The organism is Allobosea sp. 05T439, from assembly GCF_056396005.1.
Window position 1 is genome coordinate 1 of record NZ_JBFTKP010000004.1, and the last position, 112,987, is coordinate 112,987.

110 protein-coding genes, 2 tRNA genes, 1 pseudogene and 1 riboswitch (1 of these 114 cut by a window edge) are annotated in these 112,987 nt (G+C 65.3%); of the genes and pseudogenes, 60 read left to right on the plus strand and 53 right to left on the minus strand.

Features of this window, described 5'->3' with window-relative positions; translation table 11 throughout:
* A pseudogene (locus tag AC1DIO_RS05560) lies at nt 1-222 on the minus strand (transporter substrate-binding domain-containing protein); the annotation flags it as partial.
* Between the two features lie 210 nt (nt 223-432).
* Here AC1DIO_RS05560 and AC1DIO_RS05565 point away from each other — a divergent pair.
* The 3 genes from AC1DIO_RS05565 (at nt 433) to AC1DIO_RS05575 (ending at nt 4,271) form a co-directional block, all read left to right on the plus strand.
* Nucleotides 433-1,125, plus strand: a complete 693-nt coding sequence (locus AC1DIO_RS05565; RefSeq protein WP_441489910.1) for a GntR family transcriptional regulator — start codon at nt 433-435, stop codon at nt 1,123-1,125.
* Between the two features lie 177 nt (nt 1,126-1,302).
* Nucleotides 1,303-2,679: a M20/M25/M40 family metallo-hydrolase gene (locus tag AC1DIO_RS05570; protein ID WP_476776340.1), complete on the plus strand. Its 1,377-nt coding sequence runs from the start codon at nt 1,303-1,305 to the stop codon at nt 2,677-2,679.
* A 176-nt stretch (nt 2,680-2,855) separates the two neighbouring features.
* The gene (locus AC1DIO_RS05575; protein WP_476853221.1) at nt 2,856-4,271 is read left to right on the plus strand and encodes an FAD-binding oxidoreductase; all 1,416 of its coding nucleotides are present in this window, start codon (nt 2,856-2,858) and stop codon (nt 4,269-4,271) included.
* Nucleotides 4,272-4,403: 132 nt separating this feature from the next.
* On the opposite strand, the gene ampC is transcribed toward AC1DIO_RS05575, so the two are convergent.
* Nucleotides 4,404-5,579, minus strand: a complete 1,176-nt coding sequence (ampC, locus tag AC1DIO_RS05580; RefSeq protein ID WP_476853222.1) for a class C beta-lactamase — start codon at nt 5,577-5,579, stop codon at nt 4,404-4,406.
* Nucleotides 5,580-5,675: 96 nt separating this feature from the next.
* On the opposite strand from ampC, the gene AC1DIO_RS05585 reads away from it, so the two are divergent.
* The 8 genes from AC1DIO_RS05585 to AC1DIO_RS05620 all read left to right on the plus strand — a co-directional run bounded on the left by AC1DIO_RS05585 (nt 5,676) and on the right by AC1DIO_RS05620 (nt 15,321).
* Complete coding sequence (locus tag AC1DIO_RS05585) at nt 5,676-6,563, plus strand: LysR family transcriptional regulator (RefSeq protein ID WP_476853223.1); 888 nt, start codon at nt 5,676-5,678, stop codon at nt 6,561-6,563.
* Between the two features lie 525 nt (nt 6,564-7,088).
* Nucleotides 7,089-9,932 carry an autotransporter domain-containing protein gene (locus tag AC1DIO_RS05590; protein WP_441505818.1) on the plus strand — a complete coding sequence of 948 codons (2,844 nt, stop codon included), beginning with the start codon at nt 7,089-7,091 and terminating at the stop codon, nt 9,930-9,932.
* An 89-nt stretch (nt 9,933-10,021) separates the two neighbouring features.
* Complete coding sequence (locus AC1DIO_RS05595; RefSeq protein WP_441505819.1) at nt 10,022-11,002, plus strand: Gfo/Idh/MocA family protein; 981 nt, start codon at nt 10,022-10,024, stop codon at nt 11,000-11,002.
* Between the two features lie 154 nt (nt 11,003-11,156).
* A complete protein-coding gene (locus tag AC1DIO_RS05600; protein WP_441505820.1) occupies nt 11,157-12,368 on the plus strand; it encodes a GGDEF domain-containing protein in 1,212 nt (403 codons plus the stop codon).
* An 83-nt stretch (nt 12,369-12,451) separates the two neighbouring features.
* Entirely contained in the window at nt 12,452-12,751 is a 300-nt protein-coding gene (locus AC1DIO_RS05605; protein WP_441489902.1) for a hypothetical protein, read from the plus strand.
* Nucleotides 12,752-12,831: 80 nt separating this feature from the next.
* On the plus strand, nt 12,832-13,347 hold the full coding sequence (locus AC1DIO_RS05610; protein ID WP_441489901.1) for an ImmA/IrrE family metallo-endopeptidase: 516 nt from the start codon (nt 12,832-12,834) through the stop codon (nt 13,345-13,347).
* Between the two features lie 68 nt (nt 13,348-13,415).
* The gene (locus tag AC1DIO_RS05615) at nt 13,416-13,691 is read left to right on the plus strand and encodes a YARHG domain-containing protein (protein ID WP_441489900.1); all 276 of its coding nucleotides are present in this window, start codon (nt 13,416-13,418) and stop codon (nt 13,689-13,691) included.
* A 115-nt stretch (nt 13,692-13,806) separates the two neighbouring features.
* Nucleotides 13,807-15,321 carry a helicase HerA domain-containing protein gene (locus tag AC1DIO_RS05620; protein WP_069880451.1) on the plus strand — a complete coding sequence of 505 codons (1,515 nt, stop codon included), beginning with the start codon at nt 13,807-13,809 and terminating at the stop codon, nt 15,319-15,321.
* Between the two features lie 8 nt (nt 15,322-15,329).
* On the opposite strand, the gene AC1DIO_RS05625 is transcribed toward AC1DIO_RS05620, so the two are convergent.
* Nucleotides 15,330-15,896: a TIGR00645 family protein gene (locus tag AC1DIO_RS05625; protein ID WP_441489899.1), complete on the minus strand. Its 567-nt coding sequence runs from the start codon at nt 15,894-15,896 to the stop codon at nt 15,330-15,332.
* Between the two features lie 272 nt (nt 15,897-16,168).
* Between AC1DIO_RS05625 and AC1DIO_RS05630 the strand changes: the two genes are divergently transcribed.
* Nucleotides 16,169-16,618, plus strand: a complete 450-nt coding sequence (locus AC1DIO_RS05630) for a BA14K family protein (protein WP_476853224.1) — start codon at nt 16,169-16,171, stop codon at nt 16,616-16,618.
* 188 nt (nt 16,619-16,806) lie between these two features.
* Nucleotides 16,807-17,592 (plus strand): exodeoxyribonuclease III, encoded by a 786-nt coding sequence (xth, locus tag AC1DIO_RS05635; protein ID WP_441505822.1) that lies wholly within the window; start codon nt 16,807-16,809, stop codon nt 17,590-17,592.
* A 64-nt stretch (nt 17,593-17,656) separates the two neighbouring features.
* Here the strand turns inward: xth and AC1DIO_RS05640 are convergent, their stop codons facing one another.
* The 7 genes from AC1DIO_RS05640 to dps all read right to left on the minus strand — a co-directional run bounded on the left by AC1DIO_RS05640 (nt 17,657) and on the right by dps (nt 27,277).
* A complete protein-coding gene (locus AC1DIO_RS05640) occupies nt 17,657-18,076 on the minus strand; it encodes a hypothetical protein (RefSeq protein WP_476853225.1) in 420 nt (139 codons plus the stop codon).
* A gap of 392 nt (nt 18,077-18,468) precedes the next feature.
* Complete coding sequence (locus AC1DIO_RS05645) at nt 18,469-19,422, minus strand: tetratricopeptide repeat protein (protein WP_441505824.1); 954 nt, start codon at nt 19,420-19,422, stop codon at nt 18,469-18,471.
* Nucleotides 19,409-21,139: a dihydroxy-acid dehydratase gene (ilvD, locus tag AC1DIO_RS05650; RefSeq protein WP_476853226.1), complete on the minus strand. Its 1,731-nt coding sequence runs from the start codon at nt 21,137-21,139 to the stop codon at nt 19,409-19,411. Before ilvD ends, AC1DIO_RS05645 begins: the two co-directional genes overlap by 14 nt.
* Before the next feature lie 278 nt (nt 21,140-21,417).
* Nucleotides 21,418-21,999 carry a YqaA family protein gene (locus tag AC1DIO_RS05655; protein WP_441505826.1) on the minus strand — a complete coding sequence of 194 codons (582 nt, stop codon included), beginning with the start codon at nt 21,997-21,999 and terminating at the stop codon, nt 21,418-21,420.
* Between the two features lie 160 nt (nt 22,000-22,159).
* Nucleotides 22,160-23,788, minus strand: a complete 1,629-nt coding sequence (locus AC1DIO_RS05660; protein ID WP_441505827.1) for an alkaline phosphatase D family protein — start codon at nt 23,786-23,788, stop codon at nt 22,160-22,162.
* 71 nt (nt 23,789-23,859) lie between these two features.
* Nucleotides 23,860-26,679: a valine--tRNA ligase gene (locus AC1DIO_RS05665; RefSeq protein WP_441505828.1), complete on the minus strand. Its 2,820-nt coding sequence runs from the start codon at nt 26,677-26,679 to the stop codon at nt 23,860-23,862.
* A 118-nt stretch (nt 26,680-26,797) separates the two neighbouring features.
* Nucleotides 26,798-27,277: a DNA starvation/stationary phase protection protein Dps gene (dps, locus tag AC1DIO_RS05670; RefSeq protein ID WP_441489891.1), complete on the minus strand. Its 480-nt coding sequence runs from the start codon at nt 27,275-27,277 to the stop codon at nt 26,798-26,800.
* A 211-nt stretch (nt 27,278-27,488) separates the two neighbouring features.
* Between dps and AC1DIO_RS05675 the strand changes: the two genes are divergently transcribed.
* A complete protein-coding gene (locus AC1DIO_RS05675) occupies nt 27,489-27,716 on the plus strand; it encodes a hypothetical protein (protein WP_441489890.1) in 228 nt (75 codons plus the stop codon).
* 125 nt (nt 27,717-27,841) lie between these two features.
* Here the strand turns inward: AC1DIO_RS05675 and AC1DIO_RS05680 are convergent, their stop codons facing one another.
* The 4 genes from AC1DIO_RS05680 to AC1DIO_RS05695 form a co-directional block, all read right to left on the minus strand.
* Nucleotides 27,842-28,444, minus strand: coding sequence for a PopZ family protein (locus AC1DIO_RS05680; RefSeq protein ID WP_476853227.1), 603 nt, complete (start codon nt 28,442-28,444; stop codon nt 27,842-27,844).
* A 236-nt stretch (nt 28,445-28,680) separates the two neighbouring features.
* Nucleotides 28,681-30,081, minus strand: a complete 1,401-nt coding sequence (locus tag AC1DIO_RS05685) for a TolC family outer membrane protein (protein WP_441489888.1) — start codon at nt 30,079-30,081, stop codon at nt 28,681-28,683.
* A gap of 160 nt (nt 30,082-30,241) precedes the next feature.
* Nucleotides 30,242-30,883 (minus strand): protein-L-isoaspartate O-methyltransferase family protein, encoded by a 642-nt coding sequence (locus AC1DIO_RS05690; protein WP_441505830.1) that lies wholly within the window; start codon nt 30,881-30,883, stop codon nt 30,242-30,244.
* Nucleotides 30,884-31,462: 579 nt separating this feature from the next.
* A tRNA-Asn gene (locus AC1DIO_RS05695) sits at nt 31,463-31,537 on the minus strand.
* A gap of 193 nt (nt 31,538-31,730) precedes the next feature.
* Here AC1DIO_RS05695 and AC1DIO_RS05700 point away from each other — a divergent pair.
* The 3 genes from AC1DIO_RS05700 (at nt 31,731) to AC1DIO_RS05710 (ending at nt 33,834) form a co-directional block, all read left to right on the plus strand.
* Nucleotides 31,731-31,804: transfer RNA gene (locus AC1DIO_RS05700), tRNA-Cys, on the plus strand.
* Nucleotides 31,805-31,958: 154 nt separating this feature from the next.
* Nucleotides 31,959-32,252: a hypothetical protein gene (locus tag AC1DIO_RS05705; RefSeq protein WP_441489886.1), complete on the plus strand. Its 294-nt coding sequence runs from the start codon at nt 31,959-31,961 to the stop codon at nt 32,250-32,252.
* Between the two features lie 127 nt (nt 32,253-32,379).
* Complete coding sequence (locus tag AC1DIO_RS05710) at nt 32,380-33,834, plus strand: cryptochrome/photolyase family protein (RefSeq protein ID WP_441505831.1); 1,455 nt, start codon at nt 32,380-32,382, stop codon at nt 33,832-33,834.
* A 23-nt stretch (nt 33,835-33,857) separates the two neighbouring features.
* On the opposite strand, the gene AC1DIO_RS05715 is transcribed toward AC1DIO_RS05710, so the two are convergent.
* Together AC1DIO_RS05715 and AC1DIO_RS05720 are read right to left on the minus strand one after the other, a co-directional pair.
* A complete protein-coding gene (locus AC1DIO_RS05715) occupies nt 33,858-34,865 on the minus strand; it encodes a DUF2891 domain-containing protein (RefSeq protein WP_441505832.1) in 1,008 nt (335 codons plus the stop codon).
* A complete protein-coding gene (locus tag AC1DIO_RS05720; RefSeq protein ID WP_441505833.1) occupies nt 34,852-35,829 on the minus strand; it encodes a hypothetical protein in 978 nt (325 codons plus the stop codon). The genes AC1DIO_RS05715 and AC1DIO_RS05720 overlap by 14 nt, the downstream gene beginning before the upstream one ends.
* Nucleotides 35,830-35,900: 71 nt before the next feature.
* On the opposite strand from AC1DIO_RS05720, the gene AC1DIO_RS05725 reads away from it, so the two are divergent.
* Nucleotides 35,901-36,833 carry a LysR family transcriptional regulator gene (locus AC1DIO_RS05725; RefSeq protein ID WP_441505834.1) on the plus strand — a complete coding sequence of 311 codons (933 nt, stop codon included), beginning with the start codon at nt 35,901-35,903 and terminating at the stop codon, nt 36,831-36,833.
* A gap of 59 nt (nt 36,834-36,892) precedes the next feature.
* A complete protein-coding gene (aac(3), locus tag AC1DIO_RS05730; RefSeq protein WP_476853228.1) occupies nt 36,893-37,741 on the plus strand; it encodes an aminoglycoside 3-N-acetyltransferase in 849 nt (282 codons plus the stop codon).
* On the opposite strand, the gene AC1DIO_RS05735 is transcribed toward aac(3), so the two are convergent.
* Nucleotides 37,710-38,507, minus strand: coding sequence for an SDR family NAD(P)-dependent oxidoreductase (locus tag AC1DIO_RS05735; protein WP_476853229.1), 798 nt, complete (start codon nt 38,505-38,507; stop codon nt 37,710-37,712). The genes aac(3) and AC1DIO_RS05735 overlap by 32 nt on opposite strands.
* 199 nt (nt 38,508-38,706) lie before the next feature.
* Between AC1DIO_RS05735 and AC1DIO_RS05740 the strand changes: the two genes are divergently transcribed.
* Entirely contained in the window at nt 38,707-39,423 is a 717-nt protein-coding gene (locus AC1DIO_RS05740; protein WP_476853230.1) for an alanyl-tRNA editing protein, read from the plus strand.
* 39 nt (nt 39,424-39,462) lie between these two features.
* The gene (gene sseA / locus AC1DIO_RS05745) at nt 39,463-40,320 is read left to right on the plus strand and encodes a 3-mercaptopyruvate sulfurtransferase (protein ID WP_441505838.1); all 858 of its coding nucleotides are present in this window, start codon (nt 39,463-39,465) and stop codon (nt 40,318-40,320) included.
* Between the two features lie 120 nt (nt 40,321-40,440).
* Here the strand turns inward: sseA and AC1DIO_RS05750 are convergent, their stop codons facing one another.
* Complete coding sequence (locus tag AC1DIO_RS05750) at nt 40,441-41,220, minus strand: SDR family NAD(P)-dependent oxidoreductase (RefSeq protein WP_441505839.1); 780 nt, start codon at nt 41,218-41,220, stop codon at nt 40,441-40,443.
* Complete coding sequence (locus tag AC1DIO_RS05755; RefSeq protein ID WP_441505840.1) at nt 41,220-41,918, minus strand: hypothetical protein; 699 nt, start codon at nt 41,916-41,918, stop codon at nt 41,220-41,222. The genes AC1DIO_RS05750 and AC1DIO_RS05755 overlap by 1 nt, the downstream gene beginning before the upstream one ends.
* 116 nt (nt 41,919-42,034) lie before the next feature.
* On the opposite strand from AC1DIO_RS05755, the gene AC1DIO_RS05760 reads away from it, so the two are divergent.
* The 5 genes from AC1DIO_RS05760 (at nt 42,035) to AC1DIO_RS05780 (ending at nt 46,139) form a co-directional block, all read left to right on the plus strand.
* Nucleotides 42,035-42,886 carry an IclR family transcriptional regulator gene (locus AC1DIO_RS05760; RefSeq protein WP_441505841.1) on the plus strand — a complete coding sequence of 284 codons (852 nt, stop codon included), beginning with the start codon at nt 42,035-42,037 and terminating at the stop codon, nt 42,884-42,886.
* Nucleotides 42,883-43,707: an ABC transporter permease gene (locus AC1DIO_RS05765; RefSeq protein ID WP_441505842.1), complete on the plus strand. Its 825-nt coding sequence runs from the start codon at nt 42,883-42,885 to the stop codon at nt 43,705-43,707. The genes AC1DIO_RS05760 and AC1DIO_RS05765 overlap by 4 nt, the downstream gene beginning before the upstream one ends.
* Before the next feature lie 68 nt (nt 43,708-43,775).
* Nucleotides 43,776-44,768, plus strand: a complete 993-nt coding sequence (locus tag AC1DIO_RS05770; RefSeq protein WP_476853231.1) for an ABC transporter substrate-binding protein — start codon at nt 43,776-43,778, stop codon at nt 44,766-44,768.
* 7 nt (nt 44,769-44,775) lie between these two features.
* Nucleotides 44,776-45,567 carry an ABC transporter ATP-binding protein gene (locus AC1DIO_RS05775; protein WP_441505844.1) on the plus strand — a complete coding sequence of 264 codons (792 nt, stop codon included), beginning with the start codon at nt 44,776-44,778 and terminating at the stop codon, nt 45,565-45,567.
* 53 nt (nt 45,568-45,620) lie between these two features.
* Nucleotides 45,621-46,139, plus strand: coding sequence for a cupin domain-containing protein (locus AC1DIO_RS05780; RefSeq protein ID WP_441489871.1), 519 nt, complete (start codon nt 45,621-45,623; stop codon nt 46,137-46,139).
* On the opposite strand, the gene tsaA is transcribed toward AC1DIO_RS05780, so the two are convergent.
* On the minus strand, nt 46,136-46,630 hold the full coding sequence (gene tsaA / locus AC1DIO_RS05785) for a tRNA (N6-threonylcarbamoyladenosine(37)-N6)-methyltransferase TrmO (RefSeq protein ID WP_441489870.1): 495 nt from the start codon (nt 46,628-46,630) through the stop codon (nt 46,136-46,138). The genes AC1DIO_RS05780 and tsaA overlap by 4 nt on opposite strands.
* Before the next feature lie 5 nt (nt 46,631-46,635).
* Nucleotides 46,636-46,842, minus strand: a complete 207-nt coding sequence (locus tag AC1DIO_RS05790) for a TOBE domain-containing protein (protein ID WP_441479394.1) — start codon at nt 46,840-46,842, stop codon at nt 46,636-46,638.
* A gap of 128 nt (nt 46,843-46,970) precedes the next feature.
* Between AC1DIO_RS05790 and modA the strand changes: the two genes are divergently transcribed.
* The 4 genes from modA (at nt 46,971) to AC1DIO_RS05810 (ending at nt 50,073) form a co-directional block, all read left to right on the plus strand.
* Nucleotides 46,971-47,774, plus strand: a complete 804-nt coding sequence (gene modA / locus AC1DIO_RS05795) for a molybdate ABC transporter substrate-binding protein (protein WP_441489869.1) — start codon at nt 46,971-46,973, stop codon at nt 47,772-47,774.
* A complete protein-coding gene (modB, locus tag AC1DIO_RS05800; protein ID WP_476853232.1) occupies nt 47,771-48,469 on the plus strand; it encodes a molybdate ABC transporter permease subunit in 699 nt (232 codons plus the stop codon). The genes modA and modB overlap by 4 nt, the downstream gene beginning before the upstream one ends.
* On the plus strand, nt 48,466-49,560 hold the full coding sequence (gene modC / locus AC1DIO_RS05805) for a molybdenum ABC transporter ATP-binding protein (RefSeq protein WP_441489867.1): 1,095 nt from the start codon (nt 48,466-48,468) through the stop codon (nt 49,558-49,560). The genes modB and modC overlap by 4 nt, the downstream gene beginning before the upstream one ends.
* A 135-nt stretch (nt 49,561-49,695) precedes the next feature.
* Nucleotides 49,696-50,073: a winged helix-turn-helix domain-containing protein gene (locus AC1DIO_RS05810; protein ID WP_441489866.1), complete on the plus strand. Its 378-nt coding sequence runs from the start codon at nt 49,696-49,698 to the stop codon at nt 50,071-50,073.
* A gap of 70 nt (nt 50,074-50,143) precedes the next feature.
* On the opposite strand, the gene AC1DIO_RS05815 is transcribed toward AC1DIO_RS05810, so the two are convergent.
* The 7 genes from AC1DIO_RS05815 to AC1DIO_RS05845 are packed head-to-tail and all read right to left on the minus strand — an operon-like array spanning nt 50,144 to nt 56,799.
* On the minus strand, nt 50,144-51,196 hold the full coding sequence (locus tag AC1DIO_RS05815; RefSeq protein ID WP_069880423.1) for a polyamine ABC transporter substrate-binding protein: 1,053 nt from the start codon (nt 51,194-51,196) through the stop codon (nt 50,144-50,146).
* Nucleotides 51,193-52,389 carry an NAD(P)/FAD-dependent oxidoreductase gene (locus tag AC1DIO_RS05820; RefSeq protein WP_476853233.1) on the minus strand — a complete coding sequence of 399 codons (1,197 nt, stop codon included), beginning with the start codon at nt 52,387-52,389 and terminating at the stop codon, nt 51,193-51,195. The genes AC1DIO_RS05815 and AC1DIO_RS05820 overlap by 4 nt, the downstream gene beginning before the upstream one ends.
* A complete protein-coding gene (locus AC1DIO_RS05825) occupies nt 52,386-53,774 on the minus strand; it encodes an FAD/NAD(P)-dependent oxidoreductase (RefSeq protein WP_441505846.1) in 1,389 nt (462 codons plus the stop codon). The genes AC1DIO_RS05820 and AC1DIO_RS05825 overlap by 4 nt, the downstream gene beginning before the upstream one ends.
* Nucleotides 53,771-54,061 (minus strand): (2Fe-2S)-binding protein, encoded by a 291-nt coding sequence (locus AC1DIO_RS05830; protein ID WP_441505847.1) that lies wholly within the window; start codon nt 54,059-54,061, stop codon nt 53,771-53,773. Before AC1DIO_RS05830 ends, AC1DIO_RS05825 begins: the two co-directional genes overlap by 4 nt.
* Nucleotides 54,062-54,071: 10 nt before the next feature.
* Nucleotides 54,072-54,866 carry an ABC transporter permease gene (locus AC1DIO_RS05835; protein ID WP_113519132.1) on the minus strand — a complete coding sequence of 265 codons (795 nt, stop codon included), beginning with the start codon at nt 54,864-54,866 and terminating at the stop codon, nt 54,072-54,074.
* A gap of 5 nt (nt 54,867-54,871) precedes the next feature.
* A complete protein-coding gene (locus tag AC1DIO_RS05840) occupies nt 54,872-55,729 on the minus strand; it encodes an ABC transporter permease (protein WP_069880418.1) in 858 nt (285 codons plus the stop codon).
* On the minus strand, nt 55,726-56,799 hold the full coding sequence (locus tag AC1DIO_RS05845) for an ABC transporter ATP-binding protein (RefSeq protein ID WP_441489862.1): 1,074 nt from the start codon (nt 56,797-56,799) through the stop codon (nt 55,726-55,728). Before AC1DIO_RS05845 ends, AC1DIO_RS05840 begins: the two co-directional genes overlap by 4 nt.
* Nucleotides 56,800-56,981: 182 nt before the next feature.
* Here AC1DIO_RS05845 and AC1DIO_RS05850 point away from each other — a divergent pair, with 182 nt between their 5' ends.
* Nucleotides 56,982-57,809: an IclR family transcriptional regulator gene (locus AC1DIO_RS05850; RefSeq protein WP_441489861.1), complete on the plus strand. Its 828-nt coding sequence runs from the start codon at nt 56,982-56,984 to the stop codon at nt 57,807-57,809.
* Between the two features lie 19 nt (nt 57,810-57,828).
* Here the strand turns inward: AC1DIO_RS05850 and AC1DIO_RS05855 are convergent, their stop codons facing one another.
* Genes AC1DIO_RS05855 through AC1DIO_RS05880 form a run of 6 tightly spaced genes read right to left on the minus strand, consistent with a single transcriptional unit; the run spans nt 57,829 to nt 63,667 of the window.
* Complete coding sequence (locus tag AC1DIO_RS05855) at nt 57,829-58,815, minus strand: TRAP transporter substrate-binding protein (RefSeq protein WP_441489860.1); 987 nt, start codon at nt 58,813-58,815, stop codon at nt 57,829-57,831.
* Nucleotides 58,815-60,683, minus strand: a complete 1,869-nt coding sequence (locus AC1DIO_RS05860; RefSeq protein WP_476853234.1) for a TRAP transporter large permease — start codon at nt 60,681-60,683, stop codon at nt 58,815-58,817. The genes AC1DIO_RS05855 and AC1DIO_RS05860 overlap by 1 nt, the downstream gene beginning before the upstream one ends.
* A gap of 18 nt (nt 60,684-60,701) precedes the next feature.
* Nucleotides 60,702-61,016: an NIPSNAP family protein gene (locus tag AC1DIO_RS05865; RefSeq protein WP_043235378.1), complete on the minus strand. Its 315-nt coding sequence runs from the start codon at nt 61,014-61,016 to the stop codon at nt 60,702-60,704.
* 3 nt (nt 61,017-61,019) lie between these two features.
* Complete coding sequence (locus AC1DIO_RS05870) at nt 61,020-62,150, minus strand: LLM class flavin-dependent oxidoreductase (RefSeq protein ID WP_441489858.1); 1,131 nt, start codon at nt 62,148-62,150, stop codon at nt 61,020-61,022.
* Nucleotides 62,151-62,179: 29 nt separating this feature from the next.
* Entirely contained in the window at nt 62,180-63,055 is an 876-nt protein-coding gene (locus AC1DIO_RS05875) for an ABC transporter substrate-binding protein (RefSeq protein WP_441489857.1), read from the minus strand.
* A gap of 9 nt (nt 63,056-63,064) precedes the next feature.
* On the minus strand, nt 63,065-63,667 hold the full coding sequence (locus tag AC1DIO_RS05880) for a nitroreductase family protein (protein WP_476853235.1): 603 nt from the start codon (nt 63,665-63,667) through the stop codon (nt 63,065-63,067).
* Between the two features lie 490 nt (nt 63,668-64,157).
* Between AC1DIO_RS05880 and AC1DIO_RS05885 the strand changes: the two genes are divergently transcribed.
* The 5 genes from AC1DIO_RS05885 (at nt 64,158) to AC1DIO_RS05905 (ending at nt 69,797) form a co-directional block, all read left to right on the plus strand.
* Nucleotides 64,158-64,319, plus strand: coding sequence for a hypothetical protein (locus AC1DIO_RS05885; protein WP_441479381.1), 162 nt, complete (start codon nt 64,158-64,160; stop codon nt 64,317-64,319).
* A 206-nt stretch (nt 64,320-64,525) separates the two neighbouring features.
* Nucleotides 64,526-64,846, plus strand: coding sequence for a hypothetical protein (locus tag AC1DIO_RS05890; protein WP_441505849.1), 321 nt, complete (start codon nt 64,526-64,528; stop codon nt 64,844-64,846).
* A 94-nt stretch (nt 64,847-64,940) separates the two neighbouring features.
* The gene (locus AC1DIO_RS05895) at nt 64,941-65,432 is read left to right on the plus strand and encodes a MarR family winged helix-turn-helix transcriptional regulator (RefSeq protein ID WP_441505850.1); all 492 of its coding nucleotides are present in this window, start codon (nt 64,941-64,943) and stop codon (nt 65,430-65,432) included.
* A 19-nt stretch (nt 65,433-65,451) separates the two neighbouring features.
* Nucleotides 65,452-66,660 (plus strand): efflux RND transporter periplasmic adaptor subunit, encoded by a 1,209-nt coding sequence (locus AC1DIO_RS05900; protein WP_441505851.1) that lies wholly within the window; start codon nt 65,452-65,454, stop codon nt 66,658-66,660.
* Nucleotides 66,657-69,797: an efflux RND transporter permease subunit gene (locus tag AC1DIO_RS05905; RefSeq protein WP_476853236.1), complete on the plus strand. Its 3,141-nt coding sequence runs from the start codon at nt 66,657-66,659 to the stop codon at nt 69,795-69,797. Before AC1DIO_RS05900 ends, AC1DIO_RS05905 begins: the two co-directional genes overlap by 4 nt.
* Here AC1DIO_RS05905 and AC1DIO_RS05910 read toward each other — a convergent pair.
* The 12 genes from AC1DIO_RS05910 to AC1DIO_RS05965 form a co-directional block, all read right to left on the minus strand.
* Complete coding sequence (locus AC1DIO_RS05910; RefSeq protein ID WP_441505853.1) at nt 69,760-70,158, minus strand: methylglyoxal synthase; 399 nt, start codon at nt 70,156-70,158, stop codon at nt 69,760-69,762. The two genes, AC1DIO_RS05905 and AC1DIO_RS05910, sit on opposite strands and share 38 nt — an antisense overlap.
* A 32-nt stretch (nt 70,159-70,190) precedes the next feature.
* Nucleotides 70,191-71,156, minus strand: a complete 966-nt coding sequence (locus AC1DIO_RS05915) for a 2-hydroxyacid dehydrogenase (protein WP_476853237.1) — start codon at nt 71,154-71,156, stop codon at nt 70,191-70,193.
* Nucleotides 71,157-71,184: 28 nt separating this feature from the next.
* A complete protein-coding gene (gene ggt / locus AC1DIO_RS05920; RefSeq protein WP_441505855.1) occupies nt 71,185-72,864 on the minus strand; it encodes a gamma-glutamyltransferase in 1,680 nt (559 codons plus the stop codon).
* 11 nt (nt 72,865-72,875) lie between these two features.
* The gene (locus AC1DIO_RS05925) at nt 72,876-73,553 is read right to left on the minus strand and encodes an RraA family protein (RefSeq protein WP_441505856.1); all 678 of its coding nucleotides are present in this window, start codon (nt 73,551-73,553) and stop codon (nt 72,876-72,878) included.
* 9 nt (nt 73,554-73,562) lie between these two features.
* The gene (locus AC1DIO_RS05930) at nt 73,563-74,351 is read right to left on the minus strand and encodes an ABC transporter permease (protein ID WP_441505857.1); all 789 of its coding nucleotides are present in this window, start codon (nt 74,349-74,351) and stop codon (nt 73,563-73,565) included.
* A complete protein-coding gene (locus AC1DIO_RS05935) occupies nt 74,348-75,190 on the minus strand; it encodes an ABC transporter permease (protein WP_441489847.1) in 843 nt (280 codons plus the stop codon). Before AC1DIO_RS05935 ends, AC1DIO_RS05930 begins: the two co-directional genes overlap by 4 nt.
* Entirely contained in the window at nt 75,187-76,242 is a 1,056-nt protein-coding gene (locus AC1DIO_RS05940; protein WP_441505858.1) for an ABC transporter ATP-binding protein, read from the minus strand. The genes AC1DIO_RS05935 and AC1DIO_RS05940 overlap by 4 nt, the downstream gene beginning before the upstream one ends.
* Before the next feature lie 19 nt (nt 76,243-76,261).
* The gene (locus tag AC1DIO_RS05945; protein ID WP_441505859.1) at nt 76,262-77,323 is read right to left on the minus strand and encodes an extracellular solute-binding protein; all 1,062 of its coding nucleotides are present in this window, start codon (nt 77,321-77,323) and stop codon (nt 76,262-76,264) included.
* A gap of 129 nt (nt 77,324-77,452) precedes the next feature.
* Nucleotides 77,453-78,277 carry a creatininase family protein gene (locus tag AC1DIO_RS05950; protein ID WP_476853238.1) on the minus strand — a complete coding sequence of 275 codons (825 nt, stop codon included), beginning with the start codon at nt 78,275-78,277 and terminating at the stop codon, nt 77,453-77,455.
* 63 nt (nt 78,278-78,340) lie between these two features.
* A complete protein-coding gene (locus AC1DIO_RS05955) occupies nt 78,341-79,144 on the minus strand; it encodes an ABC transporter permease (RefSeq protein ID WP_476853239.1) in 804 nt (267 codons plus the stop codon).
* Nucleotides 79,141-80,097 carry an ABC transporter permease gene (locus AC1DIO_RS05960; RefSeq protein WP_441489843.1) on the minus strand — a complete coding sequence of 319 codons (957 nt, stop codon included), beginning with the start codon at nt 80,095-80,097 and terminating at the stop codon, nt 79,141-79,143. The genes AC1DIO_RS05955 and AC1DIO_RS05960 overlap by 4 nt, the downstream gene beginning before the upstream one ends.
* Entirely contained in the window at nt 80,094-81,611 is a 1,518-nt protein-coding gene (locus tag AC1DIO_RS05965) for an ABC transporter substrate-binding protein (RefSeq protein WP_441505861.1), read from the minus strand. The genes AC1DIO_RS05960 and AC1DIO_RS05965 overlap by 4 nt, the downstream gene beginning before the upstream one ends.
* Before the next feature lie 230 nt (nt 81,612-81,841).
* Here AC1DIO_RS05965 and AC1DIO_RS05970 point away from each other — a divergent pair, with 230 nt between their 5' ends.
* The 11 genes from AC1DIO_RS05970 to AC1DIO_RS06020 all read left to right on the plus strand — a co-directional run bounded on the left by AC1DIO_RS05970 (nt 81,842) and on the right by AC1DIO_RS06020 (nt 92,031).
* Nucleotides 81,842-82,558 (plus strand): FadR/GntR family transcriptional regulator, encoded by a 717-nt coding sequence (locus AC1DIO_RS05970; RefSeq protein ID WP_441505862.1) that lies wholly within the window; start codon nt 81,842-81,844, stop codon nt 82,556-82,558.
* Nucleotides 82,559-82,677: 119 nt separating this feature from the next.
* Entirely contained in the window at nt 82,678-83,664 is a 987-nt protein-coding gene (locus AC1DIO_RS05975; RefSeq protein ID WP_476853240.1) for a LysR family transcriptional regulator, read from the plus strand.
* On the plus strand, nt 83,661-85,130 hold the full coding sequence (locus AC1DIO_RS05980) for an NAD(P)-binding domain-containing protein (protein WP_441505864.1): 1,470 nt from the start codon (nt 83,661-83,663) through the stop codon (nt 85,128-85,130). Before AC1DIO_RS05975 ends, AC1DIO_RS05980 begins: the two co-directional genes overlap by 4 nt.
* Complete coding sequence (locus AC1DIO_RS05985) at nt 85,117-85,749, plus strand: 2-hydroxychromene-2-carboxylate isomerase (RefSeq protein WP_441489838.1); 633 nt, start codon at nt 85,117-85,119, stop codon at nt 85,747-85,749. Before AC1DIO_RS05980 ends, AC1DIO_RS05985 begins: the two co-directional genes overlap by 14 nt.
* An 11-nt stretch (nt 85,750-85,760) precedes the next feature.
* Entirely contained in the window at nt 85,761-86,729 is a 969-nt protein-coding gene (locus AC1DIO_RS05990; protein ID WP_441489837.1) for a tripartite tricarboxylate transporter substrate binding protein, read from the plus strand.
* The gene (locus tag AC1DIO_RS05995) at nt 86,720-87,217 is read left to right on the plus strand and encodes a tripartite tricarboxylate transporter TctB family protein (RefSeq protein WP_441505865.1); all 498 of its coding nucleotides are present in this window, start codon (nt 86,720-86,722) and stop codon (nt 87,215-87,217) included. The genes AC1DIO_RS05990 and AC1DIO_RS05995 overlap by 10 nt, the downstream gene beginning before the upstream one ends.
* Nucleotides 87,214-88,791: a tripartite tricarboxylate transporter permease gene (locus AC1DIO_RS06000; RefSeq protein ID WP_476853241.1), complete on the plus strand. Its 1,578-nt coding sequence runs from the start codon at nt 87,214-87,216 to the stop codon at nt 88,789-88,791. The genes AC1DIO_RS05995 and AC1DIO_RS06000 overlap by 4 nt, the downstream gene beginning before the upstream one ends.
* 343 nt (nt 88,792-89,134) lie before the next feature.
* A complete protein-coding gene (locus tag AC1DIO_RS06005) occupies nt 89,135-89,395 on the plus strand; it encodes a signal peptidase II (RefSeq protein ID WP_441505867.1) in 261 nt (86 codons plus the stop codon).
* A gap of 100 nt (nt 89,396-89,495) precedes the next feature.
* Nucleotides 89,496-90,551 carry a L,D-transpeptidase family protein gene (locus AC1DIO_RS06010; protein WP_441505868.1) on the plus strand — a complete coding sequence of 352 codons (1,056 nt, stop codon included), beginning with the start codon at nt 89,496-89,498 and terminating at the stop codon, nt 90,549-90,551.
* A 32-nt stretch (nt 90,552-90,583) separates the two neighbouring features.
* Complete coding sequence (locus tag AC1DIO_RS06015) at nt 90,584-91,204, plus strand: SCO family protein (protein ID WP_441505869.1); 621 nt, start codon at nt 90,584-90,586, stop codon at nt 91,202-91,204.
* 104 nt (nt 91,205-91,308) lie between these two features.
* Nucleotides 91,309-92,031, plus strand: a complete 723-nt coding sequence (locus tag AC1DIO_RS06020) for a GntR family transcriptional regulator (protein ID WP_441505870.1) — start codon at nt 91,309-91,311, stop codon at nt 92,029-92,031.
* A 3-nt stretch (nt 92,032-92,034) separates the two neighbouring features.
* Here AC1DIO_RS06020 and AC1DIO_RS06025 read toward each other — a convergent pair whose 3' ends face one another.
* From AC1DIO_RS06025 to AC1DIO_RS06055, 7 genes are all read right to left on the minus strand, one after another.
* Nucleotides 92,035-93,549, minus strand: a complete 1,515-nt coding sequence (locus tag AC1DIO_RS06025; protein ID WP_441505871.1) for a tripartite tricarboxylate transporter permease — start codon at nt 93,547-93,549, stop codon at nt 92,035-92,037.
* Nucleotides 93,550-93,553: 4 nt separating this feature from the next.
* Complete coding sequence (locus AC1DIO_RS06030) at nt 93,554-94,048, minus strand: tripartite tricarboxylate transporter TctB family protein (RefSeq protein ID WP_441505872.1); 495 nt, start codon at nt 94,046-94,048, stop codon at nt 93,554-93,556.
* 72 nt (nt 94,049-94,120) lie between these two features.
* Entirely contained in the window at nt 94,121-95,071 is a 951-nt protein-coding gene (locus tag AC1DIO_RS06035; protein ID WP_476853242.1) for a Bug family tripartite tricarboxylate transporter substrate binding protein, read from the minus strand.
* A 106-nt stretch (nt 95,072-95,177) separates the two neighbouring features.
* Nucleotides 95,178-96,110: a methylisocitrate lyase gene (gene prpB, locus AC1DIO_RS06040; RefSeq protein WP_441505874.1), complete on the minus strand. Its 933-nt coding sequence runs from the start codon at nt 96,108-96,110 to the stop codon at nt 95,178-95,180.
* Nucleotides 96,111-96,116: 6 nt separating this feature from the next.
* Nucleotides 96,117-97,568 (minus strand): bifunctional 2-methylcitrate dehydratase/aconitate hydratase, encoded by a 1,452-nt coding sequence (locus AC1DIO_RS06045; protein WP_441505875.1) that lies wholly within the window; start codon nt 97,566-97,568, stop codon nt 96,117-96,119.
* 320 nt (nt 97,569-97,888) lie between these two features.
* Nucleotides 97,889-98,593, minus strand: coding sequence for a glutathione S-transferase N-terminal domain-containing protein (locus tag AC1DIO_RS06050; protein ID WP_441505876.1), 705 nt, complete (start codon nt 98,591-98,593; stop codon nt 97,889-97,891).
* A gap of 106 nt (nt 98,594-98,699) precedes the next feature.
* Nucleotides 98,700-99,221, minus strand: coding sequence for a hypothetical protein (locus AC1DIO_RS06055; RefSeq protein WP_441505877.1), 522 nt, complete (start codon nt 99,219-99,221; stop codon nt 98,700-98,702).
* A gap of 52 nt (nt 99,222-99,273) precedes the next feature.
* On the opposite strand from AC1DIO_RS06055, the gene AC1DIO_RS06060 reads away from it, so the two are divergent.
* The 13 genes from AC1DIO_RS06060 to AC1DIO_RS06120 form a co-directional block, all read left to right on the plus strand.
* Entirely contained in the window at nt 99,274-100,026 is a 753-nt protein-coding gene (locus AC1DIO_RS06060) for a helix-turn-helix domain-containing protein (RefSeq protein WP_441505878.1), read from the plus strand.
* A 174-nt stretch (nt 100,027-100,200) separates the two neighbouring features.
* Entirely contained in the window at nt 100,201-101,868 is a 1,668-nt protein-coding gene (ccoN, locus tag AC1DIO_RS06065) for a cytochrome-c oxidase, cbb3-type subunit I (protein ID WP_476853243.1), read from the plus strand.
* Between the two features lie 11 nt (nt 101,869-101,879).
* On the plus strand, nt 101,880-102,644 hold the full coding sequence (gene ccoO / locus AC1DIO_RS06070) for a cytochrome-c oxidase, cbb3-type subunit II (protein ID WP_441505880.1): 765 nt from the start codon (nt 101,880-101,882) through the stop codon (nt 102,642-102,644).
* Between the two features lie 11 nt (nt 102,645-102,655).
* The gene (locus AC1DIO_RS06075) at nt 102,656-102,811 is read left to right on the plus strand and encodes a cbb3-type cytochrome c oxidase subunit 3 (protein ID WP_043235436.1); all 156 of its coding nucleotides are present in this window, start codon (nt 102,656-102,658) and stop codon (nt 102,809-102,811) included.
* 3 nt (nt 102,812-102,814) lie between these two features.
* Nucleotides 102,815-103,702 (plus strand): cytochrome-c oxidase, cbb3-type subunit III, encoded by an 888-nt coding sequence (gene ccoP, locus AC1DIO_RS06080; protein ID WP_441505881.1) that lies wholly within the window; start codon nt 102,815-102,817, stop codon nt 103,700-103,702.
* A gap of 1 nt (nt 103,703) precedes the next feature.
* Nucleotides 103,704-105,140 carry a cytochrome c oxidase accessory protein CcoG gene (gene ccoG, locus AC1DIO_RS06085; protein WP_441505882.1) on the plus strand — a complete coding sequence of 479 codons (1,437 nt, stop codon included), beginning with the start codon at nt 103,704-103,706 and terminating at the stop codon, nt 105,138-105,140.
* Between the two features lie 34 nt (nt 105,141-105,174).
* Nucleotides 105,175-105,699 (plus strand): FixH family protein, encoded by a 525-nt coding sequence (locus tag AC1DIO_RS06090; RefSeq protein ID WP_441505883.1) that lies wholly within the window; start codon nt 105,175-105,177, stop codon nt 105,697-105,699.
* Between the two features lie 5 nt (nt 105,700-105,704).
* Nucleotides 105,705-107,912 carry a heavy metal translocating P-type ATPase gene (locus tag AC1DIO_RS06095; protein WP_476853244.1) on the plus strand — a complete coding sequence of 736 codons (2,208 nt, stop codon included), beginning with the start codon at nt 105,705-105,707 and terminating at the stop codon, nt 107,910-107,912.
* On the plus strand, nt 107,909-108,085 hold the full coding sequence (gene ccoS / locus AC1DIO_RS06100) for a cbb3-type cytochrome oxidase assembly protein CcoS (protein ID WP_113515886.1): 177 nt from the start codon (nt 107,909-107,911) through the stop codon (nt 108,083-108,085). Before AC1DIO_RS06095 ends, ccoS begins: the two co-directional genes overlap by 4 nt.
* A gap of 17 nt (nt 108,086-108,102) precedes the next feature.
* A riboswitch (cobalamin riboswitch) is annotated at nt 108,103-108,303 on the plus strand.
* A gap of 120 nt (nt 108,304-108,423) precedes the next feature.
* Nucleotides 108,424-110,367, plus strand: a complete 1,944-nt coding sequence (locus AC1DIO_RS06105; RefSeq protein WP_441505885.1) for a TonB-dependent receptor plug domain-containing protein — start codon at nt 108,424-108,426, stop codon at nt 110,365-110,367.
* 20 nt (nt 110,368-110,387) lie between these two features.
* Nucleotides 110,388-111,233, plus strand: a complete 846-nt coding sequence (locus AC1DIO_RS06110; RefSeq protein ID WP_441505886.1) for an ABC transporter substrate-binding protein — start codon at nt 110,388-110,390, stop codon at nt 111,231-111,233.
* Complete coding sequence (locus tag AC1DIO_RS06115; protein WP_476824684.1) at nt 111,230-112,255, plus strand: FecCD family ABC transporter permease; 1,026 nt, start codon at nt 111,230-111,232, stop codon at nt 112,253-112,255. Before AC1DIO_RS06110 ends, AC1DIO_RS06115 begins: the two co-directional genes overlap by 4 nt.
* Nucleotides 112,255-112,987, plus strand: the 5' portion of a protein-coding gene (locus AC1DIO_RS06120) for an ABC transporter ATP-binding protein (protein WP_441505888.1). The gene runs 53 nt beyond the window's last position; only the first 733 of its 786 coding nucleotides appear in the window; the start codon lies at nt 112,255-112,257; the stop codon falls past the right edge of the window. Before AC1DIO_RS06115 ends, AC1DIO_RS06120 begins: the two co-directional genes overlap by 1 nt.

Here is a 112,987-nt window from a genome sequence, read left to right on the forward strand (position 1 = left end):
GAAGAGCGCCGCGATATCGGCATCCAGCCCATCCTGCTTGCCGGCGCTGGTGACGAAGCCCCAGGGCGGATTGTCGCCCTGGATGCCCACGACCAGCTTGCCCTTCGCCTTGATCTCCGCCGGCGTCACCGCCAGCGCAGGCCGCAGCAACAGGCTCGGCGCCGCAAGCCCGACCGCGCCGGCCAACAGAGCCTGACGGCGGTTCAATTTCGACTTGATCATTCTCGTTCCTCCCCGGGATGGCCGTTACGGCTCTGCCGCCATTGGGCGCCTCTCGGGCGACCTTGCGAGCACATTACATCTAGCGAAGCCGTCATCAACCGATAATATCATAATCATCCGATGATATTGATTTCAGCCGTCACTCATTGGTTCTGGCGCGGAGGCTGCACGCGTCGTAGGACGGCCCTCTCGAAAAGGTGCGCGCAGGGCATGGCGGACATCGTGACGGATTTTGCAGGCGACGACATCGCGCCGATCTCGACCGGCGAACAAGCCTATGAGCGCATCCGCACGGACATCGTCTTCGGGCGTCTTCGCCCCGGCCAACGCCTGCCATTGGAAAAATTGCGGACAGCGTATGGCGTCGGGATCGGCACCCTGCGCGAAATCTTCAGCCGCCTCACTCCGGAAGGATTGATCACGGCAGAGGGACAGCGCGGTTTCCAGGTTGCGCCGTGCTCGGCCGAGGATCTGAAGGAGATCGCGGCGCTTCGGCTGCTCATCGAGAGGAGCGCCCTGGCGCAGTCATTCCAGTCCGGCGACATGGAATGGGAAGGCCGCGTCGTTGCCGCCCATCACAAGCTGGCGCGGATGGAAGCGAGCCTGCTCGCGGGCGACCGCACGCAAGCGGAGCAGTGGAAGCGCTACGACTGGGAATTTCACCAGGCCCTGGTCTCGGCCTGCGGCTCCAAGGCCCTGCTGAATGTCCATTCCGGCGTCTATGACCGTTACCTTCGGTACCAGATGGTCTTCGTGATCTTCCGCGGCGCGATTGCAGCCGAAGAGCACAAGGCGCTGCTCGGCTGTGCACTGAGGCGGGACGCTGTGGAGGCTCAGGCTATTCTGGAGCAGCACATCCAGGGCTGCCTCGACTTCGCCTTTCACAATCAACTGATCACCTGATCCAGCAGACGCCATCGGCCCGGCCGTCGCAAGGCCGTTGGCGACAGCAGCGACGGACCGGCATCCAGCGTCCGGAGATGGCGCGCATTCATGTCGCGCATGGACGGGTTTGCCGCGGCCATCGTAACCAGAACGGGTGCGACTTTGGCTCTCCTAATTCTGGCAGGTGCAAGACTTATGGCTTCCTCCGACACCTTGGCCGCGGTTTTCGATCATATCGAGGCGAACCGCGCCCCTTTCCTTGATCGTCTGATCGATTATCTGCGCCACCCGAGCATCAGTGCCGAGAATATCGGCATCGCTGAAGTCGGAGAACTGCTGGTCAAGATGCTGACCGATATCGGGCTCGAGACCGAACTGGTGCCCACCGAAGGGCACCCCATGGTCATCGGGCGTTGGGAAAAGGCGCCGGGCAAGCCCACAGTGCTGCTCTACGGCCACTATGACGTGCAGCCGCCCGATCCGCTCGACAAATGGCTCTCGCCGCCCTTCGAGCCGACGATCCGCGACGGCCGGCTCTATGCGCGCGGGGTCGGCGACAACAAGGGCCAGCATTTCGCACAGATGATGGCGATCGAATCGCATCTTAAGGTGCATGGCACGCTTCCCTGCAATGTCATCCTCCTGCTGGAAGGCGAGGAAGAGATCGGCAGCCCGCACATCGCCGACTTCGTGCGGGCCAACAAGGACAAGCTGAGGGCCGATCTCGCCGTCACGGCCGATGGTCCGCGCCATGCCAGCGGTGCGGCCGCGATCAAGTTCGGCTCACGCGGCGTGATCTCCTTCGATCTGCGCTGTCGTCACGCCAATCGGGACGTGCATTCCGGCAATTTCGGTGGCGTGGTGCCAAATCCGATCTGGACGCTCGTACACCTGCTCGGCACCATGAAGAATGCTGCGGGCGAGATCACCATCGCGGGCCTCCACGACGATATCGAGCCGCCGACACCAGAGGAACTCGCGGCTATCGAGCGCCTCCCCCGCGCCGCCGAGGCGGTGAAGCAGAGCCTGGGGCTTGATCGCCTGGACGCACCTGCCGACCGCCCCTTCTACGAGCGCCTCTGCTTTCGTCCGACACTGACCATCAACGGCTTCCACGGCGGCTATGGCGGGCCCGGCACCAAGACCGTGCTGCCGAACGAAGCTTTCGTGAAATGCGATATCCGCCTGGTCGAGGCGCAGGACCCGGAGGACATTCTGCGCAAGGTCGCGGACCATGTGGCCAAGCATGCCCCAGAGGTCGAGTTCATCGCTCAGGACAGGGGGATGCAGCCCTCGAAGACTCCCATCGCCTCGCCCTTTACGACGCCGTTGCGCCAGGCCTTTGTCAAGGCCCAGGGCGAAGAGCCACTGCTGATCCCCGCGGGGTTCGGCAGCCTGCCAGGCTATGTCTTCACCAAGATCCTCGGCATTCCCGCCTTCGTCACCCCTTACGCGAACCCCGACGAAGCGAACCATGCGCCAAATGAGAACCTGACTCTCGACTGCTTCTACAGCGGGCTTCGCACCGGCGCGGCGCTCCTGCACGAACTCGGTCAGTCGCCGGCACGCTGAACACCTGAGCCGGGCGAGCTGTAGCCCGCCCGGCCTTCACCGCAATCCACGATGACCACGGCTGGCCTCAGACGAAGATCGACTAGGCTCGGCGGACATGATTGAACCGCCGCCTGCTTCATGCGGGCTGCGGTTCAACCCTCACGTTCACGCTCGCGGCTTTCCAGGAGAACGCAATGTCCACGCCCCCCCTGAACGAGCTCGAGCAGATCGTTGGAGCCGACCATGTCCTGACCGACGCTGACGCCATCGCGCCGTTCTGCGAGGACTGGCGCGGCCGGCGACACGGACTTGCCCGCGCTGTGGTCCGGCCAGCCGACGTCCGGCAGGTCGCAGAGATCGCAGCTTGGAGCCAGCGCCACCGCGTTCCGCTGGTCCCGCAGGGCGGGAATACCGGCCTCGTCTTCGGGGGGATTCCCGATGACAGCGGCCAAGCGGTTGTCGTCCAGCTTGGCCGCATGAACCGCATCCGCGAGATCGACACCGTCAACGCCGTTGCCATCGTGGAGTCCGGCGTAGTTCTGCAGACTTTGCAGCAGCGCGCACGCGATGCCGGCCTGTTCTTTCCCGTCAGCCTCGCCGCCGAAGGCAGTTGCCAGATCGGTGGCACGATCGCCACCAATGCCGGCGGAACGGCGGTTTTGCGCTACGGCAACATGCGCGACCAGGTGCTCGGGCTGGAGGTCGTGCTGCCCGACGGCCGGGTGTGGAACGGCCTGCGCGCGTTGCGCAAGGACAACACCGGTTACGACCTGAAGCATCTCTTCATCGGTTCGGAAGGAACTCTCGGCATCGTCACCGCCGCCGTGCTGAAACTGCACGCTGCACCGCAGGCGCGCGCGACCGCCCTGGCCAGCGTCCGGGATTTCGCAGCGGCTTTGCGCCTGTTCCAGCTAGCCCGCTCGCGCGCTGCCGACGTCCTCTCTGGCTGCGAGTGCTTTACCGAGGACTGCCGCGCCCTGGTCGAAACCCATGCTCCGCATGTCACCMAACCGGCACTACGCGGCGGCGTCTATGTGCTGCTGCAACTCGATGCGGCGACGCCGGAAATTCCGCTCGAAGCGATCCTGGAGAGTGTTCTCTCCGAAGGCTTCGAGCAGGAGATCGTCGAAGACGCCGTCATCGCCCGTTCCCTGGCACAGGCCGAGCAGCTTTGGGCACTCCGCGAGAACATCACGGAAGCACAGAAGCGCGCAGGCCCCAGCTTCAGCCATGATGTCTCCACCCCGATCAGCGCCATCCCGGCTTTCGTCGATCGCTGCCTGACGGCGCTGAATGCGATCGACGCGCGCCTGCGCCCGATCGTTTTCGGCCATATCGGCGACGGCAATCTGCATTTCAATCTGTTGGCACCGGCCGGTGCCGACGCCACCGAGCGCCACGCACTGCATAAGCAGGTCGAGACGGCGCTCTATGATCTCGTCGAGGCTTTCGACGGCAGCATCAGCGCCGAGCACGGCCTGGGCGAGCTCAAGCGCGACCTCATCGAAATCTATAAGCCGCCATTCGACCTGGAGCTGATGCGAGGCGTCAAGCGCCAGTTCGACCCTGCGAACCTGATGAATCCGGGCAAGGCGGTGCGGCTGGTCTGACGCGGCCGCTCGATTTCGGGTCCGCGCGTCGCGGCATCACGGCACAATCGGAGCGGTAGCAGCAGGACGCGCGGCCCCTGCAAGGCAGCCTGCTCCGTTTGTCCTTCGTCAGGCGAATGCAACCAGCCAGACTTACTCGGCAAGCCGCGACAACACCTGATGCGCGGCCTTCACCCGCGCATCATTGGGGTAGTTCTTGTTCGCGAGCATGACGATCCCGATCTTCTTTGCCGGGACATAGGCGACGTAGCCGCCAAAGCCATTGGTCGACCCGGTCTTGTTGAGGATCACGTCGCTCCGCGGCGCCATCGGCGGCTMGATCGCAACCGCGGGGACGCCGTTCAGGATCATCTTGGCCGAGTTGCCGGCGACGAGTTTATCCAGCTCGACCGGATAGGGGTATTGCTCCCAGATCAGATCCTGGATGAGCTCGCTCGCGCGGAAATACCCGGTATGGGTCGCCCGCGCAGCGACGGCCGCCTTCCCCGGCACGGTGCCGATGCCCATGTTCACCTCCAGGAAGCGGATCATGTCGACGGCATTGGATTTGACCCCATAGGCTTCGGTCGCGAGGAGGCCCGGGGAGACCCGCATCGGCTTGTCCTCCCGGTTGTAGCCCCACGCGTAACTCTTCATTTCCGCCGCGGGGACGTTGATATAGGTCCGGCGCAGCCCGAGATCCGGGAACAATCGCCGCTCCATCAACGTCTCGAAGCTTGCTCCCATCGCCTTCGCGGTGACGACGCCGAGAAGACCAATGCTCGGGTTGGCGTAATTTCGGTATGTGCCGGGAGTGAAGCGCGGCTTCCAGGCGCGATAATAGGCCATGAGCTGCTTCTGATCCTTGACGTCGTCAGGGACCTGAAGCGGAAAGCCGCCAGCCGTATGCGTGCCGAGATCCAGCAATCGCACATCGTCCAGGGCACTGCCCTTCAACTCGGGCATGTGTTGGCTGACACTGTCGTTCAGCGACAACTTGCCCTCGATCTCGGCATAGGTCGCGAGCGTCGCCGTAAAGGTCTTGCTGATCGACCCCAGCTCGAAGAGCGTGTCCCGCGTAACAGGAACCCTGGGTTCCTTCGAGGCCAGGCCGTACTCGATGAAGTAGCGCTTTCCATCGATCGTCACGGCAACAGCCAGGCCGGGGATCCCGTGCTGCTCGATCACCGGCTTCACCGCTTCGTCGACGGCCTGGCGCACGCGGGCGTCCTGATCGGGGCCTGCGCCGTGGGCGCTGGACAGACTGCCCAGCGTGCCGGCGAGAACGCTGGCTGCCAGACCGGCGTAGAGTCGTTTGGACAAGGGCATCTCCTTCCAATTCGGAATGGGCGCCGTTTATKACCCCTTCGAACTCCCGGCAAACGATGATAAGTCGGATCAGCCATAAGTTAAATTTGGGCATCGATGGTTCGACCTTTTCTGCCACTCAACGCGTTGCGGGCGTTCGAAGCATCGGCCAGGCATCTCAGCTTCACGCGGGCCGGCATCGAACTCGCGGTGACGCAAGCCGCCGTGAGCCAGCAGGTTCGCTCTCTCGAGCAGAGATTGGGCGTTCAGTTGTTCCGCAGGCTCCCGCGCGGCCTCAGGATCACGGCAGAGGGCGAAGCCCTCCTTCCCGTCGTGAGCGATGCCTTCGATCGCCTGGCCACGACGCTCGACAGGGTTGGGTCGGGAAAKGTCCGCGAACTGCTCGTGGTCGGAGCGGTGGGCACCTTCGCGGTCGGCTGGCTGCTGCCCCGGCTCGAGGACTTCAGGCGCGCTCATCCGTTCGTCGAGCTGAGGCTCTCCACGAACAACAATCGGGTCGATCTGGCTGCCGAAGGATTGGACTTCTCCATTCGGTTCGGCAACGGCGCCTGGCACGGTCTCGATGCTACGGAGCTGTTCGAGGCGCCCCTGACGCCGCTCTGTACGCCCGAACTGGCCGCCGCCCTCCATGCGCCGCAGGATCTCGGCACGCTCACTCTGTTGCGCAGCTACCGCATGGACGAGTGGAGCCGCTGGTTTGCTGCCACTGGCGCGGACATGCCGCCCAACATTGCAGGCGCCATCGTCTTCGACTCGTCGCTCGCGATGATGGAGGCCGCCGAACAAGGGGTCGGAGTAGCCCTCGCCCCGGCTCTCATGTTCTCGCGCCAATTGCGCAACGGCTCGATCCGGCGACCGTTCCCGGCCTCGATCTCGCTTGGAAGCTATTGGCTGACCAAGCTCAAATCGCGGAAGCCGACGGCTGCCATGCTGGCCTTCGCCGACTGGATTGCGGCCCAGGAACCGGATTCTCGGAACGAGTAATTCGGCAATATGCGCCAGCAGCATTCGGCCGGCGGCCGAAGTGTCCAGGCGCCTGCATTGAAGTGCCGGCAGAGGTTCGGCGATCGCACATCGCTCTGGAACGCGATACGCGAATGGCGATCGGCCAGGCGAGCAGGACGGGCAGAGATGGCCAATTGCGGACCCCAGCCCCTGAGCTCACCGCAGGGCCTTCGTCCTTGGCTTCGAGGCCCAAAGCAATGCGAAAGGAGTGGAGCGCGAACCTGGCGCCCGCACTCAGTAGGGATGCCGGTCCTGCTTCTCATCCAGGCCTCATAGGCCTTGAGCCCGGTCTCGCGCTCGAAATTCTCGGTCACCGCGATGCAACGCGCAGACCAGGGTTTGGCAAAGTCCTCATACTGGAAGGCGTCGTCGAAGTGTCCGAACCAACTTGACCCCACCTTCACCATACGAAATCTGCCGTATTGACGGTGAGGAGATACGGCCGCAAAGCCTTGGACCGACGATCATCGACCGGACCACCCGATTCCTGCCTTTGAGGCCTGCGTGCCGTCCTTGCCTAAGAAAGCCGCCGCTGCCCTGTTGCTGACGACGGCGCTGGCGAGTGCTGCTTCAGCCCAGTCGGGCGGCCTCCTTACCGATCCCAGTATGTGGAGACCCCCCGAATACAAGGCTCAATGGGGACTCGATTATATCAATGCCGCAAACGCTTATGCGCGAGGCGTCGACGGCACGGGCATCCTGGTTGGCGTTGTGGACAGCGGAGTGTTCACCGGGCATTCCGAATTCGCAGGCCGCTTTGGGGGTGGCTACGACTATATCGCGAACACCGCTCTTGTGACCGACCCCGGAGGGCACGGCACGGGCGTCGCCTCAGTAATCGCTGCCAATCGCGACGGCATCGGCATGCATGGCGTGGCGCCAGGCGCTACGATCCTCAGCGCGCGCGTCTTTGATCAGGATGGAATTCCGGCGCCGTCTTCAGGCTTCGTTGCAGCCTACGATGGGCTCGTTGCCCGGGGGGTGCGCGTCATCAACAACAGCTGGGGCAGCTTCGATCCTGTCACGTCGGTGACGCAGAGCGAGCTTGCTCGATGGCAGGAGCTGCCGGCCTATCGTCGTGCAGTGGCATCTGGCGCCCTGTTGGTCTGGGGTACAGGGAATGACGAGCGGACCCAGCCGAGCATCGAAGCCGGCCTGCCCTATCATTTCCCGGAACTGGAGCGCGGCTGGCTGGCCGTGGTGGCCTACGGACCAGGCTACGAGCCGTTGTACACGAACCGCTGCGGCGTGGCCAAGAACTGGTGCCTGACGGCTCCCGGCGGCGGGGACTGGTGGGGCGAATTTCCAGACGATCCCATCGTCGTCGCCGACAAGAACGGCGGATACACCAAGGTCAACGGCACGTCGTTTGCAGCTCCCCATGTCTCAGGTGCAGCGGCCCTGGTCTGGCAGATGTTCCCGTTCTTCAGCGCCGATCAGGTGCGCCAGACCCTGCTCGGCACCGCCCGGGACATCGGCGCTCCCGGCGTCGACGACATATTCGGCTACGGCCTGCTCGATGTCGGCAAGGCAGTGCTCGGACCTGGCCGTTTCGATTGGGGCGATTTCGTCGTCGAGCAGCCCGGCGGCCTCGCCGTCTTCGGAAACGACATCGTCGGGACCGGCGGTCTCGTCAAACGCGGCGCGGGCGAACTCATGCTCACGGGCCACAGCTCCTATGCCGGTGCGACACGCGTCGACGGCGGCTTTCTCTCGATCATGGGCAGCATCGCCTCGCCGACCAGTATCGGTGCGGCCGGCACGCTCACTGGTTCCGGCCTGATCACGGGCTCAGTCACCAATGCCGGCACCCTCTGGGCCGGCGATAGCCGCGGCGCTGGCACGCTGACCATCAGCGGCAATTACGTGCAGCAGGCCGGTGGCATTCTGGTTCAGCAGGTCGGCCCAATCGGTGGGCGGAACCACCTTGCCGTCACCGGCACCGCCAGCCTTTCCGGCCTCGTCGCCATGGGAGGCCGGGCGCAACTCTTGCCGCGCTTCCAGACCATGCCGGTGCTCAGCGCCGGACAGGGCCTCATCGGCCGCTTCGACGGCATCGAGGGGCCGCCGGGCGATGGTTCGGCGCCCTTCATCCAGGCGAGCCTGCGTTACCAGCCGAACACGGCGCATCTCGATATCCGCACCTTGCCCTTCGATACGCCAGGCGTCTGCGCCTCGGCCAACCAATGCGCCGCCGGCGCCGCGCTCGAACGCGGCGTTGCCGGTGCGGATCAGGATCTACGCGACGTAGCGGGGTTGCTGCAGGCCGCCGGCACGCGGGATGGCGCGCGACAGGCCCTTGCCGGCCTCTCCGGCGAGGCGCATGCCAGCCTTGGTACTCTCGCCCTCGGCGGCTCTGCCCCCTTCAGTGCCATGATCTCGCAACGGCTCAGCGATCTGCGCTCCGGCCCGGCCGAACCCACCGCAACCGGCGCCGCAATGGCTTATGCATCGAGCGCCGCGGCGAGTCCCGCCGCAGCGCTGCTGAGGCGCCTGCCGTCCGGACCGGCAGCGGCCCAGAACAATGTCTGGGCGCGGGGTTATGGCATCATCGGGACGCTTGGTGGCAATGCCAATGCCGGCGGGGCCGAGTATCGCGGCGGCGGGATGATCGCCGGTTTTGACCGGCAGATCACTCCGGAAATTCTGGTCGGGCTCAGCGCTGGCTACTCCAGCACTGACGCCGAATTCCGCAACTTCTCCGGMAAGGGCGGCATCAAGGCCTATGAAGGCGCGCTCTATGGCGGCTACACACGCGGCCCGCTGCGCCTTGATGGTACCTTCGGTTATGCCCGCCTCGATTTCGAATCTGAGCGCAGCATCAGCTTCGGTGGGCTCTCTCGCCAGGCAAGGGCCGAATACGGTGGCGATCGCTTCACCGGCGCCCTCGAAGCCGGCTACGCCCTTGATCTCGGTTGGTCTAAGCTCGAGCCGCTGGCGGCACTGCGTTACAGCTATCTGCAGCAGGACGGATTCAGCGAGACCGGCGCTGGCAGCATTGGCCTGACGGCCGGCAAGCAATCCGCGGAAAGCCTCCTCGGCAGCCTGGGCCTGCGCCTGGCGAAGGAGTTCGATCTCGCCTCCAGCCGCGTCGCTGTCGAGCTTCGTGGCCGCTGGCAGCACGAGTTCCTCGACGATGCGATGGTGCTCGATACCGCCTTCATTGGGGCGCCTGCGGCCTCCTTCCCGGTCCAGGGCGCGAGAGTGGCGCGCGACAGCGCCATCCTCGGCCTGGGCCTGTCGGCACGCGCTGGCCGCTACGCCACACTGTTCGCCGACTATGATGTCCGGCTCAATGCCGACGCCACCACCCATGTATTCACCGCCGGGCTGCGCGCCACATGGTAGCGACGCGTGATTACGGCCGCTCGCGCGCTCGTGGCGCTGACGGAATCCTGCTATCGCGCTCCTCGGCTCAGAGCAGGGATTTTTAGGCGATGCAGAACGGCACTCTCTCGATCGGGATCATTGGCGCAGGCATCATGGGTGAGCGGCTGCTGCACGCCATTCTCGACCAGTCCCAGGAACTGGTGAAGGTCAGCGGCGTCTGGGATCCGGCGCCTTCGGCAATGGAGCGCATGGCCGCAACCTTCCCGCAGGTTCCGCGGCTGACTGACGCCGCAGCGGTCGTCGCCGCCAGCGACTGCGTCTATATTGCCTCGCCTCCAGCCTCCCACCTCACCCACGCGCGCGCCGCCATCAGCGCCGGCAAGAGTGTCTTTTGCGAGAAACCGCTGGCGGTCGATGTCGCCGATGCGCGCGCCTTTGTTGCGGAAGCCGGCGACAGAGGCGCGGTCAATTTCCCCTTCGCGTCCTCGCTCGCCGTAGCGACATTGATGGAGTGGATCGCACAGGGTGCGGTCGGCACTCTGTCCCGCGTCTCGATCGAAGTCGCCTTCGCGACCTGGCCGCGCCCCTGGCAGGCCGACGCCGCGGCCTGGCTGGACAGAACCCCGCAGGGCGGTTTCACCCGCGAGGTCGTGTCGCATTTCCTCTTCCTGAGCCGCAGGCTGGTTGGCCCCCTGCATGGGCTCACGGCGAGCGTGGCCTTCCCGGAGGCGGGCAAATCGGAGCGCCGGATTGAGGCCAGGTTGCTGGCCGGGGACATCCCCGTCGCGCTCAAGGGCAGTGTCGGGAGCACTGGGAAGGATGACCACAATATCTGGATGCTGGAAGGTGATAGGGGCGCGGTCCGGCTTTGCGACTGGTCGATCGCCGAACGCCGTCTGCCCGATGGCAGCTGGGAACGCGCTGCCGACGCATTGTCACAGGCGGATGCACGCCCCGTCGCACTCAGGCGCCAGCTCCAGGGTGTCATCCGCCTCACGCAGGGCGGGCCGCATCATCTCGCGACKCTGCCTGAGGCCCTGAACGTTCAGGAGATCGTCGAGGCCATCCTGGCCAGCGAGCATGGCTAGGAATGGCGTTAGGGCGCGGGCCGCGCGCCTTCCCTCGCATTCTCATCACCGGCGCAAGGCTTCCGAAACCGTCCCCGCGCACACCCGCAGCGATTGCGACGCAGTGCCCCTCTCCCCAACGGAGTGTTAGGCACTCCGCTCGCAGGCTTGTGCGGTGAGTGCTTTGGAACAGGTCATAGACGCCGCGGAAAACGCGCCCCCGGCGCCTGCGCGCGACAGTTCCTATGCAGGGCAGCGCGCGCGAGGCTTCAAGCGCCTGCGCTTCGTCTCGGGGCTGGAAGACGAATACCGCCGCTATATGCGCATCGAGCAGCGGATGAGCACGCTGGTCTGCGCGCTCACCGCGCTCGGAATCTGGCTCGTCTTCATCGCGCTCGACATCGCACGGATCGACCCGCTGACGGAATATCGGGCGCAGCGCTACGACGCCCTGGCCGCAGCCGCTCTGCGCTGGATCACGCTCGCCGTCCTGCTTTCCCTGATCTCGGTCCTCGTCGGCAAGCGTCTGCCCCGTGCCTATAACCGGCTGAGCTTCCTCGTTCTCGTGCTGATTGGAACGACGAGTGCAGTCAGCGCCAATGTCTTCAAGCTGCGCGGCCTCGCCCAGGCGGATCTGGCCGGCTTCGTCATCATCATGGCGGTGTTCCTGCCGGTCGGCCTGACCTTCCATCAAAGCGTCGCGGCAGCGATGCTGATCGCTGTCCTGAATGCTCTGCTCGGGTTCGTCATGCTCGATCCCGGCCATATCCATGAGCATATCCGGATCTCGATCCTGATGTTCTTTGCCGTCTTCGTCGGCGCGGTCGGCGCCTATCTGCGCGAATACACCCAGCGCGATCACTTCCTGCTGCGTCGGATGCTGCACAACCGCGCCATGTCCGACGCACTGACCGGTATCGGCAATCGGCGCTTCTTCGAGGAGCACGCCGCAACGGCCTTGCGCCAGGCCAGGCGCGAGCGCGCCGGTCTCGTCTTCGCCATTCTCGATGTCGATCACTTCAAGAAGTACAATGACCGCTACGGACACCAGGCCGGCGACCTGGCTCTGCGCAGCCTGGCCCGCGCGCTCGAAGCGAGATTGCGGCGGCCGATGGACATGGTTGGGCGCCTGGGAGGCGAGGAATTTGGCCTGATCCTCTATGGGGTCAGGCCTGATACGGCATGCGCCATGCTTGATAATCTCGTCCGCGCGGTCTCCTCGCTCGACATTCCCCATGACGCCTCGGACACTGCCCCTCACCTGACGGCCAGCGTCGGCGCGGCCCTCTTCGACGGCCTTGAAACACTGGAGCAAATCTACAGGCGGGCGGACGGTCTGCTTTACGTAAGCAAGGCGAAGGGCAGAGACCGGTTTACGCTTGGCTAGCGGCTGTGCAGGCGACGCGCTATGCTGGATCAGGCCCGGTTTGAACGCGTAGAACGCGCGGGCACTCCTGCGGAGGTTCCGCCATGATCAGCGCAGCCCTTCTCTCACTATCACTATCAACCGGTCTCTTCGTTCCCGTTTCCGATGGGCCGCCGCGCTTCGATGTCGTCAACACGTGCCGCGACGTCGGCCGTTCCAGCATGGGGGTCGGTCGTACCGCCCAGGCCTGCCAGGACGACGAGAACCAGGCGCGCGCGACGTTGGTACAACGCTGGTCGGCCTATCCAGCGCAGAGCCGCAACACCTGCGTCGAGAGCGCGCAACTCGGCGGCCCGCCCAGCTATGTCCAGGTCCTGACCTGCCTCGAGATGGCCCCGCGCTAGCTGCGCAAGCCTGATGATCCTGGATTGAGCATTGGCAAAGAGCGCGCTAGGCTGCTCCCGCTCCGTCACGGGAGGCTGTCATGAAGCCCGCATTCCTGACCGATGCCCAGATCGATGCCCGCGCCTTGAGCCATCGCCGCGAACTCGGCTTCCGCGACGAACAGGGCATTGATTTCATGATCCTGATGGCGCGGCTGAAGGCCCGCTACCCGAATTTTGCCTATGAACGTGTACCGGACGGCCAACTCGCCGACGCCGAGGCGCAATGGGATTCTGAGACCAAGCGCCTTCGGATCCCGGAACCCGTGTTTCTCGCGGCCCTGCGCGGCGAAAGCCGGGCGCTGATGACCATCGCCCATGAGGTCGGACATGCCCTGCTCGGCCATGAAGGCATCCTGCATCGCGCCCCTGCCGGCTCGCAGGCCGAGCGCCTMTCGGCCAAGGTCCGGGCGATGGAGTATCAGGCCCGGCGCTATGCCGCCGCCCTGCTGATCCCGAATATCGAAGCGATCCGCCATATGAGTGCGGGCGAAATGAGCGAACATTTCGGAGTCAGCATGAGCGCCGCCATGCTGCGCAAGAGCGAGTTGAAATAGCCCCGCTTGCCCGGGCTCGTCCGGCGGCCCAATCTTGCATCGAGCCGACTCGATTCAAGAAGTGAACCATGCCGCACAAGACATTGATGATCATGGCATTCCTGACTTTGACAGGAATGCCTGCGCCGGCTCTCGCGCAGCAAACCTGCGATGAGCTCTGGTATGCCCGCAACGAGATCTACAAGGCGCAGGGCTACTGCTTCCGCACCCAGCGCGGTATCGCGGCCTTTGGTAATGCCGGCTGCCAATACGACAATGCCGAGGAGCTGCCGCTGTCGAACACCCAGCGCCGCATGATCGCCGACATTCAGCGTGAAGAACGCGCGCGGCGCTGCCTGCGCTGATCTGCCGGGGCCGATAGTTGTGGAAGGCCGGCCGTATCCGGCCATCGGCCAGTTGCAGTGTGTTAGAAGCGCCGGTCCGGGAACAGGGCGGCAGACGGAGCAGCAAGACCAGAGCATGACGACGGGCATCGACATGGGCTTGACCCAGGGTGGACAACCCGCGCTGCTTGATCTCGCCGAATTGCTGGCGACGCGCCTGCTGGTCCAAGGCAATTCCGGCTCAGGAAAGTCGCATCTGCTGCGCCGGCTGCTGGAGCAAAGCGCACCGCTGGTCCAGCAAGCCGTGATTGATCCGGAGGGCGATTTCGTCTCGCTGGCCGGTCAGTTCGGCCATGTCGTGGTCGACGCCGCCTGCGGCGAGGCCGAATTGCAGCGTATCGCCATCCGCGTCCGCCAGCATCGTGTCTCGATCGTGCTCAACCTCGAGAATCTCGACGCCGACGAGCAGTTGCGCGCGACGGCCGCCTTTCTCGGCGGGCTGTTCGACGTCGATCGCAGCATGTGGTTCCCGATCCTGGTCGTCGTCGACGAGGCGCAGCTCTTCGCGCCCGTCATGGCCGGCGAAGCGTCGGACGAAGCGCGTCGCCTCTCCCTCGGCGCCATGACCAATCTGATGTGCCGCGGCCGCAAGCGCGGCCTCGCCGGGGTGATCGCGACTCAGCGTCTCGCCAAGCTTGCCAAGAACGTCGCGGCCGAGGCCTCGAACTTCCTGATGGGCCGCACCTTCCTCGATATCGACATGCAGCGCGCCTCCGACTTGCTCGGCATGGACCGGCGCCAGGCCGAGATGTTCCGCGACCTCGAGCGTGGCCAGTTCGTCGCATTGGGCCCGGCGCTGTCGAAACGCCCCTTGCCGCTCAGGATCGGCGCCGTGTCCTCGGTCGATCGCGGCAGTGCGCCCGGCCTGATGCCCCTGCCCGAACAGGCCCCGGAGGATGCGAGCAAGCTCATTTTCGAAGCGGGCGAGAACGAACCTCCCGTCACCTCCTGGGTCCCGCGTCCCACGCCGCGGCCGCGCCCGGCAGCCAATGAAGTGCTCCGCCAGATCGAGAGCTATCGCCCTGCCCCCGCCGTCGAGCCGGAGCCCGAGATTCCGATGGAACCGGAAGAGCGCGAGGCGATCATGACCGAGATCCTGCGCGATCTGATGGAGGACCCGGAAACGCGGAGCCGCCAGGTCGCCGTGGTCTATCAGGACTTTACGGTGCGCTGCCGCATGCGCCGCGTCGGTCAATCCTCGCTCAGCCTCGATGACTTCCGCCGGCGGCTTGCCGTAGCCCGCGCAGGCGCGAGTGAGGACATCACGGCGTCCCATGCCTGGCAGGTCTCGCTCGACGCCGCAGCCACCCTGCCGGACGACCTCCAGAGCCTGTTTCTCTACATTGCCCGCACCGCGATCGAGGGCGCTCCCGCCCCGACCGACGCCGAACTCGCCGAGGTCTATGGCAGCCATTCGCCGGGCCGCGCCCGCCGCGTTCTGGGTTATATCGAGGAGCGTGGGCTCCTCGTCTGCCATGTCGATTTTCGCGGCCAACGCACGCTGGCATTGCCGACGATCGGCGTCGAGACTGCGCCAGGCCAGGCGCAGCCGCGCAGCACCAAGGGGATGCCGCGCGGTCTCAGGGCCTGACCCGCGGCTCAGTGGCCCTTGCCGGCCGGCAGAGTGATCTTGTCGACCCAGGCGATCCCCATGGCCGAGAAGATGAAGACGACGTGGATCACCGTCTGCAGGATGACCCCGGTCTCGGTGTAATTCGTCACCCGCCCCGTATTGCCGATATTGCCGGCCTCGATGAAGGTCCTGAGCAGGTGGATAGACGAGATGCCGATGATCGCCATAGCGAGCTTGATCTTCAGGACGCTMGCATTGACATGGCTCAGCCATTCCGGCTGATCGGGGTGACCATGGAGCTTCAGGCGCGAAACGAATGTCTCGTAGCCGCCCACGATGACCATGATCAGCAGGTTGGAGATCATCACCACATCGATCAGCCCGAGGACGACCAGCATGATCTGCTGCTCGCCGAACTGCGTCGCATGTGTAACGAGGTGGACCAGTTCCTTCAGGAACAGGAAGACATAGACGCATTGCGCGACGATGAGGCCGAGATAGAGCGGCACCTGCAGCCAGCGCGAGCCGAAAATGATCATCGGCAACGGCTTCATCGCCTCGGCAGGGGGCAGCGTCGGGTTCTGGTGCAGCATAGAGTGGTTCCGGATGCGGGAAGGGATCGTGTTGCGAAGCAACATCATGCCGTCGCTAGATGGTGCGGAAGCGCCTGCGAKACAAGCGCCAATCCTGAGCCGAACTTTGCATCGAAATGCTGAAATGCGATGACGAAGCGCCGTAAGGATGAAATTTCACGGATCTTGACGGTCGGGGCTTTCACGCCGTCGCCTTGCACTATAAAACTGCCATGGATTGGAGGAACACTGGCGTTCCTCTCACGTTCGAGAGGAAAGGAGAAAGTTTCGTCATGATCAAGACCCTCGCCATCGCCACCGCGCTGCTAGGAGGCGTCGTTCTGACCGCCCCGGCGAGCGCCGCGCCGTTGAGCGCGACGACTGGCTCAGCAGCGGCTGTCGCCGAATCGGGCAAGGATCTGATTCAGAGCGTGCAGTACCGGAGATATTACGGCMCCGGCTACGGCTACCGCGGCGGCTATTATCGCGGCGGACGCGGTGCGGCCGTCGGTGCCGGCATTGCAGCGGGCGCCATCGGCGCACTGGCAGCTGGCGCATTGCTTGCGCCTGGTCCGGTCTACGCCGCTCCGGCCCCTGTCTACKGCGGCCCCGTCTATGGTGGCCCGGTTTATGCCTCCCCGGATGCCGATGCAGTCGCCTATTGCGCGCGCCGGTTCCGCAGCTACGACCCCGAGACCGGAACCTATATCGGCGCGGGCGGCGTGGTGCGCGCCTGTCCCTGAGCGCTGACGCGCATTCAGCGCCACGACATCGAGCCTCTCCATGGCGACATGGGGAGGTTTTTGATGGGGAGATGTGCTGTTTGGGCACGGATACTGACGCCATTTGGCATGACCGGCACCACTGCAGGGTTGTCAGCGGCCGATCTCTGACGCTTATTCAGCCCTCGACCTGACTCGGAGCCAGCCCGTTGCGCATTGCCACCTGGAACGTCAATTCGGTCCGCCAGCGGCTTGGCCATCTGCTCGATTTCCTCAGGGAATCCGAGCCCGACGCCCTATGCCTGCAGGAGCTGAAATGCGTCGACGGGGATTTCCCGCGGCGCGAAATCGAGGAGGCCGGCTGGCAGGTCGAGACCCATGGCCAGAAGACCTTCAACGGCGTCGCGATTCTCAGCCGCGCCAGGCTCGAGGATGTCCGCCGCGGCTTGCCGGGAGACGATGCCGACGAGCAGGCTCGCTATCTCGAGGGCGTGCTGGCCTATGCCGGTGGCGTAGTCCGTATCGCCTCGATCTACCTGCCGAACGGCAATCCGCCCAATACCGAGAAATATCCCTATAAGCTTGGCTGGATGCGCCGCCTGACCACCCATGCGCAAATGCTGCTTGCCCAGGAAGAGCCGCTGGTCCTGGCCGGCGATTACAACGTCATCCCCGAGCCACGCGATGCACGCGACCCCGCGGCCTGGGTCGATGACGCGCTGTTCCTCCCGCAGACCCGGGCCGCCTTCCGCGGGCTCGTTAATCTCGGTTTCACCGAAGCGCTGCGCTCGACCACGGATTCCGGCGGGCTTTACACCTTCTGGGATTATCAGGCTGGCGCCTGGCAGCGGAACAACGGCATCCGGATCGACCATCTGCTGCTTTCGCCGCACGCTGCAGACAGGCTTGCCGCTGTCTCGATCGCCAAACATGTCCGCGGCTGGGACAAGCCGTCGGATCATGTGCCGGTCATCGTGGAGTTGAAGGCAGCGTGATCAGCGCGTCCTTGCGCGGCTATTGCCCGGACCAAGCGTCGTCCGCGTCGCATGGAACGGCTTGTCAGTAGCAGACCAATACGCGGCGAGCGACGGCGTAACCCCACTGGTCGTAGTGCTGCTGCCACGCATAGTAGCAGCCGTCATTGTAATAGGTGTTGTAGTAATAGGGCGCCCCGACGCCGAATGCGAAGGCCGGGCCGACGAAGAACCGGTTATGGTTGAACCGCTGTTGGTGGAAGAAAACCGACCGACCGGCAAAGACTGGGCGGGCAAAACCGGGATGGGCGAAACCGCCCCCTCCGAAGCCAGCCATTCGGCCGCCGCCGCCGTGGAAGGCCATGTGGAAGCCTCCGCCACCCTGGAAGCCGCCGCCGCCGCCGAACCGCGCCTCGGCTGGCGCCGACCATGCGATGACACCGACTGCCATGACCGCGGCGAAAGCAGCGGCAGTCGTCTTGGTGATGCTGAGCATTGAGGTCATGACGAATCTCCCATCAAGTGAGCCTCGCCTTGCGGTGAATCTCCGCCTTACCGCATGAACATACGATGAACATTGATCCGTGTTCAGGCCTCGGACAAGCCGGCGCCATCACATCTCGGTGTGCGCCCGTTTCGCCCGGCGCGGCCCGCTTCCGGAATTGTGCGGCCGCCGAAGAGCAGACGGCGCGCGCCAGAAAACCGGCGCGGTTCGCGGCAGCTCCGACTGGCGACATCCGGAGCCGGGGCGCGAGCAACGGTTTTCCCACGCAACGACAAGGCGAGGATGTATGCAGGGCTGAAGGAGAGAGCGATGCGGTGGGCACGGCAGGGCGTACTTGCCCGCCATGCGTTACGCCGCCGCGTGGGGCGGCCAGAGACGTCGGTGTACGGCTTTCAGCGTTCGCTGGAGCGGCCTGCAACCTGCTGGCGCTCAACCAGCGATAGCGCCGCGTTGCGGTCACTCACGGAAGCCGCAGCGAAGGCCGCGTCATAGCGCTCGAAGATCCAGGCTTCACGCGCCGGATCGGCAGCATCGCGTGCCAGAGCCAGCCACATCAGCCCTTGTGAGACCTGACGCGGAACGCCATCGCTGCCACGAACCAGCATGTCGCCAAAAACGGCACGCGCCGGCACATGCCCCTTCTCGGCTGCAAGCTTCATCCAGCGCGCTGCCTGCCGCTGGTCGCGGCCGGTGCCCTGCCCGTTCATGTAGAGCCGGGCAAGATTGTACTGCCCGTCGGGATCGCCGAAATAGGATGCGGCATAGTGGAACATATCGAAGGCCCGGTCGATATTGGGCTTCACATAGGAGCCCTTGATGCCGTCCGTGAAATAGCTGCCGAGCGCTACGAAGGCGCTGCCAACGATACGCCCGTCGGCCGTGCCGGGAATCGCATCGGCATTCTCGTCCGCAATCTTCGAGAAGTACTCGAAGGCCTTCAGATCATTGCTGGGAACGCCTTCGCCACCGGCATACATCCGGCCGAGCTTGTACTGGGCAGTGAGGTGGCCGTGAGCCGCGGCATATTCGAGCGCGCGCACGGCGCCGGCCTGATCACCAGCCGTCGAATCGCGCATCCAGGCCTTCAGCGCATCGCGCGCGCTGGCGAAGGGCGCCAACGGCAGCGCGGCATGCGCGGCGGGAGCGTTCGGCGCAGGCGCCAGCACGCGGCCATTGGGGAGGGCCTGCAGGCCCGCGGGAGGCGGCCCCTCGGGCTCCGGCAGCGGAGCGCCCGGAATCGAGCGCGGCGGGATCGGTGCCCGGCCCATGACATCCTGCGACCAGGCTGCCGACTGGCAGCCCAGGATCAGGAATGTTCCAGCTATGATGGTCTCAGATATCCGCATAGCAATGGGTTTCTGCCGCCCCTCCTGGGTGGGTCACGGCCCCGCCCTTGGCGGAGCCGACCGTTTGCGCGTATTTCCACAGCGCGCCCGAATTGTAGTCGGTCCTGCGCGGTTTCCAGGCCTTACGACGCTCCTCAAGTTCGGCATCAGAAAGGCGGCACGCGAGCTTTCCTGTGATGGCATCGAGCTCGATAATGTCACCATCGCGGATGAGGCCGATCGGCCCGCCAACGGCGGCTTCGGGGCCGACATGGCCGACGCAGAAACCGCGGGTCGCGCCGGAGAATCGCCCGTCCGTGATCAGCGCGACCTTGTCGCCCATGCCCTGGCCGTAGAGGGCCGCGGTCGTCGACAGCATCTCGCGCATGCCGGGGCCGCCCTTGGGGCCCTCGTAGCGGATGACCAGCACGTCGCCGACCTTGTACTCGCGATTGGTGACGGCCCTGAAGGCGTCCTCCTCGCAGTCGAAGCAGCGGGCCGGCCCGGTGAAGACCAGGCTCTCGKCCGGCATGCCCGCGATCTTCACGATCGCGCCCTCAGGGGCGAGATTGCCCTGCAAACCGACGACACCGCCATTGTCGGACAACGGCTTGTTGGCGGGGCGGATTACGTCCTGCTCATCGTTCCACTTCACCGAAGCGAGGTTTTCGGCAATCGTGCGGCCGGTCACGGTCATGCAGTCGCCATGCAGGTAGCCATGGTCGAGCAGGGTCTTCATCAACAGCGGAATGCCGCCGACTTCGAACATGTCCTTGGCGACATATTTCCCACCTGGCTTCAGGTCGGCGATGTAGGGGGTCTTCTTGAAGATCTCGGCGACGGCGAAGAGATCGAAATCGATGCCGCATTCATGTGCGATCGCCGGCAGGTGCAGCGCACCATTGGTCGAGCCGCCCGAGGCCGCCACGACCATGGCCGCATTCTCCAACGCCTTGCGGGTGACGATGTCGCGCGGGCGGATGTTCCTGGCGATCAGCTCCATCACCATCTCGCCGGCGGTGTAGCAGAAGGTGTCGCGCACATCGTAGGGCGCAGGCGCGCCACAGGAATAGGGCAGCGCAAGGCCGATAGCMTCGGCAACCGTCGCCATGGTGTTGGCGGTGAACTGGGCGCCGCAGGAGCCCGAGGACGGGCAGGCTGCCTCCTCCAGTTCCTTCAGGTCCTCGTCCGACATGGCGCCGACGGAGTGTTTGCCGACGGCCTCGAACACGTCCTGGACGGTGACCGGCTTGCCCTTGAAGGTGCCCGGCAGGATCGAGCCGCCATAGATGAAGATCGACGGCACGTTGAGGCGAACCATCGCCATCATCATGCCCGGAAGCGACTTGTCGCAACCGGCAAGGCCGACCAGCGCGTCATAGCAATGGCCACGCATGGTGAGCTCGACCGAGTCGGCGATGCATTCGCGCGAGGCCAGCGACGACTTCATGCCCTGGTGGCCCATGGCGATGCCGTCGGTCACCGTGATGGTGCAGAACTCGCGCGGCGTGCCCGCGGCCGAAGCAACGCCCTTCTTGACGGCCTGGGCCTGGCGCATCAGCGAAATATTGCAGGGAGCCGCCTCGTTCCAGCAGGACGCAACGCCGACGAAGGGCTGCGCGATCTGCTTCGAGGTCATCCCCATCGCATAGTAGTAGGAACGATGCGGAGCGCGCGCCGGCCCGACGCTGACATGCCGGCTGGGTAGCTTCGACTTATCGAAAACGCGCGCGTCCATTCTACCTGTCCTCGCTCCACCCTGCGCTTGCAGTGCGCGGCAGATGTGCCACGCAGCCCGCGCCAGGCGCAACGTTCAGTCTCTTTGCAGGCTCGGGAAGGACATAATCTTCCAACCGGACAAACCCGACTTTAAATCATCTAAATCTCAGTGACTTAACGTCCCTCTTTGCTGGGGGCGCTTTGTGGCGGCATCGCGGCATCTGATCCAGCTCAGGACAGCGCGCATGCGATGCCTCAGCGGTGTTGCCACGATGTCACAATTTGAGGAACCGCAGCTCAGAGAACCATGGGCAGGACGAAGAACCCGCCAACGACCACCACGAGCAGAAGCGTCACGCTGAGCGGCAGGTGCCTCTCGATGAAGATGCGGATGTTGTCGCCGTAGAAGCGTAGCGCGAGCGCGATCATGGCGAAGAAGGTGACGCGTGAGATCACCATGCCGATGGTGAACTTCCAGATGTCGAAATGCAGGAAGCCCGACATGATCGTGACGATCTTGAACGGGATCGGCGTCAGCCCCTTGGTGACGAGCACCCAGAACCAGAAATCCTGCGAACTCGAGATCAGATGGGCGGCCTTGTCCTGAAGCCCGTAGATGCTGATCAGCCAGACGCCGACGGATTCATACAGGAAGGCGCCGATCGCATAGCCGAGATAGCCCCCCGTGACGGCGCCGAGCGAGCAGATCCCGGCGTAGAACCAGGCCCGGTCCGGCCGCGCGATGCACATCGGCAGCAGCAGCGGAATCGGAGGCAACGGGCTGACCGAGCTCTCGACAAAAGTCAGGGCGAAGAGCAGCCACGGCGCGGCGGGGTGGGATGCGTAGGAAACGCACCAATCATAAGCTCGCTTGAGCATGCGTCGGTTCAGTGTCTCGTGCAGTGGATCGAACGGCGCATGGCAGACTTGCACCCCGCGCGCATCTAATCGTGTCCCCGGGAATTTGCCAGAGGTCTCTTAGTTCAAGGTCAATTTGGCGACCGATTCATGTCCTGATACGGGCAGCGCAGACAGCGGTTCATTTCGGCGACATCCCCGGTTTTCCGGCCTCGACGACGAAGCTGGCACGGGTCGAGATCGCGGCTCCGGCAGTGGTAACCCGGTCCAGCACGCGGTAATCGGCCTGCCAGCCGCCTTGTGAAAGGGTATGGCGCATGTAGCCGCGCTGATTGTTGAAGAACCCGATATGCGGGTTCTTTTGCAGGGCGACCTGTCCCGCCTTTGTCGTGTCGGCTCCGTCGCCGCCCGAGGTGATCGAGGTGGCGACGAACTCGACGCCAAGCGTCCTGGACTTGGGATCGTCGAAATTGGCCTTGAGCTCGCCCGCCCAGTTCTGGTGGATGTCTCCGGTGAGCACGACTGCGTTGGCCGTGCCAGCGCTCTCCAGCGTGTCGAACAGACGCTGGCGTGCCGCCACTGCACCGTCCCATTTATCCATGCTGTAGCCGACCTTCCTGGGGTCGGGATCGCGGTCGTGGCGCATCACCATGACCTGCTGAGCCAGCACGTTCCATCGCGCTCTCGAACTGCGCAGGCCCTCGGCAAGCCAGGCCTCCTGCTTTTCGCCAAGCATCGTGTTTTCAGGCTTCAGCGCGTCAGCGCAGGCTGCGTGCGAGCCATCTCCGCAAGGCTGGTCCGAGCGGAACTGGCGGGTGTCGAGCACATCGATCTGGGCCAGATCGCCATAGAGGAAGCGCCGATAGGCCTGGATCGAAGGACCGCTCGGGATCGACGCCCGGCGCAACGGCATATGCTCATACCAGGCCTGGAATCCGGCAGCGCGGCGCAGCGCGAAGATCTCCGGGGGAACATTCTGCTCGGAGACCAGGCCTGCAAAATTGTTGTCGACCTCATGATCGTCGAACGAGACCAGCCACGATGTCGAGGCATGGGCCAGTTGCAGGTCGGGATCGGATTTGTAGATCGCATAACGATGCCGGTAGTCGGCGAGCGAATAGATCTCGTCGGGATCTCCGGGCATGACGCGCGCGACAGCCAAGGGCCGCTCGTTCGGCCGCACCATGCGGTACTCGTAGATGTAGTCGCCGTAATGGTAGATGAAATCGAAGTGCTCATCCGCAACATGGCGAAAGGCGGTGAAATGGCCGTCCTCGTAGCGCTGGCAGCCGAGCACACCGAAATGGACCCGCTCAACCGACACATTCGCCGACGGGAAGGTACGGGCACGGCCCGTGATGGTGCGCTCGCCGCCGCACGTGAAGCGGTAGAAATAGTCGCGGTTCGGTTCCAGCCCGGAGACCTCGACATGGACGGCGTGGCCGAGCTCGGGCCGGGCCAGGGCCGAGCCGCGTTGCACGATCTGGCGCATATTCGCCTCGGCACCGATCTCGTAGGTGACCTCGACAGCCTTCATGGGCATGCCGCCATTGCGCGCAAGCGGCAGGGGCGCGAGCTTGGTCCAGATCACGAAGCCATCGGCAGACGGATCGCCCGAGGCGATGCCGAGCCCGAAAGGATAGGCAGCGAAGACCGGATTGGCCCAGACCCGCTGGTCGAGCACAGCGCCGCCGGTGAGCAACAGGCCCGAGGCCGCAAGCCCCTGCAGAAAACGCCGGCGCGAGGGCGTACCCGCTTCCGTCAGGAAGTCATCGACAAGGAACCGATCGAAGGCATTGCGGCGAAACATGGCAGGGCTCCAGCAAGCGCGTTTGGAACCCTACCAGTCTTTGCATAACGCGGGAGTGACGCGCTACCGGGCTATTGCATCCGCACCAGCGCTTCGCCGATCTTGACCTTCCGTGCCTCGGCCTGCGCCTTGCGCTCGCGGTTTTCCTCGACGACCTCTTCCGGCGCACGAGCGACGAAATCCGGATTGCCGAGCTTGCGCTCCACCGCGAGAATGTCCTGGTCGAGCTTGGCGAGCTCCTTCGTCAGGCGCGCCCGCTCCGCGTCGAGGTCGATGATGCCGGCGAGCGGCAGAGCCGCGACTTCGCCACGCACGATGATCTGGGCGGATTGCGGCGGGGCGATCTCGGCGAAGCCGATCGCGGAGACGCGCGCCAGCCGTTCGATCATCGGAGCCCAGGCTTCGATCGTCGCCTTGGTCGCAGCACTCGCCTTGACCAGTACCAGAGGCGCTTGCGCGCCGGCCGGCACATTGGTCTCGGAGCGGACCGAGCGGATATCGGAGATCAGATCGACGACGAAGCCGATCTCAGCCTCGGCCGCCTCGTTCGTGAGGCCGGCAAGCTCGGGCCAGCGCGTCAGGCAGACCAGCGCGGCATCACCCTTGGCAAGCTTGCGCTGAGCCCCCTCTCCCGCCTTCACGGCCCAGAGCTCCTCGGTGAGGAACGGCATGAAGGGGTGGAGAAGCTGGCAGATCAGGTCGATGACATGGGCAACGGTCGCCTGTGTCTCAGCCCGCTCCGCTGCGGCTGCACCGTCGCCCTGCAGAACGGGCTTCGCCAGCTCGAGATACCAGTCGCAGAACTCGTTCCAGACGAAGCGATAGGCGGCGCCTGCCGCTTCGTTGAACTTGAAACTGGCAATGCCGGCCGCGATCTCGTCGGCGGCCCGGGCCGCCTCGCTGAGGATCCAGCGATTGAGTTGCTGCGTGACCAGAGCGGGATCAAAACCCTCGACGCGCTGGCAGCCATTCATCTCGGCGAAGCGCGAGGCGTTCCAGATCTTCGTTGCGAAGTTGCGATAACCCTCGACACGCGAGGTCGCGAGCTTGATGTCGCGCCCCTGCGCCGCCATGGCAGCGAGCGTGAAGCGCAGGGCGTCGGCACCATACTTGTCGACGAGCGTCAGCGGATCGATGACGTTGCCCTTCGACTTCGACATCTTCGCGCCCTTCTCGTCGCGAACGATGGCGTGGATATAGACGTCCTTGAATGGCACCTCGTCCATGAAGTTGAGGCCCATCATCATCATCCGGGCGACCCAGAAGAAGATGATGTCGAAGGCGGTGACGAGCGTCGCCGTTGGGTAATAGCGCTTGAGCTCCGGCGTATCCTCCGGCCAGCCCAGCGTCGAGAACGGCCAGAGCGCCGACGAGAACCAGGTGTCGAGCACGTCCTCGTCGCGCGTCAGCGCAACCGGGCCGCCGTAATGGCCGACCGCCAGAGCCTGTGCAGCGGTCTCGGATTCGGCGACGAAGCACTCGCCATCCGGTCCGTACCAGGCCGGAATCTGGTGCCCCCACCACAACTGACGCGAGACGCACCAGGGCTCGATGTTCTCGAGCCAGTCGTTATAGGTCTTGGTCCAGCTATCGGGCGTGATCTTGGTGCGCCCATCCTTCACGGCCTTGAGCGCGCGTTCCGCCAGCGGCTTGACGTCGACATACCACTGATCGGTCAGCCAGGGTTCGATCACGACATCGGAGCGATCGCCATGCGGCACGGTATGCGCATGCGGTTCGATCTTCACCAGCAAGCCGCGCTCTGCCATCAGTGCAACGACGAGACGGCGGGCAGCGAAGCGGTCGAGGCCGTGCAGAGCCTGCACCGCCTGCTCGGGCTTGGCGCCGGCCAGGAAGTCCTCGTTCGCTTCGAGAAGCATGCGCGCTTCGCCGTCGAGGATGTTGATGACCGCAAGCTTGTGGCGCTTGCCGACCTCGAAATCGTTGAAGTCATGCGCCGGCGTGATCTTGACCGCGCCTGTGCCCTTCTCCGGGTCGGCATAGTCGTCGCCAAAAATCGGGATGACGCGCGCAACCAGCGGCAGGATCGCGTTCCGGCCGATCAGGCCCTTCAGCCGCTCGTTCTCGGGGTGCACCGCGACGCCGGTATCGCCCAGCATCGTTTCCGGCCGGGTCGTCGCAACCGTGATGAAGGTCGAAGCGTCGTCGAGGTCGTAGACCACGCCTTCGAGGGGGTAGTTGAAATAATAGAGATGCCCGCTCGGATCGCGGTTCAGCGCCTTGTCGAGCTTGGCGGAGTCGAATTCCTCCTCGCCGCCGCGCTGCCATTTATACGAGCCGGTCTTCTCGACCTGCAGGACCTCAAGATCGGAAATGGCGGTCTGGAATTTCGGATCCCAGTTCACCAGCCGCTTGGCGCGGTAGATCAGCCCCTGCTTGTGCAGGGAGACGAAGACCTTGAGCACGGCCGCGCTCAGCCCCTCGTCCATGGTGAAGCGCTCGCGCGACCAGTCGCAGGAGGCGCCGAGCCGCTTCAGCTGGTTGACGATGGTGCCGCCGGACTCCGCCTTCCAGCGCCAGACCTCCTCGAGGAAGGCCTCGCGGCCCATGGTCCTGCGGTTGGTCTTGTTCTCGGCGGCAAGCTTGCGCTCGACCACCATCTGGGTCGCGATGCCGGCATGGTCGGTGCCCGGCTGCCAGAGCACGTCCTTGCCGCGCATGCGCTCGAAGCGGCAGAGCACATCCTGCAGCGTGTTGTTGAGCGCATGGCCCATATGCAGGGAGCCAGTCACGTTCGGCGGCGGAATGACGATGCAATAGGGCTCAGCGCCCGGCTCGGCGCCACGCCCTGCCCGGAAGGCCTCGGCCTCTTCCCAGGCCTTGCTGATGCGCGCCTCGACGGTGGCGGGCTCGAATGTCTTGTCCATCATTGCTTCGCTCGAACGCAAAATGGCCGGGGAAAGCCCCGGCCGAAGGTCAGGCCAAAAGGTCGTTGGTCTTAAGAGCCCATGCGTGGGCGTCCCGTCAACGCTTTCGACAATGCGGATGTCAGGCCGCGCTCGACTCCAGGAACCAGAGCGCCTTGTCGAGCGCCCGAGAATAGCCGGTCAGGATATCGGCCGTGTCCGCATCGCCAGCCTCAGCCGCGGTGTCGATCGCGGTGCGGACGGTCTTGGCGGTCTCGGCGTAGCGCTCGATCAGTTCGGCGAGGTGATCCTTCACCGCAACGATCTCTGTCGGATAGGGCTTCAGCGTCGTGCCCGACGCGACAGTCTGCGTTGTGCCCAGCGCAATCCCGCCAAGCTGTGCCACGCGCTCTGCGACTGTATCGACATGGGTATCGAGCTCGGCGCGGAAGCCATCGAGCATCTCGTGGATAGCGATGAAGCCCGGGCCCTTCAGATTCCAGTGGGCCTGCTTGGTGACAAGCGCAAGATCGATGCCGTCCGCCAGGCGGGCATTGAGCAGGCTGATCATTGAGGTTTTGGTGTTGGACTTCAGATCGATGCGTGACGTCGGCTTCTTCATGGTCAGTCCTCGCGTTGAGACTCGCTGAAGGTGGCGTCGGGCTCGCGAAACTGTCTGCCCCCGAGGACGGCTTCGCACTCCTTCGGATCCGAATCAGGCACGCCCCGGCGCAATCGTCAAACGACGGAGATACGGAACCACGACCTGTCTCAGCGGTTAGGCCTTCATCGATCAGATTGTCCCCGCCCCTCAAGCACAGCAGGATGACCGGATGAAGCTCCTCGTTCACAGTCTCGGAGCATGGCTCGCCGTCGAAGCGGCTTCGGGACGTTTTTCACGCCCTGTCGCGGTCGGCCTGGCGATGCTGGTCTCACGACTTGGCGGGCCAACCGCCGCGTTGACCCTCGCCGGGTTCGCCATCAAGCAGTTGCACGATGCCGGCGCCTTTGACGACATCAGAGTGCCACAACGGGTCCACGGACGGCTACGCGGGCGTTAGATCATCGGACTGGATTTCGTATCCGGGCGGATGAACCGACCTTCTGTGTTTGCATCGAGACTGCAATCCACCTTTCAGGCCGATACCTTAGCCGACCAATCTCGTCCTGGTGAGCGGGAAATGCCTCAGTGCCGGTTACCGCGGGCGACGCGTTCGATTTCGGCGCGCACCAGACGTTCCACCATGGTCGGCAGATTGTCGTCGAGCCAGGTCTTGAGCATCGGCTTCAGCATGTCCTTGACCAGATCCTCGAGCGTACGCGCGTTGTTGGTCAGGACTGTGTGGGCGAGCGCACCGAAGGCATTGTTCACGGCGGAGCCGGCCTGTTCCGAAATCAGAGCAGCCATATCGAGCGATGGCGGCGCGGACTGTGCCGGGACGAAGGCTGGCGGCACGAACATCTGCGCCGGCGGCTCCGGTTGCGGCTTGAACTCGGGCTCGGCCGCTTCGAGGAAATCGACATCCAGGCTGGGCTGAATGGCCACGGCCGGAGGCTCGGGCTCAGCCATCGCCGGTGATACGACCAGGCTCGCCTCGGCTCCGAGATCGAGCACGTCGTCATCGATCTCCTCGACGAGCTGCAACTGGGGCGCCGCGGGTGACGGCTCTGGCGTCGGCGCAGGTGCGCTAGCCTCGGCGGGCTTGACCTCGTCATCCGCGATGATCCGGCGGATGGAGGCGAGAATCTCCTCCATCGACKGTTCGTTGGGCTTGGGTTGCGCGCTCATGCTGGGTCCGACCACTCGACACCGGGCGCGCGGATCGAATCAAACGCAGCCCCAACATTGAGTATTCCACGCAAAGAGCGCCAAGCAAGGCAGGTTCCGGCCCACCCACAGGAGAAATCCGGTCTGTTGCCGGAATGTCTCCCATCGATCAGCGCGCAAGCCCGCTGCAAAACAGAGCGGGCGGACCACAACAGAAACGGGGGCTTCAGCCCCCGTCATTAACACTCAAGGCTGTCTCAGCGACCGTCAGGAACCTGGGTGCCCCAGAGCAGACCCTTGACCTGATCGTAATGCTTGCGGGAGTCGTAGACCGCGGTCTTGAGCTTCAGCGTCTCAGCCGAAAGCCGGCCAACGGCCGAGAGCACGGCATAGGATGCGACGACCCGATCTCGCTGCGCCGTCACCAGCGTCGACCGGGCAATCACCAGTTCCTGCTGCGCGTTGAGCACGTCGAGCGTGGTACGCTGACCGACCTTGGCCTCCTCGCGGACGCCTGCAAGCGCGGTCTCAGCCGCCTGAACCTGTGCCTGAGCCGCAATGATCTGCGCCTTGGCGGCATCAAGGGCGCCCCAGGCGGAGACGACCGCAGCACGCACGGTGTCGCGCGACGTGTCGACGTCGATCCGGCGCTGGCCGGCCGTCTCCTTGGCCTGCCGGGTCCGTGAGTAGACCTGGCCGCCCTCATAGATCGGGATTGTCAGCGTCGCCACAGCGCTCGCCGAGAAGCGATTGTCACCAAAAAGCTGGCTGTCATAGCGCTGCGCGACCAAGCCGCGCACACCCACGGTCGGATAGAGGTCCGCTTCCGTGACCTTCACCTGCAACTCCGCCGCATCGACGCCGTGCAGAGCCGCGATGACCGCAGGATGCCCGACCAACGCGATGTCAAGCGCGGCCGGCAGCGACTTCGGCAGCAGGTTCTCGATGGGACGTCCAGGCGCGAGCTGCTTTGGCTCGACACCGACATTCTGGCGGAAGCGCGCGATGCTGGTCTTGAGGTTCGATTCCGCCAGAATCTCCGCGGATTGCGCCTGCGACAGCCGGGCTTCTGCCTGCGCCACGTCGGTCCGGGTTACTTCACCGACTTGAAATCGGTCGCGCGTCTGGCGCAGCTGCTCCTCGAGAACCTCGACGTTGTTGCGGTTCAAACTGAGAATCGCCGTGTCGCGCAGCACGTTCATGTASGACGTGGCGGCATCGAGCAGCACGTTCTGCTCGGTATTGCGCAACGTCGCCCGCGCACCCAGCACCTGCGATTCCGCCTGGCTGACAGAGCTGCGGGTCTTGCCACCGTCGAAGATGTTCTGGTCGATCTGGACGCCTGCGCCACGCGGCGCCAGGCGGGACGTGCTGTTGCCCTGTCCGGGCTGATTGGCGTCAAGCAGGCTCGCGCCGATATCCGCCGAGGCGGTGATGCGCGGCCGGTAGCCGGACAGTGCCTGGGGCACGTTCTCGTTGGTGGCGCGCACCAAGGCGCGCTGCGAATTCAGCGTCGGGTTGCCATTATAGGCCCGCGCCAGCGATGCATCCATCGTCTGCGCAGAAGCCGTCGTGATCTGGCTGGCGGCCAAAACGGTGGCCAGAACCGCAGCGAGACCGTATCCGGCCGACTTCCGCCTAATTTCTTTTTCGTTCACGTGGACGCCTCTTGTGCGGACTCAAGTCTCGCCCAGGCATCGCCCCAGCCTCGGCATAGTTGTAGTGATTCATACCCGGAGCCGCGGCCCGCGCCAATCTCACCAAGGCGCGAACAATCGTTTCCATGGCGCAGTGCCGCATAAATGCGACACTGCCGAATCAAAATTCGAAACTCGGAACGCGGCGGAATTCTTCCAAAACAGGCGCGGCAGCATCGAAAACCGGCCTCGCCGACATGGTTTGGGCGCTCTTTTGATAAAGCTGCACCCGCGCGGCCCGCCCCTGCCCCTCGACCAGGATCAGCCGGCCGTTATCGCTGACGAGACCAAAAAGGCTCTCTGGAACGGTCTCGCAGGCGCCGCTGACGAGAATCGCGTCGAAATGAGATTCGGCAGGCCGTGTGGCGCTGAGCGTGACGCCAACAGCGCCAGCCAGCGCAAGCGCGCCACGAGCCTGATCCAGGGCAGCCGCATCAGGCTCCCAAAGCGTGGCGACCGCGCCCATATCCGACATCAATGCAGCGCCATATCCCGTGCCGCCGCCATATTCGAGCACGCGCTCGCCAGGCTGAATGCCGAGCATCTGGATCATCCGCACGATCACCATCGGCGTCATCAGCGCCCGGCTCGTACCCGGCAAGGCGACAGACTGATCGAGATAGGCAAGGTGGGAGAGTTCGGCGGGAAGAAATGCTTCGCGCGGAACGCGGTCGGCAGCCGTGAGAACCGCACGGTCCGTCACGTCATAGGTCCGCAACTGGCAATCGACCATCATCCGGCGCAGCTCGGTGAAGCTGTCCATATCCTCAATCTCCGTCTGCGCGGCGCGTGTTCGCCGTCCTCAGCTTTTGTTCGAGGCGGTCGCAAAAGGCAAGATGGCCGCGGCAGGACACCGGTTCGGCTGCAGCGAGTTCTCACAGCTGAGGAGCACATGCGCGCCGCATCCACAGACGACCTGACGGCGTCGTCGCGAGGCAATCCGGCCAAGATTCGACCGGCAGGATTCTGCCGGCGACATCTCGATTGATCTGCGATCGCGGCCTCTGAATCAGACCGGTTTGGATTCGGTCATTCTGCCCAATAGCGATCGCTCAGCGATCCCTCGATCCTGATCATGACATCGAGAGGGCTCGGCCCATCCTCTCCAGGCAGCTCCGCGCCCGCGCCGTCGATCGGCGCCTGGCGGCCACGCCCTGATCAACGAACCTCGGCGGATCGTGGTGAGGGGATCGCGCAAGGGCGGACGCGCATTACGCGCCGACATGCCGAGAGCTCGGATCAGCAAAAGCGCATAAGATTCTGAAATCGCGAGCCGACACGCTGCCGCCCCCTCGTAGAGGAGATGGCACACGGGCATCAATTTCATGAATGTAAGAAGTGTTGGCTCCCGGAGCAGGATTCGAACCTGCGACCAATCGATTAACAGTCGATTGCTCTACCGCTGAGCTATCCGGGACCGATGGCCGGGGTAATAGCGACGCCTTTGTCCGGGCGCAAGCCCTTTAAGACACTTCGATGGCAGGAATTCCGCTCATCCACAGGTGACCATAGGTCATCATGACGAATGCTGCTGTTCCCGGTTGCGGGCCGGCGCGCCATGTGGTTATAGGCGGCCCTAGGACATCACCGCAGCGTGACTGTCCCCGGATGGCCTCGTGGCGGAGTGGTTACGCAGAGGACTGCAAATCCTTGCACCCCGGTTCGATTCCGGGCGAGGCCTCCACCTCCTTAACATGATGCGCTGACTGCCCTGATCCTCGCGAAAGCGAGGCATCTGTGCCTTGCGCGAGATGAACKGTTCCGGACAATCCCGTTCATCACCGGTTCGAGCCCGATCGGCTTCCATGCTGTCGATCCGATTCACCTGGAGACGAATCATGCGAAACTTTTTCCTCGCCTCGGCCCTGATGCTGGGCCTGACGGCTGCCCTGCCCGCAGCCGCACTCGCAGCGCCACCGACCACGGCTGGCGACCTGCTGAGCGGGACGTCCGACATTCAGCAGGTTCAGTATCGCGACTGGCGCCATGGCCGGGGACACTATTCTCACGGTTATCGCTACGGTCCCCCACGCGGCTATTACGGCCGCCGCCATTACGGCCCGCCGCCCTATGGCTATGCACGCGGGCACTGGCGCCATCGCCAGTATTACGGCCGGCCCTATTACCGCTGATAGCGCCGCATACCGGCCCGGAGGTCGATTCTCCCGCCCGGAAGCAATGCCAGGATCGGCGCCTTGACGGCGCCGATTTCGCGTGAGCCGCTGGTGCAGGCTATCGGGAGGCAGGCTATCAGGAGGGATGAGCGCCTCCTCCCTGTTCTGGTTCCGCGACGATCTGCGTCTCGCCGACAATCCTGCCCTTTGCGCAGCTGCGGCCCATGGCCCCGTCCTTTGCCTCTACATCCTCGACGAATCACCGAAACGGCGCGTGCTGGGCGGCGCAGCGCGCTGGTGGTTGTCACGCTCTCTCGCCGCGCTCGCCGAAGAGCTGGGCGCGCGCGGCGGCAGGCTCGTCCTGATGCGGGGAGACCCTGCCAGGTTGATTCCCATGGTCGTGGCCGCAACAGGCGTCGACCTCGTCACCTGGAATCGTCGCTACGAGGCCGCCGCCATTGCGCTTGATTCTGAGGTGAAGCGCGAACTGACCCAGGCCGGCACGACCGTCGCGAGCTACAATGCCAGCCTGCTCAACGAACCCTGGCAGATCGCAACGGGCTCCGGCACGCCCTTCAAGGTCTTCACGCCCTATTGGCGCGCAGTCCGGGCGCGCGGCGAGCCGGCAGCTCCTGCCCCAGCCCCCACACAGCTGAGACCGCTGCCTCTCCCCGAATCGCTGAAACCGCTTGCCCTCGATCATGAGAGGCTGATGCTGGAACCGACCGCGCCCGATTGGGCTGGAGGCATGCGCGAGGCCTGGATTCCGGGCGAGGCTGGCGCGACGGGCGCCGTCTCCTCTTTCCTCGGCGAGGCGATCGCAGGCTACAGCGAGGGTCGCAATCGTCCCGACAAGGTCTCGACCTCGCGCCTCTCTCCGCATCTGCGCTTCGGTGAAATCGGGCCCCGCCAGCTCTGGCACGCCACGCTGGCAGCCCGGCATGCAGGAGAAATCCCGGGCAGCGCCGGCGATGCAGAGAAATTTCTCTCCGAAATCGGCTGGCGTGAATTCTCCTACCACCTGCTCTTCCATCACCCTGACCTGGCGACGCAGAACTTCAACGCGCGTTTCGACGCTTTTCCATGGCGACAGGACGATGCCGCGCTGCACGCCTGGCAACGCGGGCTGACAGGCTATCCGATCGTCGATGCCGGCATGCGCGAACTCTGGACGACCGGCTGGATGCATAATCGCGTGCGGATGATCGTCGCGTCCTTCCTGATCAAGCACCTGCTCATAGACTGGCGCGAAGGCGAGCGCTGGTTCTGGGACACTCTGGTTGACGCCGACCCCGCCAATAATCCCACGAGTTGGCAATGGGTTGCGGGATCGGGCGCCGATGCCGCTCCCTATTTCCGCATCTTCAACCCAGTGACGCAGGGCGAGAAATTCGACCCCGACGGCACCTATGTCCGACGCTGGATTCCGGAACTCGGTCAGCTTCCAGCCCCGGAGATCCACAGTCCCTGGACGCTTTCGCCTGGCAAGCTCGCGGCCGCTGGCGTCCGGCTCGGAGAAACCTATCCACGCCCGATCATCGATCTCGGTTTTGGCCGGCAGCGGGCGCTCGATGCCCTTGCGTCCCTGGGTCGCGCATAGCCTGCCTGCCGTGCTTCGTGCCCTCATCCTTCGAGCGCGAGCACGGCAAAGCTCGCGAGCCAGTGTTCGCCCATATAGTCGCCGGCGATATGGGGAAGCCCGGCCGCCAGGTGCCGTGCGGCAGCGTCCTCTGCCAGGGTTCGGCGCGGATCGCCCGGCGGCAGCGCCGCGGAGAGCGCGCGCCAGCACCACGCCCGGCTGAGATTCAGACCATCGAGATGGGCGATCTTGCCATCCGTGCGATCGCTGACAGTCGCCGGCCGGAACAGGGTTTCCGGTCCGCTGTCGGCAAGCCTGGGCAGGAAGACGTCGAACCAGGGCAGAAATTCCTCCCCTGGCAGGAGACGCCTCATGCATTCCGCCTCGATCAGCGCCGAGGACAGGAAGTCGTCGCCGCTCGGCTCGCCCCAGGCCGGGCAATCCGCATCCCCGCCGTACCAGCGCCTGCCGGTGTCTCGCAGCAGCGCCATGAAGGCGTCGTCCCGCGTCACCGCAGCATAGTCTGCCGCCATCCTGAGGCCGAAGGCCGTGTTGAAATGCGTGCCCACGCGGACCGGATAGGTCGCGAGCGGCAGAAAGTCGCGAAAGCGCTGAGCGAATGCGTCCGCCAGCGGCGCGAGCATCTGCGACCAGCGCTGGTCGTCATGCAGGTGCAGTTCCTCGGCCAGTTTCAAAAGCCAAGCCCAGCCATAGGGCCGCTTGAAGCCGCGCGCCGTCGGCGCCGCAAGATAGGCGCACTCGACGGCGACCTTGTCCGCGACGAACTGTTCGTCGAACAGGGCGCAGATATCTCCGGCATTCGGAAGGTCCGGAAAGCGGCGCAGCAGGCGCGCCAGCATCCAGTAGCTGTGAACGCAGGAATGCCAGTCATAGCTGCCATAGAAGACCGGATGGAGTTCACGCGGCGTTCGGGCGTCTTCGGGGCCGGCCAGGACATGATCAGGCTTGTTGGGGTATTCGCGCCGGACGTGCCCCAGCGCAATGGCGGCGAAGCGAGCCGCCAGTTCCGGCGTAAGATCAGATCGTGTCATCGGCATTCCCTTCGATTGACATGGCACGACCGGAGATTCCGGTGACCGGACAATCCTTGCGTGACCTTGCGAGCAGCGCCTCGAGCAGGCGCGGCATGATGTAGATCGGCAGCTGAGTCGCTGCGAAGTAAAGTGCCATCCGCGGGGTTGCAGCAGTACCAAGCGCCGACCAGACCAGACCGACATTGCGGTTCCCGAGAATCAGGCCGACCGCCAGGCGTTCGCGCAAGGAACCCGGCAGCACCAGGACCCCGCCAAGCTGCATGCCGAGATTGCAGGCGAAGGCAAGCGCCAGGCAGATGATGGCCGCCTGAGGATCATTCTCGATCTGGCTGCGCATGCCGGCCATGGTCGCCAGAGCGAAGACCAGCAATGCTGCGACAGTGATGCCATCGACCGCGGCGCCATGGGCAGCCAGCGCGGCTGCGGCGTGCCGCCTCAGGATGAGCGCGACGCCCTCAGCCCCTCCGATCAGCAGCGCAAGCCTCAGCGCGAGGTCAAGAGGCGCGACGGAGAGCCCGCCGGACCAGCTTGCCAGCAACGGTATGGTGAGGGGCGCCAGCGCCATGGACAGGAGCGTGACGACCAGCGGCACCGCACCATCCAGCCCCAGCATTCTTGCGACCGCCGCGGTGCCACTCGACGGTGGCACTGAGCTGGCCAGAACCAGCGCCAGTGCGAGCTCAGGGGCAAGGCCGATCAGATGCGCGGCGATGCCTGCGAGGATCGGACATGCGATCATCGCGACGCAGGGTAGGAAGACCGACAGCGAAGGACGCCGGATCACGGCGACCACCGCGATCATGTCGATCCGCAGCAGCGTCCCGAGCACGATCAGGAAGATCGCCGCCGGCATCAGCGGGCGCGCCAGCTCGGCCAGCGTGGGAAAAATCAGCCCGAGCATGACGCCGAGCGCCAGCAATGTCGGCCCGCGCGGGATCAGGCGCGGAAGATTGGATCGCATGAGACACGCCCGTTTGCCTGGGGCGCAGACGATAGGCAGGCATATCGCCATCTTGGAAATCGATTATCGGCATGACCATAATCGTCGCCATGAATTTGGCTGCGATCGATCTCAATCTCCTCGTCGCCTTCGAGGCCCTGATGGAGGAGCGCCATGTGACCCGCGCAGGGCAGCGCATCGGGTTGGCACAACCCTCGATGAGCAGCGCGCTGGCGCGCCTGCGAGCCCTGTTCGACGACGACCTGCTGGTCAGGACGGCCGAGGGCATGCAGCCGACCGCCAGGGCGCTTGCCCTGGCCCGACCGGTCAGCGAGGCGCTGGAACAGATTCGCAGAACGCTGGATTCCGGGCCGGGCTTCGATCCAGGCTCGGCACGGAGGCATTTCACCATCGCAGTGACGGATTACGGCGACCTCGTCATCGTGCCGGCCCTTGTCGAAGCGCTGCGGCGCGACGCGCCCGGGGTCGATCTCACCGTGCGTCCCATCACCGATGCGGTCGAGAGCCTGGCGCGGCTGGAACGCGGCGAGGTCGATGCCCTGATCGGCGGCCATCTGCCCGCCTCCTCCCGCACAACCCGGCAGTTCCTGCTGATGGAGCGCTTCACCTGCGTTCGCGATGCATCCCGCGCAGCTCCGGGCATCTCGCTCGACCGTGCTGATTTCGTGCGCCTCCCCCATGTCCTGTTCTCGTCGATGGGAGGCGATGGCTCACCGAGTGCCGTCGATGCCATTCTGTCGGAACACGGACACAAGCGCAGGGTCGCGGTCACGCTTCCGCATGTCGTGGCGGTGCCCTTTGTACTGGCAGGGACTGATCTCGTGGCGACCATGGCGGAGCGAATCGCCCTGCGCTTTGCCGACGTGGCAGGCGTGGCGATCCTTCCCCTACCCTACGAGGTTCCGGCTTTCGCGATCGACCTCGTGCATGGACTGCGCGCAACGTCGAACCCGGCGATGCAATGGTTCGTCGATCTCATCGTCAAAACCTGCCGGACAATCTGAAACGCGCCACAATCGTCCGTCACGGCCATGACGTTGAGTCAGCGCCGGATCAATTTCGCATGTCGGACACACTCCCCGCCTTCCTCACCCGCGCGGCCCTGCGTGCGGACCTCCAGCGCCTCGGCCTGCAGCCCGGCGACACCGTGATGGTCCATGCCGCGATGAGCCGCGTCGGACGCTTGCTGAACGGTCCCGATGCCTTGATCGGCGCCCTGCTCGACACAATCGGCGCTCAGGGAACGCTGCTGGCCTATACCGACTGGGACGGCGCCTATGACGACCTGCTCGACGATGAGGGCCGCGTTCCCGAAACCTGGCGCGCGCATCTCCCGCCCTTCGATCCGGCGTCGTCACGTGCCATTCGCGACAATGGCGTGCTGCCGGAATTCCTGCGCACCACCCCCGGCGCGAAACGCAGTGGCAATCCCGGCGCTTCGGTTGCAGCACTCGGTGCCAGGGCGGACTGGATCACGCAGGATCACCCGCTCGACTATGGCTATGGCGAAGGTTCTCCGCTGGCGAAGCTCGTCTCCATCGGCGGCAAGGTTCTCATGGTCGGCGCCCCCCGCGACACGCTGACCCTGCTGCATCACGCCGAACACCTCGCGCAGATCCCGGGCAAGCGCATCCTGCGCCGGGAAGTCCCGTTCGCGACMGCATCCGGCACGCTGTGGCGGATGATCGAGGAATTCGACACGGGCGATCCCATCGTCGCCGGGCTCGATGAGGATTACTTTGCCGAGATCGTCGGTGCATTCCTTGCCTCCGGACAGGGTCGGCAGGGACAGATCGGCGCCGCAGCAAGCATCCTCGTCGACGCTGCGGCGATCACCCATTTCGGCGTCGCTTGGCTGGAGAGCCGCTTCGGCGGGCAGCTTACGCCTGCTMTCGCTTCGCCCGGCCGGTAAACCACCCGATCGCCCGGAAATAGACCGGGTAGGGCAACAGGTTGATCAGCTTCACCGCCCATGACAGCCGGCGTGGAAAGCTGATCTCGAAGCCGCCGCGCGCGAAGCCGTCGACGATGCGTTTTGCTGCAACCGCCTCGGTCATCAGGAGCGGCATCGAGAAATCGTGCTGGCGCGTCAGGGGCGTATCGACGAAGCCCGGATTGACGACCTGAAGACGAATGCCGAGCCTGTCGCAGTCGAATTTCAGCGCCTCGCACATGTAGATCGTCGCCGCCTTGGAAGCGCCATAGGCGGCGGCTCTCGGCAGGCCGCCGAAACCGGCGATCGAGGCGTTGACCGCAATATGGCCACGGCCCCGCGGCTTCATCCGCTCCAGCACGGCGGCCAGCCCCTTGGCTGCTCCAAGGGTGTTGACCGCCAGAGCAGCCTCGAGAGCCGCGATGTCAAACACGCCGGGTCGGGTGACTGGCGCGACGCCGGCATTCAGGAAGGCCAGCGCGATCGGCCCATGCACGCTCTCGATGGCATCGACCACCACGCGCATGGCTGCGGCATCCGTCACGTCGCCGGCATGGGCAACGATACGACCGGGCAATCCGGTCGCGCGTCGTGCGAGTTCTTCGAGTTGTTCCAGCCGTCGCGCCGTGATCGCCACCGTCCACCCGCGAGCGGCCAGTTCGAGTGCGACGGCCTCGCCGATGCCGGAACTCGCGCCGGTGACCCAGGCGACGCCGTCCTGCGGCTGCATGCGCGGCAATGACATGGTTTCTCCGGACGAGAGGCCTCCCGGACATACAGCCCCACAAGTGATCGGCGCAACCTTGCCGCCCTGCCCGTCCCGCTTCTGCAGCGCCTCGATCGCCGCAATCCCCACACGGCGTCATGGCATGTGGCGCACGCCACGCAATCGGTGCAGTCTGCCGGCCGCAGCGCCAGCCGCAGATGAATCAGGACCACGACCGATGCCGACAGAATTGCTCTTCCGCCAGGACTCCTACCTCGCCGAGACCCCGGCCAAGGTAGAGGCGCTGAACGAGCGCGGCGGCATCGTTCTCGATCGCACGGTGTTTTACGCCACCGGCGGCGGCCAGCCGGGCGATGCCGGGCGGATCCGCCTCGCCGACGGCAGCGAKATCGCCATCGGCACCACGATATACGACCCCGAGGACAAGAGCCGCGTCATCCATGTGCCGCTCGAGGGCCAGGCCGCACCTCAGCCCGGCGACACTGTCACCCTGTTGCTCGACTGGGAGCGCCGCCTGAAGCGCATGCGAATCCACACGGCCCTGCACCTGCTCAGCGTCGTGCTGCCCTTCCCCGTCACCGGCGGCTCGATCGGCGATGGCGACGGCCGTCTCGATTTCGACATTCCGGAAGGCGGGCTCGACAAGGCGGAGATCGGCGAGAAGCTGAACGCGCTGATCGCCCGCAATGCCGCCGTCAGCGAGCGCTGGATTACCGACGAGGAGCTCGACGCCAATCCCGGCCTGGTCAAGACCATGTCGGTGAAGCCACCGCGCGGGTCCGGTCGCGTCCGGCTGGTTTCGATCGAAGGCATCGATCTCCAGCCCTGCGGCGGAACCCATGTCCGCAACACCTCCGAGATCGGTGTTGTTGCGATCACCGATATCGAGAAGAAGGGCAAGCAGAACAGGCGCGTGCGCATCGCGCTTGCCTGAGCCCGCCAGACTTCGCCTCATCAGCAGGAAACGCCGACCATGGCCAGCAACGATGTTTTCGTCTCCACCGAATGGCTCGCCGAGCGCCTGAACGCGCCCGATATCGTGGTGGTCGACGGCTCCTGGTATCTCCCCGTGCATGCCCGCGATCCCGCCGCCGAATACGCGGCACGGCGCATTCCTGGTGCGGTGCGCTTCGACATCGATACGGTGAAGGACGCCAAGTCCGATCTGCCGCACATGCTGCCGCGGCCGGATGCCTTCGCGGCCGCTGTCGGCGCCATGGGAATCGGCGACGGCATGCGCATTGTGGTCTATGACGGGCTCGGCCTGTTCTCGGCCGCGCGCGTCCGCTGGACCTTCAAGACCTTCGGGGCGAAGGACGTCGTCATCCTCGAAGGCGGCTTCCCGAAATGGCAGGCCGAAGGTCGCCCGATCGAGGAAGGCCCGCCCCGTACCCGCGCCGCCCGCACCTTCACCGCCCGTCTCGACCACTCCGCCGTGGCCGATGCCGGCGATGTCGAGCGTGCGCTGAATGGCGCTGCGATCCAGGTCGTCGACGCCCGTCCGGCCGACCGCTTCCGCGGCGAGGCGCCGGAGCCGCGCGCCGGCGTGCGCTCGGGCCATATGCCGGGTTCGCTCAACCTGCCCTTCCCGGCAATCATCGCCGATGGCAGGCTCCGTTCGCCGGAGGCGATCGCTGCCGCCTTCACCGAGGCTGGCGTCGATCTGGACAAGCCGATGATCACCAGTTGCGGCTCGGGCGTCTCGGCCGCGATCCTCTCGACCGCGCTCGAGACCATCGGCAAACCGGCGCGCGCCATCTATGACGGCTCCTGGGCCGAATGGGGCGCGAGCGACCGGGCGATCGCAACGGGGCCGGCCAGGAAGAGCTAAAGCACCGGCTCGAAAACTGGATTGCGGCTTTCGGGAAAGCCGATCCAAACGCAGAAGGCTGGGTCGTCGGACCGGACACCAGATCCGATCCGACGATCTAAGAAAGCGCTGGAGTTTGACTCAGTAAGTCGCTCTGCCGCCTGACAGATCGAAAATGCCCCCGGTCGAGAAGGAGCACTCGTCGGAGGAGAGCCAGAGCACCATTCTGGCCACCTCCTCGATCTCGACGAAGCGGCCCATCGGGATACGGCCAAGGATGTCTGCGCGGCGCTCGGCCGAGATTTCCTTGGCCATCGCGGTTTCGGCAGCGGCCGGCGTGATCGCCGTCACGATAATGCCGTCGCGTGCGGTTTCCTTGGCGACGCTCTTAGTCAGCGCGATCAATCCTGCCTTGGAGGCGCTGTAGGCAGCCGCCATCGCCATGCCTTCCTTGCCCTGGATCGAAGCAATGTTGACGACATGGCCGCGCAACGGGTGCGGGTTCTGTGCGGTGTGGCGCGCTGCTTGTGCCCGCATGCGCCCGACGACCGCACGCGTCACGAGATAGGCTCCGAACAGGTTCACCTGCAGCACGCGCTGAAAATTCTCCGGCGAGGTTTCCCAGACCGGTTTGACCTCGCCGAGCACACCGGCATTGTTGACGAGGATATCGACCCGGCCACCGGTAAAGACGGTATCGGCGGCATGTTCGACCGCCGCCACATTCGTGATGTCGACCTCCCGGACGCTGATGGCCGGGCCGAGTTCCGACCGCGCCTGCGCCAGCGCCGACGCGCTCATGTCCCAGAGCTCGACTTCGGCGCCGGCATCCATCAGCGCCTTGGCCATGCCACGCCCGAGCCCGCCAGCCCCACCGGTGATGATCGCGCGGCGCCCGCCGAATTCGTAGGTCGCAGTCATTAGCCCGCACTCCAGGCAGTCTTGGTTCGGGTGATCTGGTGACGATAGAGCCCTAGATCGAATGGCCCCTCGCCGCCAAGCGCCGTGAGTTTCTCAGCCGCGAGCTCCACCTTGGCCAAGCTCACGAATTCCGCCTCGTCTCCCCAGCCTTCGAGCAGCAACACCCAGCGTGGGACGGCATTGGCGACGCCACGCGCCTTCTGCTCGGCCGTGGCGACGCCGCTCGCCTCGGCATCGGCGGTGAGCACATGCACGCCGGCGACGCCCGGTCGCCCCAGCAGATCGGGAACCAGCTGCCGAAGCAAGGCAGCCTTGTGTTCCGCCGCCTGCACGTCCGGCACATCATAGCGCAGCGTCGCGATCAGCCCACCCTGCGCCGGCCCGGCGCTATGCGCCACCCGGCAGATCGAGCGGGCGACCGAGCGGAAATGCTTGACCGCGGCAAGGGTCCAGGGTGTCGGCGCGTTCACGCGTGCCGTGTAATCCTGTCCCTTCAGAACCTCGACGCTCAGCGCCTCGTAGAGATTGAAGAATTCGAGATCGGCCTCAATGGCGACATAGCGCCGGCCGCGCAGGAATCCAGGAATGCCGACCCGTTCCGGCATGTGCTCCTGACCATGCCAGGCATAGAAGACCTCGCGTCCTTCCGGCGCGATGTCGTGCCAGATTGCGACCGCCCCCTCGCCTGCCAAACTCATGGTCGCTCCCCTCTCCAGCCATCGCAGGGCCGTTGACTCAGCCTGTCCTCGCTCATATACGAAATCAAATTCCGAAATGGAATGCTATTCCAAAAAGAAGATATGAGGGTGGAACGGTGACGATCGCAGCGGTGGACCGCGCGCTGAAGATGCTGGAAATGCTGTCGGGCGAACCCGCCGGCATCGATCTCGGCGCCCTCGCCGAGCGGCTCGACCTGCCTGCCAGTGCGACCCACCGCCTGCTGACCACCTTCGCCGAGCGCGGCTTTGTCGCGCAGGATCCCGCTAGCGGCGCCTATGCGCTGACCCTGAAGCTCTCGCTCCTCGCCTTCCGCAATCTCGACCTGCGTCATCTGCCCGATGCCGGTCAGATCGTGCTCGACCGGCTCGCCCAGGCGACGGGCGAATATTGTCGCCTGGCCGTGGTCGAGGGGGAGAATCTGGTCTGGATCGCGCGGTCGCAGGGCGCGACCGCCGGCCTGCGCTACGAGCCGCCAATGGGCTCGGAAATCGTCCTGCATGCCACGGCGACCGGCAAGGCCTGGCTCGCCTCCCTGCCCGAAGACCAGGCGCTTCGCATCGTTTGCGCGCGCGGCTTTCAGGCGGAGGGGCGCACGGGTCCCAATGCCGTCACCGGCGTCGAGGCCTTGCGCAGCCATCTCGCCGAGACGCGGCAGCGCGGCTTTGCACTCGCCGTGGAGGAAGGCGAGATCGGCACTGTGGCGATGGCGACGACCTTTCGCTCCGCGCCTGGAGCCGAGGCGCCGATCGCCGGCACATTGAGCGTCGCCGGCCCTGCGGCCCGGATGCAGGTCGCGCGCCATGGCTCGATTGCCGACGCTCTGCACAGGGCCGCAGTCGAGATGGCCGAGATCTGGCCGTTGCGCCGTCGCCAGAGTTCATCGCTGCAGAGCCCTTCGCTGAATGGCCGGCCGAGCCCTCTCCTCCAGACAGGAATCCAGGCATGAGCAACGATGGTGCCATCGCGCCTGCCGCGGCATCCTCCGCGACACCTGTTCCGGCCACCGGCCCTGCCCACGCCTGGGTCTCCGCGATTGCCTGGCCTCTTGCCAGCTTTGCCGTGCTGCTGCTCGCCTGGCAGTGGTTCGTGCCGATGGCCGGCATCCCGGAATACATCCTGCCCGTGCCGAGCGCCTTCTTCGAGCGGCTCTGGATCGACCGGGCCCTGATCGCCCAGCACACGCTGGTGACCGCCAATGAGATCGTGCTCGGCTTCCTGATGGCGGCGGTGATCTCGATCCCGCTCGGCTACATCATCGTCTCCGTGAAGATCCTGGAGAAGGCGATCTACCCGGTCATCGTCTTCTTCCAGCTTGTGCCCAAGATCGCGATCGCCCCGCTCTTCGTGGTCTGGTTCGGCTTCGGCTTGTTCCCGAAGGTGCTGCTGACCTTCCTGCTCTGCTTCTTCCCAACACTGGTCGCCAGCATGACCGGCTTCAGGGCGCTGGACGAGCGGGTGCTCTACCTGACGCGCTCGATGGGCGCCTCAGCCTGGCAGACCTTCCGCTATGTCCGGGTGCCGGCAGCGCTGACCTATATCTTCTCCGGCCTGAAGGTCTCCGCCGTCTTCGCTGCCACCGGCGCCATCGTCGGCGAGTTCGTCGGCGCCAATGCCGGCCTCGGGTATCTGCTGCTGCGCGGCACCAGCTTCCTCGACATGCCGCTGATCTTCGCCTGCCTCGTTGCGCTCAGCCTCGTCGGCATCGTCTTCAGCTATCTCGTCGACGGGCTCGAAGTGCTGCTGATGCCCTGGCAGCGAAAGGGCTGACCTATCCAAGACCAAGAAATACCCGGCTCGAACCGGGGCACCGGACAATGATCATGGGAGGAACCAACATGAACCGCCGCAGTCTCATCGCCGCAGCAACACTGATCGCGCTCAGCGCCACGACCGCCTTCGCTCAGGGCGCCGGCAAGCCGATGAAGATCACGCTGAACTTCCTCGCCGCAGCGCCCAATGCCGGCTTCATGATGGCCAAGCAACTCGGTCTCTACGAGAAGGCCGGCATCAACCTGACCATCGAGGAAGGCAAAGGCTCAGGCACCACTGCGCAGATGGTCGCGACCGGCCAGACCGATATCGGCTTCGCCGACGCGCCTGCCGCGATGCAGCTGCGCACTAAGGGCGCGCCGGTGAAGATCATCGCCCCGGTTCTGCAGACCAACGGCTTTGCCATAATCTCGCTCGAAGAGAGCCACATCGCCTCCCCCAAGGACCTGATCGGCAAGAAGGTCGCGGTCCAGCCCGGCACGGCCCAGACGACGCTGCTCGATGCGATCCTGGCCAGCAACCAGATCGACAAGACCAAGCTCGACATCATCAATATCGATCCCGGCGCCTTTGTCGGCGCGCTGCTGGAAAAGAAGGTCGACGCCATCCTCGGCGGTGCCGATTTCCATTCGATCCAGATTCGCGAGCGCGGCTTCAAGGTGCGCKACATCTTCTATCGCGATGTCGGCGTGCCGACCGTCGGCCTCTCGATGATCGCCCGCGACGACCGGATCAAGGCCGATGCCGATCTGTTCAAGAAATTCGTCGAGGCGAGCCTCCAGGGCTGGGACGCCGCCCGCAAGAACCCCGACGCTGCGGCCGATGCAGTGGTGGCGCAATTTCCTTCGGTGAAGAAGGCCCAGGTGCTGGCGCAGTTCGACGTCGTCAACAAGCTGCTCTGCGCACCGGGCGCGACGTCACTCGGCAAGGTTCCGGAAAAGAACTGGACCGTCAGCTTCGACCTGCTGACGCAATATCTCGGTCTGCCCAAGGACAAGCCGATCACAGACTATTACTCGACCGAGCTGCTGCCCGCCTCGGCACCAGCCTGTTCCTGAGGATTCCATGAGCCTCGCGACTCAAGCCCCGAGCTCCGGCGCCGCCTCCATCCAGGGACGCGGCGTCATCAAGACCTTCGGCAGCTTCACCGCCGTCGACGGTCTCACCCTCGATATCCGGAGCGGCGAATTCGTCAGCCTGATCGGCCCTTCCGGCTGTGGCAAGAGCACCTTCATGCTCATGGCGGCCGGGCTGATGCCGGTCAGCGCCGGCGAATTGCTGGTCGACGGCCGGACACTGACCGAACCGCTCACCGATATCGGCATCGTCTTCCAGGACCATCTGCTGCTGGAGTTCCGGACCGCTCTGGAGAACGTCATGCTCCAGGCCGAGATCCGTGGCCTGCCCTTGGCGCCGGCACGCGCCCGTGCGCTCGATCTCTTCGCCAAGCTCGGCATCTCGCATGCGGTCGATCGCTATCCGAAGCAGCTCTCGGGCGGCATGCGCCAGCGCGTCTCGCTCGCCCGGGCCCTGATCCACAATCCGTCGGTGCTGATGATGGACGAGCCCTTCGGCGCCCTCGACGCCATCACCCGCACGCAGATCCGGCACGATCTCGAAATGCTCTGGCTGGAGACCGGCAAGACGGTCGTGTTCATCACCCACAGCATCGACGAGGCGATCGGCCTTTCCGACCGCGTGCTGGTGATGTCGCCGACACCCGGGCGCATCGTCGACGAAATCGCGATCGAGCTGCCGCGGCTACGCCCCGCCCATCTCGGCGACTACCCGAGCTTCAACGCCTATGCCGACCGCATCCACGACGCCTTCAGGCGTTTTGGCGTGATCCGGTATTGAGGCTTGCCAGCAGCGCCCATCGGACTAGCCTTCCCGGATGGAAGGAGCCTGCGATGGCCGAGCACGATCACCCGCATTCGCACGACCATGACGAGCCACGCTGGAAACATGACGGCGTGCGCGTCATCACCGGCGACAAGCTCGATCCCAACACCGCCCAGACGCCTGGCATGTTCCGGCAGGCTGCGATCAACCACGCCCGGGTCGGTGCGCAAAAGATCTGGGCCGGCACGGTCTCGATCCAGCCCAATGCCAAGACCGGTGTGCATCATCATGGCGAGCTGGAAAGCGTGATCTATGTCGTGCGCGGCAAGGCCCGCATGCGTTGGGGGGAGAGGCTCGAATTCGTCGCGGAGGCCGGGCCGGGCGACTTCATCTACGTGCCGCCCTTCGTGCCGCACCAGGAGATCAACGCCAATCCGGACGAGCCTCTCGAATGCGTGCTGGTGCGTTCCGACAACGAGGCCGTAGTGGTCAACATCACCGATGTCGACCCGGTCGAGGCGCCTGAAGAGGTCTATTGGATCGACCCGATCCACAAGCACCCACCGGGCGGCGGCTCCCGAGACTAACCGCCGACCTCGAAATCGCCCGGCTGAGCGGGCGCGATCGCCGTGAACAGCGTGCGGTCGGGCTTGAGGTCGAGCAGCGGCGTCCCGTCGAGACAATCGAGCCCACGGACCAGCAGCACCGGCCCCTCCCGGGCGGCCAGCGTGACGATCGAGGTGCCGATCGGATTGGGCCTGACGGGGGAGCGAAGCGCGAAAGTGCCGTGGGTCTGCCCGTCACTTGCAGGACTCTGAAGCACGAGGTCGCGTCGGGACCGGTGCAGCCAGTACAGCACCTCCAGGCGCTCGAAGCGCTCGATCCCGGCAAGCGCCGCATCCCAGGGCTCGAACAGCTCGATCCGACAGAGCGGCCCATCGATCCGCCCCTGGCGCGGGCAGGTCAACCGAGAACTCCACGGCGTCCGGATTCTGCCAATGAAGACCAGTCCGGCATCGCTCGCCACGGGCGGCGCGACCGCAACCTCGTGGTCGCGGATCTCGTTCTCGCGCACCATCGCCGTCAGTCGATCGCGACCATCACGTCGGAGGCCTTCACCACGGCGTAGGCCTGCTGCCCGACCGTGAGCTTGAGCTCGTCGACCGCTGCGTTGGTGATGGCCGAGGTCACGATCGCTCCGCCGATGTCGATGCGGACATGGGCGGTCGTCGCGCCCTTCGTGATCTCGACGATCTTTCCCTTGAGCTGATTGCGGGCGCTGATCTTCACGAGCTTTCTCCTCAGCATGTCCGGAGGGCCATCCCCTCACTCATGGTGATTGACACGGCTCTCGACGCCACGCAACGATCGCTATATTCCACGATGCACAGCGATTGCGATTTCGAGGGAACGCGACCATGACAACCCGCCGCCACGTACTCGGCCTTGCCGCAGCCTTCCTTTTCGGAATGGCCACTGTCTCTGGCAAGGCCCAGGCACAGAGCAAGGAGCTCGTCATTTTCGCGGCTGCGAGCCTCAAGAATGCGCTCGACGAGGCCGCGGCCAGCTGGGTCAAGGAAAGCGGCAAGCCGGCGCCAAAGATCTCCTACGCGGCGAGCAACGCGCTGGCCAAGCAGATCGAACAGGGCGCACCAGCCGATATCTTCATGTCGGCGGATCTCGACTGGATGGATTACGCGGCCTCGAAGAACCTGATCAAGTCTGACACCCGCGTCAGTCTGCTGGCCAACCGGATCGCGCTCATCGCCGCCAAGGATTCGGCTGCCAAGGTCGAACTGAAGCCAGGCGTCGATCTGGCCACCGTGCTCGGCTCCGGCCGGCTCGCCATGGGCAATGTCGATTCCGTGCCCGCCGGCAAATACGGCAAGGCTGCGCTCGAGAAGCTCGGCGGCTGGGACAAGATCAAGGACAAGGTGGCACAGGCCGACAACGTTCGTGCCGCCCTGCTGCTGGTCTCGCGCGGCGAGGCGCCGCTCGGCATCGTCTACACCACCGATGCCGCCGCGGACCCGCAGGTCAAGGTTGTCGCCACTTTCCCCGAGGACTCGCACCCGCCGATCATCTATCCGGTCGCGGTGACCAAGGACTCGGCCAATGCTGACGCCCAGGCCTTCCTGACCTATCTGCGCGGTCCCGCGGCAAAGGGCGCCTTCGAGAAGCAGGGCTTCACGGTGCTGAACAAGGCTGCCAGCTCTTCGTGAGCGACTGGCTGTCCCCTGAGGAGTGGACGGCGGTCAGGCTCAGCCTGCTTGTCGCAACGACGGCCACGATCGCGAGCCTGCCGATCGGCATCGCGATCGCGTTCCTGCTGGCGCGAGGCCGTTTCTGGGGCAAGTCGCTCCTGGACGCCCTCGTGCATCTGCCGCTGATCATGCCGCCTGTCGTGACCGGCTACCTGCTGCTGATCGGCTTCGGACGGCGCGGCCCGATCGGGCAGTTCCTCTATGACTGGTTCGGCATCGTCCTGTCCTTCCGCTGGACCGGTGCCGCGCTTGCCGCCGGGGTGATGGGCTTTCCGCTTATGGTGCGGGCGATCCGGCTCTCGATCGAGGCCGTCGATCGCAAGTTGGAGGATGCCGCCGGCACCCTTGGCGCCAGTCCGCTCTGGGTCTTCCTGGCCGTGACCCTGCCGCTGTGCCTGCCCGGCATCGTCGTTGGCATGATCCTGAGCTTCGCCAAGGCGATGGGCGAGTTCGGCGCAACCATCACCTTCGTCTCGAACATCCCCGGCGAGACCCAGACTCTGCCCTCGGCGATCTACACCTTCACCCAGGTGCCGGGAGGCGAGGCCGGAGCCATGCGGCTGACGCTGATCTCGATTGCCATATCCGTCATCGCACTGTTTGTCTCCGAGGCGATGGCGCGGTTTGTCGGGCGCCGGATCGCGATCGAATGACACCGGCTCTCGATGTCGCGGTTGAGCATCGGCTCGGGAACTTCCTGCTCGACGCCCGCTTCACTGCGGATGGCGGTCTGACGGCTCTCTTCGGGCGCTCCGGCTCGGGCAAGACCTCGCTGGTCAATGTCATCGGCGGCCTGATCCGCCCGACACGTGGCCGGATCGTCGTCGCCGGCGAAACCCTGGTCGATACCGACCGCGGCATCTTCGTCCCCAAACATCGCCGCCGGATCGGCTATGTCTTCCAGGAAGCGCGGCTGTTCCCGCATCTCACCGTCCGCCAGAACCTGCTCTTCGGACGCTGGTTCGCCCGGCACCACGGCCATGACGGCACCGAGATTGCAAGCGTACTCGAACTGCTCGGCATCGGCCATTTGCTGGAGCGCCGCCCCGCGGGGCTCTCCGGCGGCGAGAAGCAGCGCGTGGCGATCGGCCGAGCCCTGCTGGCAAGGCCGCGCCTGCTCTTGATGGACGAGCCGCTCGCTTCGCTTGACGAAGCACGCAAGGCCGAGATTCTGCCCTATATCGAGCGATTGCGCGACGAGATGGGCCTGCCGATCGTCTATGTCTCGCATTCGGCGGCCGAGGTCGCACGCCTTGCGACGAATCTGGTCATCGTCGACCAGGGCGCGGTCAAGGCGTCGGGCCCGACGGCCGAGGTGATGTCGCGGCTCGATGTCGCGATGCTGCCCGGGGCGCCGGAAGCGAGCGCCGTCCTCGACGCCGAAGTCACGGGTCTTGACCCTGTCCATCACCTGGCGACGCTGTCGACCCAGGCAGGCCGGCTCTTTGTCGCGCGTCCCGGTCTGCGCGCGGGAGCGCGGCTGCGCGTCCGCATCCTCGCCAGCGACGTTCTCCTCAGCCTCAACCCGCTGGAAGGCATCAGTGCACTCAATGTGCTGCCGGGTACCATTGCCGAGGTCGGCATGGGGCGCGGAACGGAGGGAGCCGCCGTCGACCTGCGCATCGATTGCAATGGCGCCATGCTCGTTGCCCGGCTGACCACGAAATCGGTGTCTCAGCTTGGGCTGAAACCGGGCAGCCCGATCTATGCGGTCATCAAAAGCGTCTCGGTCGATGCGCCCTGACGATGTCCTGCCGCATGCAATGGAGACTGGCGGTGCCATTGCGCTGTAGTTCGGCATATATGGCTATGCGGCGGGAAACGACGATGCGGGCCTGACCGAAGCCGGCTAGACTGGTTGCGCAACAAGGACGCCTGAATGCCCGAAACGCCGCCGCCCCCCGCCGTCGAACTCAGCCTCAGGCTCGACTTCTCGCCCGGCGGCCGACTCGGCCCGGGCAAGGTCGAGTTGCTCGAAGCTGTCGAGCAGACGGGCTCGATTTCTGCAGCGGGACGGGCGATGACCATGTCCTACAGGCGAGCCTGGCTATTGGTCGACGAACTCAACAGGATGTTCCGGCAACCGCTTGTGGAAGCCCAGCCCGGCGGCAGCAAGGGCGGTGGAGCGCATCTGACGCCGCTCGGACGCGAGGTCGTGGCGCATTACCGCGCTGTCGAGAGCAAGGCACTGAAGGCGGGCAATCTTCATATCGAAGCCCTGCGCGGGCTCGTCGACGAGCGGGGCGGCAAGTCCTGATCGGCAAGTCCTGAAACGAGAACGGCGCACGGTCGAACCGACCGCGCGCCGTGGAAGCCGGGCCTCAGGCTCAGCGTTCGATCATCTTGTTCCAGCGGCTGTTCCATTCCGGGCGCTTGGCGTTGATCGCATCCCAGTCCAGCGTCACTGCGGTCTTCATGTTGGCGTGGAAGGCCTTGAGCTTCTCCTCGGCCTCCGGCGTCGTGGCCTTTGCCTTGGTGTTGGAAGGCACGACATTGCCGGCAGCCAGCGCCTTGCTCTGCGCATCGGCCGAAAGCAGATAGGCCGCCAGCTTCTGTGCCAGCTCCGGCTCCGAGTTATTGGCGATGACGCATTGCGCCACCATCAGCACGACGGACCCTTCCTTCGGCTGGGCATATTCCGCCGCAATGCCCTTTTCCTTCAAGGTCGCGACCGCCGTCGGCGTCAGCGGGAAGATCGCTGCTTCGCCGGTCTGGACCATTTCCGAGATCTTGGCCGAGCTCGGGATGAACTCGAGCACGTTCTTGCCGATCAGGTCGCGGAACTTGCTGAAGCCCGGCTCGACATTGGTCTCGTTGCCGCCCTGGATACGGTTGAACATCAGGAAGGCGTGCAGACCGAAGGACGACGCCGAGGCCGACTGGAACACGACCTTGCCCTTGAACTTCGGGTCGGCGAGATCCATCCACGAAGTCGGCGCAGCCCAGCCCTTCTCGTCGAACATCTTCTTGTTATAGGCGAGCCCGGTCATGCCGAGGTCGATACCGACTGCCATGTCGTCCTTCATCCGGGTGCCCTGAGCAAGCTCGGCCAGCTCCGGACCGGGCTTCAGCTTTTCGCAGAGGCCGGCGCCGATCGCGCGCACCATGACGCCGTCATCGAGGAACATCACATGCATCTGCGGCTTGTCCTTGGCCGCAGTCGCCTTGGCCAGGATGTCCGAGGAAGTGCCCGGCACGACGACGATCTTGACGTCATTGGCCTTCTCGAACTCGGGGAAGACAGCCTGCGTGAAGGTGCGCTCGAAATTGCCGCCATTCATGCCGACATAGAGCGTCTTGGACTGCGCCATGGCGGCGCCGGAGGCGACGACGGCAAATGCGGCGACAGTGCTCGCCAGAGCGGTACGGCGGTTGATCATGAACGTGTCTCCCTTGTGTGTGGTGGCTCTGATGCTTCTCCCGCACCCGAGCCTCGGTCTGTGCGGGTCGAAATCGGAACGGGCGCGAAGCGTCCGATCGTGAACGCGTCGATGGGCGTCGTGCTGCGCCCGTCGCGGACAAGTTCGGCGAGGACCTCGCCGACGCCGGGAGCGATCTGAAAGCCGGCCCCGGTGAAGCCGAAGGCGTGGATCAGGCCGGGTGTCGTCAGGCTCGGCCCGATCACCGGGTTGCGATCGGGTATCGCTCCCTCGGTGCCGCTCCAGAAGCGGATGGCATGGGCGTGGCGCAGGCCCGGGAAGAGTTCGGCCGCGCGGTTCATGATGGCAAGCGCGCCCTCGCCGCGTGGGCGCGAGAAATCGGGATCGTCCAGGGGCAAGGCGCGTTCGCCGCCGACGACGCAATTGCCGCGCTCGACCTGCCKGGCATAGATGCCGCCGCCCTCCATGCCGATATTGGCGGTCATGATCGCCTCGAGCGGCTCGGTCACCACCATCGAGGGATAGATGCGCGCAAGCGGCACAGGCTCGCCAAATGCCGCAGCGAAGCTGTCAGCCCAGGCGCCCGCGCTGTTGATGACGAAACGCGCGCTCAGCGAGAGATCATCGCCCGCTTCCAGCGCGAAGCCCGCACCGTTGCGCGTTACGCCCTTCACCGGCGTGTTCTCCAGCACATGGACACCGACACGGCGCGCTGCGCTGGCAAAGCCGGTCGAGACCAGTCGCGGATTGGCATGGCCGTCGCCGGCGCAGAAGGAGGCGCCGAACACGTCGCCGCCGACCCAGCCGAAGCGCTCGCGCAGGCCGTTATGGCCAATCAGCTCGAGGCCGAGCCCCTGTCCGGCAACTGTCTCGGCATAGGCTTCAAGTGCAGCCATGTCGGCCTCGTCGCGCGCGAGCTTGAGGTGGCCGGAGCGCAGGAACTCGCCATCGATGCCGATCAACGCCTGCAGCCGCGGCCAGATGGCATGCGCGCGCTGAGACAGCGGCAACTGCTCGAGCGGCCGTCCCTGGCGACGCACACCGCCATAGTTTACGCCGCTCGCMTGCGCGCCACAAAAGCCCTTGTCGAGCAGCGCCACCGACATGCCCATGCCGCGCAGCGCAAGAGCCGCCGAACTGCCGACCAGGCCGCCGCCAATGATGGCGACATCGACATCAAGACGCCGGCTCATTCCGCGGCCTCCGCACCGGTCTCGGCCATCGTCAACGCGAGGGGGATCGGCTTGACCGGCGCCTGGCTCCGCAGCCGGCCGACAGCGTCGATTCCCCGGCCCGTCTCTCCGGCGAGAAGCTCGGCCGCCACGCTGCCGCAGATCCGCCCCTGGCAACGGCCCATGCCGATCCGGCTGACGGCCTTCAGCCGATTGAGCTCGCTGATCTCGAAATGACCGACCGCGCGGCGAACCTCGCCAGCGCTGATCTCTTCGCAGCGGCAGACGGGGGTCTCGTCGGCAATGTCCTTCGCCCAATGCGCCGGGAACGGGAACGCGGCTTCGAGGACATTGCGGAAGCGGCCGATGCGGGAAAGCGCGCGCCCAATGGCCTCGGCGCGCTCCGGGTCATGCGGCAAGCCGCGATCCTCGAGCAGGGCTAGCCCGGCGCGCTCGCCCGCGAGTTCCGCCGCATCGGCACCCGCAATGGCAGCCCCGTCACCCGCGAGATAGACGCCTGGCACGCTGCCACGACCGGCCGCATCGCGTTCAGGGAGCCAGGCACGGTCACGCTCGTCGAACCCGAAGCGGCAACCGGCGAGATCGGCGAGCTGGGTTTCCGAGCGCAGCGCCAGGCCGTAGCCGATGCCATCGCAGGAGAGCCTCCGCGAGCGCGTGCCCTGGCGCCACAGGATCGCCTCGACGCGCCTGTCCCCTTCGACGCGGACATCCTCCACGCCATAATGCAGCGCGACGCCGCGCAGCCTGAGTTCGGCCGTCATCCGCATGCCGCGCAAGATGACCGCAGGTTCGAGCGCAAGGCCGCGCAGCAGGTTGAGCTTCGCGTTGAAGGGAGCGGTATCCAGCACCGCGGCGACGTCGACGCCAGCCTTCAGATACTGCCAGGCGACGAGATAGAGCAGCGGCCCGGAKCCGAGGAAGACGACGCGCGAGCCAATGGCGCAGCCTTGCGCCTTCAGTGCGATCTGGGCACCACCGAGGGTGAAGACGCCCGGCAGGGTCCAGCCCGGAATCGGCAGGATGCGATCGGTCGCCCCGGTTGCCAGGATCAACCCATCATAGGCGATCTGCCGGTTGGTTCCTGCCACTGCGATATCGGCCTGGCCGTCCCGCAGGTTCCAGAGCAGCGCCTGCGGCCAGTAGTCGAGCCGTCCGGCAAGGGCGGCGAAATCGCTGTGCAGCCGCTCGGCCTTCGACGCTTCGGAGCCATAGAGCGCCGCGCTGCTGCGTTCGTCGGCAACCAGCCTCTGGCGATAGATCTGACCGCCGCAGGCGGGCGCCTCGTCGACGACGAGCGGTCGCAGGCCAGCCTTGACCAGTGCCTCGGCGGCCCGGACGCCGGCGGGCCCGGCGCCAACGATCAGCGGTTGCGCACGCGCCGTCACGCCACCCTCCCCTTGGCTGTCACGATCCGCATGCCGGCGGCGAGCGCCGTGGTGCAGGCGCGCAGGCGTGCCCCGCCTTCGAGACGGACCCAGCAATCCTGGCAGGCGCCCATCTGGCAGAAGCCGGCGCGCGGCGAAGCCGAGAACTCGCTCACCCGCAGCACCTCGCTGCGATTGAGGATGGCGGTCAGCACGGTGTCTCCGGCCCGCCCCTCGCAAGGCTCGCCGTCGAGAATGAAGGCGATGACCGGGTGGCTTTTGCGTGCGATGCGGTGAAGCAATGGCATCGGTCCGCGCTCACTTCTGTCCGACGAGGATCTTGTCGAGCCCGAACGCGCGGTCGAGCACCAGCATCGCGCCGGCCGTCAGCGCGATCATCAGCGCCGAGACCGCCGCCATCATCGGGTCGATGGATTCGGTCGCGTACATGTACATACGGACCGGCAAGGTCACGGTCGCCGGCGAGGTGACGAAGATCGACATCGTCAGCTCGTCGAAGCTGTTGATGAAGGCGAGCAGCCAGCCGCCGGTGATGCCCGGCAGGATCATCGGCGCGGTGACGCGGCGGAATACCGTCCAGTGCGAGGCGCCGAGCGTCATCGCCGCCTGCTCGGCACTGCGATCCATGCCCGAGAGCGCCGCAAGGACCAGCCGCAGCACATAGGGCGTGACGATGATGACATGGCTGACCACCAGCCAGGTGAAGCTTCCGGTCGCGCCGATCAGGGCGAAGAGCCGCAGGAAGGCCACGCCCAGGACGAGATGCGGGATGATCAGCGGCGACAGGAAGAGCGCGTTCAGCCCATCACGGCCGGGAAAGTCGTAGCGGTCGATGGCGAGCCCGGCCGGCACGGCGAGTGCGATCGCGATCGTTGCCGACAGTGTCGCGAGCCACAGGCTGTTGACGAAGGAGGCGACGAAATCCGGGTGCACGAAGATCTCGCGGAACCAGCGCAGCGAGAAGCTGGTGGTCGGGATCGAGAGCGTGTTCTCGGGCGTGAAAGCGACGAGGCAGATGACCAGCAGCGGCGCCAGCACGAAGGCGACGACGAGCGTGTGGAAGGCGAGCGCGATCGGACCATTTTTCTGCATGGCGCTTATCCCAGGGTCCGGCGGGCGCGGGCTTCGACCATGCGGTTATAGGCCAGCATGATGATGAGGTTCGCGACGAGCACGATGATCGCGATCGTGGCGCCGAGCGGCCAGTTCAGCTCATGCATGAACTCGTCATAGACGAGCGTCGCCGCCATCTTGAGCCGGCGGCCACCAAGCAGGCCGGGGATCGCGAAGGCGCTGGCCGAGAGCCCGAAGACGATCAGGCTGCCAGATAGCATGCCCATGCTGACCTGCGGCATCACCACCCGGCGCAGCGCGGTGAAACGCGAGGCGCCAAGCGTCCAGGCGGCAGCCTCGACGGAAGGATCGAGCTTCTGCAGCGAAGTCCAGACCGGGATGACCATGAAGGGCAGCATGACGTGGACAAGCGCGATCACGATCGCCGTCTCGGTGTAGAGCAGCTTCACGGTGCCAAGCCCAAGCGCCTGGAGTGCCTGGTTCACCAGTCCGGTCGAGCCAAGCAGCATGCTCCAGCCAAAGGCACGCACCACCACCGAGACGAGCAGCGGCCCGATGATCACCAGCAGGAAGACGGAGCGCCAGGGATCGCGCATCCGCGCCAGGATATAGGCCTCGGGCACACCGATCAGCGCGCAGAGCAGTGTCGTCAGAGCAGCCACGCGCAGCGTCCGCAAGAAGATACCGAGATAATAATCGTCCGTGACCACCGCGAGGTAGTGGGCGAACGTGAATTCGTTCTTGATGCCCGTGCCGTGGTCATAGACGTGGAATGACAAAATCACCGTCAGCACCAGCGGGACGATGACCAGAGCCAGGAACAGCAGGGCGCCGGGCGAGACCAGCAGCCAGGGCGTCAGCGCCGAGCGGGCCCGACTCATGCCGCGGCTCCGGTCGTAGCGGTAACGGCCTCGACCCGCAGGCTCGCAGGCGTCCAGTCCAGTGCAACGGCATCGCCCTCGCCTGCCGGCTCTTCGCCATGGTTGGGAACCGAGACAGAGAGCGCTCCAACCGGCGTCTCGACGGTGAAGAGCCAGTAGCTACCGAGGAAGAAGCGATTGACGATGGTACCGTCGAGCCGGCCCTGGCCCTGCGACCGCAGCAGGATCTTTTCAGGACGCAGCGAGAGCGCGACCGTCTGGCCGTCCGGGAAGCTCGCCTGCTCGCAAGGCAGGGACACGCCGTTGATCTGCGGTGTTCCGGCGGGGCCGTGCCCTCGCCAGATGCCGTCCAGCCGGTTCATCTTGCCGACGAAGGAGGAGATGAAAGCCGTAGCCGGGCGCTCATAGAGCCGGTAGGGCGCATCGATCTGGGTCATGCGACCCTGCTCCATCACGACCACCCGATCGCTGATCGACAAGGCTTCCGCCTGGTCATGCGTGACCATGATCGTCGTCGTGCCGACGCTCTGCTGGATCCGGCGCAGTTCGAACTGCATTTCCTCGCGCAGCTTGGCGTCGAGATTGGAAAGCGGCTCGTCGAGCAGCAGCACCGGGGGCACGATCACCAGTGCACGCGCGATCGCGACGCGCTGGCGCTGGCCGCCCGAAAGCTGGCGCGGATATCGGTCGGCAAGCTGGGCCAGATGCACCAGCCCGAGCATCGTCTTGACGCGCTCGTCGCGCTCGGCGCGGGCGACCTTGCGCATCTCCAGGCCGAAGGCGACGTTCTGCGCCACGGTCATGTGCGGAAACAGTGCATAGCTCTGGAAGACGATGCCGAGACCGCGCGTGTTCGGCTTCTCACGGGTGATGTCGCGCCCGTCGAGAGCGATCTTTCCGCCTGTCGGTTCGACGAGGCCGGCGATCATCTGAAGCGTCGTGGTCTTGCCGCAGCCGGACGGACCGAGCAGCGAAACGAACTCGCCCTTGGCGACGCTGAGGTCGACATCGCGCACCGCGGCGTGATCGCCATAGACCTTGCTCAGCGACGCCAGCGTCAGGAAGCCCATCTCCACCTCGCCTGGTAGACACCCCGGGAGCATCGAACGGGGCGCCGATCTGCAACGGCGCAAGGAGGCGGCAGGGGCACGAATTCGTCAATTTATAATTTCATAGAAGAGAATTTCATTTGAGTTAATTTCGACATATGGAATTTTCTAAAGGACATCGAAATGCAAATTCGGACAACCGAATGAACGATTCAGCCGAAGCGACATCGAGCCTGCGTCGCGCGCTCGGTCTCCTGCGCATCCTCGCGGCAGCGGATCCGGCCGGTATACGCCTGAAGGACCTCTCCGAGGCGGCAGGCTGCAGCCAGCCGACGGCGCATCGCGCCTTGCAGGACCTGATCGCGGAAGGTTTCGCCGAGCAGGTCACCGGTGGGAAGCGTTACCGGCTGGCCCTGGACTTCTTCGTGCTGGCGGCCCGCGCCGGCCAGGCCAGCGGATTGCGCGATCTTGCACGGCCGGTACTGCTGCGCCTCTCGGCGACGCTGCACGACACCATCTTCCTGCTGGTCCGCAACGGCTACGATGCTGTCTGCCTCGATCGGGTCGAAGGCCCCTTCCCGATCCGGTCCTTCACGGGCGATATCGGCGGCAAGGTGCCGCTCGGCATTGGACAGGGCAGCCTCGCCATTCTCGCGCATCTTCCCGAGGACGAACGCGAGGCCGTGATCCGCTTCAATATCCCGCGTCTGCTCGATCGCGGCTTTCTGGACGAGGCCGGCCTGCGCATCGCGCTGGCCGAGGCACGCGAGCTGGGCTGGGTCAGCCTCAATACCGGGCTGATCCCGGGCATGGCCGGCCTCGGCGTGCCGGTCTTCGATGCAGAAGGCCGCGCCGTCGCGGCGCTCAGCATCGGCACTCTGGCGGAGCGCCTCAGCGACGAGCGGGGCCCGAATGTCGCGCGGATTCTCCAGCGGGAGGCCGCGACGCTCGGCGCGAGCCTCAATCCGTTCGATGTTTCGCTGCGCTATCCCTCACGCAGCCTCAGCAGCACGGCCCGCCAGTATCCCTGAGAAAGCGAGGCGGGCGCGATCACTCCACCTTGGCGATCGCTTCGATCTTCTCGATGCCGCCGAGCTTCGGGGCGAATGAGATCCAGACCTTGCGGGCACCGGCCTCCCAGCCTGGACGATCCTCCGGTTGGACGAGCTTGCCCCCCTCGGATTGCGCCTTGGCCATCGATGCCTCCTCGTCGGCAAGGATGAGGTCATCGAAATAGGACGTGCCTTCGGCTGCCGCCTCGGACAGCGCCTTGCGATCCTCCGCCGTAAGCCCCTTCCAGAAGGACGCCGAGACATAGACGACGCCGCTCGCCCAGATATGCCCGGTCTCGATCAGATAGGGCACGACCTCGTGCAGCTTGAAGCCGACATAGGCCGATTTGGTGAGGTCCATGGCATCGACGACGCCGGTTTTCAGCGCGTTATAGGTTTCGGGGATCGGAATCGGCGTCGGATAGGCGCCGAGTCCCGACCAGAGCTCGGTATGAAGCGGGCTCTGGATTACGCGGATGCGCTTGCCCTTGACCGATTCAGGCGTCGTCAACGGCTCCTTCGCCAACAGGTGGCGCGCGCCGTAATTGATGAAGCCGAGCACGACAAAACCCTGCGCCTCGTATTTCGCCTTGAGTTCGGCGCCAAGCGCACCATCAAGCACGCGCTTGAGATGGCCACGATCGCGGAACAGGAAGGGCAGATCGAGGATCTGGCCGTCCGGCACCCAGGAGGAGAGCGCCGAGATCGTCGAAAGCGAGGCCTGGACCGAACCGAGCCTGATCCCTTCCGCGACCTCCTTCTCGCCGCCGAGTGCCGCGTTGCCGACGATGCGCAGATCGAAGCGGCCGGGCGCGGTCCTGTTCAGCGTCTCCGCGATCCTGCGCCAGATCTTCGTCTCTGGCTTGTCCTCGCCGAAGAGCGAGGCGACGGTCACCGGCCGGCCAGCGGCATGGACCGCACGAGCCGAGAGGAGCGCGGGCGCGGCAAGCAGGCCTGCGGCGACTTGGCGGCGGGTCAACGACATCAGAAGAACTCCTTGATGGAAAGCGGGAGCGACGGCCAGACGGCTGCACCGAGCGAGAGAACGGCGAGCGCCACCAGCAGCGAGCCGAGCAAGGGCAGCACAGCGCGGAAGACCGAGCCCGCGGGAATGCGCAAGATGCCGCTGACGACATAGACGAGGATGCCGAGCGGCKGCGTCAGCCCGTGGATCATCAGGTTGACGACGAGGATGACGCCGAACTGGATCGGGTCCAGTCCGGCCGCGACGGCGACCGGCAACAGCAGCGGACCGAGCAGCAGGATCGCAGCGCCGATATCGAGGAAGAGCCCCGCCGCCAGCAGCACGAGATTGGCGAGCAGGATCACCGCATAGGGACCGGCGCCGAGAGCGGTCACCAGGGCTGCCATCTGGTCCGAGACCCGGTCGACCGCGAGCATGAAGGCAAACGGCGCGGAGGCTCCGATGAGCAGGCCGACGGCCGCTGCCTCCGTCGCCGATTTCCGCAAGGCGGCGAAGACGGTGCGACCATTCAAGCTCCGTAGCGCGAGGCAGGTCACCAACGAATAGGCCACCGCGAGCGCAGACGCTTCCGTCACGGTCACCACGCCGAAGCGGATGCCGACCACCACGACGATCCCGAGTCCGATCGCGGGCAGCGCCCCGACAAAGCTTCGCACGCGCTCGACACCGGTCGCCTTCGGCGCAGCGTCGACGACATTGCGCACGCTGAGATGAATGCCGATGGCGAGAGCCAGCGCCAACACCCCACCAGCGATAAAACCGCCAACCAGAAGCGAGCCGACCGAAAGGTTTGTCGCAGTCGCCAGCAGCAGGAACGCGATCGAGGGCGGGATGATATTGTCCAGCATCGAGACGCCGGCGACGATCGCGCCAGCCTGCGCCGGCGGATAACCACGGGCGATCAGCGTCGGCGCCATCACCTTGGCCCCGAAGGCGGCATTCGCCACCGAAGAACCCGACGCCCCTGAGAACAGGACGCTCGCGACGAGCGCCGTCTGGGCGAGGCCCGCCCGCAGGTGCCCGACGAGCGCGCCGGCAAAGCGCACGAGCCGTTCCGCAAGGCCGCCTTCGGTCAGCAACTCGCCCGCTAACAGGAAAAAGGGCACCGCGAGCAGCAGGAACTTGCTGATCCCGGAGACCGTGTTCTGCACGATCGCTGGCTCGGGAAGCAGCCCGCCAAAGGCCCCTGTCAGCGAGACGCCGGCCAGCAGCGCGAATGGCAGAGGCGCGCCCAGGATCAGGCCAAGCCCGGCAAATCCGGCGGCGATGAGGCTCGGTGGCTCGACGAAGAGCCCGGTGACCTGCTGCGCCAGCAGGTAGGAGCCGGTCCCGACCGCAAGCGAAAGCGCTGCCGAGAGCCAGGAGCGGTCCAAAGCAGCGCGAGCCAGAACGACCAGCAGCGTCAGTCCGCCCCCGATCGCGAAGACGCCGAAGCGCAGCGACTCCGGCAAGCCCAGCACGGTCGAGACGCCGCCGACCTGCGCCGCGACCCCGGCGCCGCCAAGCGCGAGCACGAGTGAGCCATGCACGGCAAAACCATCGGCCAGGATCGCCGCCCCTCGCTGTCCCGAGGCCGGCAACAGCCTGACGATGACATCGAGCCGCATGGCAAGCGCGCTGGTCGCGGCAAGCGGCGCTCCGATGGCGATCAGCGCGGCATGAAGCCAGATCGCCAACTCGTCCGACCAGACGAAGCCGCCGCCGAAGACATACCGACGAATGACAGCCGCAATGACCACGCTGAACAGGATCGCGAGCAACGCCGCGCCCGCAATCTCGAGGACCGAGACGAGGCGCGACAGCGCGCGCGCGGCAGGGCGACGCAAAAGCCCGGGCGTTTCCGCCCTCACATCAGCCAAGGTTGTCATCACGCGTTCGCCAGGAGCTTAGCGCAGGGGCGAAAAGGCGGTCGGCCGCAGGATACGGCTTCGCATCTCGAGAACATAGGGCGCAGCCTTGGCGCGAAAGGCCTGCCAGGCAGGGTCGGCTTCCATTGCGGCACGCCGACGTTCGCGGTCGCCGGCATCCTCGAAGCGCCACATATGCACGACCTCGTTGACCACGCCGGTATCGGTGGTGAACCAGCCGATCAGATGGCCGAGATGCGAGACCTGCAGTTCCATGCCTTCGCGGACATAGAGGTCGAGATAATCGCGCACATGGGCGGGCTTGATGGCATAGGTGCGTTCGTCGAGGATCATGACTTAGCCTGCGGCTTTCGCTGAGAGGTCGCGGTCGAACAGGTTGGACCAGGTGAAGGCCGAGCCCGCCCGGGGAGTTCTTGCCACGTCGAGATGCGGCAAGACCAGTTCGGCGAAGCGGTAGGCTTCCTCGAGCAGCGGCATGCCGGACAGAATGAAGGTCTCGATGCCCGCCGCCTGATAGGCGCGCAACGTCCGGATCACGGTCTCGGGCGAGCCGACGATTGCAGTGCCGGGCCCGGGACGCACGAGCCCCAACCCAGCCCAAAGTCCTGGCGCAATCTCGAGGTCACGCGCGAATTTGGGCTTCAACCCGCCATGCAGTGCCGTCATCTTCTGTTGCCCGACTGAATCCGTGCCGGCCACGAAACGGGCATTGGCCGCGATGGCGGCGTCGTCCATCTGATCATGGAGATCCTGAGCCGCCGCCCAGGCCTCCTCGTCGGTCTCGCGGACGACCACATAGAGCCGGATGCCATAGTTCAACTCGCGGCCATGGGCCGCGGCGCGCGCCCGCACATGCCCGACCTTTGCAGCCATCTCGTCCGGGGTTTCGCCCCAGGACAGATAGGTATCGACATGCTTGGCAGCGACCTCGATCGCAGCCTCGGAAGAGCCCCCGAACCAGAGATCGGGCTGCACGATCGGATCAGCACCCGAGAGAGCGAGCTTGGCCTCGATCGTCTCGACATGGCGTCCCTTGAAGGTCACCGTTTCGCCGGCGAGGATGCGCCGGAACACAGTGAGATATTCGTCGGCCATCACGTAGCGCTCGTCATGGGGCAGCAGCATGCCATAGGCGCCGAGCATCTTGGCGTCGCCCGAGACGATGTTGAGCAGCAACCGCCCCTTGGAGAATTCCTGGAAGGTCGCGGCCATCTTGGCCAGCAGCACCGGCGGGATCAGCCCGGGGTGGATCGCCGTCAGGAAGCGCATTCGCTCGGTGAAGGGCAGCAGCGATGCGCCGAGAACCCAGACGTCATGCGCACCGGTCGCCAGCAGCGCGCCAGTGAAGCCGAGATGATCATAGGCCCGCGCCAATTGCTGCAGATAGGCATGATCCATCTTGCGGGCGCCGTCCTTCTTCCAGGGATAGCGGCCGTCAGGGGCGGTCAGATACCAGAGCACATTCATAGGCTTTGTCTCATGATTTGCAGTGATGCTTAAGCCGAAGCGGCGGCGTCTTCGAACCGGGAGAGGCCGAGCGCTCGCCGAAGAATGCCATGGCGGACGAGGCAGGCGGCCTCCTGCTCCTGTTCGGCCAGAACGGCGGCGTCGATCGCAGAGATGCGCCAATCGCGCGAGCGCAGAACGGCGAGCCATTGCGCTTCATCGACATCCCCCGATGCCGAGAGCTGGCGAGCAGCCGCTTCTGCATGGTCCTCAACGAAGCTCGCGATGCGCGCGATGTGCTTGTGGAAGGCGGCGATCTGGTTCGGCCGCCGATCGAGGACCGGACGATGCGTCCAGAACAGAGAGCGATTTGGGATGACGCCTCGCGTATCCGCCATGGCGACAAGCCCGCCTCGATCCAGCTCCACAGGCAGGTGAGGATCCATCGCGATCCAGGCCGCGACCTCGCCCTGCCGCAGAGCCCTTGCCGAAGCCACTGGCGAAAGATCGATGCGGTTGAAATCCGCAAGGCCCAGGCCAGCCCGTTCGGCGAGATGCGCCAGCAGATAGGTATGGAACGAGCCCTCGACGAGGGCGATCCGGCAGCCTTTGAGGCCTGCCAATGCGACCTCAGCCTCGTCCTTCCGCCTCAGGATGGCACCATTGGCCGGGCGCGGTTGAGAGGCCGCGAGATAGACCACCTCGAGCCCCAGATCCTGCGCGGTCAGCGGGGGCGTCGAGCCGGTGCCGCCGAGTTCGATCTCGCCGCCGGCGAGCAGTTCTCCGGTCGCGCGGCCATCGGCATAGTCGACGAACGCCCAGCGCTGATCGCCCTCCCTCTCCGCGAGCAGCCGCGCAAGGCGCAGATGCAGGTTGTTGGCATGGACCCCGACGCGAAGGCGGCCAGGCGAATGAAGACCGCTCATCTCGTCCCCTCAGCCAGCCGGGAAGGCGCCTTCGAAGACACTGGCCGAAAGCGGATTGCGCTGGCTCGGAACCTCGCGGGCCTGCAGTGCCTCGGGCAATTGCGCCTTGTCGCCCACCTTGCCGATGGCGACGGCCGCCTCGACCCGATAGCCGCCGGGAACATTCAACTCCACCGCAGCCCGCTCAAGATCGAGCCCCGCCATGCCATGCGCCTGCCAACCCGAGCGGGTCGCCTGCAATGCGAGATGGGCCCAGGCCGCACCGGCATCGAAGGAATGAGTGTGGGAGGCGATTTCCTCGACCTTGCCCGGAACGGCAAGCGTCGACTTCGAGACGATCACGACGAGTGCCGCCGAGTCCTTGGCCCATGACGCATTGAACGCATTCAGCAGGCCTAGCAGCCGATGCCAATGGGCGGAGGCACGCCGGGCATAGATKAAACGCCAGGGCTGGGAATTGTACGAGGATGGCGCCCAGCGCGCGGCTTCGAACAGAGAGAGCAACTCGGCTTCGCTGATCTCATCGTCACTGAATGCACGAGGCGACCAGCGTTCGAGAAAGAGTGGATCGATCGCATGGTCAGCGGCGCGGTCATTGGCAGTCGTCGGCATGATCCGGATGTCCGTGAGGCAGTATTGAGAAGTATGACACCAAAGCACTGAGGCAGGTTCGCCGCAGAATTGCGAACGTTCGGGCAGGGAACRTCCGCGATAACGCTCTCACGACTGGCCGAGCGAGCCTTCGCCGCTTACGAAGACCGCCTGATATCGTGCAGAAAGCATCGAGCTTGGACCGGCCCCGGTCAATAGAATTGTCTGTTTAAACGAACGATCGATTTGGAAGATTCTTTACGAACAGCCTCTAGATACGAGCAACCAATTCTCCATTGCCGTTTGCCGTTGGGGAATGCAGCCCAAAAACCCAAATCTGCCGCACGATCACCGCACAAGAATCCGTCATGCCGAACGAACGTGAACTTGCCCTTCCTTCCTCTGACGCTCCGCCCGGGTTCTTCTCCGGCCGCCGCGAGAAAAATTCCGACAGCAGGCGGAACCTTTGCGTCGCTGCGGCGTTTGCGGCGAAATGCGGGAGGTTGCGGTCATGAATGGCGTGGTGTTCGCCTCGGCAGTCGTCCTTTGCGGAGGCATCGTTTCGGTCCTCACCGGGAGTATTCCCACCCACGGATTTTTCGCTGAGTTTGTCTGGTCAGGGCTAGCCTTGGCTGGGCTGATCACCATCGCAGGCATCGAAGCCTCGAGCTGAATTCTTGTCTGCTCTTTGGTGTGAAAGGCGCCCTTCGTTACGAAGGCTCGCGCTGCATCCTGCTTGCTGCTTCGCCCCGGCCAGAGTTGAGCGTAGGATCGTCTGCGCTGTCCGAGCCTTGCCACCAGGCATAGGCGGGTTTTGACCAGACTTGAGGTGGCGGCCGCCGCCGGCCTCGCAGCCCACGGTCCAGATGGGAGTTCGCGATGAATACAGCCAACCTGCAGCTAGAAGGCCTGCTTGTCGCCGTAGCCGAACTCACGCGCCTGCTGGTTCGCAAGGGACTTGTCGAGGAAGCCGAGGTCGAGTGGGCGCTGGACCGTGCGGAAACGAGCCTCCGCTCCGACCACAGACGCATGGGCCAACTCCGKGAGAGCAATGCCGACGCCGTCACATTCCCCGTGCGCTTTCTGAGCGCCGCCTTGAGGAATACCGGGGACTCCCCGCTCTCCTTCTCGGAACTGGCGTGTCATGTCGGGCAGTCGAAGCCGGCCCGGGTGCCGCAGCCTCCTCACCCTGCATCCTGACATCGGCTTCGACTTCAAATCTCCACCACCGCAACGCCGAAATGCCGCAATCGCCTCCATACCATGAGCTAGCTTATGATATGGAGGCCTGAGCATGCGGCGCCCACTCAAGCGCGAACTCGTTTTCCAGCTTCTCGAGACCTCCCGACAACTGCGCAGCTATGTCGACCAGCGCGCACGGGAAAATGGCACGACCCGCGCGCAATGGAGCGTGCTGGCTCGTCTGCGCCGCGCGGAAGGTCTCAATCAGGCCACGCTCGCCGAGATGCTCGAGCTGCAACCGATCTCGTTGACGCGCCTGCTTGACCGGCTGGAAGGCCAGGAACTCGTCGAGCGCCGCCTTGATCCCCAGGACCGACGCGCACGGCTCCTGCACCTGACCTCTGCGGGTCGAAAGCTCGTTGACGATCTCGATGCGCTGCGCGCAGAGATCGCCGGCGAGGTACTCGACAGTATCGACGAACCTTCTCTCTCGACGACCCTCGCGACACTCGCATCTGTCCGGGACAGGCTGAGGCACGGAGCCCCGGAGCGCGCCGAGACGAAGCCAGCCGCGCGTCGCGTGCCTGCTGGCAGCGCCCTTTGAGTTGCGCGGAGTAGGCTCGATGAAAGGCTCAAAATCACTCTGGGTGATCGCCATTCTCGCCGTGGGCGCCGTCGGCGCCGGCCTGTGGCTGAAGCTCCCAAGCGCAAACCAGGGCAAGGACGGCGGCTCCCGCGCCACCACGACGCGCAGCGAAGCACCCGTTTCGGTCGTGACCGCCAAGGCGACAACGGACGACGTCCCCGTACATAAGCGGGCTATCGGCTTCGTCGAATCCCCTGCGATCGTCACCGTCAAATCGCGGCTCGACAGCCAGATCATGGAGCAGCACGTCAAGGACGGGCAATTCGTTAGGGCCGGCGACCTGCTCTTCACACTCGACGACCGCGATCTGCGCACTCAGATTGCCAGGGATCAGGCTGCTCTCGCCCGCGACCAGGCGACCCATGACCGTGCCCAGGCCGACCTTGCCCGCTTCCAGCAATTGCTGGCGAAGAACGCCGGCACGCAGCAATCCGTGGACCAGGGTATTGCCGATGAGAAGACGGCAGCCGCGACGATCCTGGCGGACAAGGCAGCGCTTGAGTCAGACATGCTCAAGCTGAGCTATAGCAAGATCACCTCACCGATCGATGGACGAGCGGGCGCCGTGCTGGTCACGCCGGGCAATCTCGTCAGCGCCAACAGCGCGGGCCCGGGCCTCGTCACGATCACGCAGGTCAAGCCGATCCGCGTCGCCTTCACCTTGCCCGAACGCGAGGTACCCATGCTGCAAGCGGCGCTCACGGCCGGCAAGGTTCTCAAGGTCACCGCGAAACCCGCCGACTCGCCGCGCCCGCCGGCAGAAGGAACCCTCACCTTCGTCGATTCCAGTGTGGACATCGCTTCCGGCACCATCGCGGCCAAGGCTGCTTTCGCCAATGCCGACCTCTCGCTCTGGCCAGGCCAGTATGTCGATGTCGCAGTCGAGGCCGACAGGCTCGACAATGCCACGATCATTCCGACGGTCGCCGTGCAGGTGGGGCAGAAGGGCTCCTATGTCTATGTCATCAAGCCGGACGACACGACCGAGCTGAGGCAGGTCAGCATCGCCCTCGTCGATGGCGACAGGACGGTGATCACGGACGGTGTTGCGGCAGGCGAGCGCGTGGTCGTCGACGGCCAGATGCGGCTCAAGCCCGGAACCCGCGTCCGCGAGCGCGCTCCCCCCGGAGCGGATACCAAGCCCGCGGCAGGCAAGGAGACCATCGCCGACGGAGGTCGGTCATGAGCATCTCTGGCTTCTGCATCCGCCACCCCGTGGCGACCATCCTGATGTCGGTCTCGCTGGTCCTCGCAGGGCTCTTCGCCTATCGCTTCCTGCCGGTCGCGGCCCTGCCCCGCGCCGAATTCCCGGTGGTGAACGTCTCGGCGCAACTGCCCGGCGCCTCTCCCGACACCATGGCGACCTCGGTCGCGACGCCCTTGATCAAACAGTTCGCCACGATCGCCGGCATCGACAGCATTGCGACGACAAATTCCCAGGGCGCAACCTCGATTGCCATCCAGTTCGTACTCAATCGCAACATCGATGCCGCCGCCGCCGATGTGCAGGCCGCGATTGCGCGCGCCCAGAAGCAGCTGCCGATCGAGATGACCGCGCCGCCGAGCTATCGCAAGGTGAACCCGKCCGACGCGCCGATCATCCTGCTCGCGCTGAAGAGCGATATCATCCCGCTCTCGCAACTCGATGCTTTCGCACAGCAGGTGATCTCGCCTGCCCTGTCGACTGTCGACGGCGTTGCGCAGGTCCTGATCTTCGGCAGCCAGAAATATGCGGTGCGCATCCGCATCGACCCGACCGCGCTGGCGGCTCGCGGCATCGGCGTCGACACCTTGCAGAATGCGATCACCTCCGCCAACGACAATTCTCCGGTCGGCACGGTGCAGAACGACCGGCAGCAGCTGACGATCCAGGCCAGCACACAGCTCGCAAATGCAGCCCAGTTCGCCGATGTCATCATCGCCACGCGCAACGGCAAGCCCGTGCGCCTCGGCGATGTCGCGAAGGTGATCGACTCGGTCGAGAATACGCAGACAGCCAGCACCTATGACGGCATGCCGGCCGTCGTGCTCGCAGTGCAGCGCCAGCCCGATGCCAACACCGTCGACGTCGTCGACAGGGTCAAGGCCATGCTGCCGGCGTTCCGCGAGCAGTTGCCGGCGGCAGCGCAACTGGCGCAGCTCAATGACCGCTCGACCTCGATCCGCGCCGCGGTCGAGGATGTTCAGTTCACGCTGGGGCTGACCATCGTTCTGGTCATCATGGTGATCTTCGTCTTCCTGAGAAGGCTCACCGCGACCCTGATCCCGGCAGTTGCCGTGCCGATCTCGATCATATCAACGCTCGCGGCGATGTATGTGCTCGGCTTCTCCATCGACAACATCTCGCTGCTTGGCCTGACGCTCTCGGTCGGCCTCGTCGTCGACGACGCCATCGTCATGCTCGAGAACATCGTGCGGCACATGGAAGAGGATGGGCTCTCAGCCTTTGACGCAGCTCTCAAGGGCTCGCGCGAAATCGGCTTCACCATCATCTCGATCTCGCTCTCGCTTGTCGCGGTCTTCATCCCCGTGCTGTTGATGGGTGGTGTCATTGGCCGGATCTTCAACGAGTTCGCGGTGGTCGTCACCGTCGCGATCCTCGCCTCGGCCTTCGTGTCCCTGACACTGACGCCGATGCTCTGCTCGCGGCTGTTGACCAACGCCGACCAGCACGCTCCCGAGCACGGCCTTGGCCATGTGCTCGAACGCGGCTTTGAGAGCGTGCTCCGCGGCTATGACCGCGCGCTGACTCTCTGTCTGCGTGTGCAGCCGCTGATGCTTGCTGCCTTCTTCGCAACAGTGATCGGCACGGTCTGGCTCTTCCAGACCGCGCCCAAAGGTTTCTTCCCGCAAGAGGATATAGGTCAGCTCCAGGTCGCGACGGAAGCGAGGCAGGATATCTCATTCCCCGCGATGCAAAGGCTGCAGAAGGAGGTTGCCGACGTCTTCCGCAACTCGCCCTATGTCAGCCATGTCGCGTCCTCAGTCGGAGGCGGAGGCGGCGGTGGCGGCAGCGGCGCGCTCAATGCCGGGCGCCTCTTCGTCGAGTTGAAGCCGAGAACCGAACGTCCTGCGCTGCAGACCGTGCTCTCCGACCTGCGCAGGCAGCTCGCACAGGTCGCCGGCATCAACGCCTTCATGACACCGGTTCAGAACCTCAATATCGGCGCGCGCGCCTCCAAGAGCCAATATCAGCTCGTGGTGCAAGGCCTCGACCAGACGCAGATGAACGATTGGGCGCTGAAGCTCGCCGATGCGATGAGCCAGGATCGCGCGACCTTCACCGACGTCACCACCGATCTCCAGAACAACGCCCTGCAAGCGACCCTGGTCATCGACCGCGACAAGGCAAACTCACTGCAGATCGGCGCCGACACCCTGCGCTCGACGCTGTATTCCGGCTTTGGCGTTCGTCAGGTCTCGACCATCTTCACCACCGGAGACAGCTATGAGGTGGTTGTCGAGTTCGACCCCGCTCTTGGCTGGACGGCCGACAAGCTCGACGCGATCCGCGTGCGCGCCAGCAATGGCCTGCTTGTCCCGCTCGGCTCCTTCACCCGCGTCGAGCGCACGGCGGGGCAGCTGACGGTGAACCAGCTCGGCCAGCTTCCGGCGGTGACCATTTCCTACAACCTCCCTGCGGGCGTCGCGCTCGGCGACAGCGTGACCAGGATCAACACCATCAAGACGGAGCTTGGGTTACCGACGACGCTCTCGACGACGCTTGCCGGCACCGCCAAGACCTTCCAGGATTCGCTCGCCAACCAGGGCCTGCTGATCGCCGGCGCGATCCTGACGATCTATATCGTGCTCGGCATCCTCTATGAGAGCTTCATCCATCCGCTGACGATCCTGACCGGCCTGCCATCGGCGGCCATCGGCGCCCTGGCCGCGCTGCGTCTCTTCGGCCTCGACCTGTCGGTGATCGCKATCATCGGCATGCTGATGCTGATCGGCATCGTCAAGAAGAACGCGATCATGATGATCGATGTCGCGCTCGTGCTGCAACGCGAGGGCGTGCCCTCTCAGGATGCGATCCACCGCGCCTGTCTGATGCGCTTCCGCCCGATCCTGATGACGACGCTGGCGGCGCTGATGGGCACCTTGCCGATCGCACTCGGCGCCGGCGCCAGCGCCGAGCTGCGTCAACCTCTCGGCATCGCGGTGGTCGGCGGACTGCTGATCTCGCAGGTGCTGACGCTCTTCATCACGCCGGTGCTGTTTCTCTACATGGAGCGCGTGTCGAAGGCGCTGACCATCGCGAGATGGGCGAACCCGAAGCCGACTACCGCCGCCGTGCGGGAGAGAACACGTCCGACATGATCAATGCGTCGGCCGTGCTTGGGCTGAACGCGGCCGGGATATCGTAGACCAGAACGAGGCGAAGCAGCGCCTTGACGTCCACGTCATGGGGCATGGCGGCAAGCGGATCGGGGAAGAAGATCAGCACGTCGATCTTCCCCTCGGCGATCATCGCTCCGATCTGCTGATCGCCGCCGAGCGGGCCACTCTTCACTGTCTCGACACTGACATCGGGGTGGCTCTGCTTCAGCACAGAACCCGTCGTCGCCGTGGCCACAAGCCGATGCGCGCTCAGAACCTGGATGTTTCGCGTCACCCAGGCCGCAAGATCGGGCTTCTTGCGGTCATGGGCGATCAAGCCGATGCCGAGGCGTTTCGTCATGTCCGCCTTCCCTGTTCCAGCCCCGCGCGGGCTCAGACGACGCTGTCGCGCTCGGGCACGGGCTCGCCGCGCGAGACACGGGCGATGTTGTCGAACATCCGCTTCACCGTCGGGGCGAAATTGTCGGATGCGATCGCCGCCAGATGCGGCGTCACCACCAGATTGTCGAGCCCGAGCAGGGGGCTGTCAGCCGGCAGCGGCTCGATCTCGAAGACGTCCATCGCGGCGCCGGCAATCTCCTTCGCGCGCAAGGCCTCGATCAGGTCGTTCTCGGCGACGACGCCGCCGCGCGCCACGTTGATAAGCACCGCCGTCTTCTTCATCGCAGCGAAGGCAGACTTGTCGATCATGTTCGCCGTCTCCGGCGTCAGGGGGCAATGCAGCGAGACGACGTCGGACTTCGCCAGCAGTTCTGCCAGCGAAGCGTGCTTCGCGCCAAGCTCGACTTCCTCTGCGGCGGAGAGCGGCTGGCGCTTCGAATACAGGATCGTACAGCCAAAGCCCTTCAGCAGCTTCGCGACATTCTGGCCGATGGCGCCAAAGCCGACGATGCCAACCGTCTTGCCGGACAGGGTGAAGGTGTCGCCCGGCAAGCGCCCGCCACGCCAGTCCCCCTTCTTCAACTCGGCATGGCCGAAGGAAATATGACGCAGGGCCGAAAGCATCAGCCCGAGCGTGAACTCGGCGACCGGCACGGCATTGCTGCCCGTGGTGCGGGMAACCTTGATGCCAAGCTGCTTGGCGGTCTGGGTGTCGAGATTATCGACCCCGACGCCCCATTTGTGGAGCAGCTTGAGCTTCTTCGCCGCCTTCAGCACCTCGGCATTGACGCCGACCTGTCCCGCGATCGCGTATTCGGCCTCCGCGATGATTTCCTTCATGTGGTCGTCGCCGCGCGCCGTGCCATGCGTGAGGACGAAACCCGGCGGCAGGAGCGCCCTGAGCTTGTCGGCGCGTTCAGGCGCCATGGGATCGAGGACGACGATGGTTTCTGACATGATGATGGTCCGATTGGCTTGAACGAAATCAGGCAATGGTGAAGCGGACGCCGGCGCGCGCCAGCCCGCCGGAGATCGCGACGGGCGTGCCATCGGCGCGCCAGCAGGCGGCGCCGGTGAGCGTTCCGTCGGAATTGAAGCCGATGGCATTCATGCCGCCGGCGACACGCTGCACGCGTGCGATCTGATGGCCGCGCGCAGTCAGTTCGCTGGCGACCGAATCCGGGATCGCGCTCTCGAGTTCGAGGGCTCCACCCTCCGTCCAGACACGCGGCGCCTCGACGGCCTCCTGCAGGCTCATGCCGTGGTCGATCAGGTTGACGATCGCCTGCAGTGCCGAGGGGAAGATGCGCAGGCCGCCGGGCAGGCCGAGCGCGAAGGCAAGCTTGCCATCGCGCAGGACCATCATCGGCGCCATCGAAGTGAAGACCCGCTTGCCTGGCGCGATCGAGAGCGCGCGGCCGGGATGTGGATCGAAATTATACATATAGTTGTTGGTCAGCATCCCGGTGCCGGGGATCTGGGTGCAGGCGCCGAACAGGCCGTTGATCGTCTGGGTGGTCGCAACCACATTGCCAGCCGCATCCGCTACGGTGACATGAGTGGTGTTCGCGGATTCCCCGGCGCTGAGACCGGCCGCCCAGGCCTTGGTATGGGCCATGTCGATATCGGCGCGGCGCTCATCGGCGTAGGACTTGGCCGTCAGACGCTCGATCGGCACCTTGACGAAGGCCGGGTCCGCAGTCGCCACCGCCCGGTCGGCGAAGGCGATCTTCAGGGCCTCGGCAACGAGATGCACGGCATCGCTCGAGCCGAAGCCGAGCGCACCGATATCGTAGCCCTCGAGGATGTTCAGCATCTGCACGATATGGACGCCGGACGAGGATGGCGGCGGCGGACCGAGGATCTCGAAGCCGCGATAGCGACCCCGAACCGGCTCGCGCTCGATTACCTTGAAGGCGGCGAGGTCGGCCTGGTCGATCAGCCCGCCATTGGCCGCCATGAAGGAGGTTAGCGCCGCGCCGAGCGGGCCATCATAGAGCGCCGAGGGGCCGGTTTCGGCGATCAGCCGCAGGCTCGCGGCATAATCGCCCTGAACCAGCCGCTCCCCCGCCGGCAGCGCCTTTCCGCCGGGCAGGAACAGTTTTGCAAGGCCCGGATCGCGTGCGAGATCCGGCGCGCAATCCGCGATGCAATCGGAGAGATAGGGGCTGACCACGAACCCGCGTTCGGCCAGCCGGATCGCAGGTTGGAGCACATCGGCGAGCGGCAGCGTGCCGAAGCGCGCCAATGCCTCGCACCAGCCGACGAGCGCACCGGGAACCGCGACGGCCTTGGGGCCGACGAGGTTCTCGCGGTCACGCGTATCTCGCGCCTTGCCGACCTCGTGCGACAGCGCCTCATACATGTCGGCACTGGCCTTGCCCGGCGCGGTCGACAAACCGTCAAGCACGAGATGACGACCGTCAGCCAGCCGGATATGGGCAACGCCGCCGCCGAGCACGCCGACCATCATCGGTTCGACGACGGTGAGCGCGAACAGCGAGGCGATGGCCGCATCGATGGCATTGCCGCCCGCGAGCAGCATGTGCGATCCCGCGGCCGAGGCGAGCGGATGATTGGTGACGACCATGCCGCGCGAGCCGGTGGCCGACAGCTTCTCGCAGGTGAAATTGGCGACGCGCGGGCCGCGCAGCTGGGCGTTCATCGTGTCTGTCCTCAGCCGTTCTGCTTCAGCGCCTCGAGCACCATCTTGGTGGCGCCGGAGATGTCGCCAAGCTTCTCGCCGGCCTTGACGCGCGCCTGAGTGCGCTCGCCACGCTCCTGCCGGGCCAGCGCCGCGTCGGCAATCGCCTCGGCCTCTCCTGCCGGCAGCACCAGCACGCCGGACTCGTCCGCGAGGATGATGTCCCCGGCCCTTACCGCGACATTGCCGCAGGAGATCGGCAGGTTCAGCGTGCCGCCGAGATTGTAGAGCCGGGTCGTGATCGGCGACATGCCGCGGCACCACATCGGGAAATCGCTGTCTTCGATCTCGGTCAGATCCGTGCAGGGGCCATCGACGATGCCGCCCATCGCGCCGGCCGCCTTGGCCGCCACGGTGACGCCGCCGCCCCAGCAGGCATGCTTGTCATCGCCGAGTCGATCGACCACGAGGATGTCGCCGGGGCGCAGAAGCCCGAGCGCGTGGTGCAGCAGCGTCGAATCCTGCCCGGGAATGGCAAGCGTCACGGCTGCGCCGGCGATACGCTTGTTGCGCAGCAAGGGCTGGATGCCGCGGTCCATGAATCCCCAGTGCTGGGAATGGCCGATGGTGGCGGTTTCGACGCGGCTGAGCTTCTCGGCAAGGGCCGGCGAGATCTGCTGCGGCATGGGTTCGATGCGGTAGTCGGGCATGGTTCTCTCCTATTGGCCGACGGCGCGCGCGACGCCGACGAGACGTTCGACCAGAACGACGATGATGAGGGTCGCGACGATCAGGATCACCGACAGGGCCGCGACGAGCGGATCGGTGCGTCCTTCGACATAGCGCACCATCTCGACCGGCAGCGTCGAAGCGCGCGGACCGGAGAGGAAGAGCGAGATCACGGTCTCGTCGAAGGACAGCAGGAAGGACAGGGCACCGCAGGCAATCAGGCCGGGCGTGGCAAGCGGCAGCGTCACGCGCCAGATCACCCGCCAGGGCTTCGCGCCCAGCGTCGCGGCAGCCGCTTCGATATCATCCGGCAGCGTCGAGAACGCCGTCGTCATCATCCGGATCACGAAAGGCAGGGTCACGGTCATGTGGCCGAGCACAAGCCCGGGCAAGGTCGCAGTCAGCCTGAGCGGGGTGAAGAACAGCAGAAGCGCGAGGCCGACAATCAAGGTGGGCAGCAGCAACGGTGCGAGAAAGAAGTTCTTCAGCGCCTCCTGGCCGCGAAACCGCCCCTTGTCGAGCGCCAGCGCCGCCGGCACGCCAAGCAGCAGCGACAGCGCCGTGACCACGCAGGCGATCTGAGCGCTGAGGACGACGGCATTCAGCAGCGGTGTGTTGCCGGCGAGTTGCTGGAACCAGCGCAGCGAATAGCCGGACGGAGGGAACAGGATGAAATTGTCCGCCGAGAAGGCGAGTGCCACGACGACAACGATGGGCGCCAGGATCAGGGCGTAGACGATACCTGCGAGCGTCGAGAGGACGGGTCCGGCGCCATTCATCGTTGCAGCCTCCGCGCCGCGACATTGGAGAGCACCAGCAGCGCCAGCAGCAGCACGAGCGTATAGATCGCCAGTACGGCGGCGACCGGCCAATTGGTGTTCGTCGTCGCTTGCTCGAAGATCTCCGTCGCCAGCACGAAGACCCGACCGCCGCCGAGCAGTTTTGGCGTGATATAGGCCGACATCGAGAGCACGAAGCCCAGGCCCGCCGCGAGCGCGAGCGCCGGCAGGCTCAGCGGCAAGGTCACCCGCAGGAACGTGCGCAGCGGCGTGCAGCCCAGGCTGCGCGCCGCCTCCTCCAGCGTGCGGTCAAGCCGGCCGAAACCGGCGAGCAGCGCGAGGATCATGTAGGGCATGATGCTCTCGGCGAGGCCGATGGTGACGCCCGTCCAGTTGAAGACGAGGCGCATCGGCGTCGAGATCAGCCCAAGCCACTGAGCAAGGGAATTGACGAGCCCACGATCGCCCAGGATGGCGAGCCAGCCGAAAACACGCACCACGCCGGAGACCAGCATCGGCATGATCGCGATCACGGCCAGCAGGCCACGAAAGCGCGACTGCGTCCGGAACAGGAACAGCGAGACCGGATAGGCCATGCACAGCGCGATCAGTGTCGCGCTCAGAGAGAGCCAGAGCGAGTTGAGCGTCAGCTCGATCGTGAAGGAATCAGCGAGGACTTCGCTGGTCGTCTTGAGCGACCAGGCCTCGATCATCGCCCCCGTCGGCCCGACCTCGTTGAAGGCGGTGCGAAACAGGCCAAGGGTCGGCCAGACATAGACGGCGAGAAGAAGGAGCGCCGCCGGGACGACCAGCCAAGGCAGGCGCGAGCCGGCGGTCATGTTGCCTCGCGCGGGAAGAGCAGCGTGTCTCCGGCCTGCCAGAGCACGGCGACCTCGGTCCCGGCCGCTGGCGGCTTCGTGCCGGATTGCATCTCGACGCTGAGCTGCCCCCCTGCCCCCTCGACGATGACCTCGACATGATCTCCGACGAAGACGCTGCGCAGAACCCGGCCGGTCAGCCGAACCATGCCCTCGCCGGACGGTTCACCGGTTGAGGCGAGCCGGATGCGCTGCGGCCGCACGAAGACGTCGATCTCGCCGCCGGCCGGAGCGGTGGCCGGCAAGGTCACTCCCCAGACGCTGATGGCGCCCGCCTCATTTCGCAAGGCCGGCAGCACATTGGCGCGCCCGACGAAGTCGGCGACGAAGCGGGTCGCGGGCCGCTCGTAGATATCCTCCGGCGTGCCGATCTGTTCGATCCGCCCGCGCTTCATCACCGCGATCCGATCGCACATCGTCAGCGCCTCGACCTGATCGTGCGTGACGAAGAGCGTGGTGATGCCGAGCGAACGCTGGATGTCGCGAATCTCGTGGCGCATCGCGTCACGCAGCTTGGCGTCGAGATTGGACAGGGATTCGTCGAGCAGCAGCACGGACGGGCGAATGACGAGCGCCCGCGCCAGCGCCACGCGCTGCTGTTGACCGCCTGACAATTCGCGGGGGCGCCTGCCCTCGAGGCCGGCAAGGCGCACCATGCCGAGCGCCTCTTCGACGCGCCGCGACGTCTCAGGGCGCGGCACGCGCCTTTCCTCGAGACCGAAGCCCACATTGCGGGCAACGCTCAGATGCGGAAACAGCGCATAGGACTGGAAGACATAGCCCATGTTGCGCTTATGAGCCGGCTGGCGCGTGATCTCGGCACCGTCGAGGCGGATCGAGCCCGCGTCGGGATCGATCAGGCCGGCAAGCATGCGCAGCGTCGTGGTTTTGCCGCAGCCGGAGGGGCCGAGGAGAGCGACGGCCTCGCCCTTCTCGACCGAAAGCGCGACGTCATCGACGGCGACGGAATCGCGGTAGCGCTTCTGCAGGCCGGCGAGTTCGAGATAGCTCATGGCAGGCTGCGATCCCGGCTCAGCGACCTGCCGCAGCGATGACTTCGCGCCGCCAGCGATTGTTCCACTGGTCGCGCATCTTCAGAACCTCGTTCCAGTCGACGCCGATCATCCGGCCCCGGCTTTCCGGGGCGGCAGCGGTGCGCGCCAGCGCCTTGGCGTCGATCGCTGCCTTGGCGTTTGTCGGCGCATAGAACATCCGCTCGGTGAAAGCCTTCTGCGCAGCTTGCGCCAGCGCAAAATTGACGAAGGCAACCGCGGCGGCCCTGTTCTTCGAGCCGGCAGTGAGGTTGATGGTGTTGATCTGGAAGACCGATCCTTCAGGCGGCAGCAACGCGGCGATCTTGCCGCCGGTCTGGTCGCCATAGAGCTGCGCACGGGCGTTCCAGCCGGTCGCGACTTTCACCACTCCGTTCAGGATCAGCGAATAGCCATCGGGATTGGGCTCGAACGTATTCACCGAAGGGGCGAGAGCGCGCAGCTTCTTGATCGCCGCATCGATCGACTTGCGGTAGTCGCCGCCCTCCATCTTCTCGACCATTGCGGTGAGCGCGAGCCCCTGGATGTTCGGCGGCGCCGCAAGCGCGACCTGCCCCTTGAGGTCCGGCCGCCAGAGATCGGCGAGCTTCTCGATCGGCGGCTTCAGATTCTGCGTGTCATAGACGAGCACGAGATGGTCGAAGGTCACGGCCGGGCCGTAATCGCCTCCGGCCGCGCGGGCCTCCGGATGGAGTTCGTTCAGCGACGGAACTTCGGAGGGCGTCAGCTTCTCGAACAGTCCCTCGATATTGCCGATGCTGGAGGTGGTGACATCCATGATTGCCACATCGACCTGCGGATCAGCCTTCTGGGCTCGGACGCTGCCGACCATCTGGGCCGAGGTGCCGCCCGGCACATAGTTCACCTTCACGCCGGGAAAGGCCTGCTGGAACGGCTCGACCACCGCCTTCACGTAGTTGTCCTGGAAGATCCCGGAATAGGACATCAGCGTGATCGAGCCGCTGAGCCCCTGGGCCCTGACGAGAGCCGGAGCGGCGATGGTCGCAAGCCCGGTCTGAAGAACAAGACGACGTGTCGGCATGGAAGCTTCCCCTCTTGTCATGGCCGCATGCGAGGCAGCCGCAATGTCGTAGCCAGCGCCCACCGGCTTGTCATGGCGCGGCGGCGCTGGAGACCCATGCGCCGCCGTAGGGATATCAGCGGGGCAGGCTCAGCCGTCGACCTTGCTGGCGAAATGGGCCACGAAACGGGCGCAGATCTCGGTGAGCTTCTCGGAGAGCGCAGCCCCCGTTTCAGCCGAGCACAGCTTCGGATCCCCCTTGGCGACGCCAAGATTGTAGACCTCGTCATACTCATTGGGCATCGCCACCTCGGCGCCCTCGAAGCTCGCCGTGCCAAGCCCGGTGAACTGCAGGTCGAGCACGGGATCGCGCTTCAGCGGCTGGCCAGCCGGGATCAGGTCCTTGCGCATCAGCTCCGGGAACAGGTGCAGCCCGAGGCTGGTCAGCGGATCGGCACCATGTCCAGCGACCGCAGCCGCCTTCTCCGCGCCGAGAATGCCCGGCAGCAGCCCGTAGGCGATGCGCCAGAGATAAAGGCTCGGCAGGACGATCTGCTCGCGCTGGTAAAGCTCGCGCGCCACGTCGGAGATCGGGCCGACATTGCCGCCATGGCCGTTGATCACGATGATGCGCGTCAGGCCATTGCGATGCAGTGAATCCACCATCTCGGCGATCACCGCCGTCAAGGTCGATTGCGAAATGGCAATGCCACCGACCATCGGACCGAACCAGTCGGCGCCGCCGAAGGGCAGGACGGGAGCAACCAGCGTGMGCACGCCGCGCTCCGAGGCGCGGATGGCCGCGAGCTCGGCGATCTTCTCGGCGAGAAGATAGTCGCCCATCGGTGCGTGCGGGCCCTGATCCTCATGGCTGCCCATCGGCAGCAGGATGACGGGGTTCTCTTCGAGGATCTCCCGTGCCTCTCCGCCGGTGATCGTGCCCATGTGAACGAGGGGAGTAGTCTTGGTGGCCATTGGCTTCATCCTGGATATGCGAGGGAGTTCGCGGTGAGGATCGTCATGGGAAGGCTCTGCCTCTCAGCGGTCGGCGGTTCGGGGATCGACCGCGTCGCGCAGGGCATCGCAGAGCAGGTTGATGGCGAGGATGGTCAGCGTCAGCGCCGCGCAGGGCCAGAGCAGCAGCAGCGGCGCCTGCTCCATCGTAGCGCGCGCGCCCCTGATCATCAGTCCCCAGGAGGGCGCCGGCGGAACGACGCCAAGTCCGAGAAACGACAGGCCGCTTTCGATGACGACAGCGGCCGCCACTGTCAGGGACAGCTGCACCAGGAGCGGGCCGGCAATATTGGGAAGCACGGTGCGGAGCAGGATACGTCGGGGCGTGGCGCCGAACGCCCGCGCCGCCTCGACATATTCGCGCGACCGCACCGCGAGCACTTCGGCATAGGCCACGCGTGCGAAGCCCGGCAGATAGAGAACCGACAGGACCAGGACCAGCGTCGCCGCGCCCGGCCCGAGCAAGGTGACGACCAGCAGGGCGAGCAGCACCGGCGGAAAGCACATGATGATCTCGACGCTGCGCACCGTCAGGAACGCGCCAAGCCCCTTGCCCCAGCCCCCGATCAGGCCGATCGMGGTGCCGACTGTTCCCGCAACCAAGGCAGCGACGAAGGCGACGCCCAGACTTGTGCGCGCGCCCCAGATTAAGCGCGACAGCACATCGCGGCCGAATTCGTCACGGCCGAGCCAGGAGCCTGCGCTCGGCGCAGCGAGCCGCCGGGCAATGTCCTGCCTGACCGGATCCGGCAGGCCGAGAAACGGAGCGGCGAGAGCGATGAAGATAATCAGCGCGACAAAGGCGCCGGGAAGCCAGAGCCGTTTCATCCCGCCTGCACCCTCGGATCAACGATCGCGTGAAGAATCTCGACCACAAGGTTGATCAACAGGAACAGAACCGAGATGGTAAGAATGATACCGACCACCATCGGATAGTCGCGCGCCTCGACGGCCCGCAGCAGCGGCGTCGACAGGCCCGGCCAGTTGAAGACGTATTCGACGAGCACGGTGCCGCCCAGCAGGGTTCCCATTTGCAGGCCGAGTACGGTCAGCACCGGGTTGAGCGCATTGCGCAGCACATGGACGACCAGGATGCGCGCCTGCGAGAGGCCCTTTGCGCGAGCGGTGCGGACATAGTCATTGGCGAGTGCATCCAGCATCGAGGCGCGCGTCATCCGGAACAGGATGGCGGCCAGCCCCTTGCCGACTGCGATGGCCGGAAGCGTAAGCAGTTTGAGATGCTGGACCGGGTCCTGTGTGAAGGGCACGAACCCGCCGGCCGGCATCAGCCGCAGGGTCTGCGCCATCAGCAGCACGAGCAATGTGCCCACCACGAAAACCGGCACGGCCAGCAGGAGCGCTGTGACGCCAGAAGCGATGCGATCGAAGCGCCCGCCCCGATGAAGGGCCGCATAGACGCCGGAGGGCACGCCGACCGCGATACCGATCAAGGTGCCGGCAAGAATGAGCTCCAGCGTGCGCGGCAGGCGCAGCGCGATCTCGCTCAGCACCGGATAATCATCGACCAGGGAATGCCCGAGATTGCCTTGCATGAGGCCGGCGAGGAACGCGCCATACTGCGCAAGCAGCGGCCGCTCGAGCCCAAGCTTTTCACGCAACTCCGCGACAGCCGCTGGATCGGGTGAGATCCCTCCCGTCGAAAGCAGCAATTCGGCGGGGTCGCCCGGCACCATGTGCAGGGCGAGAAAGACGATCGTTGCAACGACCCAGGCGAGGCCGAGCGAAACCGCAAGGCGGCGCGCGAACCAGGTCACGCTCATCCGAAATAGGTCTCTTCGAGCGTCGCGCCCGATGAGGTGGTGAGCGCGCCGGGCAGGTTGGTGAAGCCCATCACGCTCTTGTCCATGCCATAGCCTTGCGAGCGCCAGGCGAGGCCGACCAGGGGTACCTCCTCGAGCGCCGCGCGCTGCATCTCCTTGTAGATCTCGACCCGCTTGGCCTGATCGAACTCGGAACGCCCCTTGGCGAGTGCCGCAATCGTGCGCGGAGCATCGACCTTGAAAGAGCGGCCATGGGTCGGCGACAACGAAGTGTCGAGGACCACGGTAAGGCCATCAGGGTCGTTGTTGTCCGACGAGACGCCGTGGATCGCCATGTCGTACTGGCCGCGCGTGCCGCGGCTCACCCGGGTCGACCAATCCGGCAGCTGCAGCTCGCACTGGATGCCGACGGCGGCCAGATGCTGCTGCACCACCTCGGCCGTATCCTTGTGCATGCCGAACTGCGAGGTGGCGAGCAGCGTCGACTGGAAGCCGTTGGCGAACCCGGCCTCGGCGAGCAGCGCCTTTGCCCGGGCCGGATCATAATTCCAGCCATGCGCCAGTTCCTTGTCATACCAGGGCGTGCCTTCGACGATCGGCAGGCCCTCGAGCGGCTTGCCGCGCCCGAAGAAGGCGGCCTTGACGATATCGTCGCGCTTCACGGCATGGGCGATGGCCCGGCGCACGCGGGGATCGTTGAAGGGCGGCTTGGTGCCGTTGAAGAGGATGTCCATGAACGGCCCCTCGACCGAATCGAGCTTCAGCCTGGAGTCGGCCTCGACCGCGGACATCGACTGCCACGGCACATACTCGATCATGTCGACATCGCCGGACTGCAGCGCGGCGAAGCGCAGGTTCTCGTCGGCATAGACGACGAACTTGATGCCCTTCACCTTCGGAAAACCCGGCTTGTAGAACTTGTCGAAGGCGACGAGATCGAGCGAGGTCCCGCGCTCCTGTCCGGCCAGTTTGAAGGGGCCTGCTCCGACCGGCTCGTTCGGCGCCGATTTCCGCCAGATCACGAAAGTGTTGTAGTTGCCGAACCAGCTCGGCAACGTCGCCTGCGGCAGCGTGGTGACAAGCCGGATGGTCTTCGGGTCGGGAATCTCGATGCGCTCGATCCCCTGAAACTGGGTGCGCATATAGGCGGTCGACTTCTCGCCGGCGATCTGCTCGATCGACCACTTCACGTCCTCGGCCGTGACCGGTTCGCCATTATGAAAGACGCAGCCCTGCCGCAGCTTGAAGACCCAGGCGCCATCGCTGTCGCGCGACCAGGACTCGGCCAACTCGCCTCGCAACTCGCCCTTGCTGTCATAGGACACGAGGCTGCGATGCGTGAGCATCTTCACCGTGCCGGCCGACGCCCCGGTGCTGACCCAGGGCTGAAGATTGGGCGGAAAGGCGGAAAGCCCGTAGCGCAGGATACCGCTCGCACGCTGCGCGCGCCCCGGCATCGACATGAACGGCAGGGCAAGCCCAGCCTGGAGGATGGCACGACGCGTCGTGGTCATGAAACGATCTCCCCGCACCGGGCCTCGAAGGTCGCCGGTCCCTTTACAAGTAGCGAGTTKAAAACTTGTCTGTCAACGCACGCCTTGCGTGATTATGCGCCCCTGCACGCTCAAAAATAACGCGATTCGATAGTCGTAGAGCCAGGTCGCTTTGCAGGTGCAGCAAAGTATGTAAATCTGTTTACAAGTGAACTTGCCAAGTTCGTGATGACCTGGAACAGAAGGCGCCCGTGTCTCACCGCCCGAAACTGAGCGACGTACTCTATGCAGACATGCTTGAGCGCCTCCGGCGCGGCGAAGTCTTCGCCGATGGAAAGCTGCCCTCGGAGAACGAACTGAGCCAGGAGTTTGGCGTCTCGCGGCCGACGGTGCGCGAGGCATTGCGGCGCCTGCGCGATGACGGCCTGATCCATTCCCGGCAAGGCGCCGGCAGCTTCATCGCGGCAGTGCAACCGCAGCTGACTGCGCCGCCGCCCCGCGCTCCCCTGAGCAAGGACGAAGGCATTCGCACGATCTCGAATGTCAGACGCGTCTATCAGTTCCGGATCGCACTCGAAGGCGAGGTTGCCTATGCGGCCGCGCTGCATCGCAGCGAGGCCGATATCGCCGCGATCCAGAAGGAACTCGACGCGATCCACCTCGCGATCAAGACGGGCCGGATCGGCGTCCAGCAGGACAGCGATTTTCACGCAGCGATCGCACGGGCAACCCAGAACCCCTATTTCGAGGCCGCTCTGGCCGCTGTGAGGTCTCAGGTCGATTTCGTCATCGACCTCGCCCGCAGCTTCTCCGTTCTGCAATCGGCCGAGCATCTCGCCATGGTTCAGCGCGAGCATGCGGCCGTCTTCGAGGCCATCCGCGACGGCGACGGCGTCAGGGCGCGCGAGGCGATGCAGGCCCATATCCGCAATGCCCAGGAACGGGTCTTCGACGGCATCCATTTCTGAAGATCCACCGGACGGAGCCTACGGCTCACTCAAGCTGGGGATCGCATTCTCATGCACGCTTTCATGCTTGACGCGCATCATGACATAGTCAGCATTCAAAATGGGAATGGTACCATCCAATGGATMTGCGCCAGCTTGAAGCGTTCGCCGCCGTCATATCCGCCGGGAGCATCACCGGCGCGGCGCGGCTGCTCGGCCGCTCGCAGCCAGCCCTGACCCGGCTGATCCAGGAGCTCGAGGAGACGCTGGGTTTCAGCGTGCTTCACCGCAGCGGCCCGCGCGTCACCCCCACCGAGCGCGGACTGCGCTTTCACCAGGAAGTCGAGCCCGTCATCACCTGGCTTCGGCAGCTGCGCGAGCGTGCGGAGGCCATCGCCGCCGACAAGCCGCGCTCGCTCGAGATCGCGGCGATCGCCTCCTTCGCCGCCGGCATGCTGCCCGCAGCCCTGGCGCGGCTCGGCCAGGATGCCTTGCCGGAACAGGTCCATATTCGTGCGGCGCTGGCCGAGCAGGTCGTCCAGTCGGTCGCGACCCATGTCGCCGAGATCGGCGTGACCAGCCTGCCGGTCGATCACCCCGCCCTCGAAATCCACTGGATCGGCGAAGCACCTTGCGTGGCCGCTATCCGCGCCGACGACCCTCTTGCCGCGTCCGGCACGATTCCGCTCGCCTCGATCGAGGGGCGGCGCCTGATCACGATGGCCAACCCATTCCGCTGGCGCAGACGTGTCGACGTCKCCCTCGAGCAGGTTGGCGTCAGGCCGGCCTCGGTCCTCGATGCCAATACCTCCAACACGGCGCTGATGGCCGCGCGCGCCGGCCTCGGCATCGCGATCCTCGAACCGGTGATCGCCTATGGCATGCCGCTCGAGGGCGTCGCGATCCGCAAGCTCGACGTGCCCATCTCCTTCTTCTGGGGCGTGGTCACGCCCTATGGCCGTCCGTTGACGCCCCTCGTCGAAGGTCTCGTCGGCGCGCTGGAGGCCCTCGCCCGCGAGACGCTGCCCGGCTTCGTCAAACACCCTCCCACGGCACGTGACCGACTCCTGGCCGATATCTTCGGCCCGGCCCCAGTCGCAGCCAGAGCAATCGGAAGAACGGCATGAATGCCGCATTGCCGGCCCCGATGGGCCTCCCCGCATTGGAGCAACGCCTCCGTCAGGACCTTGAATGGCTGGAATGGCCGGCGAAGGACTGGGTGCCGCAGCGCGCGTTCAACGGCCAGCGTGTTCGCGACGTCGTCGTGATCGGAGCCGGCATGTGCGGCTTGGCAGCCTCGGCCGCGCTCAAGGGGCTCGGCCTCTCCAACGTGACCGTTATCGACCGCGCCCCCGCCGGCCAGGAAGGCCCCTGGGTGACCTATGCACGTATGGAAACGCTGCGTTCGCCCAAGCAGCTCACCGGCCCCGCACTCGGCCTGCCCGCACTGACCTTCCGCGCCTGGTATGAGGCGCAGTTCGGCCGCACGACGTGGGACGCCCTCGGCAAGATCCCGCGCGGCCTGTGGATGGACTACCTCGTCTGGTACCGGCGCGTGCTGAGCCTCCCGATCGCGAACGCGACCTCGCTCGACGCGGTGACGCCGCTGGCCGACGACATCCTGGCCCTCGACATCTCGGATGCTGAGGGAACACGCACCATCTTCACGCGGCATCTGGTGCTTGCCACCGGACGCGATGGGCTGGGCGGCCCCTGGGTGCCACCGATCGCACATGGCATCGACCGCAAATTCTGGGCCCATAGCGCGGACGATATCGACTTTGCGGCATTGAAAGGCCTGCGGGTCGGCGTGATCGGCGCCGGCGCCTCGGCCATGGACAATGCGGCGACCGCGCTGGAGCATGGCGTTGCCAGTCTCGATCTTATCGTGCGTCGCAAGGATCTGCCGCGGATCAACAAGTTCACCGGCATCGGCAGCCAGGGCGTGGTGCATGGCTTCGCGGGGCTGCCGGACGACTGGAAATGGCGCTTCCTCGACTACGCGCTGAAGGCGCAGACCCCGCCGCCGCGCGACAGCACCTTGCGGGTCTCGCGCCATGCCAATTCCCGCTTCCATCTCGGCAGCCCGCTGCTCGATCTCGCGGAGCAGGATGGCCATATCGTGCTGACCACGTCGAAGGGCGTGCATCATCTCGACTTCCTGATCTTCGCGACCGGCTTCTCGGTCGATCCCGCGCAGCGGCCGGAACTCTCAGCGGTCGCGCCCTTCATCCGCTTCTGGAAGGATCGCTATACGCCGCCGCCAGGGAGCGACAGCGCCGAGTTGCTGCACGCGCCCGATCTCGGCCCCGCCTTCGAATTTCAGGAGAAAGTGCCGGGCACCTGCCCGGCCCTCTCGCGCATACACTGCTTCAACTATCCCGCGATGCTGAGCCACGGAAAGCTCTCGGGCGACATTCCGGCGGTCAGCGACGGCGCCGAGCGGCTGGCCCGCGGCATCGCCCGCGCACTCTTCGTCGCCGATCGCGAGACGCATTACCGGGCCTTGATGGCCTACGACACGCCCGAACTGCTCGGCGACGAATGGCAGGATGCGGACACCGAGCTGGAGGCCAGCCATGCCGGCAGGTGAGCGCCCGCTGGTCGAGGCCTTCTACGGCATCTCCTCGCCCTGGGCCTATTTCGGCGCGCCCAGGCTCTACGACATCGTCGAACGCACAGGCGCGCGTCTCCGGCTACGGCCGATCCGGATCATCGAAGCGAATGGTGGCATTCCGCTCAGGACCCGCCCCGATCCACGTCAGGCCTATCATGCGGTCGAACTCGACCGCTGGCGCCGCCATCTCGGCATGAAACTCAACCTGAAGCCGCGCTTTTACCCGTGCCGGACGATCGAACTGGCGGCACAGGCCGTGATCACCATCGACCGCGCCGGCCTCGATGCGCGCAGCTTCTCCTTTGCCATCCAGCGCGCGCTCTGGGCGGAAGACCAGGATATTGCCGATCTCGATACGCTGAAGGCGATCGCCCGCGAAACGCTTGGCGAAGTCGCGGTACCGCTCGTCGCCAATCCCCAGCAGCCGACGATTATCGCGGCCTGGAACGACAATCTCGCTGAAGCCGAGCGTCTCGGCATCTTCGGCACTCCCACCTACGCCGTGAACGGGGAACTGTTCTGGGGCCAGGACAGGCTCGGGTTCGTCGAACGCGCATTGCTGACCACCTCTCCAACGCCTGCCCCAGCCCCTTGAAGGAGTCGACCATGAAGTCGTTGTCGATCGTTGCCGCACTAGGAACCGCGCTCCTCTTCACCGCAGCGGGCGCTCCGGCCCGTGCCGACTATCCGGACAAACCGATCGAGATGATCGTTGCCTTCGCGCCAGGCGGCGGGACAGACGTCGCCGCCCGCTCGATCGCCCGCTACATGGAGAAATATCTCGGTCCGGGCGCCCGTATCGGCGTCGTCAACAAGCCCGGTGCCGGCGGTGAGATCGGCTGGACTTCGGTCGCCCAGGGCAAGGCGGATGGCTACACGATCGGCTTCATCAACGCGCCGGCGATCAACGCGCTGGTGGTCGAGGGCAAGTCGAAGTTCAAGATGAGCGACTTCCAGCCCGTCGCCAATCTCGTCTACGATCCCGGTGTCCTGGTCGTTCCGAAGAACAGCCCCTATTCCTCATTGAAGGACCTGGTCGACGCAGCCAAGAAGGCCTCGGGCGCCGTCGTCATCGGCACCTCAGGCGCCAGCGGCTCCTCGGAGCATATCGCGCTCCTGAACTTCCAGCGCCTCGCCGATACCAAATTCACCCCCGCCTTCTTCGGCGGCACGGCACCGGTGCGCCAGGCCGTGCTCGGCGGCCATGTCCCGGCCGCGACGATGAATCTCAGCGAGGCCCTGCAGATCGCGCGCGAAGGCACCATCAAGGTCATCGGCGTGATGAGCGCCGAGCGCTCGTCGTATTTGCCTGATGCACCGACTTTCCGCGAAGGCGGCTATGACGTCGTCGTCGGCGCCTCGCGCGGCATCGCGGCCCCGAAGGGCATCCCGGCCGATGTCATCGCCAAGCTGGAAAAGGCGATCGACCAGGCGCTGAAGGACCCCGAATATCTCGATGCCGCCAAGAAGGCCGAGATTCCGCTGCAATATCTCGCCTCGTCAGACTTCAAAGCTTTCCTCGACCGCGCCTCGACCGATCTCGAGGCCACCTGGAAGGCAACCCCATGGAAGTGACGCCCGAGGCATCTGCCCCGCAGGGCCGGTCGCGAAGCCTCGCAGAAATCGGATTCGCCACCATTCTGGTGGCGACCTCCGTCACGGTGATCGCCACGGCCTCGACCTATCCTGCCGAGAGCGCGGCCTATCCGGTTGCGATCGGCATCGGCATGGCCGTGATCGGCTGCTGGATCGCCCTGCGCGAACTCCTCCGGCGGCAGCGGGGCAATCCGATGCAAGGCAGTTTCGCCGAGCACGCCCCTCGCCTCGCCGTCGGTATCGCGGCGCTTGTCGCCTATTTCGCGGCGGTCAGCCTCATCGGCTTCATCCTGCCGAGCCTCGCGCTCTGCGTGCTGCTGCCAGCCGCCGTCGGTTTCCAGCGCTGGCGCCTCTCGGCCATCGTCGCCGTGGTCTGCGTGGTCTCGATCCTGGCGATCTTCGTCTATGCGCTTGAACGTCCGATCCCGCCGGATGTCCTTTCCCCATTTCTGGGACGGCTGAGATGATCGACGCGCTCCTCCACGCCCTTCCGCTTGTCTTCGCCCCGATGAACATCCTTGCGATGTTCATCGGCCTGATCGCCGGTCTGATCGTCGGCTGCCTGCCGGGCCTGACCGTGGTGACCGGCCTTGCCGTGCTGATCCCGCTCACCTTCGGGCTCGATCCGATGTTTGCACTCGGCATGATGGCCGGTATGTACAATGGCGGTTCCTATGGCGGCGCCATTCCGGCCATCCTGATGCGGGTGCCGGGCACCCCGGCTTCGGTTGCGACCGTACTGGACGGCTACAAGATGACCCAGAAGGGTCAGGCAGCCTACGCGCTTCAGGTGGCGCTCCTGTCCGGCGTCATCGGCAGCGTCCTGTCCTCGATCTCGCTCATCCTGCTCTCGCCGCCGCTGGTTTCCTTCAGCCTCATGTTCGGGCCGATCGAGTATTTCTGGCTCGGCATTCTTGGTCTTGCGACAGTCTCGTCGCTGCTCGGCGACGATCTGCCAAAGGGGCTGATCGCCTGCGGCATCGGCCTGCTGATCGGCGCCGTCGGCCAGGATATCTCGAACGGCACCGAACGTTTCACCTTCGGCCAGCTCGACCTGCTCGACGGCTTCAGCGCCATCGTGCTGCTCACCGGGCTATTTGCGGTGCCGCCCGTGCTGCAGATCATCGAGGAGGCGGTGAAGACCGGCATGAGCGGCGACAAGCTCAAGCTGCATCGCCAGGGTTCGGCCCTCAGCCAATGGCGCTTCTTCACGCCGGTCTGGATCCGCAGCTCGATCATCGGCATCATCATCGGCATCCTGCCGGGCGCGGGCGGCAGCATGTCGTCCTTCCTCGCCTATAACGAGGCCAAGCGTGTCGCCCGCAATCCGGAAACCTTTGGCCATGGCAATCCGGAAGGCGTCGCAGCCTCCGAATGCGGCAATGGTGCCGACAACGCCGCCTCGCTGATCCCGGCGCTGGCGCTCGGCATTCCGGGCTCCGGCGTCGCCGCCGTCATCCTCGGCGGCCTGCTCGTGCACGGCCTCAGGCCCGGCCCGCAGCTCTTCCGCGAGCATCCGGACATCGTCTACGGCTTCATGCTGCAATTCCTGGTGACGTCGTTCCTGCTCGCCATCGTCGGCGGCCTGGCTGCAACGCGGATCTTCGGCCAGGTGCTGCGGCTGCCGCGCATCGTGCTCGCGCCGGTGATCCTGCTCTTCGTCACCGTCGGCGTCTATTCGGTCAACAACTCGCTGTTCGACCTCTGGGTGCTGCTCGGCGTCGGGCTGATCGGCTATGTGCTGGAGCGGCTGGACTATCCGAGCGCCCCGATCGTGCTCGGCCTGCTGCTCGGCCCGATGATCGAGAGCCAGCTCCGGCTCGCCTTGACCATCTCCGGCGGCAAGACGACGGCGCTGCTCTCGACCCCGATCGCCGTGACGCTCGCCCTGCTGAGCGCCGCCATCCTGCTGACTCCGGCCTGGCGGATGTGGCGCGAGCGCGGCAAGGCGCCCCTCGTCGAGGGGGCGGAGAGCCGTTGGGCGCCGTTTCGGCGCCTAGCTTCGAGAGTACATGCGAGCCCGGTTCAGGTTGCATCCTGAGCCGGGCTCGCTTCTTCTCGGATGGGCCGACCCGATTCAGGCCCTGCATGAATGTCCTGATCGCGAGATAGCAGGCAGATCGACATTATCCGCTTGAACCTGCAGCCACTCCAGGTCCTACAAGCCTTGCCTCTGAAATAACCAGCCGGAGGCAGAGATGGTCTCATTCAAACGAATCCGCGTCGTCACGCTCGGACAGCCGTGATGCATCGTCATCTCGGACGAGCCCTGCTTTGGGCAGCGCTGGCCTTCGCTCTCGATCAGGTCACGAAATGGCTGATCCTCGATTTCGTCATGGTGCCCCCACGCCCGATCGAGATCGCCCCGTTCCTGAATCTGCGCCTTGGCTTCAATTACGGCGTCAGCTTCGGGCTGTTTCCGCGACACGCTCGAGGCCTGGCCGGATTTGCTGGCCGGAGGCGCACTCGGCAATGCACTCGATCGCTGGCGGCAGGGCGCCGTCACGGATTTCATCGACCTGCATTACCAGGGCTGGCACTGGCCGACCTTCAACGGAGCCGATATCGCCATTTCGGCAGGGGTCGGACTGATGCTGCTCGCCGCCCTTCCGAGCGCTCAGCCGGCGCCGAAGCCGCGCACGTAAGCGTGATCGGGGCTTGATCCTGCTCCGGGGTCAGCCTGTAGGAAAGCGTTAACCTCGCTTCTTCACCTCCTGTCAGCCTTGATCATCCACGCTTCCCCGCATGTCCGCACGTCAACCTCGCCCGCTCCTCGGTCTCGCCCTCGCATTGGCGCTCGGTGCCGTTGCGCTGAGCGGCTGTGTCAGCGGCGAAGGCGACACACGCCATCTCCAGCCTCTGCCGGCCCGTCTCGTGGCCGAGATGTCGGGCAAGGGCATGACGCAGACCGACCCGATCCTGGTGCGCCTCTTCAAGCAGGAAAGCGAACTCGAAGTCTGGAAGCGGGATCGCAGCGGCCAGTACGCGTTGCTCAAGACCTATCCGATGTGCCGCTGGTCAGGGCAGCTCGGCCCCAAGAAGCGCGAAGGCGACCGGCAGGCTCCGGAAGGGTTCTACACCGTCACCCCGGACCTGATGAATCCGCGTTCGCAGTTCTACCTGTCCTTCAATCTCGGCTACCCCAACGCTCTCGAGCAGGCGCAGGGCTATACCGGCTCGGCCCTGATGGTGCATGGCGCCTGCACCTCGGCCGGCTGCTACGCGATGACGGATGAGGGCGTCACCGAAATCTACGGCCTGGCGCGCGAGGCCTTTGCAGGCGGACAGCGCAGCTTCCAGGTCCAGGCACTGCCCTTCCGCATGACGCCGCAGAACATGGCCCGGCATCGCAGCAACCCGAACATCGCCTTCTGGCGCAATCTCAAGGAAGGCTCCGACCATTTCGAGGCGACACGGCAGCCGCCGGCGCTCGCCGCCTGTGGCCGCCGCTATGTCTTCAATCCCGGCGCGGGATCTCGGCCCTTCAGCCCCGATGCGCCCTGCCCTGCCTATGAGGTCGAGCCGACCATCGCCGCGGTCGTGGCGCAGCGCCAGGCCCGCGACGAGCAGCGCTTTGCCGAACTGGTCGGCCATGGCGTCCCAGCGATGAGCTACGCCTATCTCGATGGCGGCATGCACAAGAGCTTTCGCAGCCTCCTGCAGAAACTCGGGCCGGAACGGATGCAGACCATGGTCGCCGGCAAGATCGAGATCAGCCGGCCGGAAGCTGCGCTGGCCGACCCGTACGGCGGCGACCAAGCCGCCGAGGTCGAGACCACGGCCTCTCTTGCCAAGCGATAATCCGGCGAACGCCCACAGACCCGACATCAAGCATGCAAGCTCTCAAGTTCATTCGCTATGGCGCCTGGCTCCTGGTCGGCGTCATCACCTTCGTCAGCGCCGCAATTCTGTTGGGGTGGTGGCAGGTTGACGGTCCAGGGCGCCCATCAACGGAGTTGGCGACGGGCCAGGGTGTCCCTCAGGTCGGTGGCTCCTTCTCGCTGATCGACCACAGGGGAAAATCCGTCACCGACGCCGATTTCCGCGGCAAGCCCATGGCGGTGTTCTTCGGCTTCACCCACTGCCCGGAGGTCTGCCCGACGACGCTGCTCGATATGACCAACTGGCTTTCCAGGCTCGGCCCCGACGCGGACAAGCTGCAGATCCTGTTCATCACGGTCGATCCGGAACGCGACACACCGGAGCAGATGGCGCTCTACCTGCAGTCCTTCGATCCCCGGATCGTCGGCCTCTCCGGCAGTCGCGAGCAGGTCGATGCCGCGATCGGCGCTTACAAGGCCTATGCCAAGCGCATCCCGACCGAGAGCAGCTACACCATGGACCACACCGCGTCAGTCTACCTGATGGACACGCAAGGCCGGTTCAAGACCATGATCGACTATCATGAGGACGAAGCCACCTCGCTCGCCAAGATCAGGCGGGTCCTCGGCTAATCCATGCGCGGAAGGCGCGTGGTCAAGAGCCGGATCATCAAGGAAAATCCCGGCCCCTTGCGCTATGCTGCCATCGTTCCGATTCCGGGAAAGCGCCAGCGACCATGTCAGACAGCGACAGCCAGGACAGCGTCATTACGACGGGCCTGACCGTCCGGCTTTACGATGCGCTTTCACAGGCCATCGTCGCCGGTGAACTTGCGCCCGGCGAGAAGCTGAGCGAACCCGTCATCGCGCGGCGCTACGGCGCCAGCCGGGCGCCTGTGCGCGAAGCGATCCGCCGCCTCCAGGAGCGCGGGCTCGTCACCTATGTCGCCAATCAAGGCGTGCGCGTCGCCGAGCCCAGCGCCGCGGAGTTCCTCGCGCTGCTCGATGTGCGCGAGGCCACCGAGGGTATGGCCGCCCGCCTCGCCGCCGAGAATATGAGCGATGCGGAGATCAGGGCACTCGAAGAACTCGTGGCCGGCCATCGCGACGAGATCGAGCGCAATCCGCTCGGCGCCTATCTGCAGGACGAGCCCGAGGCGGATTTCCATCGGCGCATAGCCAACGGCAGCGGCAATCCGATCCTCGCCGAATTGCTGTGCGAGCAGTTCTATCCGCGGCTGCGCCTGTGCCGGCGTCTGCATTCGACCGTTCGGGGGCGTGGGCGCGAGGCCTGGCGCGAACATGTGCGCATCACCGAAGCTATCAGCCATCGCGACGGCGAGCTGGCCGAGATCCTGATGCGGCGACACATCCGCGCCGCCAGGACTGCCCTGCAGGCGGCGCTGTCCGCGGCCGAGGCGATCCGGCCGGCAAAGCGCCGCGCCGGAGCCAGCGACTAGCGCTCAGCCGGTGGAAATCGCGGGCTCGGTCTTCGGCCGCGACCGAAGCCGGACCAGGATCGGCGGTACGACCAGCACGAGAAGCGCGATGGAGAGCAGCGTCGTGGCGATTGGCGTGCTGACCAGCACGCCCCAGTCACCTTGGCTGACCGCAAGCGCACGCCGCAGCTGGATTTCGGCCTGCGGCCCGAGGATCAGACCGATCAGCACGGGCGCGATCGGGAAATCATAGACCCGCGCCACATAACCGATGAGTCCGAGGCCGCACATCAGCAGCAGGTCCATCCAGGAGGTCGACAGCCCCCAGACGCCGACCAGCGCGAAGACGACGATGCCGCCATAGATATAGTGCCGTGGGATCAGCAGTAGGCGCACCCAGATGCCGACCAGCGGCAGGTTGAGCACGAGCAGGATCAGATTGCCGATATAGAGAGACGCAATCAGGCCCCAGAGCAGATCGGGATTGGTCGCAAACAGCATCGGTCCGGGCTGCAGCCCGTAGTTCTGGAAGGCGGCGAGCAGCACCGCGGCCGTCGCCGTCGAAGGCAGGCCGAGCGTCAGCAACGGCACGAGAATGCCGGCTGCGGCCGCATTATTGGCGGCTTCCGGGCCGGCGACACCCTCGATCGCACCATGTCCGAACTCCTTCGGATGCTTGCTCAGGCGGCGCTCCAGTGCATAGGACAGGAAGGTCGGGATCTCCGTGCCGCCTGCCGGCAATGCGCCGATCGGAAAGCCGATGACGCTGCCCCGCAGCCACGGTTTCCAGGAACGTGCCCAGTCCTGCCGGGTCATCCAGCTCCCGCCCGATAGCGGGTTGATCGCCTCCGGCACGGAGCCGCTGCGGCTAGCCACATAGAGCGCCTCGCCGATCGCAAAAAGCGACACGAGCACGACGGTGAAGGAGACGCCATCGAGCAGTTCGAGCGTTCCGAAGACCATGCGTGTCTGCCCGGTCTGGGTGTCGATGCCGATCGTGCCCAGCGCCAGGCCGAAGAACAGAGCGGTGAAGCCACGCACCATCGACCGGCCCATCACCACGGCCACCGAGGTGAAGGACAAGACCATCAGGGCGAAATAGTCCTCCGGCCCGAAGACGAAGGCGAGTTCCGCGATTGCCGGCGCAAGAAAGGTCAAGGCCAGCGTGCCGATCGTACCCGCGACGAAGGAGCCGATCGCCGCCGTCGCGAGCGCAGCTGCGCCGCGCCCATTGCGAGCCATGCGGTTGCCTTCGAGCGCAGTCATCACCGCCCCACTCTCGCCGGGCGTGTTGAGCAGGATCGAGGTCGTCGAACCACCATAGAGGGCGCCGTAGAGGATGCCGGCGAACATGATGAAGGCCGAGGCGGGCGCGACCTGCGTCGTGACCGGCATCAGCAGCGCGATGGTCAGCGCCGGCCCGATCCCGGGAAGCACGCCGACGGCGGTACCGAGCGCGCAACCGATCAGCGCCCAGAACAGGTTCATCGGCTGCAGCGCGACGGCAAATCCGCCGATCAGCTGGCTCAGGATTTCCATGACTTCACCCAAGCAATGGCAGGAAGGGGCCAAGGCTGATGCCGAGGCGGGAGAAGCCGAACCACGCGACGCTGCCGAGCGTCGCTCCGACCGCGAGGTCGAGCCCGGTCCGGCGCGAGCCGAAGGCATGGGTCACCAGGGTGAAGGCAAGCATCGCGGTCAACGGGAAGCCGAGCCAGCGGATCGTCAGGAGCGGGATGCTCACCCCTGCCAGCGCGAGCAGGAAGGCCGAACGCGAAGGGGGCGCCTCCTCCTCCCCGTCTGGCGACGCGACGAGATCCCCACGTCTCGCCTGGGCGATCAGGACCACGCCAAGGACGGTCAGCCCGATTCCGACCGCCAGGATGATGGCCGCCGGCCCGACTCCGATATAGTTCGTGGTCGAGGCAATGCCGCGTGCACCGTTGAGCCACAGTGCCCCCATCGCGAGCACGCAGAGCCCCAGCCACCATGGCCGCGGCTTGCGGGGCGCATCCTGTCTGCTTGGATTGACCGACATCGTTCGGGCTCCTCGAGAACACGCGTCGGGACCGGCGCGCAACCATCGGTCACGCGCCGGTCCGGCAGGCCGTCATTTCAGGATGCCGACTTCCTTGAGCGCGCTCGACCAGCTCGCATCCTCTGCCTTGAGGAAGGCAGCGAACTGGTCACCCGGGAGATAGGCGTCTTCCCAGCCCTGGGTCTTCAGGGTTTCCTTCCAGACCGGGGTCTGGTGCAGCTTGGCGAAGCGCTCGAGCCAGGTCTTCTTGGCTGCCTCGCTCATGCCCGGCGCGCCGACGAAACCACGCCAGTTGCCGATCTCGACCGGAATGCCGGATTCCTTCAGCGTCGGCGCATTGAGCCCGTCGACCCGCGTCGGGCCCGAGACCGMGATGATGCGGATACGACCGGTCTCCGCAAACTGACGGAATTCCGAGGCGCCGGAAATCGCTGCCTTGATCTTGCCGCCACCGAGAGCCGCCAGGATCTCTCCGCCCGAGAAGGATACGAAATTGATCTTCGCAACGGGAGCCCCGGCATGCTTGGCGAGCAGCGCCAGCATGACATGGTCCGCGCCACCGGCCGAACCGCCGCCGACCGAGAGCGCGCCGGGATCAGCCTTCATCGCGGCGATGAAATCCTGAGGCGTCTTGATCGGCGAATTCGCGGGGACGGCGATCGCGTTGTACTCATTGGTCAGGCGCAGCAGTGGAGTGGTGTCCTTCAGGGACACAGGCGTCTKATTGGTGATGACGCCGCCGACCATGATGACGCCCGTCACCAGGAGCGCGTTGTCGTCGCCCTTTGAGGTGCGGACGAATTCGGCAAGCCCGATCGTGCCGGCAGCGCCGCCCTTGTTGGTGAAGGACGCGCCATCGGTGAAGATCTTCGACTGCGCGAAAGCTGCCATCGTGTGGCGGCCGGCACCATCCCAGCCTCCACCCGGATTGGCCGGGATCATCACCTTGGCCGGCTCGGCAGTGGCCATGCCCGTGCTCAGGACCAGCGCCAGCGCGCCAGTCGTCATCAGACGCCTCAACATCTCGTTTCCTCCCGTGGGTTGCCGCCGCCTTGTCTGGCTGGTCGTGTCTTGCCGCGCGACGCGCGGAACTTGGTCGCCGGCCCCGCGCCGGCTCGCATGCTGGTCGTCAGGCGCTCCGCTCGTGCTGCGGCATGGCTTCCGGCGTGATGGTCGCCACGATCGAGGCATCCAGCGCCTCGTAGTCATGGAGCCCGATGGTCGCGTAGAGTTCGGCGCGGGTCTGCATCTGCTCGACCATGCCATGAGTGCCGCCATCGCGAGCCAGCGCGGCGTAGAGCCGCTCCTGCGCCTTGTTGGCGACCCGCAGCGAGGAGACGGGCCAGATCACCATGCGGTAGCCCATCGCCTCGAACTCGGAGGCGGTGAAGAACGGCGTGCGTCCGAACTCGGTCATGTTGGCGAGCAGCGGCACGCCCGGCACACGGCGCGCGAACTCCCTGAACATCTCGGCGGTGGTCAGCGCCTCCGGGAAAATCGCGTCGGCACCGGCCTCGAGATAGAGCTTTGCGCGTGCGACCGCGCCCTCCATGCCCTCGCTCGCCGCGGCATCGGTGCGGGCGATGACGTAAAGATGCCGGCGGGCCTTCACCGCAGCCGCGACCTTTGCCGCCATGTCATGGGCGTCGGCGAGCTTCTTGTCGTTGAGATGGCCGCATTTCTTCGGCAGTAACTGGTCTTCGATATGGACCGCGCCCGCGCCCGCGTCCTCGAAGGCGCGAACCATGTTCATGACGTTGAGGGCCTCGCCATAGCCGGTGTCGCCGTCGACCAGCACCGGCAAACCGCTGGCTCGCGCCACCTGCCGGATGAAGAAGGCAACCTCGTCGACGGTGATGATGCCGAGATCGGGCAGCCCCATCGAAGCCGTCATTGCCGCGCCCGAGAGATAGAGCGCCTCGAAACCGGCGGCCTTCGCCTGCAGGGCCGCCATGCCGTTATGGCTGCCCGGCAACCGGAGGATGCCACCCTGCCCGACCAGCGCGCGAAAGCGCTCGCCGGCCGGCTGCGAAGGACAATCGGAGGCAACGAGATAGGGCATGGGGCCTCAGTTCGCGTAGAGGTCGACGTAGTCGTGAACCGGCATGGCTTCGAGCCGCGCCTGATCGAGCGAGACATCGAGAATCTGGCGCTGGCGTTTCTCGACAAAGCGGCGTGCGAGATTGGTGCGGAACTTGGCCTCGAGCAGCGGGATGCCGTCGGAGCGGCGGCGCTTGTGGCCGATCGGGTATTCCACCACCAGTTCGGGCAACACCGTGCCGTCCTTCAGCGTGATGGTCATCGCGTTGGCGATCGAGCGCTTTTCCGGATCATGATAATCGCGGGTGAAAGCAGGATCCTCGACGCATTCGATCTTGTCCCGGAGCGCGTCGATGCGCGGATCGGCGGCAATATCGTCTTCGTAATCGCCTGCGGTGAGACGCCCGAAGATCAGCGGCACGGCGACCATGTATTGGAGAGTGTGGTCGCGGTCGGCCGGGTTATGCAGCGGCCCGCGTTTGTCGATGATCCGGATGCAGGCCTCGTGCGTGCGGACGCGGATCGAAGCGATGTCGTCGCTGCTGCGCCCGATCTTTTGGAGATGAGCCTGCAGCGTCATCGCCGCTTCGACTGCCGTCTGCGCATGAAACTCGGCCGGATAGGAAATCTTGAACAGCACATGCTCCATGACATAGGAGCCGTAAGGCCGCTGGAACTTGAATTCCTGGCCGCGGAACGAGGCGTCGTAGAAGCCCCAGGTCTTCGCCGTCAGGACCGAGGGATAGCCCATCTCGCCGGTCCGGGCGATCAGGGCGAGCCTCACTGCCCGGCTCGTCGCATCACCGGCCGCCCAGCTCTTGCGCGAGCCGGCATTCGGTGCGTGGCGATAAGTTCGCAGGGCCTGTCCATCGACGAAGGCAAGCGACAGCGCATTGACGATCTCGTCGCGGTTCAGGCGGAGCAGCCCTGCGACCACTGCCGTCGAAGCGACCTTGACCAGAATGACATGGTCGATCCCCACCTTGTTGAACGCATTTTCCAGCGCGAGACAGCCCTGGATCTCATGKGCCTTGATCATCGCGGTCAGCACGTCGCGCATGGTCAGCGGCGGCCGTCCGGAGGCAACCGCGGTCCGTGACAGCCAGTCGGCCACAGCCAGGATGCCGCCGAGATTATCCGACGGATGGCCCCATTCCGCCGCGAGCCAGCAATCATTGAAATCGAGCCAGCGGATCATCGTGCCGATATTGAACGCGGCCTGGACCGGATCGAGCTGATAGGGCGTGCCGGGCACGCGCGCGCCGTTCGGGACCACGGTCCCCGGCACGACCGGGCCGAGCAGCTTGGTGCAGGCAGGGTATTCCAAGGCCTCGAGCCCGCAGCCGAGCGTGTCGAGCAGGCAGTTGCGGGCGGTCTCGTATGCCAGCGAACTGTCGACACGATAGTTCAGGACGTAATCGGCGATATCGACGAGCACGCCATCCGGAGCGGGGCGTTCATTGTTGTTGAATCGAGCCATGGACGGGCATTTCCTCACGCCGATCCGGCTGGTCGCCTAGCGCCGCCGGAGAATTATTGTCGACATATGTTTCATGCAGTCGACTGGAAGGCAAGCTTCAGCCGCCAAATAATGAAATACTGTCGACAATAATCGAGCGAGCTCCCGTGGCTTCTCCGCTGGCGCTCTCCGTCTTGGCTGAGCGTTTCCTGGTCCGCGCCCATCTCCACATCACCAGGCGAGTGCTCCAAGTCGACATGAGGGAGCCGGCGTAAGATTCAGGGAAATCTGACGAATCAGAGCAGGATGAAGCCGCAGCGATTGCGGCTGCATCGAAGCCCTCAGGGCCGTTTCGGGATCTCGAGTCCGCGCTGAACGGCAGGGCGTGCGAGCCCACGCTCCAGCCAGGCCGGCACATGCTTCAGGCTGGAATAGTCGACGAGTTCGCCCGCACCATAGAATCCAACGAGGTTGCGGACCCACCCCAGCAGGGAGATGTCGGCGATGGTGTAGGCATCACCCATGATCCAGTCGCGACCGGCGAGACGCGTCTCGATCACGCCGAGCAAACGCTTGCTCTCGGCCGCGTAGCGGTCACGCGGACGCTTGTCCTCGTATTCGCGCCCGGCGAACTTATGGAAGAATCCGAGTTGACCGAACATCGGCCCGACCGCAGCCATCTGGAAGAACACCCACTGGATGGTCTCGTAGCGCTCCGCCAGATCGGACGGCAGGAACTTGCCTGCTTTCTCCGCGAGATAGATCAGGATCGCCCCTGACTCGAACAGGCCGATCGGCTTGCCGCCCGGGCCATTGGGATCGATGATCGCGGGGATCTTGCCATTCGGATTGAGGGACAGGAATTCCGCAGTCCAGGTCTCGTTCTGCCCGATATTGATCGTATGCGGCTCATAGGGCAGCCCGGTCTCCTCCAGCATGATCGACACCTTCACGCCATTCGGCGTCGGCAACGAATAGAGCTGGATGCGGTCGGGATGCTGGGCCGGCCAGCGCTGGGTTATCGGGAAGGCAGAAAGATCGGACATCCGGGGCTCCATAGGCTCGAATCAGGCGCCCGGTGAACGGATTCCCGCGGCACTGCGCGACCCTACCCAGATTCCCCTGGTGTCACTGCGACGATTTCGTGAGCTGTTACCAGGTCCGTCCCCGCATCCTGACCCGTTCGAGCGCAAAGCCCCGCTGCTCCATGGCCACCTGGTCCTGCGCCCAGACGGCAGAGGGCTCGAGTTCGAGCGCGATGGCCGGAAGATTGAGCTCTCCGGCGAGAGTATTGGCGAAACGCATCAGGGCATCGATCAGGACGGTCCCGGGCAGGCGCACCGAGGCCAGTTCGGAGACATTGAGCGTCGCCTCCCGGGAAAGCGGCTGGGCGATCTCATAAGCGAAGATCCCGTGGATGCAGCGACGCCGGTCATACAGAGCAATCAGGCCGCGCTCCTGGCCTGTCTCCTTGTCGTAGCGGCGTAAGTAAGCCGCCCAGTCACTGATACTGAGGCCCGGATTCGCCATCGCCATCAATGCATAGGCTGCCTGTGCCTGCTGCGATGTGACGCGTACCGCCTCGAAAATATCTTCCATTACGATTGCCGAACTGCTGAGCGGAGATATGTCAGCAGAGTTGAACACCCAATCGTCTGCATTGATGCAGATCAAKGAGCGCCCTCGCCGTCCCGGCTAGGGTTTGAATGACTGGGAACAAGGTGTGATGCTCCCTTGTTCACGGAGGTACGAACGCGTGGACTGCCAGCAGGCCGCTTGCGGCAACGATTCAAGACGGGACAGCGGATGCCTTGCCTGCAAGGTCCGCCTCGCGAGCGTGTGCGCGTCGCTATCCGTCGAGGAGCTCGAAGAGCTCAACGCTCTCTCCCATCACACCTCGTTCGATGCCAAGGAAACGGTCTTCGTTCAGGACCATCCCGCGCATTCGGTCTACAACATCGTCGAAGGCATGGTGCGGCTCTACAAGCTGCTGCCGGACGGACGCCGACAGATCATCGGCTTTGCGCTGCCGGGCGATTTCCTTGGATTGGCGATGCGCGATGCCTTCGGCTTTTCCGCCGATGCGGTCGACTCGGTCTCGGCCTGCGCCTTCTCGCGTTCGGCCTATGCCTCGCTGGTCAATGCCAAGCCGCATCTGCTGCGTCGCCTGCATGAGTTCGCCACCCATGAACTCACGCTGGCCCAGGAGCAGATGATGCTGCTCGGCCGCCGCAGCGCAGAAGAGCGGGTGATCTGCTTCCTGCTCACCATGCGCGACCGCTGGGCCAAGCTCGGCAAGCCGTCCGTGACCGTGCCGCTGCCGATGAGCCGCCAGGACATCGCTGATTTCCTCGGCCTGACGATCGAAACGGTGAGCCGCACCTTCACCAAGCTCGCCAAGGACAAGACGATCCTGATCGTGCCGGATGGCGTGCGCCTGCTCAACACCGACCATATGGAACTGGTCGCAGCGGCCTGATCGCAGTTCCCGCAGCTTGAAGGGCGCCGGTTGGACGGCGCCCTTGCTGATTCCGCAGCGCAACAAAGGAACCCTCCTCAGGTTGCGTTGATCTGCATCAAGGCCCGTCCCGCTCCGCTTCGCTAACGCTCTCGATTGGCAGCATTGATGCGCTGCAGCAAACGAGGGCTGGCCATGGCGGCGACAGGGTATCCGATCAGGCGCGCGACGACGGGAGAAATGGGAGGCCTCGTATTGGCGGCGGGCTGCGTGTTGCCGCTGCTCATCATCGCCGCCCTGACGCCCGATCCGGCCTATGCCTTCCATATCAGCCTTGCGGCGGTCGCCTCGCTCGTCGCGGTGTTCCTGATCGGCAATCGCTGCTTCAGTCCGGCGCCGAGCCCCGCGCCACAGGAGATCGACGGCAAGCCGAACTACAATATGGACCCGGTCAAGTTCGCGACCGTGGCCGCGATGGTCTGGGGCATCGCCGGGTTCACAGTCGGCCTGATCATCGCGCTTCAGCTCGCCTTCCCCGACCTGAATTTCGACCTGCCATGGACGAATTTCGGCCGGATGCGCCCGCTTCACACCTCGGCGGTGATCTTCGCCTTCGGCGGCAATGTGCTGATCGGCACGTCCTTCTATGTCGTGCAGCGCACCTCGCGTGCGCGTCTGKCCGGTGACATCGCGCCGTGGTTCGTCGTCCTCGGCTACAACTTCTTCATTGTGCTCGCCGGCACCGGCTATCTGCTCGGCATCACTCAGGGCAAGGAATACGCCGAGCCCGAATGGTATGCCGATCTCTGGCTGACCATCGTCTGGGTGGTCTATCTGCTGGTATTCCTCGCGACCTTGGCCAAACGCAAAGAGCCGCACATCTACGTGGCGAACTGGTTCTATCTTGGCTTCATCCTGACCATCGCCGTCCTGCATATCGGCAATAATCTGGCGCTGCCGGTCTCGATCCTCTCACCGAAATCCTATGTCGTCTGGTCCGGCGTCCAGGATGCGATGTTCCAGTGGTGGTACGGCCATAACGCGGTCGGCTTCTTCCTCACCGCCGGCTTCCTCGCGATCATGTACTATTTCGTGCCGAAGCGTGCCGGTCGCCCGGTCTACAGCTACCGTCTCTCGATCATCCATTTCTGGGCGCTGATCTTCCTCTACATCTGGGCCGGGCCGCACCACCTGCACTACACCGCCCTGCCCGACTGGGCGCAGACCCTCGGCATGACCTTCTCGATCATGCTCTGGATGCCCTCCTGGGGCGGCATGATCAACGGGCTGATGACGCTGTCAGGCGCCTGGGACAAGCTGCGCACCGACCCCGTGCTGCGCATGATGGTGGTCTCGCTCGCCTTCTACGGCATGTCGACCTTCGAAGGTCCGCTGATGTCGATCAAGGCAGTGAACTCGCTCTCGCACTACACCGACTGGACGATCGGGCATGTCCACTCCGGCGCGCTTGGCTGGGTCGCCTATATTTCCTTCGGCGCGATCTACTGCCTCGTGCCGTGGCTCTGGAACCGGCGTGAGCTGTATTCGCTGAAGCTCGTCAACTGGCACTTCTGGATCTCGACGCTAGGGATCGTCTTCTACATCTCGGCGATGTGGGTCTCCGGGATCATGCAGGGCCTGATGTGGCGCGCCTACACCTCGCTCGGCTTCCTCGAATACTCCTTCATCGAAACCGTGGCTGCGATGAAGCCCTACTACGTCATCAGGGCGCTCGGTGGCGGGCTCTTCCTGACCGGGGCGCTGATCATGGCCTTCAATCTCTGGATGACGGTCAGGCACGGCACGGTCGACGCCCCGAGCGATGACCATGCACTGCAGCCGCAGCTCGTCCCCGCGCAGTAAGGAACGCTCAGATGTCGAGCATTGAAAACCCGGCTCCGCGCAAGTCGCTCTGGCTCAAGCATAAGATCTTCGAGACCAACTCGATCATCCTGGTGATCGGCGTGCTGCTGGTCATCTCGGTCGGCGGTCTCGTCGAGATCGCGCCGCTCTTCTACCTCCGCAACACGATCGAGAAGGTCGAAGGCATGCGGCCCTATACGCCGCTGGAGCTCGCCGGCCGCGACATCTATGTCCGCGAGGGCTGCTACAACTGCCATAGCCAGATGATCCGGCCGCTGCGCGACGAGATCGAGCGCTATGGACCCTACTCGCTGGCAGCCGAGAGCATGTACGACAAGCCCTTCCAGTGGGGCTCGAAGCGGACCGGTCCGGATCTCGCCCGCGTCGGCGGCAAGTATTCCGACGAATGGCATCTCGGCCACCTCAACCAGCCGCGCGCGCTGGTGCCGCAGTCGATCATGCCGGGCTACCCCTTCCTGGCGAAAACCGAGCTTCGTTTCGGTGACATCGCCGATCACCTGCGCGCCAATCGCGGCGGCGGCGTGCCCTATACCGACGAGATGATCGCGCAAGCCGCGAGCGACCTCGAGGCCCAGGCCACGCCCGACCACCCCAAGGCGGCCGAACTCGAAGCGCGCTACCCCAAGGTCCAGATTCGCGATTTCGACGGCGATCCCAAGCGGGTCACCGAAGCCGATGCGCTGATTGCCTACCTGCAGGTCCTCGGCACGCTCGTCGACTTCAAGCTCTACGACACCAAGGCCAACATCCGTTGAGCGAGGGCACCATGGATTCGACCTACCATTGGCTCGCGGGCTTCGCCCAATCCGCCGGCCTACTCTACTTCGTCGGCACCTTTCTGGCCATTTGCCTCTACGCGCTCTGGCCGAGCAACCGCGCGCGCTTCGACGAGGCCGCCCGCACTCCCCTGCGGGAGGACTGAGCCATGAACAAGCATCACGACCCTGCCTCGGAATTCGATGCCGCCACCGGCCAGTCGACCACCGGTCACGAGTGGGACGGCATCCGCGAGCTCAACACCCCGCTGCCACGCTGGTGGCTCGGCATCTTCTACGCCACGATCATCTGGTCGGTCGGCTACTGGGTCATCTACCCGGCCTGGCCGCTGCTGACCGACGCGACCAGGGGCGTCATCGGCTACGCCTCGCGACAGGAGATCGAGGACGATCTCGCGGTCATGCGCAAGGATCGCGCCGCGCTGGCCAGCGGCCTCGCCGACGCCTCGCTCGAGCAGATCAAGGCCGACCCCGCCCTGTTTCGCGTCGCCATGGCACAGGGCAAGGCCGCCTTCGGCGACAATTGCGCCGCCTGCCACGGCGTCGGCGGCAGCGGCGCCAAGGGCTATCCCAACCTGAATGACGACGAGTGGCTCTGGGGCGGCTCGCTTGCCGCGATTCAGACCACGCTGCAGCACGGCATCCGCGTCGCCGGCAACAACGACACCCGCGTCAGCCAGATGCCGGCCTTCGGGCGCGACGGCATGCTGAAGAGGGACGAGATCAGCGCGGTCGCCAACCATGTGCGCGAACTGGCCGGACTGTCGACTGCCCCCAAGGCTGACCTCGCACTCGGCCGCAAGCTCTTCGCCGATAATTGCGCGGCCTGCCATGGGCCTGCCGGCAAGGGCAATCAAGAGCTCGGCGCGCCGAACCTGACCGACGCCATCTCGCTCTACGGCATGGATCTCGCGTCCCTGACCGAGACCATCACCAACAGCCGCAACGGCGTCATGCCCGCCTGGGGCCAGCGTCTCGACCCGACCACGATCAAGGCGCTGACCGTCTATGTCCACTCGCTCGGCGGAGGCCAATGACATGGCACTCGCGGAAAGCGAAGACGCTCCGCTCTTCGCGCCGTCGAAGAAAGTTTACCCACAGAGCGTGTCGGGCCCGTTCCGGCGCGCCAAGTGGCTCATCCTCGTCCTCTGCCTCGGCATCTACTATCTCCTGCCCTTCCTGCGTTGGGACCGCGGCCCCAACCTGCCGAACCAGGCAGTGCTCGCCGACATCGCCAATAACCGCTTCTATTTCTTCTTCATCGAGATCTGGCCGCAGGAGGTCTACTACTTCACCGGCCTGCTGATCCTGGCCGCCTTCATGCTGTTCCTGATGAATGCCGTCGCTGGCCGGGTCTGGTGCGGCTATCTCTGCCCGCAGACCGTCTGGACCGACCTCTTCCTCGCCGTCGAGCGCGCCTTCGAGGGCGACCGGCGCGAGCGGATGAAGCGCGACGAGGGGCCCTGGACCGCCGACAAACTCGCCCGGAAGACCGGCAAGCACCTGGTCTGGCTCGTGATCGCCTGGTGGACCGGCGGCGCCTGGGTGCTCTATTTCGCGGATGCGCCAACCCTGGTGCGGGAACTCGCGACCTTCACGGCTCCGCTCTCGGCCTATGTCTGGATCGGCATCCTGACCTTCACCACCTATGCGCTCGCCGGGATCATGCGCGAGCAGGTCTGCACCTTCATGTGTCCCTGGCCGCGCATCCAGGCAGCGCTGACCGACGACGACGCCCTCAACGTCACCTATCGCTACGATCGCGGCGATCCGCGCGTCTCGGTCAAGCAGGCCACGCGCCTGCGTGCCGCCAACGAGCCGGCTGGCGATTGCATCGACTGCTACCAGTGCGTCGCGGTCTGCCCGACGGGTATCGACATCCGCGATGGCTCGCAGATGGACTGCATCCAGTGCGGCCTGTGCATCGATGCCTGCGATACGGTCATGCTCAAGATCAACCGCCCGGCCGGGTTGATCGCCTATGACACCGACGACAACGTCAAGCGGCGTATCGCTGGCCAGAAGCCGGTCTATCGCCTGATCCGCGCCCGCACCCTGATCTACACCGCGCTGATCGGGCTCGTCGGCGGAGCCATGATCTACCAGCTCGCAACCCGCAGCACGGCGGGAATCTCCGTGCTGCACGAGCGCACCCCGCTCTTCGTGACGCTCAGCGACGGCTCGATCCGCAACGCCTACACCATCCGCCTGCTGAACAAACGCCCGGATTCCCGTCCCTTCGCGCTCACCGTCTCCGGCCTGCCCGGTATCCGGGTCGAGACCGTCGGAACCCAGGCGACGGCCGATCTTCGCCCGATCATCACGGTCGACCCCGATTCCTCGCGCGAGATCCGCGCGCTGGTGACAGTGCCGGCCGGCATTCCTCTCGACAAATCCCAGACGATCACCTTCACCGCATCCGACCTGTTCGCCGGAGAGGTCGTGACCGCCGGGGATCATTTCATCGCTCCCTAGAGAACGCATCATGACCTGTTGCGGAGGCTTCATCATGCCGATCGATTTTCCAGCCCCACCGGCGCCAACTCGGCGCCGGCCCTTCGAGCTCAGCGGGCGTGCCGTGCTCTTCGGCATGATCGGCTTCTTCATCGTGGTCGCGGGCGTCAATGGCGTGATGATGGTCTCGGCCATCCGGACGATGCCCGGCGCCGATGTGAAGAGCGCCTACGAGACCAGCCAGCGCTTCAACGGCGAGATCGCGCGCATGCAGGCCCAGGCCGCACGCGGCTGGCTGGCCCAGAGCGAGGTCGTGCGTGCCGGCGCCGACGCGGTCGTTTCGCTCTTGCTGAAGGACAAGGCGGGCGCAGCTGTCACAGGGCTCGCAGTCGAGGCGAAGCTCCAGCACCCGGCGACGCGGCAGCAGGACCGCGAGGTGACGCTGACCGAAACTGCCCCGGGCCACTATTCCGCGACGGTGCCGGGGCTGCATGCCGGCGCCTGGACCCTGGTGGTCGAGGCAAAGCGCGATCGGGACCCGGCCTTCTCCTCCCGCAGCCGCATGATGCTGAAGGAGTGAGGCTCATGGCCGCGCAGCAGGATCTCTCCGTCTTCATCCGCCATCGCGAAAGCGGCGTCGCGGGCATGGAACTCGCGGTGGAGAACATCCGCTGCGCCGGCTGCATGCACGCGATCGAGAACGGCCTTGCCCATGAGACCGGTATCCTCAGCGCCCGGGTCAATCTCGCGCTGAAGCGCGTCACGGTGGAATGGACGGAAGGCGTACTGCGCCCAGAGGCCGTGATCGAGCGCCTCTCCCGGCTCGGCTTCAAGGCCTACCCTTTCCTGCCCGCCTCCGGCCGTGAGGACGACACAAGCGAGGAAAGGCGGCTGCTGCGCTATCTCGGCGTCGCCGGCTTCGCCTCGATGAACATCATGCTGCTCTCCGTCTCGGTCTGGTCGGGCAATAGCAGCGACATCAATCCGGTCACGCGCGACTTCTTTCACTGGCTCTCGGCGCTGATTGCCCTGCCAACCGCCGCCTATGCCGGCCGCCCCTTCTTCGAGAGTGCGCTCCGGGCTCTGCGCGCCCGCGCCGTCAACATGGACGTGCCGATCACGCTCGGCATCGTGCTCGCGCTCGGCATGTCGGTGGTGGTGACCTGGAACCACGCCGAGCATGCCTATTTCGACGGCGCGGTGATGCTGATCTTCTTCCTGCTGATCGGGCGCTATCTCGACCAGCTGATGCGCCGCCGCACGCGCGACCTCGCTGGCAATCTTGCCGCGTTGAAGGCCGAAACCGCGACCCGGCTGATGCCGAATGGCGAGGCGATGGTGACGCCGATCGCGGCCATCGTGCCCGGCGACCGCGTCCTGATCMAGCCGGGCGAGCGCGTCAGTGTCGATGGCATCATCGAGACCGGCTCCTCCGAAATCGACCAGAGCCTCGTCACCGGTGAAACCCTGCCGCATGCCGTCATGGCCGGCGCGCAGGTCTATGCCGGCACCGTGAACCTCTCCGGGGCCCTGACCGTCAAGGTCGAAGCCGCAGCCAGCGGCACCCTGCTCGACGAGATCGATGCCCTGATGGCGCGCGCGGTCGAAAGCCGCTCCCGCTATGTCAAGCTTTCCGATCGGGCGGCAAGGGTCTACGCCCCTCTCGTCCACGCCACGGCGCTCGCGACCCTGCTGGGCTGGATGGCCTTCGGCCTGCCCTGGCCCGAAGCACTGATCATCGCCATCACCGTCCTGATCATCACCTGCCCCTGCGCGCTGGGGCTGGCGATTCCGGCCGTGCAGGTCGTTGCTGCGTCTGCCCTGTTCAAGCGCAAGGTCATGCTGAAACAGGGCGATGCGCTGGAGCGCCTGGCCGAAGCCGATGTCGCTGTCTTCGACAAGACCGGCACCCTCACCCTGCCGGACCCCGATCTGGTCAATGGCGCTGAGATCGATACCGCAACCTTGCAGGCGGCGGGCAGGCTGGCAGCCGCGAGCCGCCACCCTCTCGCCCGCGCCATCGCCCGTGCCGCCGGCCATCCTGCTCCTGCGAGCGATGTCAGCGAAAATCACGGCGCAGGCCTGAGCGCGATTGTGGATGGGATCGAGACCCGTCTCGGCAGCGTCGCTTATTGCGAGGCCGGGGCGGAAGCCGCCATCGTCGCCGCGCGCCATCCCTCAGCCTCCCTGATCGCCTGGCGCCATGGCACTGAATGCGCCATCTTCGCGGTCGATCAGAAGATCCGGCCGGAGGCGCGCGACTGTATCGCCGCGCTACGCGGTCTCGGCCTCGAGATCCGCATTCTCTCCGGCGACCGAAGCGAAGCTGTCGCGCCGGTCGCCTCGGCCCTCGGTATCACGGAGGCCGAAGCCGGCCTGCGTCCCGACGAGAAGCTCAAGGCGCTCGACCGGCTCAGCGCCAAGGGGCGCAAGGTGCTGATGATCGGCGACGGGCTCAACGACGCTCCGGCCCTTGCCAAGGCCCATGTTTCGATCTCGCCGATCAGCGCGACCGACCTGGCGCAGGCCTCGGCCGACATTGTCTTCATCGGCGACAGCTTGATGCCGGTCGCCGACAGCCTGCGCATCGCCCGCAGGGCGCGCAACCTCATGCTGGAAAACCTCTGGTTTGCGGTGCTGTACAATGCCGTCGCGGTGCCGATTGCCGTCGCGGGCTTCGCGACGCCGCTCGTCGCAGCCGTCGCGATGTCGGGCTCGTCACTGGTGGTCACGCTCAACGCGCTGCGCGCGGGACGCGGCCTGCCGCGGCAGAATACGGGAGTGGCGTCATGAATATCCTGGTGATCCTGTTCCCCCTGGCACTCGGTCTCGGACTGCTGGGGTTGGCGGCCTTCTTCTGGTGCATGCGCACCGGCCAGTTCAGCGATCTCGAGGGACCGAGCTGGCGCATTTTGAGGGATGACGACCTGCGTTCGCCTGGGGACACCCGCACCAACGATCATTGACGCAGCGGCCGTTCCGGCCTTACCTCGCCAGCGACGGTTCCCTTAGGGGATCAAAAGGGAATGCGGTGCGGATGGTTCGCCATTCAATGCCGTGGCTGCCCCCGCAACTGTAAGCGGCGAGCCTTTCGCCACACGCCACTGGGGCCCTCGGACCTGGGAAGGCGGCGACAAGGCACCGACCCGCGAGCCAGGAGACCTGCCGTCAGCCGTGGTCACACGCGAACACGTTCGGACGGGGTGTTTCGATCGCTTGTTGAACTGCACGCTGGCTAAGGGCAGCGGACGGGGCCTCGCGTTCGCGGTGACGTGCCACAGACGTCAACGCCCGAGGTTCCATCGTGATCCGTCCTCCCAAGGTTGCCCGGCGCAGCCGGCTGCTCATCACCCTGTCGCTCCTTGTCTCCGCCGGCTCCCTCCCCGCCAACCAGGCATCCGCCCAGTCAGCCACCGAATCGATTGCCCTCGACGAAATCGTCGTCAGCGCGACGACGCGACCCACGCCAGCGCGCGAGATCGCCAATTCCGTGACCGTCATCACTGCCGGTGATATCGAGCGCGAGCAGCGCCGGACCCTGCCGCAGGCGCTCGCCGCCGTTCCCGGCCTCAATATCGTGCAGACCGGCGGGCCGGGCGGGCTGACCTCGGTCTTCATCCGCGGCACCAACTCCAACCACGTCAAGGTATTGATCGACGGCATCGAGGCCAACGACCCGTCGACCCCGAACCGCTCCTTCGATTTCGGCTCGATGCTGACCGACGACATCGAGCGCATCGAAGTGCTACGCGGACCGCAAAGCGGCCTCTACGGCGCCAACGCGCTGGGCGGCGTCATCTCGATCACCACCAAGCGTGGCGAGGGTCCGCCGAAGCTCACGGCCCGAGCCGAGGCCGGCTCATACGGCACCTTCAACCAGTCGGTCGGCCTCAGCGGCGGCGATGACCGCTTCAACTACGCCCTCAGCATCGCCCATTTCAAATCGGATTCGACCCCGGTGACGCCTCCCGGGCTCGTGCCGTCGGGGCGCCGCGTCAACCCGAATTCCTACGACAATTGGACCTATTCGGCCCGGTTCGGCGTCGCGCTGTCCGATACGCTGTCGCTGAACTGGGTCGGCCGCTACACTGACGGCTACCTGCTCTTCACCGGCGATTCCGGCTTTCCGAGCACGCCCAGCAGCTTCCGCAGCAGCCAGGACTACAAGCAGGCCTTCACCCGCGGAGAGGTCGTCTGGGATCCGCTTGGTGGGCGCTTCGTCAATCGCTTCGGCCTGTCCTACAGCAATCAGGACCGCACCGGCCGCACGCCGAATGCGATTGGTATCCTCGGCCTGCCGACGGAGAATCTCGGCGAGCGCACCAAGGTCGACTGGCGCGGCGACCTTGAGCTGATGAAGGGGCAGACCCTGGTGATGGGTCTGCAATACGAGCGCGAACGGCTGGAAACCCGCGCGCTCACGGCATCCAACGGCAATACGGGCGCCTTTGCCGAACTCCAGTCGAATTTCGGCGACCGGCTCTTCATGGTCTCGAACATCCGCTACGACGATGACGAGACCTTTGGCGGCCACACGACCTACCGCTTCGCGCCAGCCTATATCGTGCCGGAAATCGAAACCAAGCTGAAGGGGAGCTATGGCACGGGGTTCAAGGCCCCGACCCTGAGCGAGCGTTTCAGCGATTCTCGCCCGGCCTTCAACTTCTTCGGCAATCCCAACCTGAAGCCGGAAGAAAGCCGCGGCTGGGATCTTGGCTTCGAGCAGCCTCTCCTCGATGACAAGGTCCGGTTCGGCGCCACCTATTTCCACAACGACATCGAGAACCTGATCGTCACCAACGTGGCGCGGAACTCCTATGCCAATATCGGCAAGGCCACGACCAAGGGGGTGGAGGCCTTTACCGCGCTCGAAATCTCGCCGCAGTTCAAGGTGCGGGCCGACTACACCTTCACCATCGCCAAGGACGACATCGCCCGGCAGGAACTGCTGCGCCGTCCCCGTCACAAGGCCAGCGTGACGGCGAGCTGGACCCCGGTTGACAAGCTCACCCTTTCGGCGACGCTGATCTATGTGGGTGAGCGCGTCGACGGAAACCGTGACTTCTCGATCTCGCGCATGCGGGCGCCGGGTGCGGCCATCGTCAATCTCGCCGCCGAGTACAAGGCGACGGACAGGCTCAGTGTCTTCGGCCGCATCGATAACCTGCTGGACAAGCGCTACGAGAACCCCGTCGGCTTCCTGGTGCCGGGTCTGAGCGCCTATGGCGGCCTGAAGGTAACGCTGTGAAGCCTTGGGCGGCCCGCGCGATGACTCGCGGCGCCGTTCTGGCGCTTGGCCTCTTGCTCGGTTTCGGCGGCCTGACGGCCGCCGAAACGCCGGCCAAGCCATCCCGCATCGTCTCGCTCAACATGTGCTCGGACGAACTGGTGCTGCGGCTCGCCGAGCGCGAGCGCATCGCCTCGGTCACCTGGCTCTCGCAGGACCCGCGCAACGCCAACATGGCCGAGATTGCCAAGACCATCCCGGCCAATCACGGTCTGGTGGAGGAGGTGCTGAGTTACAAGCCCGATCTGATCATCGCTGGCGCCTACACGACGCGCAGCACGGTCGCGCTGCTGAAGAAGGCCGGTGTTCCCGTCCGCGAATTCGGGGTGCCGCGCAATCTCGCTGAAATGCGTGCCCAGATCGCCGAGATGGCGGCCCTGCTCGGCGAGCCAGAACGCGGCGCGGCCCTGATCGCAGCGATCGACCGGCGCCTCGACACGCTCGCCGCCAACCAAAGCGCGGGCCATCCCAGGGCGCTGGTCCTGCGGCCGAACGGGTTCACGGTCGGGCGCGGCTCGCTGGTGGACGAGATCCTGACCCGCGCCGGCCTGACCAATCTCGCCGCCGAACTCGGCATCGACAATTACGGCCAGATCGCGCTGGAGACCGTCGCGCTCGGACAGGCCGACATGCTGATCCTCAACACCACGCCGGGCGGGCCGCCCTCGCTCGCCCATGAGATCCTTCATCATCCGCTCCTGACGAAGCTCGGCGAGCGGGTCAGGCTCGTCGCCCTCCCCTCGAAACTCTGGACCTGCGCCGGACCGGCCGTGCTCGATGCGATCGAGCTGCTTGCCGCCTCCCGTACGCAAGGATCGCGCTCATGACATTGGCGGTTCAGGAAACGGTACGAGCGACGACGCCGAAGCTGGCGCGGCTCATTGTCATGCTGGCCCTATTGATGCTGGCCATGATGCTCGTTTCCATGGCGGTGGGGTATGCCCCACTCGACATCAAGGCGGCCCTCGCCGACGCCCTCGCCGGACGGAAGACCCTGCCGGCGCTCGTCCTTGTCGAGCTGCGCTTGCCGCGCGCGCTGCTGGGCGCGCTCGTCGGTTTCAGTCTCGGGCTTGCCGGCGCCGCCATGCAGGGCCTGTTGCGCAATCCGCTTGCCGAACCCGGAATCCTCGGAATTTCAAGCGCCGCCGCCTTCGGCGCGGTCGTGGTCTTCTACAGCGGCTTGTCGGCGACGATGGCGCTCGCCCTCCCCTTGGGCGGCATGGCCGGCGCCGCACTGGCAACGCTTCTGCTCTACGCCTTCATGGGGCGCGGCGCCGGAACGATGACGTTGATCCTCGCGGGCGTTGCGATCAACAGCTTCGCCGGTGCGATGACCGCGCTTGCGCTCAACCTCGCGCCAAATCCCTACGCCGCGCTGGAAATCGTATTCTGGCTGATGGGTTCGCTCGCGGATCGCAGCCTGCTCCATGTCTGGCTCGTGCTGCCGCCGATGCTCCTCGGCTGGCTGCTGCTGCTTTCGACCGCACCTGCCCTCGACGCTCTCACCCTGGGCGAGGACACGGCCAAGAGTCTCGGCTTCGACCTGACCTGGCTGCGCGCCCGACTAATCGGCGGAGCTGCACTCGCCGTCGGCAGCGCGGTCGCGGTCACCGGCGCGATCGGCTTCGTCGGCCTCGTCGTGCCGCATCTGTTGCGCCCGCTGGTCGGCAACCGACCGGGCCGGCTGCTGCTCGTCAGCGGTTTTGGCGGAGCGATCCTGACGCTCGCAGCCGATACCGCTCTGCGCCTCGCCCCGATCCGGCCCGAGCTGAAGCTCGGTGTGGTCACGGCGCTGATCGGAGCCCCCTTCCTGTTCCACCTGATCCATCGCCTGCGGCGGGAGGTCTGATGAAGATCGAAGCCTCGGGAGTTTCGCTCACGCTCGGCGGGAAGCCGATCCTGCGCGACATCGATATCGCGCTTTCGGCAGGCGAAATGGTCGGGCTGATCGGCCCCAACGGTGCTGGCAAGACGACCTTGCTGCGCGTGCTCTCCGACCTGGTCACGCCCGATTCCGGCCAGGTGCGCTACGACGGGCTGACCGCCAAGTCGCTCGGGCGCAAGGAATTGGCGCGGCGCATCGCCTTCCTTGCGCAGGGCGGCGCGGTACACTGGTCGATGCGCGCGGAGGCCCTCGTTGGGCTTGGGCGGCTGCCGCATCGCCAGCCCTTTGCCGGCGAGAACGAGGCCGATCGCGCCGCAATCACGCGCGCCATCGCAGCGGCCGACGCCACGGCGTTCGCCGACAGGACAGTCGAGACGCTCTCGGGCGGCGAGCGCATGCGCGTGCTGCTGGCGCGTGCGCTCGCCGTCGAGGCGCCGATCCTGCTCGCCGACGAACCTCTCGCGGCGCTCGACCCGCTACACCAGCTCGAGGTCATGGAGCTTCTGCACCGGACGGCTGCCGGCGGCACCGGGGTAGCGGTCATCCTGCATGATCTGACGCTGGCCGCGCGTTTCTGCGATCGCCTGATCCTGCTCGATCGCGGCAGGCTCATTGCCGATGGCTCGCCCGGAATCGTCCTCAACGACGCCAACCTTGCTGCCGTCTTCGGCATTACCGCGGCCCGCGGTTCGGAAG

What these genes read in the sequence shown, in the direction of transcription:
- AC1DIO_RS05565 (WP_441489910.1), top strand. Translation starts at nt 433, where the DNA reads ATGGCGGACATCGTGACGGATTTTGCAGGCGACGACATCGCGCCGATC.
- AC1DIO_RS05570 (WP_476776340.1), top strand. Translation starts at nt 1,303, where the DNA reads ATGGCTTCCTCCGACACCTTGGCCGCGGTTTTCGATCATATCGAGGCG.
- AC1DIO_RS05605 (WP_441489902.1), top strand. Translation starts at nt 12,452, where the DNA reads ATGATCAGCGCAGCCCTTCTCTCACTATCACTATCAACCGGTCTCTTC.
- AC1DIO_RS05615 (WP_441489900.1), top strand. Translation starts at nt 13,416, where the DNA reads ATGCCGCACAAGACATTGATGATCATGGCATTCCTGACTTTGACAGGA.
- AC1DIO_RS05620 (WP_069880451.1), top strand. Translation starts at nt 13,807, where the DNA reads ATGACGACGGGCATCGACATGGGCTTGACCCAGGGTGGACAACCCGCG.
- AC1DIO_RS05640 (WP_476853225.1), bottom strand. Translation starts at nt 18,076, where the DNA reads ATGACCTCAATGCTCAGCATCACCAAGACGACTGCCGCTGCTTTCGCC.
- AC1DIO_RS05645 (WP_441505824.1), bottom strand. Translation starts at nt 19,422, where the DNA reads ATGCGGATATCTGAGACCATCATAGCTGGAACATTCCTGATCCTGGGC.
- AC1DIO_RS05655 (WP_441505826.1), bottom strand. Translation starts at nt 21,999, where the DNA reads ATGCTCAAGCGAGCTTATGATTGGTGCGTTTCCTACGCATCCCACCCC.
- AC1DIO_RS05660 (WP_441505827.1), bottom strand. Translation starts at nt 23,788, where the DNA reads ATGTTTCGCCGCAATGCCTTCGATCGGTTCCTTGTCGATGACTTCCTG.
- AC1DIO_RS05665 (WP_441505828.1), bottom strand. Translation starts at nt 26,679, where the DNA reads ATGATGGACAAGACATTCGAGCCCGCCACCGTCGAGGCGCGCATCAGC.
- dps (WP_441489891.1), bottom strand. Translation starts at nt 27,277, where the DNA reads ATGAAGAAGCCGACGTCACGCATCGATCTGAAGTCCAACACCAAAACC.
- AC1DIO_RS05675 (WP_441489890.1), top strand. Translation starts at nt 27,489, where the DNA reads ATGAAGCTCCTCGTTCACAGTCTCGGAGCATGGCTCGCCGTCGAAGCG.
- AC1DIO_RS05690 (WP_441505830.1), bottom strand. Translation starts at nt 30,883, where the DNA reads ATGGACAGCTTCACCGAGCTGCGCCGGATGATGGTCGATTGCCAGTTG.
- AC1DIO_RS05705 (WP_441489886.1), top strand. Translation starts at nt 31,959, where the DNA reads ATGCGAAACTTTTTCCTCGCCTCGGCCCTGATGCTGGGCCTGACGGCT.
- AC1DIO_RS05710 (WP_441505831.1), top strand. Translation starts at nt 32,380, where the DNA reads ATGAGCGCCTCCTCCCTGTTCTGGTTCCGCGACGATCTGCGTCTCGCC.
- AC1DIO_RS05715 (WP_441505832.1), bottom strand. Translation starts at nt 34,865, where the DNA reads ATGACACGATCTGATCTTACGCCGGAACTGGCGGCTCGCTTCGCCGCC.
- AC1DIO_RS05720 (WP_441505833.1), bottom strand. Translation starts at nt 35,829, where the DNA reads ATGCGATCCAATCTTCCGCGCCTGATCCCGCGCGGGCCGACATTGCTG.
- AC1DIO_RS05725 (WP_441505834.1), top strand. Translation starts at nt 35,901, where the DNA reads ATGACCATAATCGTCGCCATGAATTTGGCTGCGATCGATCTCAATCTC.
- sseA (WP_441505838.1), top strand. Translation starts at nt 39,463, where the DNA reads ATGGCCAGCAACGATGTTTTCGTCTCCACCGAATGGCTCGCCGAGCGC.
- AC1DIO_RS05750 (WP_441505839.1), bottom strand. Translation starts at nt 41,220, where the DNA reads ATGACTGCGACCTACGAATTCGGCGGGCGCCGCGCGATCATCACCGGT.
- AC1DIO_RS05755 (WP_441505840.1), bottom strand. Translation starts at nt 41,918, where the DNA reads ATGAGTTTGGCAGGCGAGGGGGCGGTCGCAATCTGGCACGACATCGCG.
- AC1DIO_RS05765 (WP_441505842.1), top strand. Translation starts at nt 42,883, where the DNA reads ATGAGCAACGATGGTGCCATCGCGCCTGCCGCGGCATCCTCCGCGACA.
- AC1DIO_RS05775 (WP_441505844.1), top strand. Translation starts at nt 44,776, where the DNA reads ATGAGCCTCGCGACTCAAGCCCCGAGCTCCGGCGCCGCCTCCATCCAG.
- AC1DIO_RS05780 (WP_441489871.1), top strand. Translation starts at nt 45,621, where the DNA reads ATGGCCGAGCACGATCACCCGCATTCGCACGACCATGACGAGCCACGC.
- tsaA (WP_441489870.1), bottom strand. Translation starts at nt 46,630, where the DNA reads ATGGTGCGCGAGAACGAGATCCGCGACCACGAGGTTGCGGTCGCGCCG.
- modA (WP_441489869.1), top strand. Translation starts at nt 46,971, where the DNA reads ATGACAACCCGCCGCCACGTACTCGGCCTTGCCGCAGCCTTCCTTTTC.
- modC (WP_441489867.1), top strand. Translation starts at nt 48,466, where the DNA reads ATGACACCGGCTCTCGATGTCGCGGTTGAGCATCGGCTCGGGAACTTC.
- AC1DIO_RS05810 (WP_441489866.1), top strand. Translation starts at nt 49,696, where the DNA reads ATGCCCGAAACGCCGCCGCCCCCCGCCGTCGAACTCAGCCTCAGGCTC.
- AC1DIO_RS05815 (WP_069880423.1), bottom strand. Translation starts at nt 51,196, where the DNA reads ATGATCAACCGCCGTACCGCTCTGGCGAGCACTGTCGCCGCATTTGCC.
- AC1DIO_RS05830 (WP_441505847.1), bottom strand. Translation starts at nt 54,061, where the DNA reads ATGCCATTGCTTCACCGCATCGCACGCAAAAGCCACCCGGTCATCGCC.
- AC1DIO_RS05835 (WP_113519132.1), bottom strand. Translation starts at nt 54,866, where the DNA reads ATGCAGAAAAATGGTCCGATCGCGCTCGCCTTCCACACGCTCGTCGTC.
- AC1DIO_RS05840 (WP_069880418.1), bottom strand. Translation starts at nt 55,729, where the DNA reads ATGAGTCGGGCCCGCTCGGCGCTGACGCCCTGGCTGCTGGTCTCGCCC.
- AC1DIO_RS05845 (WP_441489862.1), bottom strand. Translation starts at nt 56,799, where the DNA reads ATGGGCTTCCTGACGCTGGCGTCGCTGAGCAAGGTCTATGGCGATCAC.
- AC1DIO_RS05850 (WP_441489861.1), top strand. Translation starts at nt 56,982, where the DNA reads ATGAACGATTCAGCCGAAGCGACATCGAGCCTGCGTCGCGCGCTCGGT.
- AC1DIO_RS05855 (WP_441489860.1), bottom strand. Translation starts at nt 58,815, where the DNA reads ATGTCGTTGACCCGCCGCCAAGTCGCCGCAGGCCTGCTTGCCGCGCCC.
- AC1DIO_RS05865 (WP_043235378.1), bottom strand. Translation starts at nt 61,016, where the DNA reads ATGATCCTCGACGAACGCACCTATGCCATCAAGCCCGCCCATGTGCGC.
- AC1DIO_RS05870 (WP_441489858.1), bottom strand. Translation starts at nt 62,150, where the DNA reads ATGAATGTGCTCTGGTATCTGACCGCCCCTGACGGCCGCTATCCCTGG.
- AC1DIO_RS05875 (WP_441489857.1), bottom strand. Translation starts at nt 63,055, where the DNA reads ATGAGCGGTCTTCATTCGCCTGGCCGCCTTCGCGTCGGGGTCCATGCC.
- AC1DIO_RS05885 (WP_441479381.1), top strand. Translation starts at nt 64,158, where the DNA reads ATGAATGGCGTGGTGTTCGCCTCGGCAGTCGTCCTTTGCGGAGGCATC.
- AC1DIO_RS05895 (WP_441505850.1), top strand. Translation starts at nt 64,941, where the DNA reads ATGCGGCGCCCACTCAAGCGCGAACTCGTTTTCCAGCTTCTCGAGACC.
- AC1DIO_RS05900 (WP_441505851.1), top strand. Translation starts at nt 65,452, where the DNA reads ATGAAAGGCTCAAAATCACTCTGGGTGATCGCCATTCTCGCCGTGGGC.
- AC1DIO_RS05910 (WP_441505853.1), bottom strand. Translation starts at nt 70,158, where the DNA reads ATGACGAAACGCCTCGGCATCGGCTTGATCGCCCATGACCGCAAGAAG.
- ggt (WP_441505855.1), bottom strand. Translation starts at nt 72,864, where the DNA reads ATGAACGCCCAGCTGCGCGGCCCGCGCGTCGCCAATTTCACCTGCGAG.
- AC1DIO_RS05925 (WP_441505856.1), bottom strand. Translation starts at nt 73,553, where the DNA reads ATGCCCGACTACCGCATCGAACCCATGCCGCAGCAGATCTCGCCGGCC.
- AC1DIO_RS05930 (WP_441505857.1), bottom strand. Translation starts at nt 74,351, where the DNA reads ATGAATGGCGCCGGACCCGTCCTCTCGACGCTCGCAGGTATCGTCTAC.
- AC1DIO_RS05935 (WP_441489847.1), bottom strand. Translation starts at nt 75,190, where the DNA reads ATGACCGCCGGCTCGCGCCTGCCTTGGCTGGTCGTCCCGGCGGCGCTC.
- AC1DIO_RS05940 (WP_441505858.1), bottom strand. Translation starts at nt 76,242, where the DNA reads ATGAGCTATCTCGAACTCGCCGGCCTGCAGAAGCGCTACCGCGATTCC.
- AC1DIO_RS05945 (WP_441505859.1), bottom strand. Translation starts at nt 77,323, where the DNA reads ATGCCGACACGTCGTCTTGTTCTTCAGACCGGGCTTGCGACCATCGCC.
- AC1DIO_RS05960 (WP_441489843.1), bottom strand. Translation starts at nt 80,097, where the DNA reads ATGAGCGTGACCTGGTTCGCGCGCCGCCTTGCGGTTTCGCTCGGCCTC.
- AC1DIO_RS05965 (WP_441505861.1), bottom strand. Translation starts at nt 81,611, where the DNA reads ATGACCACGACGCGTCGTGCCATCCTCCAGGCTGGGCTTGCCCTGCCG.
- AC1DIO_RS05980 (WP_441505864.1), top strand. Translation starts at nt 83,661, where the DNA reads ATGAATGCCGCATTGCCGGCCCCGATGGGCCTCCCCGCATTGGAGCAA.
- AC1DIO_RS05985 (WP_441489838.1), top strand. Translation starts at nt 85,117, where the DNA reads ATGCCGGCAGGTGAGCGCCCGCTGGTCGAGGCCTTCTACGGCATCTCC.
- AC1DIO_RS05990 (WP_441489837.1), top strand. Translation starts at nt 85,761, where the DNA reads ATGAAGTCGTTGTCGATCGTTGCCGCACTAGGAACCGCGCTCCTCTTC.
- AC1DIO_RS05995 (WP_441505865.1), top strand. Translation starts at nt 86,720, where the DNA reads ATGGAAGTGACGCCCGAGGCATCTGCCCCGCAGGGCCGGTCGCGAAGC.
- AC1DIO_RS06000 (WP_476853241.1), top strand. Translation starts at nt 87,214, where the DNA reads ATGATCGACGCGCTCCTCCACGCCCTTCCGCTTGTCTTCGCCCCGATG.
- AC1DIO_RS06010 (WP_441505868.1), top strand. Translation starts at nt 89,496, where the DNA reads ATGTCCGCACGTCAACCTCGCCCGCTCCTCGGTCTCGCCCTCGCATTG.
- AC1DIO_RS06015 (WP_441505869.1), top strand. Translation starts at nt 90,584, where the DNA reads ATGCAAGCTCTCAAGTTCATTCGCTATGGCGCCTGGCTCCTGGTCGGC.
- AC1DIO_RS06020 (WP_441505870.1), top strand. Translation starts at nt 91,309, where the DNA reads ATGTCAGACAGCGACAGCCAGGACAGCGTCATTACGACGGGCCTGACC.
- AC1DIO_RS06025 (WP_441505871.1), bottom strand. Translation starts at nt 93,549, where the DNA reads ATGGAAATCCTGAGCCAGCTGATCGGCGGATTTGCCGTCGCGCTGCAG.
- AC1DIO_RS06030 (WP_441505872.1), bottom strand. Translation starts at nt 94,048, where the DNA reads ATGTCGGTCAATCCAAGCAGACAGGATGCGCCCCGCAAGCCGCGGCCA.
- prpB (WP_441505874.1), bottom strand. Translation starts at nt 96,110, where the DNA reads ATGCCCTATCTCGTTGCCTCCGATTGTCCTTCGCAGCCGGCCGGCGAG.
- AC1DIO_RS06050 (WP_441505876.1), bottom strand. Translation starts at nt 98,593, where the DNA reads ATGTCCGATCTTTCTGCCTTCCCGATAACCCAGCGCTGGCCGGCCCAG.
- AC1DIO_RS06060 (WP_441505878.1), top strand. Translation starts at nt 99,274, where the DNA reads ATGCTCCCTTGTTCACGGAGGTACGAACGCGTGGACTGCCAGCAGGCC.
- ccoO (WP_441505880.1), top strand. Translation starts at nt 101,880, where the DNA reads ATGTCGAGCATTGAAAACCCGGCTCCGCGCAAGTCGCTCTGGCTCAAG.
- AC1DIO_RS06075 (WP_043235436.1), top strand. Translation starts at nt 102,656, where the DNA reads ATGGATTCGACCTACCATTGGCTCGCGGGCTTCGCCCAATCCGCCGGC.
- ccoP (WP_441505881.1), top strand. Translation starts at nt 102,815, where the DNA reads ATGAACAAGCATCACGACCCTGCCTCGGAATTCGATGCCGCCACCGGC.
- ccoG (WP_441505882.1), top strand. Translation starts at nt 103,704, where the DNA reads ATGGCACTCGCGGAAAGCGAAGACGCTCCGCTCTTCGCGCCGTCGAAG.
- AC1DIO_RS06090 (WP_441505883.1), top strand. Translation starts at nt 105,175, where the DNA reads ATGCCGATCGATTTTCCAGCCCCACCGGCGCCAACTCGGCGCCGGCCC.
- ccoS (WP_113515886.1), top strand. Translation starts at nt 107,909, where the DNA reads ATGAATATCCTGGTGATCCTGTTCCCCCTGGCACTCGGTCTCGGACTG.
- AC1DIO_RS06110 (WP_441505886.1), top strand. Translation starts at nt 110,388, where the DNA reads ATGACTCGCGGCGCCGTTCTGGCGCTTGGCCTCTTGCTCGGTTTCGGC.
- AC1DIO_RS06115 (WP_476824684.1), top strand. Translation starts at nt 111,230, where the DNA reads ATGACATTGGCGGTTCAGGAAACGGTACGAGCGACGACGCCGAAGCTG.